A 107,179-nucleotide genomic window follows, 5' to 3' on the forward strand; every position below is an offset into this window, starting at 1 on the left:
CCCCCACCCACCCACGGTCAACCCACCCAGCCCCAACACCCCCCAGCCCCTCCGGCGTTTGAGGAGCGGGGGTTCGGGGGCGGAGCCCCTGAGGCAGGGACGGGAATGGGTAGGGGCGGCGGGGGCGAAGAAAAAGACCAATCCCCGCACACCCGTTGACCAACATACCGTCCGGTCAGTACGTTGCCGCGAACGTCCCCGCACCCACCGGAGTGTGCACCGCATGGACACCGCTCCTCCCACCCTCCCCACCACATCCACCCCCACCCAAGACACCCGAAACCGCCGCAAAGTGGCAACAGCCGCCGCCCTCGCCTCAGCAGTCGAGTGGTACGACTACTTCGTCTTCGGCATAGCGGCAGCCCTGGTCCTCGGAGACCTGTACTTCCCCGCAGGCAGCTCCTCCGCAGGAGTCCTCGCCTCGTTCGCAACGTTCGCGGTCGGCTTCCTCGCCCGCCCCTTCGGCGGAGTGATCGCGGGCCAGCTCGGCGACAAACGGGGCCGCAAGCCCATGCTGGTCCTGGCCCTGACCCTGATGGGCGTGGCCACGACGGGCATCGGCCTCCTCCCCACGTACGAGACGATCGGCATAGCAGCCCCGGTCCTCCTCGTCACGCTCCGCGTCATGCAGGGCATCGCGGTCGGCGCGCAGTGGGGCGGCGCGATGCTCCTCGCCACCGAGTACGCCCCCGAGGGCAAACGGGGCATCTACGGCAGCTTCGTCCAACTCGGCGTCCCCATCGGCGTGGTGACCGCCAACTCGGTCTTCCTCCTCGCCGGTGCGTTCACCAGCGATTCGGCGTTCGCCGCGTGGGGATGGCGGCTCCCGTTCCTGGTCGGCCTGCTGGTCCTCGTACTCGCCTGGTACATCCACAAGCACGTCGAGGAGACCCCGGAGTTCCGGGCGGCCGAACGGGCCCTGGTCGAGAAGGAGAAGGAAGAGAAGGGCGAGAAGGGTGGAGAAGGCGACGGCGCGCGGAACTCCCCGCTGCGCACCATCCTCCGCGGCCACCTCGGCACGGTCTTCCTCGCGGGCGGCTCGTTCGCCGTGAACACCGCGACCTTCTACATCCTGATCACCGGCGTCCTCGACTACACGACCCGCGAACTCGACATGAACCGCGGCGCGGTCCTCACGGTCTCCCTCTGCGTGAGCCTCACCCAGCTCGTCCTGATCCCCGCGTCCGCCGCGCTCTCCGACCGCATCGGCCGCATCCGGATCTACGGTCTCGGTGCGGCCGGCATCGCCCTGTGGGCCGTACCGATGTTCCTGCTGATCGACACGGGCTCGCTGCTGTGGCTGGCGGTCGGCACGTTCGTCGGCAGCTGTTTCCTCAGCATCATGTACGGGCCCCAGGCCGCCCTGTTCGCCGAGTTGTTCACGCCCGAGATGCGGTACACCGGCGCCTCGCTCGGCTATCAGATCGCGGCCGTCCTGGGCGGCGGCCTCGCGCCCTTCGTGATGGTGCTCCTGCTGGAGACGACGGGCACGTCGATGTCGGTGGCCGCGTACATCATCGGGCTCGCCGTGATCGCACTCGGATCGATCAAAGTCCTTGCGGACAGGGCCAGTTCACGCTGAGAAGCCGGGCCGCCTAGGCCTGCTCGCGCTGCGGCTCCGGACTCGTCTCCGGGGCCGCGGCGACCGGCCCGCCGACAGCGGCGGCATCCCCAACCTCCGCTGCGGCGACGGCCGTTCGCGGGCGCGACCGCGACACCGCCACCCCCGCCAGACACACCAGCCCGCCGACGAGCGTGATCCACCCCGGCACCTCGTCGAGCGCCACCCAGGACATGAGCACCACCAGCGCGGGCACCGCGTAGGTCGTGGCACCCATCTTCCCGGCCGTCGTACGGGCCAGCGCGAACGCCCAGGTGGTGAACGCGAGGGCGGTCGGGAAGACGCCCAGATACACCATGTTGAGAGTCGCGGACAGCGGGGCGTCGGCGGCGTCGGACACCAGTTGCCCGGCGAACGGCAGACAGGCAACCGCCCCGATCGCACAGCCGTACGTCGTCACCTGGAGCGCGGAACCGTGCCGCAGGGCCGGCTTCTGGGCGACCACACCGCCCGCGTATGCCACCGCGGCGAGCAGACAGAGCAGCACGCCGAGCACGGAGGCGCTGCCCTCGCCCGACATCGACAGGCCGACGACCGCCGCTCCCGCGAACGACACGGCCATCCCGGCGAGCAGCCGCGGCGGGAGCCCCTCCTTGAGCAGCCACCCCGCGAGCAGGGCCATGATCAGCGGGCCGACGTTCACCACGAGGGCGGCGGTGCCCGCGTCGACCTTCTGCTCACCCCAGTTGAGCACCACCATGTAGAGCCCGAACCAGAGCAGCCCGGACACCACGATGCCCGGCCACGCGGCGCGCGGTGGGAACCCCTCCCGGCGTATCAGACAGATCACGCCGAGAACCAGTGTCCCGGCGAGCAGTCGGCCCAGGGCCAGGGCGCCGGGTGCGTACGCCTCACCCGCACTCCGGATGGACACGAACGCCGAGGCCCACAACAGCACGGTTGTTGTCGCGGCTCCGGCCGCGAGTAGTTCCGTGCGGCGGGCCGACAGGAGAGGCTTCATCACTTTCCAGAGGCTAGGTGGGGTTGTGGGAAAGGGCTCGCGGTTTTCGGACCGGGCGGTGGGCTCCGCTGGGTGTCGTTGTCGTCTGCAGGCCGGTGGGGGCTCGTCGCGCAGTTCCCCGCGCCCCTTACGGGGCCCCAGGGAAGGCGGGTCAGCGCAGCGTCTCGGCCTGGATTCCCAGTAGTTCCGCCAGGGCCCGTTCGCCCTCGGCCGTGACCTTTACGGCTCGCTCCGAGCCGATACGTACGCACCAGCCCGTGTCCAGGGCGTGCCGGCACAGGGCGGCTCCCGCGACGCCGGCGAGATGGGGGCGCCGTTCCGTCCAGTCCAGGCAGGCCCGGGCGAGCGGGCGTCGCCCGGTGCGTACGAGGGGAACGCCGAGGCCGTCGAACCAGCGCACCCCTTCGTCGGTGAGCGCGAACCCCGTGTCCTGCCGGAGCAGTCCGAGCCCGGTCAGCGCATCGGTGACGGCGATGCCCAGGCGGCCGGCCAGGTGGTCGTAGCAGGTGCGGCCCCGGGCCATCGCGCTGCCCGCGCCGGCCTCACGCAGGGTGCGCGGTCGTACGGTGGCCGTCGGCGTGACCTGGGCGGCGAGGTCCTCGACGAGCTGGGCCACCCGGGCGTCGGTCAGGCGTACGTACCGGTGCCGCCCCTGCCGTTCCTCGGCGAGCAGCCCGCCCGCGACGAGCTTGCCCAGGTGCTCGCTGGCCGTCGACGCGGCGACCCCCGCATGCCGGGCCAGCTCCCCGGCGGTCCACGCCCGCCCGTCGAGCAGCGCCAGCAGAAACCCGGCCCGCGTCTCGTCGGCGACCAGAGAGGCGAGCGCCGCGAGCCCGGCGGCCCCGGTACGTGAGGAGGTCATGCACCCAGCATGCGCGACGCATGGTTCGGCGAGCACCGAAGGATGAGCGCCCGGTAAGGGGCGCGGGGAACTGCGCGACCAGCCCCCACCGGCCCGCAGAATCAACACGGCCCCTACCCGCGCAGCCCTTCAAACTGCAGCGCCAACCCGTCCAGCAACGCCCTGAGCCCCGTCTCGAAGGCCCGCTCGTCGATCTTCTCCTGCTGTTCGGCAAGGAGATGCGCCTGCCCGAGATGCGGATAGTCGGCGGGATCGTACGCGGTCTCGTCGTCCACGAAGCCCCCGGCGAACGACCCCAGCGCGGAGCCCATCACGAAGTACCGCATCAGCGCGCCGATGGACGTGGCCTGCGCCGGAGGCCACCCCGCCTCGACCATCGCACCGAAGACGGCGTCGGCGAGCCGCAGTCCGGCCGGGCGGCGGCCGGGGCCGCGGGCCAGGACCGGGACGATGTTCGGATGGTCGCGCAGGGCGGCCCGGTAGGAGACGGCCCAGTCGTGCAGCGCGGTGCGCCAGTCGCGCCCGTCCTCGAACATCGACAGGTCGACCTGCGCGCTCACGGAGTCCGCGACCGCCTCCAGGATCTGGTCCTTCGTGCGGAAGTGGTTGTAGAGGGACGGACCGCTGACACCGAGTTCGGCGGCGAGCCGGCGCGTCGAGACGGCGGCCAGGCCCTCGGCGTCCACCAGCGTCCGGGCCGCCGCGACGATCCGGTCGGTGCTGAGGAGGGGCTTGCGCGGTCTGGCCATGGCGCACATAGTAGGGCTGCGAACCAGAAACTAGCAGTGCTAATTTAACGCTGCAGAAGTCAGATCGCGGCCGTCACGTGGCCTTCGACCGGGAGGACTCGTCATGAACCTGGGGCTCAGCGAGGAGCAGACCGCCGTCCGACGGCTCGCCAGGGACTTCGTCGGCCGGGAGATCGCCCCGTACGTCGTCGCCTGGGACCGGGCGGAGGAGGTCGACCGCTCGATCGTGAAGAAGCTCGGCGACATCGGCTTCCTGGGCCTCACGGTCGACGAGGAGTACGGCGGATCCGGCGGCGACCACCTCGCGTACTGCCTGGTGACGGAGGAGCTGGGCCGGGGCGACTCCTCGGTCCGCGGCATCGTCTCGGTCTCCCTCGGCCTCGTGGCCAAGACCATCGCGTCCTGGGGGAGCGAGAAGCAGAAGCGGCAGTGGCTGCCGGGGCTCACCTCGGGCGCGTACGTCGGCTGCTTCGGCCTCACCGAACCGGGCACCGGCTCCGACGCGGGCAACCTCTCCACCAGGGCGGTGCGCGACGGCGACGACTACGTCATCAGCGGCAGCAAGATGTTCATCACCAACGGCACCTGGGCCGACGTCGTGCTGCTCTTCGCCCGCTCGACCGACGCCCCCGGCCACAAGGGCGTCACCGCCTTCCTCGTACCCACCGACACCCCCGGCCTGACCCGCCGCACCGTCCACGGCAAGCTCGGACTGCGCGGCCAGGCCACCGCCGAACTGACCCTCGACGGCGTCCGCGTGTCCGCCTCGACGATGCTCGGCCCCGAGGGCAAGGGCTTCTCCATCGCCATGTCTGCGCTGGCCAAGGGCCGGATGTCCGTCGCGGCCGGCTGCGTCGGCATCGCCCAGGCCGCGCTGGACGCCGCCGTGACCTACGCGACCGAGCGCGAGCAGTTCGGGAAGACCATCGCCCACCACCAGCTCGTCCAGGAACTGCTCAGCGACATCGCCGTGGACGTCGACGCGGCCCGGCTGCTCACCTGGCGGGTCGCCGACCTCGTCGACCGGGGCGAGCCGTTCGCCACCGAGTCCTCCAAGGCCAAGCTCTTCGCCTCGGAGGCCGCCGTGCGCGCAGCGAACAACGCCCTCCAGGTCTTCGGCGGCTACGGCTACATCGACGAGTACCCGGTCGGCAAACTGCTGCGCGACGCCCGCGTGATGACCCTCTACGAAGGCACCAGCCAGATCCAGAAACTGGTCATCGGCCGTGCGCTGACAGGGATTTCGGCCTTCTGAGTACGCGTCTGAGTACGCGAGCGGATGTGGCTGCGGCCACGTGGGCCGACTCTGGTGCGCATGAGTGAGACACCGGTCAAGCAGCAGAACACCGCCGCCTTCTACGGCCAGGCGGTCCTATCGTTCGGCGTCGCCGTCGTCGCCACCACCATCGGCATCTTCAAGCTGGAGGCCGACACCTGGGTGCGCGCCTTCCTGGGGATCGCCGTCCTCTACCTCGTCACCTCCGCCTTCACCCTCGCCAAGGTGATCCGCGACCGTCAGGAGGCCGGGCAGATCGTCAGCCGGGTCGATCAGGCCCGTCTGGAGAAGCTCCTCGCCGCACACGACCCCTTCGAGAAGCTGTGACGCACTGAGCGGGATTTCCACGCCTCTGATCGGGCACTCTAAGCGCCCGCTCAGTATCGGAGGTATGGTGTTCGTTCTGCCAGTGGAAGGGGCGAACCAGCGATGAGTACGGCGGAGGAGACGGCCGGTGCGGAGATGCCGCCGTGGGCCGAGGTCACCCCTGACGCGGCCCGGCGGCTGCTCATCGCCGCCGTGGAGGCCTTCGCCGAGCGCGGGTACCACGCGACGACGACCCGTGACATCGCGGGCCGGGCGGGGATGAGCCCGGCCGCGCTCTACATCCACTACAAGACCAAGGAAGAACTGCTCCACCGGATCAGCAGGATCGGCCACGAGAAGGCCCTGGAGATCCTGCGGACGGCGGCCCAGGGCGAGGGCAGCGCCGCGGAGCGGCTGGCGGACGCCGTGAGCTCCTTCGTCCGCTGGCACGCCGGGGGGCGTACCACCGCCCGGGTCGTGCAGTACGAACTGGACTCGCTCGGCCCGGACGCCCGGGCCGAGATCATCGCCCTGCGCCGCCAGGTCGACGCCGAGGTCCGCGGCATCATCCAGGACGGCGTGGCCGCGGGCGACTTCGACGTCCCGGACATCCCGGGCACCACCCTCGCGGTCCTCTCCCTCTGCATCGACGTGGCCCGCTGGTTCAACGTCAACGGCACGAGGACCCCGGATGAGGTGGGCACCCTGTACGCGGACCTGGTCCTGAGGATGGTCGGAGCCAGGAAATAGCCCGCTGGGGTTACTTACGCCGCGCAGGGTGCCCCGTTAGGGGCGCGGGGAACTGCGCGACCAGCCCCCACGGACCCGCAGCCCACACACGACCGGCGTCTAGAAGTAGTACCGAGACACGGACTCAGCCACACAAACCGGCTTGTCGCCACTCTCGCGCTCCACGGTGAACCCGACAGACACCTGCACGCCACCAGGCACCTCATCCACCCCCGTGATCTTCGCGGTCGCGCGCAGCCGCGACCCCACCGGCACCGGAGCCGGAAAACGAACCTTGTTCGTCCCGTAGTTGACCCCCATCTTCACCCCCTCGACCTTGATCAGCTGAGGCCCGAACAGCGGCAGCAGAGACAACGTCAGATACCCGTGGGCAATGGTCGTCCCAAAGGGACCCGCCGCGGCCTTCTCGGGGTCCACGTGAATCCACTGGTGATCCCCTGTCGCGTCGGCGAACAGATCGATCCGCTTCTGGTCGACCTCCACCCAGTCGCTGTACCCCAACTGCTCGCCCACCGCCGCCTTCAGTTCGTCGGCGGACGTGAAGATCCTCGGCTCTGCCATGTCCCTGGCCTCCCGCGTAGCAATGTCTAAGCAACTGCTTAGCATGGTAGGGCGAGGGTTCCCTGTCAACGGACCGGAAGCGTGACGCGTGACCGTGACGCATGACGAGGAGGGCGGGCGAGCCAGGTCGACGGGATGGGTAGGCTTCGAGGGGTGCCCCAGATTCCCGAGAAGATCCACGAACTCACGGTCGGCCAGCTGTCGGCCCGCAGCGGCGCCGCCGTCTCGGCCCTGCACTTCTACGAGTCCAAGGGCCTGATCAGCAGCCGCCGCACCACAGGCAATCAGCGCCGCTATCATCGCGACACACTGCGCCGGGTCGCCTTCGTGCGGGCCGCGCAGCGCGTCGGCATCCCGCTGGCCACGATCCGCGACGCGCTCGCCGAGCTGCCCGAGGAGCGGACTCCGACGCGCGAGGACTGGGCCCGGCTCTCGGAGGCCTGGCGGTCCGAACTCGACGAGCGCATCAAGCAGTTGGGCCGCCTGCGCGATCACCTCACGGACTGCATCGGCTGCGGCTGTCTCTCGCTGGAGACCTGCGTCCTGTCCAACCCCGACGACGTCTTCGGCGAACGCCAGAGCGGCTCCCGCCTGATGGTGGAACGCCCGGGCGCGAGGAAGCAGCGCGAGCAGCCGGAGAAGGAACCCGGGGACTGCGGCTGAAGCAGCCCCTGGGCTCCGGAATCCCGGGCTCCTGGGCCTCCGGGCTCCTGGAACCCTGGGCTCCGGAATCCCGGGTTCCCGGGCCTCCAGGCTCCTGGAACTCAGGGCTCCTAGGCCCCCGGGTTCCTGGACGCTCGGGTGCTGAGGCCCGGGGTTTCTGAGACCCCGGGCCCCTCCTCACTCGTACTCCGTGCCGCCCTTGCGTGTCAGGTAGGCCGGGCTGACCGCCTTCGCGACGGCCCGGCCGCCCGTCACCGGGCTGTACCGCTCGGTGGCGGGCCTGATCACGACCCCCTCACGCAGATGCAGCCCCCGCCCGGACACGGTCTCGCGCCCGGAGGCGAACTCCAGGACGCGGCCGATGTCGTACGGACCCTCGTAGAGCCGTGGCACGAGCGGCAGTTCACCCGTGAGCAGCTCCGTCGCGTCCAGCCAGCGGACTTCGCCGTCGATCTCCGCGGACACGTCGAACACCGCGTACCCGAGCGTCTCGCGGCGACCGTCGGCGCCGTAGGTGAGGTCCTGTACGCCGGCTCCGTACACCTCGCCGAAGACGCCGACCCGGCGCGCCCCGAGCCGTTCGGCGAGCCGGGCCGCGGCCGCCGCGACGCCGTGGCCGTGGACCGCGCGCCAGTACAGGTTGCGCGGATCCTCCGTCAGGGCCAGGTACTTGGCGCCGAAGCCCTTCGAGGACACCTGGGCGCGGCCGTCCTCGGCGAAGTACGTGAGCAGGCAGGCCGAGCCGTGCAGTTTCTCGGTCAGGACCACATCCTCGCCCGGGGTGAAGATGTCCGGGTAGCGCTGGATGTTCTCGATGTCGACCCAGGGCAGCAGATCGGGAGCCGACTCGACCTCGCCGTCCATCGTGGGCGGTATCGGCGGCACCCACTTGGTGATGCCGAGCCTCTCGGCGAAGTCCGTGCCGTCCGCCGCGGCCCGGGCGAGGTCGACGCCGGCCAGCGCGCTCGGCCGGCAGACGATCCCCTGCGACAGCTCGCCGCGCAGCCGTACCGCCTTCACCCGGTCCGACCTGCTTCCCGCGAGGCGTCCGGTCAGGCCCAGCTCCTCGATCAGCTCCTCGGGCAGCACGGACTGCTCGGGGATGTAGACGGCGGTCTCGCCGGTGCGGTACGCGCCCTTGGCGACGACTGCTCGGTACAGGCCCACCTGGGCCAGTTCGAGCGCGTCGGCGTTCGGATGCTCGTGGACGGTCAGCACTTCGGCGGTGACGCGCAGCGTCGACATGGCGGGGCTCCTCGGGTTCCTCAGACCGGTTTCATCGCCTCCAACTGTCCGTACGGGAAAGGGGTGGAGCGAGGGATTTTGGGGCTGGTATGTGGTCGACCGGAACCGGAACCGGGGCCGGGTCGTGACCTGCGGGCCAGGTGGGGGCTCGTCGCGCAGTTCCCCGCGCCCCTTACGGGGCGCGTCGCGCCCTCTCGTACTGGGCCAGACCCTCCGTCACCAACTCCGCGTTGGACAGCGCCCGTTGACCGTTCGGCAGGAACAGCGTGTCCTCCAGGCCTATTCGCGTCGCGAGCCCGAGGCGTCCGGCCAGTCGGAGGACCGGCCAGGTGCCGGCCTCCTCGCCGTGCAGCAGGACGGGACGGCCGTGAGTGACGGTGAGTGCGGCCAAGAGCTCCCCGGCCGAGGCCTCCGCCGTGTCGGGGTTGGGGTCCGTGACCTCTGCCAGGATGCGTAGGACCCGGGGGCCGAGTGGTGAGGCCGCGAAGAGTGCGGGGCCGTCCGTGTCGGACCAGATGCCCGCCTCCACGGCCACGCCCCGTTCCAGGAGGGCCGCGGCGACCTGCTCGGCGCCCGGCTCGTGCCAGTTGACCGAGGCGTGGTCGGGCAGGACGGTCCACTCGTGGACGCGGGCGACCCGGGCCGCGGGGTCCGGCTCGGCCCAGGCGCCGGTGGTCACGCCGACGGGGACGCCGACCCGGGAACGTATTTCCTCCAGCGTCGCCGCAACCGCTTTCGGCGACAGCGTGTCCTCTCCACAGGGGGACTTGGGATGTACATGGATGTCCGACGCCCCGACCGCGACGGCCTCCGCCGCGGAGTCGGCCATCGCCCCCGGAGACAACGGCACGAGAGCGCCGTCACCGGACCCGCGCCCCCCGTTCACACACACCTGCACCATGTCCCCGATGGTGCCAGGCGCCACTGACAACCGGAGACCGAAGGAGGAACGGGCGATGAGCCTGGCCATCTGCTCGCTCAAGTGGGAAGCCGCGCACACGGGGGCGCAGACCATCACGTACGACAGCGACGGGTACCACCTCGTGCGCTTCCCGTACGTCACGGGGAGGAGCAGTACGACCCCTGGAACATGCACGACCCGGCGAAGGGCGGCGACAGCGCGTCGACGTTCCCCGACCCCCGCTCGGGCCTGATCTGGCCCAGCCACGACGGCTGGGGCGTACTGTCCGCGATGGTCTTCTGGGAGGCGGACGCCAACGGGCTCGAATACCGGGCGCGCTACGTCCGGGACCCGCTGAACCTCTCGACGGGCTACAACTCCACGGCCACGACCGACATCGCACCGACCCGCGGCGGCCAGTACCGCACCTACATGTGGCAGATCTTCGTCCACCCTCGGACGCCGCTCGGCCTGAAGATCTCCGTGCGCGGCGCGGGGGACGTGAAGGTCCCGACACCGCTGATGCTCGCCGAGTTCAAACTCGCCATCCACACCGACGTCAAGACGCCGTAGCCAATCGCCCGGGGGTGCGATTCCGCCGGCGCACCCCCGGCACGCCTAGCTCGCCACCGACACCAATAGACGCCCTCTTCTGGCTTCTGCCAGGGCCTCGGGCGTGAGAACCGGCCGTGGGACCACGATCCCGCAGGCCGTGCAGACCGGGCCCGTGGACGGTTCGTGGGCCAGGTCGTACTTCCAGGTGAGGCGCTCGCCCGAGCAGACCGGGCAGACGGTGCCCGGCTCGCGCTCCAGGGCGGCGATCAGCCGGCGCAGCACCTCGGCCATCGGCTCATGGGGGTGGACCCGCGGGTCGTCGCACCAGGCGACCCCGAAGCCGCCCCAGGTGAGCCGGTGCCAGTCGTCCACGCTGCCGGGGCTGCGCAGACCGTCGTGCTTCTCCTTCTTGCGGCGCTGTGCGAACTCGACCTCGTAGGCGAGCCATACGGAGCGCGCCTCCTCCAGTTCGTCCAGTGCGGCCACGAGCCGCGCTGGATCGGGGGACCGGTCCTCGGGGCCGAACCCGGCCCGGGAGCACAGATGGTCCCAGGTCGCCCGGTGACCGTAAGGAGCGAACCTCTCAAGGCACTTGCGCAGTGAATAGCGCCGCAGTGCCAGATCGCTCCTCGGGTCGCGCACCTGTCTCGCCAGACTCCGAAAGCCGGCCATCGCCCTGCACCTCCGTCACACCTGCACCTGTACTTCGGTCACTTCGGCGTCGTCGAAAGGACGTCGCCGAATAGACGTATCGACACGCGATTCGGCTCCATCTGTTTTTCGGCGACCGTCGGAAAGCCGCCAATCGGACGATTTCGGACCGTCCGTCAGACGGTTCTCGGCCGTCCACCGTCTGCTTCTCGCCGTCGGCCCGTGCGGCCGGCGGTGCCTCGGGGGATCCGTCGACCCCTCCGACGCCAAAAGTGACGCATGTTCATCTTCAAACGCGGGGATACCGGCGGTAACGTCCGGCTCACCCCCGTCGCGAGGAGCCAGCCATGCACCGGCGTACCCCACGCACCATCCTCGACAGACAGAGAACTCCCCGCAGATTCACCAAGTTCCTCAAGGGCGCATCCATATGCGCACTCGTTGCCGGTCTTTTGTCACCGCTTTCCCAGACGGCCACCGCGCAGCCCGCCTCGGCGACGGCCGCGGCAGCCGCGAACGACTACTGCGGCGGCCGGTGCTCGGACATCCTCCCGGCGGGCCAGAACGGCAACGCGACCCTCGCCGAGATCCTCCTGAACCAGGCCTTCGGAATTCAGCCCGCGCACGCGGACGACCAGCTCGCGCCCTACGGCAACCTTGCGTCGGGCTACTCCGGGCTCACCGACGCCAAGATCAACGACTTCTTCAGGGACGCCTCGTTCGGGGTCCCCGCCGACCAGGTCGAGTCGACCCTGAAGCCCGCCGGACGCACCGACGTCACGATCGTCCGCGACAAGAAGACCGGTGTGCCGCACATCACAGGCACCACGCGTTACGGCACGGAGTTCGGCGCCGGGTACGCGGCCGCCCAGGACCGGCTCTGGCTGATGGACGTCTTCCGGCACGTCGGACGCGGCAAACTGACCCCCTTCGCCGGCGGCGCGCCCTCCAACCAGGGCCTTGAGCAGGAGTTCTGGCGCCACGCCCCCTACACCGAGGCCGATCTGCAGGCCCAGATCGACAACACCGTCGCCACGAACGGCGCCCGCGGCCAGCAGGCCCTCGCCGACGTCAGGGCCTACATCGCCGGGATCAACGCCTACATCGACGCCTCCGACAGCGGCCGCTACTTCCCCGGCGAGTACGTCCTGACCGGCCACAAGGACTCGATCACCAACGCCGGGACCATCGAGCACTTCAAGGAGACCGACCTGGTCGCCCTCGCCTCCGTCATCGGCGCGCTCTTCGGCTCCGGAGGCGGCGGCGAGGTCAACAACGCCATCTCACTCCTCGCCGCCCAGTCCAAGTACGGCGTGGAGGAGGGCACCAAGGTCTGGGAGTCCTTCCGCGAACGCAACGACCCCGAGGCCGTGCTCACCGTCCACAACGGCGAGAGCTTCCCGTACGCCACCAAGCCGGCCGACCCCCAGGGCGAGGCCCTGCCCGCCGCGGGCTCGGTGGCCCAGGAGCCGCTGGTCTACGACCGCACGGGCAGCGCGGCCACCGCCACGGCCACCGGGACGTCCGCCGCGGCGACGGCGAGCGCCCTGAGCTCGGCCAGGCGCGGCATGTCCAACGCCCTCGTGGTGAGCGGCAAGAGCACCGCGAGCGGCAACCCGATCGCCGTCTTCGGACCGCAGACCGGCTATTTCGCGCCACAGCTGCTGATGCTCCAGGAGATCCAGGGCCCCGGCCTCAGCGCCCGCGGCGCCTCCTTCGCGGGCCTGAGCATGTACGTCGAACTCGGCCGCGGCCAGGACTACGCGTGGAGCGCCACGACCTCCGGCCAGGACATCATCGACACCTACGCGGTCGAGCTCTGCCAGGACGACACGCACTACCTCTACCGCGGCACCTGCACGGCCATGGACAAGGTCGAGCAGACCAACGCCTGGAAGCCCACCACCGCCGACGGCACCGCGGCCGGCTCGTACCGCATGCAGGTCTGGCGCACCAAGTACGGCCCGGTGACGCACCGCGCCACGGTCGACGGCAAACGGGTCGCCTACACCACCCTGCGCTCCTCCTACATGCACGAGGCCGACTCGATCATCGGCTTCCAGATGCTCAACGACCCGGACTACGTGAAGAGCCCCCAGACCTTCCAGTCGGCGGTGCAGCACATCAACTACACGTTCAACTGGTTCTACGCCGACTCGCAGCACACCGCGTACTACAACAGCGGTGACAACCCGGTCCGCGCCAATGGTGTCGACGCCGAGTTCCCGGTCTGGGCGCAGCCAGCGTACGAGTGGAAGAACTGGACGCCGACGACGAACACCGCCGACTACACCCCGGCGTCCGCCCACCCCAACTCCATCGACCAGGACTACTACATCTCCTGGAACAACAAACAGGCCAAGGACTACACCACGGCTCCCTGGGGCAACGGCTCCGTCCACCGCGGCAACCTCCTGGAGGACCGGGTGAAGAAACTGGTCACCGCGGGCGGGGTCACCAGGGCCTCGCTCACCAAGGCGATGGCCGACGCGGCACTGGCCGACCTGCGTGCCGAGGACGTACTGCCCAAGTTGCTGAAGGTGGTGAACAGTTCGCCGGTCACCGACACAGCGGCAGCGGCGGCCGTGACCAAGCTGTCCGACTGGGTGACGGCAGGCGCCAAACGCAAGGAGACCTCGGCCGGTTCCAAGGCATACGCCAACGCCGAGGCGATCCGCATCCTGGACGCCTGGTGGCCGATGCTGGTGAAAGCCGAGTTCGAGCCCGGACTCGGCAGTGACCTCTACACCGCCATGACCAACAACCTCCCCGTGGACGAGCCCCCGTCGGCCGGACACGGGCCCACCGGCTCGCACGCCGGAAGCTCCTTCCAGTACGGCTGGTGGAGCTACGTCCACAAGGACATCCGGGCGGTGCTCGGCGAGACCGTGGAGGGCGGACTCGCCAAGCCGTACTGCGGCGGCGGCAGCCTCGGCGCCTGCCGGACCATCCTGATCAACACCCTCAAGGAAGCCGCGGCGAAGACCGCCGCCCAGGTCTACCCGGGCGACGACCTCTGCTCGGCCGGCGACCAGTGGTGCGCCGACTCGGTCAACCAGCGCACGCTGGGCGGCATCAAGCACAACAAGATCAGCTGGCAGAACCGGCCGACCTACCAGCAGGTCGTGGAGTTCGCCTCACACCGGTGACGACAGGCACCAACTGGCGGCGGGTCACTTGATACGGCCCGCCGCCAGCACCACCTGAGCCAACTCCCGGTGACAGATGTCGCTGTGGGCCCCCGCAGGGGCCCCGCCGCGCTTCACCACCGCGGACGCGTCGATGTTCACGCACCCCGACACGGGCAGCTTCGCCCGCAGCGCGTCGGCGAGCTTGAACGCCTTCGTGCCCGCCACCGCCTGCACCCCGTCGAACCCCAACGCCCCCCACTTGCTGCCGAGAAGACGCGGAAGACGGAGGTCCACGGCGGAGTTGCTGTCGCCCGCCATCCGGGAGGCCATCGGGTAGATCGTCCCGAGGGCCGAGTCGAAGCGCGAGAAGCAGCAGACCAACGGGCCGTCGACACGGTCCTGTTGGCCGTGCAGGACGCCCTTGCCCCGTGCGTCGTGCGGCAGCCGCGCCGCGAACGCGTAGTGGGAGAAGGCCGCTTGAAGAAGCGTCACCGACTTCACGTTCCGCACGCCCTTGGGCAGCCCGCGCAGCGCGAACGACACCAGACGCCCGCCGAAACTGTGCCCCACGAGATGCACCCGCAGCCCGGGCGTCACCTGAGCGAGCCGCCCGACCAGCGGACCGAGACCGCGCTCACCGACCGTGCCCGCGCGCCGCTTCATGGCGAAGTACGTTGCCTGCCGCAGCAGTTCATGCGCCCCGTCCCAGACCCGGGGAAGCCCGAACGAGGCCTGGACTGCCTCGGTCCCGGTCCCGGCCCCGACTCCGACCGCGAGTTCGCCGTCGGCGCCGGCCCGTTCCTCCGCCAGCGCCCGCGCGAACTCCCGGCACATCTCCGCCGTGTCCCCGAGGAACATCTCCGGGTCGCACTGCGGTCCGGCCTCCGCCACGGTGTCCGCGGCGAACGCCGTCCCCGGCGCCTCGGGGTGCAGCTCGACGAGCAGCCGTACGAGCCGTCCGTACTCCTCCAACGCCGCTTCCTCGTCCGGCTGTTGGTCGAGCATCCGGGCGATCTGGTCGACCAGGGTGGCCCGGCCGGGGAAGACCTCCAGCAGACCGCTTCGGGTGCCCTTGTCCAGAGCCGGCCCCACGGTCGCCGCCGTCACCGTCCGCTCGAAGTCGGGGATCGGCTCGTCCGAGAACCGCATCGACGGCCACACCACCCCTGCGAACCCGAGCCGGGCGTTCGGCACGAGCCCGGGGAACGGTTCGAAGAACCGGCTGTAGAGCCGTGTCGCCCCCGACCGATCACTGTTCCAGCCGTGCGCGAACACGATCAGATCCTTGACGCCCCGCTCCGGCGCCTCCCTCAGCAGCCGGTCGCGCTGCCCCGCGTTCACATCCCCGTCCGCGTCGAACGTCAGCTCCCAGTAGGGAGTCACACCCACTTCCGGCTCCGCCATGACGAGCCCCCTTCGGCCCCCGTAACCCGCTCATATGCGGGCATCGTCCCGCCGCGGAGGGAAGTTGGCCATACGTCAGGTGCGGTCCGCCCATCCCGAACTCATGTCTCAGCGATAGAGGAGGTGCTTCCCGCGCATCCGGCGGAAGGCCGCCAGCTCGCCCTGCCAGGCCGCCACGACCTCGTCGGCGCCCGCACCCGCGTCGATCATCGTGCGGACCTGCGTGGACCCCGTCAGCTTGTCGATCCAGTTGTCCGAGCGCCAGGCGAACCCGCTCCACACCTTCTTCGCGGTCACCAGCAGCGCGATCCCGGTGCGTACGGGGTCGTACGCGCCCCGGTCGTGCACATGGATCTGTACGCCCCCGACCGTCTTGCCCTGGAACTTGGAGAAGGTGGGCGCGAAGTACGCCTCCCTGAAGTGCACACCGGGCAACCCGAGTCGACCGACCTCCGCGGCCCACCGCCGGTCGATGCCCTCCGCGCCGAGCAGTTCGAACGGGCGGGTCGTGCCGCGCCCCTCCGACAGGTTTGTCCCCTCGAAGAGACACGTCCCCGAGTACACGAGCGCGGTGTCCGGCGTCGGCATGTTGGGGCTCGGCGGCACCCAGGGCAGGCCCGAGGCGTCGTAGAAGTCCGACCGCTTCCAGCCCGACATCAGCACGGTGTCCAGCGGAACCGGCGCCGCGAGGAACTCCTTGTTGAACAGCCGGGCCAGCTCCGCCACCGTCATCCCGTGCGCCTGCGCGATCGGCTCCCGGCCCACGAAGGTCGCGAACTCCTTGTGCAGCACGGGTCCTTGAGCGCTCCGGCCGGTCACCGGGTTCGGCCGGTCGAGCACCACGAAACGCTTCCCGGCGAGCCGGGCCGCCTCCATGCAGTCGTACAGCGTCCAGATGTACGTGTAGAAGCGGGCGCCCGCGTCCTGGATGTCGAAGACGACGGTGTCCACACCGGAGGCCGTGAAGATGTCGGCCAGCGGCTGCCCGCTCTTCAGATACGTGTCGTAGACCGGGAGGCCGGTCGCCGGGTCGTCGTAGCGACCCTCGGAGCCGCCTGCCTGGGCGGTGCCGCGGAAGCCGTGCTCGGGGCCGAAGACGGCCACCAGGTTCACCCGGTCGTCCGCGTGCATGACGTCGACGATGTGGCGGACGTCGCGTGTGATGCCGGTCGGGTTGGTGACGATTCCTACGCGTTCGCCTTCGAGGAGGGTGTAGCCGTCCGCCGCGAGGCGCTCGAAGCCGGTCCGTAGGTGGCGGGCGCCCCTGTGTTCCTGTGGTTCCTGTCGTTCCTGGGCAGCTGCGGCCGTGGTGGGCGGGTTTGCCGAGAACGCCGCCGCGGCGGTTGTGGCGGCGAGGAGACTTCGTCTGGACAGGCGGCGCATGTGGTGACCTCCGTTGCTGACGCGGAAGGCTGGCATCGAGCACGCTAAGGGCTCCCGCCTGTTGTTTGTAGGCTGCGGGTGATTCGTGGCTTGTCGCGCAGTTCCCCGCGCCCCTTGAGGGGCATGCTGCCGTCGCCCTTCCCCGTTACATACCGACTGGTTAGTCTGTCTATGCAGTGGAGCTGAATCTCGTCGTGTCGAAGGAGACCGAAGGTGGAAGCCGTGCAGGGTGCCGGAGTGGTTGTCACCGGAGCTGGAGGGGGCATCGGGGCCGCGTTGGCGCGGCGGTTCGCTGCCGAAGGGGCCCGGGTCGTCGTCAATGATCTGGACGCCGGGAAGGCGAAGGCCGTTGCCGAGGAGATCGGGGCCATAGCCGTTCCGGGGGACGCCTCCGCGATCGTGGCCGAGGCGCGGGACGCCCTCGGGGGCACGGTCGACGTCTACTGCGCCAACGCCGGGCTCGGCTCCGGAGGGTCGGAGGCGGCTCCCGAGCAGGTGTGGGAGCTCGCCTGGGACGTGAACGTGATGGCCCACGTCCGGGCGGCCAACCAGCTGCTCCCCGCCTGGCTGGAGCGCGGCAGCGGCCGTTTCGTCTCCACCGTCTCGGCGGCCGGACTGCTCACCATGGTCGGCGCGGCCCCGTACAGCGTCACCAAGCACGGCGCGTACGCCTTCGCCGAGTGGCTCTCCCTCACGTACCGCCACCGCGGTCTCAAGGTCCACGCGATCTGTCCGCAGGGGGTCCGCACCGACATGCTCGCGAGCACCGGCAGCGCGGGCGACCTCGTGCTCAAGCCCACCGCCATCGACCCCGAGGACGTCGCGGACGCCCTCTTCGCCGGGATAGAGGAGGACCGCTTCCTGATCCTGCCGCACCCCGAGGTCGCCGACTACTACCGGGCGCGGGCCGACGACCCCGACCGCTGGCTGACCAGCATGAACCACATCCAGCAGAAGTGGGAGGCGGACGGCCGGTGACCACCTCCCTGTACGCGGCCCAGCCGTGGCTCGCGCTTCTGAACGACGCCCAGCGCGGGCCCATAAGCCCCGTCGACTCGCCGGTGCACGCCCTGCGACGGGCCGTCGCCGAGGCCCCCGACACCACGTTCCTTGCCTACTTCGACGGACGGCTCACCTATCGCGAGGTCGACGAGCTGAGCGACTCCGTCGCCGGGCACCTCGCCGCCCGCGGCCTGGAGCGCGGCGACCGGGTCGCCGTCCTGTTGCAGAACTCCCCGCTCTTCGTCCTCGCCGTCCTCGGCGCCTGGAAGGCCGGCGCGACCGTCCTGCCCGTCAACCCCATGTACAAGTCGGGCGAGGTCACCCACGTCCTGCGGGACGGCGAGGTCGCCGCGCTGATCTGCTCCGATCGCGCCTGGGAGTCGTACCTGCGCGAGACGGCCGCCGACTCGCCCGTACGCGTCGTACTGACCGGCTGCGAACTGGACCTCCAGACACGGGGCGACGCACGCGTGCTGAACTTCGAGCGGCTGCCCCAGGCGCCGGACGCCGACGATCTCGTGACTGTCGCGAGGGCCGGTCACCGGGCCCCCGAGGGCCGCGACCCCCGCCCCTCGGACGTGGCGCTGATCAGCTACACCTCGGGCACCAGCGGCGCCCCCAAGGGAGCCACCAACACCCACGCCAACATCATGCACAACGCCGAGCGGCAGCGGACCGGCCTCGCGCTGCCCGAGACGCCCGTGTACTTCGCGATGGCGCCGCTGTTCCACATCACCGGGATGGTCTGCCAGTTCGCCGCGTGCCTCAACAGCGCGGGCACGCTCGTCCTCGCGTACCGCTTCGAGGCGGGCGTCGTCCTCGACGCGTTCGCCGAGCACCGGCCCCACTACACGGTCGGCCCCTCGACCGCCTTCATGGCACTGGCCGCGCACCCGTCCGTCACGCCGGACCACTTCTCCTCCTTCGTGAACATCTCCTCCGGCGGAGCGCCCGTGCCGCCCGCGCTCGTCGAGAAGTTCCGGGCCGGCTTCGGGCCGTACATCCGCAACGGATACGGACTCACCGAGTGCACCGCGCCCTGCGCCTCCGTGCCGCCCGGCCGCGAGGCCCCCGTCGACCCGGTCTCCGGGACGCTGGCCGTCGGTCTGCCGGGGCCCGACACGGTCGTCCGCATCGTCGACGACCAGGGCGCGGAGGTCCCCTTCGGAGAGCAGGGCGAGATCCTCGTACGAGGTCCGCAGGTCGTGCCCGGCTACTGGCGCCGGCCCGAGGCCACCGCGGAGACCTTCCCGGACGGCGAGCTGCGCACCGGCGACATCGGCTTCATGGACGCCGACGGCTGGCTCTACGTGGTCGACCGCAAGAAGGACATGATCAACGCGTCCGGCTTCAAGGTGTGGCCGCGCGAGGTCGAGGACGTCCTCTACACCCACCCCGCGGTCCGCGAGGCGGCTGTCGTCGGGGTGCCCGACGGATACCGCGGCGAGACCGTCAAGGCCTACATCAGCCTCCGGCCCGGCGCCGAAGAGGACCCCGCCGCACTCGCCGCATACTGCAAGGAGAGACTGGCCGCCTACAAATACCCGCGTCAGGTCGAGATCCTGCCCGACTTGCCGAAGACGGCAAGTGGGAAGATCCTCCGTCGGGAGTTGCGTTCCCGGTCGCAGGACGGTCAGTAGACCGCCGTCGGGCGGCCGGGAGACGACCGGCGGACCACGCACACAGAACTGCACATAGAACACTGGAAGGCAGGTGGCGGCAGTGCCCAGGACGACGGACGGGGACGGCACGCCCGTCCCGCGGCGGCTCTTGGCGGCCGCCACCCGGCTCTTCGCCGAGCGCGGCTACGACCGCACCTCGGTCCAGGAGATCGTCGAGGCGGCCGGTGTCACCAAGGGGGCGCTGTACCACTACTTCGGCTCCAAGGACGACCTGCTCCACGAGGTGTACGCACGTGTGCTGCGGGTTCAGCAGGAGCGGCTGGACGCCTTCGCCGACGCGGACGCGCCGGTCGAGGAGCGGTTGCGGGGAGCCGCCGCCGATGTCGTCGTCACGACGATCGACAACCTCGACGACGCGGCGATCTTCTTCCGCTCCATGCACCACCTGAGCCCGGAGAAGAACAAGCAGGTGCGGGCGGAGCGGCGGCGGTACCACGAGCGGTTTCGTGCGCTGATCGAGGAGGGGCAGGAGGCCGGGGTCTTCTCGAAGGCGACTCCGGCGGATCTCGTTGTCGACTATCACTTCGGGTCCGTGCACCATCTGTCCACGTGGTACCGGCCCGACGGTCCGCTCCCTCCGCAGGAGGTCGCCGACCACTTGGCGGACCTGCTGCTGCGGGCGCTCAGACCGTAGCCAGGGGTAGCGCCGAGTTCCCCGCGCCCCTTTTCAGGGGCGCGGGGAACTGCGCAGTCCTTTACGGGTCAGACGTACCGCTTCAGTTCCCGGCGTGCCAGTGACCGCTGGTGGACCTCGTCCGGGCCGTCGGCCAGCTTCAACGTGCGGGCCCCGGCCCAGAGTTCGGCGAGGGGGAAGTCCTGGCTGACCCCGCCCGCGCCGTGCAACTGGACCGCCTTGTCGATGATGTCGACGACCGTACGAGGCGTGGCGATCTTGATGGCCTGGATCTCGGCGTGGGCACCCTTGTTGCCGACGGTGTCCATCATCCAGGCCGTCTTCAGTACGAGCAGACGCAACTGCTCGACCGCCACCCGCGCGTCCGCGATCCAGTTGTGCACGACCCCCTGCTGGGCCAGCGACTTCCCGAACGCCGTACGGGACACCGCCCGCCGGCACATCAGCTCGATCGCCCGCTCGGCCATGCCGATCAGCCGCATGCAGTGGTGGATCCGGCCCGGGCCCAGCCGCGCCTGCGCGATGGCGAAGCCGCCACCCTCCTCACCGATCAGGTTCGCGGCCGGAACCCGCGCCCCGTGGAAGACCACCTCGGCGTGACCGCCGTGGGAGTGGTCCTCGTAGCCGTAGACCTGCATCGCACGACGCACCTCCACACCGGGGGTGTCCCGTGGCACCAGCACCATCGACTGCTGGCGGCGGATGTCCGACCCGTCAGGATCCGTCTTGCCCATCACGATGAAGATCTTGCAGTCCGGGTTCATCGCCCCGGAGATGTACCACTTGCGGCCGGACACGACGTACTCGTCGCCGTCCCGCTCGATGAGCGTCGTGATGTTCGTGGCGTCGGACGAGGCCACCTCCGGCTCGGTCATCGCGAACGCCGAACGGATCTCACCGGCGAGCAGCGGCTCCAGCCACTGCTTCTTCTGCTGCTCGTCGCCGAACTGCGCGAGCACCTCCATGTTGCCGGTGTCCGGCGCCGCGCAGTTCAGCGCCGTCGGCGCCAACTGCGGGGAACGACCCGTGATTTCGGCCAGCGGCGCGTACTGGAGGTTCGTCAGCCCTGCCCCGTACTCGGAGTCCGGGAGGAAGAGGTTCCACAGGCCCTGACGGCGGGCCTCCGCCTTCAACTCCTCCACCACGGCCGGGGTGTCCCACGGCGAGGCGAGCTGCTCGCGCTGCTCGTGCGCGACCGCCTCCGCCGGATAGACGTACTCGTCCATGAAGGCGAGAAGCTTGGTGCGCAGCTCCTCGGTGCGTGCGTCGAATGCGAAGTCCATGGCCGGTCAGCCTTCCTGAAGAGTGGTCAGGCCGTGCTCGATGAAGACGGGGACCAGGTCGCCGATGCGGTCGAAGCCCGCGCCGACGGTCTGGCCGAGTGTGTAGCGGTAGTGGATGCCCTCCAGGATCACGGCGAGCTTGAACCATGCGAACGCCGTGTACCAGGCGACGGCGGACACGTCGCGCCCCGAGCGCGCGGCGTACCGCTCGATCAGCTCCGCCGGCTCCGGGTGCCCGGCGGCCCTGGCCGTCGTGGAGACCGGCGAGTCGGGCATGCCGAGCGGGATGCTGTACATCACCAGCAGCCCCAGGTCGGTGAGCGGATCGCCCAGCGTGGACATTTCCCAGTCGAGGATCGCCTTGATCTCGTCGTCCTCGCCGATCAGCACGTTGTCGAGGCGGTAGTCGCCGTGCACGACCGTGGGCGTGGGGGAGTTGGGCAGCTCGCGGCCCAGGGCGGCGTGCAGTTCGTCGATCCCCGCCAGGTCGCGGTTGCGGGACGCGTCCAGCTGCTTGCCCCAGCGCCGCAGTTGCCGGTCCAGGAAGCCCTCCGGCCGGCCGAAGTCGGCCAGGCCCACCTCCGCGGGGTCCACCGCGTGCAGCTCGACCAGCGTGTCCACCAGGCCCAGCACCGCGCCGCGCGTGCGCTCCGGGCCGAGCGGGGCCAGCTGCTCGGCGGTCCTGTAGGGCGTGCCCTCCACGAAGTCCATGACGTAGAACGGCGCGCCCAGCACCTCCACGTCCTCGCACAGCAGGCGCGTGCGCGGCACCGGTACGGCCGTCTGGTGCAGGGCGCTGATCACCCTGTGCTCGCGCTTCATGTCGTGTGCTGTTGCCAGGACATGGCCCAGCGGGGGCCGGCGCACGACCCACTTCGAGGTGCCGTCCGTCACCGCGTACGTGAGGTTCGACCGTCCGCCCTCGATCAGCCGGCCGGTCAACGGGCCGTCGACCAGTCCGGGCCGCTCGCTGTCGAGCAGGCCGCGCAGCCGGTCGAGATCGAGACCTGGCGGGTGGTCTGAACTCATCGTGTTTCCTCCGTACGCCGGAAATCAGGACTTCCCCCACATGATGCCGACCGGTCGGTATGCAGTCCAGTGCGGGGACAAAACGTGATCGGCGTCTCGGGCACGAAGAACCCCCCGAGTCGTCGTCGACGACGACTCGGGGGGTCCCTGTTCTTCCGCGCCCGCGGTCGCCTAGTGGTCGTCCCAGTGCCCGTCGTGCTGGGCGTGGCGATGACCGTCATGAACGTAGTCCACGTGGTCGCCGTGCGTCACGGCCGGGTGCCCGCAGTCCGCGCCGTGCTCGTGGCCGTGCCCCTCGTGGGCGACGTGCCCGCCCGGCTCGCACTCGTCCCAGTGTCCCGAGTGCCGCCTGTGCAGATGCCCGTCGTGCGCGTAGTCGACGTGGTCGCCGTGCGGCACCTCGGCGTGCCCGCAGTCCGGGCCGTGGGCGTGCTCGTGGGCGGTGTGTTCCTGGTGGAGGGTGGTCATGGTGCTCACCTTCGGAGGAGGTGCGGAGTGTGACGCCGGTCAGGGTAGCCATATGAAAGCCGCATATCATCCCAAACTAGCGCGCGTGTTGTTCGGATGCCTCGGAGGGGCGAGTGGGTGGGCGCCTCAGAGGACCAGGGCCACCGCGCATGCCGCCAGCGCGACCGTGCAGAGTGCGGCGGCGCCGGCGTGCCTCGGTGTGAGCGTCGTGGGCTCGCCGCCCTCGGCCAGTACGCGGATCCTCCGGTGTGCCACGGTGAGGAATCCCAGCCACAGTGCGCAGGAGAGCGCGGCCACCGTGATGCCTGCCGCGTCCGCCCCGCCGCTCAGCGCCGCCTTCACGGCCAGCACGGTCGCTACGGTCCCCGCCAGGGTCGTACGCCGCCATGCCAGCCGCGTACGTTCCGGCTGCAGGCCGGGATCCCGGTCGTCCCCCGAGCCCTGGTGGGGCTGCATCACCCCTCCCACCCGAACAGCACGACCACGACCATGGCGATGGCGACGATGGCCACGCCGATGCTCAGCAGTGCCGGAAACCGCGAGACCGGCAGGTCCTCGCCGCGTCGCATCGCCTGCTCGCACCGCACCCAGTGGTTCACGGCCCGCAGCGCGCACAGCACCCCGGCGCCGAGCAGTCCGAGCGCAAGGCCGGCCCGCCAGGCCCACCGCAGATCCGGCAGGAACTGGTCCACGGCGAAGCCGCCGCCGATCAGTGCGAGCGAGGTCCGCAGCCATGCCAGGAACGTCCGCTCGTTCGCCAGCGAGAAGCGGTAGTCCGGGGTGCGGCCGTCTTCCTTGATCCGCTCAGGTGCGAACCACAACTGGATGTTCCGCCTGAATTCGATCACTTGCAGGACCTTACCCATGGCCGGGGTACGCCTGTTGTCGGTGGGTGGGGCGGGGCCGTGCCGGTATGTCACGTTCGCGACTGCCGTGCATACTGCCCTGGGTTTCATCGGTGGACGTTTCCAGCGGGAGCCGTACGTCGCGAACGTTGACATACCGGCACGGCCCCGCCCCGCGCGCGTCGGCGGCTTGCGGCCCGGTGGGGGACGGCCGTCGGCCGCCGTACGGCCCGAGGGGACGTGGCGGGGTGTCCGCCCGCAGCGGATGGCGCGTCCGCACCGGGCACCCTGTTCGAAACTTACGCAGTCGCGCCAGACCGAGGACGGATACCCCGCCACGTCCCCGCCCCCCCGGCTCCTGGGCAGGCGCACGACCGGGACCCGCAGACGACCGACGGCATCCGGCCCCACCCACCCAGGGGCGCGGGGAACTGCGCGACCAGCCACGACCCACCTGCAGACACACGCCAACCTCAGCCCCTCCCACCCAGGGGCGCGAGGAACGGCGCGACCAGCCACGACCCACCTGCAGACACACGCCGACCTCAGCCCCTCCTACCCAGGGGCGCGGGGAACTGCGCGACCAGCCCCCACTGGCCCGCAGAGAAACTCAACCCCGTTCCCGCAAAGCCCGCAGCCGCGAATACGCTGTCAGGCCGTCCGGGACCCACTCCCATTCCGTCAGGCGCCGACGTACCTCCGCCTCCGGCAGGAAGCCGTGCCAGGCGACCTCCTCCTGTTGAGGTTCGACCGGCAGTTCGCAGAGCACCTCGTACACCGCCGACCACCAGGACTTTCCGGCCCCGTCGTCGTACAGGAACTTGAAGAGGAAGGTCGGGTGGGGGAGGCCGGAGACGCCCAGCTCCTCCTCGGCCTCCCTGAGCGCCGCCTCGTCGTACGTTTCGCCCGCGCCGACCACTCCGCCCACGAACATGTCGTACAGGGAGGGGAACACCAGTTTGGTGGGGGTGCGCCGGTGGACGAACAGCCGGCCTTGTGCGTCTCTGACCTGGATGAAGGTGCAGCGGTGGAGCATTCCCCGTGTGTATACGTCGCCGCGTCTCGCCTGCCCGACGACCTCGTCGTGTTCGTCGACGACGTCGAGGATCTCGTCGGCGGAGCTCATACCTGGACCCGGACTCGTTCCTTGGGTGCCGCGCCGCTCGGCATCGCGGGGTGCATGCCCAGCAGCACCACGCCGACCACGATCCCGGCAAGGCCCAGCGCCTCCCAGGTCAGAGCGCCCGCGTCGGTGCGCAGGCGGTCCCCCAGGAAGCCCACCCCGCATGCGATACCGGCGAGCGGCTGTGCGGCGGTGAGTGCGGGCAGGGACATGCGCAGGGGTGCCGTCTCGAACGCGCTCTGGACCAGTACGAGGCCCGTGATTCCGAGTGCCACGACCCCGTAGACCTGCCAGCTCGTGGCCAGTGCGATCCAGCCGCCGTCGGAGAAGCGTTGGCCGCTGACGCGGGTGAGGGCGTCCTGGACGCCGTAGAGAAGTCCGGCGGCCGCACCGAGGAGTACCGGCCCGGCGCTCAGCAGCGATCGCTTGGCGTAGGTGGTGAGCAGGAGGGCGAGTCCGAGGACCACGCCGATGATCAGCCACTGGCGGAACGGGTCCGTGCGGGCGTCGCCGCCCTGGGGCTGGCCCGCCACGATGAACGCTGCTACGCCGCCTGCGAGGAGGAGCAGTCCGGCCCAGCCCTGTCGGCCGAGCGGCTGTCGGGTCTGGCGGCGGGAGAGTACGAGTGCAAATACCAGGTTCGTCGCGAGCAGCGGCTCGACGAGGGAGATCTCGCCGTTGGAGAGGGCGATCGCGCCGAGCACCATGCCGACGACCATCAGCCCGATGCCGCCCAGCCAGCGGGGCACGCGCACCAGGTCGAGGAGCAGGCGAGGGGAGAGGAAGTCGCCCAGCGGAGCGTGCGAGGCGGCGTTCTGCTGGAGGACGAAACCGAAGCCGAGACAGCAGGCCGCGCCGACGGAGAGGAGGAGAACCAGAACCGACACGCTGCGTACCTCGGGGATTTCGGACGGTGGCGGGGCGGGGTGCGGGTATCGACCGACTGTAGCCCGAGTCCACGTAACCCGGCAGTTGACTGGGTCACTCCGTTGCCCAAGGATCTGACCGACCAGTAACAAGGCCGAGGAGGACCTGCTCATGGCGTACGACGCAGATGTGATCGTGATCGGGGCGGGCCTCGCAGGGCTCGCGGCGACCGCGGAGCTCGTCGACGCGGGGCGCAAGGTGATCCTTCTCGACCAGGAGCCGGAGCAGTCGATCGGCGGCCAGGCGCACTGGTCGTTCGGCGGGCTCTTCTTCGTGGACTCTCCCGAGCAGCGCCGGATGCGGATCAAGGACAGTCACGCGCTGGCGCTCCAGGACTGGATGGGCACCGCGGGCTTCGACCGTCCGGAGGACCACTGGCCGCGGAAGTGGGCCGAGGCGTACGTCGACTTCGCGGCCGGTGAGAAGCGGTCCTGGCTGCACAAGCAGGGCGTTCGATGGTTTCCCGTGGTGGGGTGGGCCGAGCGTGGGGGCTATGACGCCAATGGGCATGGGAATTCCGTGCCTCGGTTTCACATCACTTGGGGTACCGGGCCCGGGCTTGTCGCGCCTTTCGAGCGGCGGGTGCGGGCGGGGGTCGCCCGTGGGCTCGTGCAGCTCAAGTTCCGGCATCGGGTCACCGGGCTGTCGCGGAGTGCGGGTGACGTCGACACCGTGAGCGGTGAGGTGCTCGAGCCGTCGGACATCCTGCGGGGCCAGGCCAGTGGGCGCGCTGTCGCCGGAGCCTTTGAGTTCAGGGCTCAGGCCGTGATCGTCACATCGGGTGGCATCGGCGGCAATCATGATCTCGTGCGTGCCAACTGGCCCGAGCGGCTGGGTGCTCCGCCGGAGCGGATGATCTCCGGGGTGCCTGCTCATGTGGATGGTGAGATGCTCGGCATCGCGGAGGGGGCGGGTGCGCGTCTCATCAATCGCGACCGTATGTGGCATTACACCGAGGGCATCCAGAACTGGAACCCCATCTGGGAGAAGCACGGCATCCGCATCCTGCCCGGGCCCTCGTCGTTGTGGCTGGACGCGCGGGGCAAGCGGCTGCCGGTCCCGCTCTTCCCCGGCTTCGACACCCTCGGCACACTTGAGCACATCATGAAGACCGGGTACGACTACACGTGGTTCGTGCTCGACCAGAAGATCATCGGCAAGGAGTTCGCGCTCTCGGGTTCCGAGCAGAACCCCGATCTGACGGGCAAGTCCGTCAAGGGTGTGTTCCAGCGGGCGCGGGCCGATGTGCCGGGGCCGGTGCAGGCGTTCATGGACAAGGGCGTCGATTTTGTTGTGGAGAGGGATCTTGGTGCGCTGGTGCGCGGCATGAACGCGCTCACCAAGGAGTCGCTCATCGATGAGGGCGAGTTGCGGCGTGAGATCACCGCGCGGGACCGGGAGATCGCCAATCCGTTCACCAAGGATCTCCAGGTCACGGCCATTCGCGGGGCCCGTGCCTATCTCGGCGACAAGCTGATCCGGACGGCCACTCCGCACCGCATCCTCGACCCCAAGGCCGGGCCGCTCATCGCCGTACGGCTCAACATTCTGACCCGCAAGACGCTCGGCGGTCTGGAGACCGACCTCTCGTCCCAGGTGCTCACCGAGGGCGGTGACCCGCTGTCCGGGGTGTACGCGGCGGGGGAGGCGGCTGGGTTCGGCGGCGGCGGAGTGCACGGATACCGGTCCCTGGAAGGGACGTTCCTCGGCGGATGCCTGTTCTCGGGGCGTGCGGCGGGGCGTGCGGCGGCGAAGGCAGTCGGCTGACAGTGGGGTTACGGCGGCCTCAACTCGGGGCCGCCGACAGGCCGTTGACGCGTGTAAAGCAATGTCCGGGCTTGACGCGAACCATTGGCTGGGGGTTGGCTGTCCGTAATTGGCCCCTGACAGAATCCAACCTCCGGTAAATGTCAACCGGTTGCACAAAATGCCCACTGAATTACCGCGTCGTGTGAGGAAGTTCCGCGGTGTCTCCACCCCCGCCACCCCTGGGACGCGGCCGCAAGCGTGCGGCCCAGGCCTTCGACGCCGCGCTCGACGACGCCGAACTCGTCGCCGCCCGCGCCGCGTTGGCCCAGGGCCGGTGGACAGCCGTACGCGGTCTGCTCGTCGCGACCGGCGACGACTGGGACCGCCGCGGTCATCGCGTCACCGCCCTCGCGCAGGAGTCCAGTACCCAGGCCTGGGCCCGTGACTGGCTGCTCGCCGAGCCCGAGTCGGGCGACGCCTCCGTGCTGCTCGCCCTCGCCACCGTGCAGCGTGCCCTGAACGGCAAGGACAAGCCCGCCCGGGCCCGCGAGGCCTGTCGTGCCGCGGCCGCCCTGCTGCCCGCCGACCCCACGCCCTGGCTCGGGCTGCTGATGCTGGAGCGTGTGCTCGGCGGTGAGCAGGAGGTGGTCCAGCTCTTCGACGAGGTGCGGCACCGGTATGCCGACCACCATCACGCCCACCATCTGATGGTGGCCCGGCTCGCCGAGCGAAGACCGGACGCCGGGCAGGACCCGCTGCACGAGGTCTACGACTTCGCGACCTGGTCCGCCGAACAGGCGCCCGCCGACTCGCCGTTGGCCGTCCTGCCCGTCGTCGCGCACGCCGAGCGCTATCGCGTCCTGGCCGCCGCCGGGGTCGAGCCCGCCGATCCGGTGGCCTCCGGGCACTGGGTCGGGCGCCGGGCCCGCCAGGTGATGAAGGCGGCCTTCGACTGGTGGCTGGAGTGGGAGCGCGACGACCATCCGCGCAGCCGGATCGACCTCAACTTCCTTGCCCACGCCAAGTTCTGCGAGGGCCGGGGCGCGGAGGCCGCCGCCCTCTTCCATCGCATCGGACCGTACGGGACCCCGGTGCCCTGGTCGTACCCCGACCGCGACCCGCACAAAGCCTTCCGCGCCGCACGCGACAGCGTGCTCGGCACGGTCTGAACAAACGCTCCTGTACACCGCAGCCACTGGAACATCCGAAAGGACAACCCCGCCATGACGACGGGCAGTTCGCACACCTCAAGTGCGTCGAGCACGAGCAGACAGACCACCGCCGACGCCGGAGGCATCAGCACCTTCAAGGGTCAGGACCGCGCCCTGCGTTCCGACCGGCTCGGTACGGGGGGCCTGCTGCTCTCCGTTCTCGCGGCGACCGCCCCGCTCATGGTGGTCGCAGGTGTCATGCCCACCACATTTGCGGTGATGGGCATCGTCGGCCAGCCGCTGCTCTTCGTCCTTCTCGGCATCGTGCTCGTCCTCTTCAGCGTCGGGTACGCCGAGATGAGCCGCCACGTCCACAACGCGGGCGCCTTCTACGCGTACATCTCCCGAGGGCTCGGCGGCACCGCCGGCTCGGGTGCCGCGGCGGTCGCGCTCGTCGCGTACAACGCGCTGCAGATCGGCATCTACGGCATCTTCGGCTTCGAGGTGTCCGGCCTCTTCGCCACCTATCTCGAAGTCGAAGTCGCCTGGTGGATACCGGCGTTGGTGGCGGCCCTCGTCGTCGGCGCGCTCGGCTGGCTGAAGATCGACGTGAACGCGCTGGTCCTCGGCGTACTGCTGGTCATCGAGGTCGCCCTCGTCGTCATCTTCGACATCGCGGCCGTCGCCGACCCCGCCAAGGAGGGCCTGTCGCTGCACGCCTTCAACCCCGACACCCTCACCGGGGCCGGCCTCGGCACCGCCCTGTGCTTCTGCATCGCCGCGTTCCTCGGCTTCGAACAGGCCCCCGTGTACGCGGAGGAGACCAGCCGCCCGCACGTCCTGGTCCCGCGCGTGATGTTCCTCGCCATCGGCTTCGTCGCCGTCTTCTTCGCCATCAGCTCCTGGGCGCTGACCGTCGCGGCGGGGCCCTCCGCGATCGTGGGCACCTCCCAGAAGCAGAGTGCCGGACTGCTGTTCTTCCTCACCGACGAACGGCTCGGCGGGACGTTCACCGATGTGCTCCATGTGCTGTTCGTGACCGGCATGTTCGCGGCGATGCTCAGCTTCCACAACGTCGTCGCGCGGTACGCCTTCGCCATGGGCCGGGAAGGTCTGCTGCCCTCGGTCTTCGGCCGGACCACGGGGGCGAGCGGCGCGCCCGGCACCGGATCGCTGCTGCAGACCGTCATCGCCGTGGTCGTCGTCGGGGCGTTCGCCGTCGCCGACGACAAGCCGACCGGCGACCCCACCGCGCCCGTGCTGCAGCTGTTCACCTGGATGGGCAACGTCGGCGCCCTCGGCGTGATCGTCCTGATGGCCGCGGCGTCGCTCTCCGTCGTCGTGTTCTTCGCCCGCCGGGGCGCCGCTGGAGCCCAGGCCTGGCGCCTCGTGGCCTCCGTGATCGCCGGTGTCTCGCTGCTCGTCATCGCCTTCTACACCGTCAAGGACTTCGACGTCCTCGTGGGCGCGGGCCCCGACTCCTCGCTGAGCTGGGTACTGCCCGGCATCATCGTGCTCGCCGCCGCGGCGGGCATCCTTCAGGGCCTCTTCCTGCGCGCCCGCAAGCCCGAGGCCCACGCCAGGATCGGGCTCGGCAACGAGGCGTTCCAGCTGGAGAAGGCGGCCGAGGAGGACGCGTGAGCGGTTCCCGTCGCCCGGGCGTCTCACTGACGCCTCCGGCAGGCTTGTGTGCCGCGCTGCTGAGAAAGCCGTAAGAAGTGATTACGGAACTCTGACGGACACCCTTGGCCCCTGGCTTCCGGGGGCCAAGGGTGTTCGAATCAATGAGTGAACACGGAACAACCGACCCCTTCGGATCCGGAGGAGAGCGGCACCCCCGTGGGGCGGCGGCTCATGCTCGGCATGCTCGGGCTCGGCGCACTCGGCGTGGCCACCGCGCCCACGCTCCAGCGCGGCCTGGAGTCCTTCCTCGGCGGCGCCGCGGACAAGGACCCCACCGGGCTGACCGGCCTGCTCCCCAACGGCGGCGGCTTCCGCTACTACTCGGTCGCCTCGTCCGTCCCGCACAAGAACGAGGACACCTACCGCCTCAAGATCGACGGCCTGGTCGACCGCCCGGCCACGTACACCCTGGCCGATCTGCGTGCCCTGCCGCAGACCCGGATGGTGCGTGACGTCCAGTGCGTCACGGGGTGGAGAGTGCCCGACACACCCTTCGAAGGCGTACGGCTGTCCCAGTTGCTGGATGCCGCGGGGGTGCGCTCCTCGGCCGGGGCCGTGCGGTTCACGTGCTTCGACGGTGCGTACTCGGAGAGCCTGACCCTGGCCCAGGCCCGCCGCGCCGATGTCCTCGTGGCGCTGCGTATGCAGGACAAGGATCTGAACCACTCCCACGGCGGTCCGGTCCGTCTCTATGTCGCTCCCATGTACTTCTACAAGTCCGCGAAGTGGCTCTCCGGCATCACCCTCACCTCGGACGTCCGCCCCGGCTACTGGGAGGACCGGGGGTACGACGTGGACGCGTGGGTCGGCCGATCGAACGGACGGGACGATGACGCGACCTGATACCGAGCTCCCGGGGGTGCCCGACCGGGCCGCGAACGCCGGGGAGCGGTTCGCGGGTTCCGTGCGGGTGCGGCGGTTCTCGCCCGCCGAGCGGTGGGTGCACCGGGTGACGGCGGTGCTGATGGGGGTGTGCGTGGTGACCGCGGCCTGTCTCTACCTGCCGCAGCTCGCCGAACTCGTCGGGCGGCGCGAACTGGTGGTGCGGCTGCACGAGTGGTCGGGGCTGTTGCTGCCGGTGCCCGTCCTGGCCGGGCTCGTCTCACGGGCCTTCCGGAAGGACCTGCGGCTGCTCAACCGGTTCGGGGCGCACGATCGGGTGTGGCTGCGGGCGGCGCTTCGGCGTGATGCCCGGCCTCGGTCGCGGCCCGCCGGGAAGTTCAACGCCGGGCAGAAGGTGTACGCGGCGTGGATCGCGGGGGCCGTGCTGGTCATGCTCGGGACGGGGTTGTTGATGTGGTTCACGCATCTTGCGCCGCTCGTGTGGCGCACGAGTGCGACCTTTGTGCATGACTGGCTTGCTCTGACCATTGGGCTTGTTCTTGCCGGGCACATCGGGATGGCCATGGCCCGTCCGGAGGCCCGGCGGGGGCTCCGGACGGGGTCCGTCAGTAAGGAATGGGCGGAGGAGGAGCATCCGCTCTGGCGTCCCTAGCGGGGGCCTCCGGCGGTTTGGCGGCTTGGTGACGGTCGTTTGACACGTGCGGGTTCGATGTGGCTTGTCGCGCAGTTCCCCGCGCCCCTAAAGGGGCGCCCCCGCTTCGAAGTCCAGGAGTACCTTGCAGGATTCTGCTCGGTTTGCTGCCAGGGTGAAGGCTGATTTCGCCTCGTTGAGCGGGATCACCGCGCTGATCAGGTGGTCGAAGCGGGGCTCTCGGGTCAGGAGCGTGAGGGCGTCGTCGAACTCTGTGTCGAAGCGGAAGGCTCCTCGGAGTTCGATCTCGCGGCTGACGACGAGGTTGCCCGCGAAGGGGGACTGGCCGGGAGGCAGCATGCCGAGTTGGACCACGACCCCGCCACGGCGTACGAGGCGGAGGCAGGTGTCGAGGCCGGCGGCGACGCCCGAGGCCTCGATGGCCGTGTCCACCTCGGAGGGCCAGGCGGGAGCGGACGGGTCGTCGGCGCGCAGGGCATCGTCCGCGCCTGCCGCCACCGCGTACTCCAGCGCGCGGGGGAGCAGGTCCGTGACCGTGACCCGTGCGGCACCCGCGGCCTTCGCCGCCGCGACGACCAGGCAGCCGATGGGTCCCGCACCGGTGACGAGTACGTGCTTGCCGGTCACGTCACCTGCTCGTCGTACCGCGTGGAGTGCGACGGAGAGCGGCTCCGCCAACGCCGCCCGGCGCAGGGGGAGTCCGGCGGGGATCGGCCGCAACTGCTCGGCGGGTACGACGACCTGGGCCGCGAAACCGCCCTGGACGTGGGGCGTACGGGCCGCGCTGCCGAGGTAGCGGGTGTCGCGGCACACGTTCCGGCGGCCGTCGGAGCACTCGGGGCACACCCCGCAGGGCGTCGCGGGGTGCACGGCAACAGGCGTACCGGGGACCGGGCCTGACGTGCCGTCACCGTAGAGAAGTACCGTCCCGACCACCTCGTGGCCGAGGACCATCGGCTCGCGGAGGCGGAAGTCGCCGACCCCGCCGTGCCGCCAGTAGTGGAGGTCGGATCCGCACACCCCGCCGTACCGCACGGCGACGAGGGCCTCGCCGGGGCCGGGGGAGGGGACCGGGAGTTCGTCCACGCGCAGGTCGTCCTGGCCGTGGATCACGCAACCGAGCATCAGCACACCCTTCGGAGAACTCAGACTTTCGGAGGAGCTGGAGGACTTTCGGAGGAGCTAGAGAACGCTGGTCATGCCGCCGTCGACGTACAGGATCTGTCCGCTGACGAAGTTCGCCGCGGGGGAGGCGAGGAACAGGACTCCGCCGACCAGGTCCTCCGTACGGCCCCAGCGGCCGGCCGGGGTCCGTCGGCGGACCCAGGCGCTGAACTCCGGGTCGTCGACGAGGGGTTGGGTCAGTTCGGTCTCGATGTAACCGGGGCCCAGGCCGTTCACCTGGACGCCCTGCGGCCCCCAGTCGGCGCACATGCCCTTGGTGAGCATCTTCAGCGCGCCCTTGGTGGCGGCGTACGGCGCGATCCCGGGCCGTACCACCTCGCTCTGCAGCGAGCAGATGTTGACGATCTTGCCGTGGCCGCGAGCGGTCATGCCGCGGGCGGCCTCGCGGCCCACGAGGAAGGCGCTGGTGAGGTTGGTGTCGAGGATGCGGTGCCAGTCGGCGTCGGCGAACTCCAGGAGTGGGGCCCGCAGTTGCATCCCGGCGTTGTTGACGAGGATGTCCAGCGGGCCCACCCGCTCCTCGACGTCCGCTATCCCGGCGGCCACCGACGGGCCGTCGGTGACGTCGAAGGCGGCGGTGTGGATCTCGCCGGGCAGTTCCGCGGCGGCCTTGGTGAGCCGGTCGGTGTCGCGGCCGTTCAGGACCACCTTGCAGCCTGCCTCGGCGAGTCCCCGGGCCAGCGCGAGGCCGATGCCCCGGCTGGACCCGGTGACCAGTGCCGTACGGCCGCTGATGTCGAAGAGAGGGTGAGTCATCGCCGTACTCCCGGGGTGCGAGCTAGATCACTAGGGACAGGAGGAGGACAAGGGCGCCTGCGACCACCGAGATGATGGTCTCCATGACCGACCAGGTCTTGATGGTCTGGCCGACACTGAGGCCGAAGTACTCCTTGACCAGCCAGAACCCGGCGTCGTTCACATGGGAGAAGAACAGTGAACCGGCGCCGATGGCCAGCACGAGCAGTGAGGCGTGCGTGGTCGACATGTCGGCCGCGAGCGGGGCCACGAGACCGGCCGCCGAGATGGTGGCGACGGTCGCGGAACCGGTCGCGAGCCGGATCGCCACCGCGATCAGCCAGGCGAGCAGCAGCGCGGGTATGGACCAGTCCTTGGAGATGTCCAGGATCATCTGGCCCACGCCGGAGTCGATCAGCGTCTGCTTGAAGCCGCCGCCCGCGCCGACGATCAGCAGGATGCCCGCGATCGGGCCGAGGGACTTCTCGACGGTCGAGGAGATCCGGTCCTTGGTGAACCCGGCCGCCCGGCCGAGGGTGAAGATGGCGACCAGCACGGCCGCGAGCAGGGCGATCAGCGGCGAGCCGATCACGTCGAAGACGCGCTGCACCATGTTCTCGGGGTCGTCGATGACGATGTCCACCAGCGCCTTGGCCAGCATCAGCACGACCGGCAGCATCACGGTGGCGATGGTGACGCCGAAGCCGGGGCGCTTCTCCAGGTCCTCGGAGGCGCGCTGCGGGATCATCTTCTCCGGCGCCGGGACGTCCACCCAGCGGGCCGCGTACTTGGAGAACACCGGGCCCGCGATGATCACGGTCGGGATGGCGACCAGGATGCCGAGGGCGAGGGTGACGCCGAGGTTCGCCTTGACCGCGTCGATCGCGACCAGCGGGCCGGGGTGCGGCGGGATCAGCCCGTGCATCACGGACAGGCCCGCGAGCGCCGGAATGCCGATGCGCATCAGCGAGTAGTTGCCGCGCTTGGCGACCATCAGGACGACCGGGATGAGGAGCACGATCCCGACCTCGAAGAACAGCGGCAGTCCGATCACCGAGGCGATCAGCACCATCGCCCACGGCATCGAGCGCCCGCCCGCCTTGGCGAGGATCGTGTCGACGATCTGGTCGGCGCCGCCGGAGTCCGCGAGCAGTTTGCCGAGTATCGCGCCGAGGGCGATCAGGACGCCCACACCGGCGACGGTCGAACCGAGACCGGCCGAGAAGCTGGTGATCGCCTTGTCGAGGGGCGCTCCGGCGAAGGCGCCGAGCGCCAGCGACCCGATGGTCAGCGCGAGGAAGGCGTGGAGCTTGAACTTGGTGATGAGCAGGACGATGACGGCTATGCCCGCCAGTACGGCGATGCCCAGCTGAGCGTGGCCCGCCGAGGTGATCGGCTCGACGGGGTCCGCTGCCAGCATCTCGACGCTGAGTCTGGTCACGGTGGTTTTCCTTGAGGGGAGGGGAGGACTGTGGGGTGGGGCTGATCGGGGGCTGCGGGGGTTACCCGTCGAGGCCGCGCAGCGCGGTCACGGCCCGGTCGGTGATCTCCTCGGGGCTGCCGGTGACATCCACGGCGACACCCGTCTCGTCCGCCTGGAGCGGCTGGAGGGTGGCGAACTGGGAGTCCAGGAGCGCCGTCGGCATGAAGTGGCCCTGGCGGTGCGCCATCCGGTCCTCGATGAGCTGCCGGTCGCCCGTGAGATGGACGAAGACGACCCCGGGGGCGGCCGACCTGAGCCGGTCCCGGTAACTGCGCTTCAGTGCGGAACTGCTGACCACCCCGCCGAGGCCGGCCCGCCCGTGCGCCCAGGCGCCGATGGCGTCGAGCCAGGGCAGGCGGTCCTCGTCGGTCAGCGGAGTCCCGGCCGTCATCTTGGCGATGTTGGCCTCGGGGTGGAAGTCGTCGCCCTCGGCGTAGGGAACGCCGAGCCGCTGGGCGAGCAGGGGACCGATGGTGGTCTTGCCCGTGCCTGCCACTCCCATGACCACGACGACGTGGGGGGTGTTCATCACTGCCTCGCTGTCTTCTTCGACACCCGGATTCGGCTTCCCGGTGTCGACATCTCGATGCCGGATGTACGTCAGGTGCCGCATCCGTCACGACACTGAAACCCATAGGTCAGATGAATTCAAGAGTCTGTGACGTATAAGTCTGACTTTTTGTTCCCGTCGTCGGGCTCGTAGGGTGAACCCCATGAGCACACCGGGCCGGGGGCTGCACGGCCGTGTACTGGAGAGCCTCGGTCCCGCCATCACCGCGGGTGAGTATCCGCCGGGCAGCGTGCTGCGCACCGACGAGCTGGCGCAGCGTTTCGAGGTGTCACGTTCCGTGATGCGCGAGGCGGTCCGGGTCCTGGAGTCGATGCACCTTGTCGAGTCCCGTCGCCGGGTCGGCGTCACCGTGCGTCCCGCGAACGAGTGGAATGTCTACGATCCCCAGGTCATCCGGTGGCGGCTGGCGGGCGCCGACCGGCCGCGGCAGCTGCGCTCGCTGACCGTGCTGCGCTGCGCGGTCGAGCCGGTCGCGGCGGGGCTTGCCGCCAAGCACGCCACCGCCGAGCAGTGTGCCGAGCTCACCGAGTGCGCCCTCGGCATGGTGGCCAACTCGCGCGGGCACCGGCTGGAGGGGTATCTCGTCCATGACGTGGCGTTCCACCGGATCGTGCTGAACGCGTCCGGCAACGAGATGTTCGCGCGGCTCGGGGACGTGGTTGCCGAGGTTCTCGCCGGTCGTACTCACCATCAGGTCATGTTCGAGGACCCTGACCCCGCGGCCGTCACGCTTCACGTTCAGGTCGCGGAGGCGATTCGTGGGGGTGACGCGGTTCGGGCGGAGGAGTTGACCCGGGAGATTGTGGTGGGTGCGCTTCAGGAACTGGATGTTCTTAGTCCGGAGGCCTGAACTTCCGGGTCTTGGTGGGTGGTTGGTCGGCTGCGGGTGCGTGGGGGCTGGTCGCGCCCACGCGGCGGAGCCGCAAATGTGCACAGCCCCGCGCCCCTATTGGGGCGCTACTCGGTGATGTCGCCGTCCACGTACACCCATGCTCCGTCCACCCGCTCGAAGCGGCTGTGTTCGTGGAGTGAGCCGCCCTTGTACGACGCTCGGAAGGTCACCGTTCCGGTGGTGTGGAAGGGGGTGCCCTCGCTGGTGGCGAGGATCTCCAGGGCGGTCCAGCGCATGGCGGGATCGAACTCGACGCGGGGCGGGCGGGTGCGCGGATGCCAGGTGCGCAGCAGGTATGCCTCGTCGCGCTTCACGAACGCGCAGTAGCGCGAGCGCATCAGGGCCTCGGCGGTGGGGGCCGTGCCCTGACCCCGATGAAATCGGCCACAGCACTCTTCGTACGTCTCCGCAAGTCCGCAAGGGCAGGAGGGGTTGCCTGCGGGGGCGGAACGGCGCTGGTTGCGGGATTGCGGGGTGCGTCGGGACATGCGCTCCATTCTGCTGCACCACGCGCTATGGGGAATCCGTGAATCAGCTGCCCCGACACGAGTACATCCTCCCGCGAGAACGGCTCCGTGGTCTTCCCGGTCGACGAACTCGACGGCACCTGGGTCCAGTTGGCGTCCGTCAGCCGCCGGTCACCTTCGGTGCCCACGCGCACGCCTCGACCGCCGCCGCCAGTACGGCCCGCTCGGTGGCGGTGAGGGCGTACGTGCTCGGCGTGCCGGACGGCGCGTCCAGGTGCGGGCGGACCCGGTCCGCGTCGGCGGCCGTGAGGGTCGAGAGCGGTTTCATCAGCAGGTTGAGCGGGTGCTCCAGGTCCTGGACGACCGTCGAGTAGAAGTCCGTCGACGAGTTCCTCGTGGGCACCGCGAGCATGCCCTCGTACACCGCCAGCCGTCCGTACGGCGACGACGCGAACTTCCCTACGGCGCGCGGGAGTCCCAGCTCGTCGTCCTTGCTGTCGGGCCCCGCCTGCACCAGGAAGGGCGGGGCCGGGCTGCGTTCGAGAGAGGCGATGTCGTAGTGGTAGTTGACGTTGCCGCCCTCCGCGACCAGGAGGTTCCACGGCGCCACCGGGTTGAGCCGGAAGAACGTACGCGGTGACGAGTGCCAGCCGTCGTGCAGTCCGCGGAGACGGCCGCCGATGACCTGCCAGCGGTACAGGCCCTTGTCGTAGCCGGCCGTGACGATGGAGTCCTCGGTGAAGGTGATCGCGTTGATCGAGCCGTGCCGCAGTGACTCCACGACGATGTCGTGCATCGGCTGCAGTCTGCTGTCGGTGACGAGGATCCTGGTGTCGTCCGCGAAGGCGATCCGGGTACCGGTGGCGTCGACGGCGAACAGGTCGGCACGCCGGAGGCCGAACTCCCGCAGGTTGAGCTGCTCCTGCTCGCCGTCCGCGAGGGCGAAGGCCACGCCGTTCAGCTTCGTGCCCATCACGAAGCCCGTCGCGGTCGCCTCCACCACCGCGTCCAACAGGCCGCTGCCCTGGGCCAGTACGGCCTCCCGGCCGGGTGTGTACTCGACGACCTCCGTGTCGCCGCGGTAGCCCCCGCTGTCGAACTCCCGCCGGGCCACGACCGTTTCGCTGTCGATGGCGCACAGCGACCAGTGCTGCGCGGGCCCTTCGTACAGCGTCGACCGCACGCCCGTCCGGTCGACGGTGACGACGCGCGAGGTGTGTGCGTCGCGGCCCCTGAGGGAGAGCGCCACGACCGGGTGGCGCACGGAGAAGCCCACCGGACTGGCGAAGTCCAGCGTGTCGGACAGCCTGTGGGTCGTGCGGTCGAACAACTCCGTCCCGAGCCTGGTCGTCTCCTTGGGCGAGAGCCCGGTGAGCACGTCGGCCAGGCGGGCGTCGGCGTCGGACGGCGGGTCCCACTTGCGGCGTTTCAGATGGGCCGCCGCGCCCGCGGCCTGGGGCAGCGGCAGGGAGAGGATCAGCCACCACAGGGTGCGCCAGTCGCCCTTGCGCGCCACCTTTCGCGCCATGCCGACCGGATCCGGACCACCGTCGATGCGCGGGATCACCGTGTGCCGCCTCCCCGTTGGTGAGCTTCCACCCCTGGTCACCGTCCGGACACATTCTGTCGCAGGTGTCACGGCGAGAGCCAGCGTGTTGTCACGTGGAGAACGTGGAGAACCGGCAACGGGCAATCAGCAACGAGCAACCGGCAACGACCAACCAACAACGAGCAACCGGCAACCAGCACGTTGTCAGGTCAGGTGGAGAACCAGCCGCCCGGCTTGATGTCCACCCCGAGCCTGCGCAGCGTCGCGTCCTTCAGCCGCGGATCGAAGTCGCCCATGGCGGTGGCCGCACGGACCTGTACGGAACGGCCGGCCTCCGGTGACTCGGCCAGCTCCCGCAGCAGCCGCAGCCCCTCCTCACGGTCCACGTCCGCCAGGGCACGCGCGGCGACCACGCGGACCTCGCCGGCCGACTCGACGGCGTACGACCGCAGAAGGGGCAGCCCCGCCTCCCGGTTGCGGTCGGCGAGCAGCGCGGCCGCCCGGATGCGCGGGCCTTCGTCCCAGCCGGGCTCCCGGGCGAGCGCGGCCAACCGGGCCTCACCGTCGGCCGGTTCGTAGTGGGCGAGCTCGACTGCCGCGCGCAGTCGGTGCTGGGGCTCCTGGCCGGCGGCGCGGGCGATGGCGTCCAGCGCGCGAGCCCCTTCCGCGTGGTCGTGCTGCGCGAGAAGAACCGCGGCGTCGCAGCTGTAACGGCCGTGCAGGGCGCCGTCGGCGAATTCGCGCAGGAGGAGCGTGCCCGGGTCGGCCCGGTAACGGGCGAGGCGGTGCGCCGCCTCGACGCGGTAGCCGGCGTCCACCCGTTCGTCGCGGGCGATGCGCTCCAGGAGCAGGGTCGCCTCGGCCCGGGTCCGGTCGTCGCCCTCGGCCGAGGCGGCGAGCGCGTCGGCCGCGTACACCCGGCTGTCCGCGAAGAACCGACCGTCGGCGGCGAACCGCCGCAGCCAGTCCGTCCCGGCCGTCAGGTCGTGGGCGCACAGCGCGATGGCCGCGTCGACCTTGGCCACGTCGGGGCAGCGCGGGTCCGCGACCAGGGCGCGCAGCCGGGACGTGCCCGCGGAGGTGTCGTGGTCGGCCAGCCGGGCGGCGGCCACGGCGCAGTGGCGGGACGGCGCGTCGTCCGCGAACCGGGCGAGCAGCTCCGTGCCCGCCTCCCGGTCGATGTGGGCCAGGTACCACGCCGCGGCGATCCGCAGGTCCAGGGGGTACGAGCCGTCGTGCGCGAAGGTCCGCAGCAGGTCCGTGCCGCGCGCGTCGTGACCGGCCAGGGCCCCGGCGGCGTTGATCCGGTCCACGGGCACGGAGCGGGGGTCCGTCGCCATGTCGTGCAGCCGGCGCCGCTGCTGCGGCAGATGCGCGAGCGAGGAGTGGGTCCCGCGCCAGTTCCGGACGACCGGGGCCGTGTCGCGCTCCTGCTCGTCGGGGCGGCGCCAGAGGAGTTCGAGGATCCGGCCGCGGGTGTCGTCGTCGCACATGCCCTCCGCCAGCAACGACGCCGCCTGCTCGACCCGTTCGGGATCGGCGGCCAGCTCGCTCGCGATCCCGCGCCGTACGTCGGGCGGATGACGGTCGAAGGCGAACAGCGCGGCGACCCGGGTGTCGGCGTCGGCGAGGGCGTCGCCCCAGGTGGCGGGATCCGTGCCGTAGCGGTCCCGGAGGTGCTCCGCGGCCAGGTACTCGGCGAACGTGCGGTGCAGGAACCGGGGATGAGCCGTATGGACGTCGACGACCACCCCGGTGGCTTCCAGCAGCGCGGTCACCGCCCGATGCCGGTACGGGTCGCCGTCCGCGGGTTCGGCCGGATCGGCCAGCAGTCCCGTGGCGGCGCCGACGATCGGTGTGCCGTGCCGCAGATACGTGTCGGCGAGATCGCCGAGGAAACCGCGCAGCGCGACGGTGACGGCGGTGTGCCGCGGGGCCTCGCGCGCGTGCCGCTCACGCAGCCCGCCCAGCAACTCCTCGATCCGGTCCCGCAGATGGGGTTCGTACGGGCTCTGCCGCTGCGGGAAGCGGCCGAGGAACTCCGCCACGGCGCGCGCGTACAGGTCGACCCGGCGGTTCTGCACGCGCGGTTCGCCGCCCAGGTCGAAGTACTGGCCGACCGCGAGATGCGCGAGCAGCGGAAGCCGCACCAGGTCGAGCATGCCGTTGCCCCGCACATACGCCACGAACTCCGCCGCCCGCGCCGCGGCCCGCTCGTGGACCTCGGGGTCCAACAGCCGTTCGGGGCCGCCCGTCTGATGGGCCATCACGAATCGGTGCAACTGCTCCACGGTGAACGGCTGCAGCCGGAACTCCGTGGCTCCGGCGCCGGCCAGGCCGCGCCAGGCGCTGTCGTGCAGGCTGCGCGCGGACAGCAGCAGACGCCGCTCCATGCCGGGCCCGCTCGCGCTCTCCCGGGCCGCCGCGAGCAGGACCTCCATCACCTGGCGCCAGTCCTCGGGCCCGGTCACCTCGTCGAGCGCGTCCACCAGCACCAGCACCCGCGCGCCCGGCACCGGCGGCCCCGCGTCCAGCAACGCCCGCGCCCCCGGCCCCGCGGCCGACGCGATCGAGTCGTGCCCCACGAGCTCGCGCGCGGCGATCCGCAGCGGGAGCAGCGGCCCGAACGGCGCCCCGTCCGGCCCGTCCGCCCGCGTCGCGCCCCGCCACCACTGCCAGGCCGTGGCCTCCACGTACTCCAGCAGGCTGGACTTGCCGACCCCCGCCTCCCCGGTGACCACGATGTGGCGCACGGTCGGATCGGTGAGGAGCCGCTCGACGGACACCGGCTGCCCGGTGACCCGCAGGGGCCCGGCCGGGGCCTCGGCGTCCCGGTCGGCGGTGGTGTCGAGGCGCTGCTGGGTGTAGACGCGGGCCAGTTCGCCGGGCTCGGCGGCCCGGTAGGTGAGACCGCCCCGGTCGCGTACCTCGTCGGGCGCGGGAGCGGCGGCGAGCAACTCGGGCGGCAGCAGCGGACGGTGGCGCCGGCGCCAGGGCCATCCCGTGGTGCCCGGCAGCCTCGGCGAGGTGCTCCGGCGACCGTCCGTGCCCTGGAGCCGCGTGCCGTCACCGGAGTCGGCCCGCCCCGGATCCCGCTCCGGCCGCTCGATCCGCCCGTACGCCCAGGCGCCCGCTCCGCCGGCCCACCGGATCCACTCCGCCAGCAGCGGATCGTCCGCGAACGTCCGCGCGGGCACGGCCCGCAGCTCGGCTACGGCTCCGGAACCGCCACCGGCGTCGGCGGTGACAAGTCCCACCAGCCGGTCCCCGGCGAACAGCGCGGCCCCCGACATCCCCGCCCAGCCGCTGCCGGGCGTGGGCCGCGCGAGCGCGCCGGTCGTGATGACCCAGTGCCCGGACCGCACCCCCGACAGCGGATGCACGACCCCGCCGAACTGCCGGGACTCGCGCACCCTGCCCACCACATCGTGGTCGGGGAAGCCGACGGCTGTGACCTCGACCGGGTCGGCGGAGACGAGATCGGCCCAGTACGTCGTCGGCCACCCGGCCGACGGCGTCGCCCGGTCGGCGTCCTCGGTGACCAGCAGCAGCGCCACATCGCACTCGGGCCGCCACCACACCGTCACCGCGTCCCGGAACGGCCGCCCCGCGGTGGCGTCCGACAACGCCCTTACCCGGCACGGCTCGCGGCCCTCGGCCAGCTCGTCCAGCGCCGCCGGGGACAGGGCGCGGCGGGGCGGCGGGGCACCGGGAGTGGCCTCGCCGACAGGTGCCGTGCCCTCGGCCGCGTGCCACACCGTGAGTACGAGCTGCGGCGTGACGAACCACCCCGAACCCACCACGCCGGCCCGGGGGTTGAACACCTCCGCGACACGCTGAGCGGTCAACGGCACGTCCAGGTCCTCCTCAGCGCGGCTCGCCGTCGACGTCGGCGGTCACGCGCACGGGGCCTTCCGCGCCCGCCGCCACCGGGTTGAGCGTGAGGGAAAGCCGGTGCGTCGTCTCCGACGCGGCCTTTCCCGCCGCCCCGAACGACACCACTCCGAAGCTCAGTCCGCCGCTGCCGGAACCCTCGCGCGTGATGGCGAGCGCCAACTCGACGTCCACCTGCCCGAGTTCGAACTGCAGCGGCTCACCGCTGCCGCGCGCCATCGCGGCCGTCAACTCGGCCCGCAACGCCTCGATCGTCTCGGCAAGACCACCGGCAACAGCCCCGCTCTCACTGCCCATCGCACGACCCCCGTGACTTCGCTGCGGCACCGTGAACACCGTCCATGATGACACCCGCGTCTCCCGGCACCCCCGGCCCGGGCGGCGAGCCGGACCCCGCCGGGCGCTACACGGAGTCGGCGTTCGAGGGCGGATACGGAGGCCGCGCCGGAATCGCCCTGCCGGGAGACGGCAACGGCGGCAGGGCAGTGTCATGCAGCCACGACCGGAACAGGTCGTCCAGCGGCTCGGTCGCGAACCGGGCCACATGCGTCGTGAAGGCCGCCGTGGTGACCGTGCCGCCCCGGTGCACCGACGCCCACCCGCGGAGCATCCGGAAGAACGCGTCGTCCCCCAGCGCACACCGCACCGCGTGCACCAGCAGCCCGCCGCGCTCGTAGAGCCGGTCGTCGAACATCAGCTTGCGGCCCGGGTCGGACAGCCTCAGGTCCTGCGGCAGCGCGGACAGCTTGCGGTGCGAGAGGTCCGCGAGCGCCTGGGCGTTGCGCCCGCCGGACCGCTCCGACCACAGCCACTCCGCGTACTTCGCGAAGCCCTCGTTCAGCCAGATGTGCCGCCAGTCGGCGATGCTCACACTGTTGCCGAACCACTGATGGGCCAGCTCGTGCGCCACGAGCCGCTCCGAACTCCGCGCCCCGTCCACGTGGTTGGCGCCGAACAGGGAGAGCCCCTGTGCCTCCACCGGGACGTCCAGCTCCTCCTCGGTGACGACCACCGCGTACTCGCCGAACGGGTACGGGCCGAAGAGCTCCTCGAACAGCTGCATCATCGAGGGCTGCCGCGCGAAGTCCCGGGAGAACTCGGTGAGCAGGTGCGCCGGAACGTGCCCGGCCTGCGGGACACCGCCGAGACCCGGATCGCCGAGCAGCACGGTCTGGTACTTCCCGACGGACAGCCCGACCAGATAGCTGGACGTGGGCGCCGACTGCTCGTACACCCACGTCGTCGTGGACGCCTTGGTCGTACAGGTCAGCAGCCGGCCGCCCGCGACCACTGAGTACGCCGAGGGCGTGGTGATCGAGATCTGGTAGGAGGCCTTGTCGGCCGGGCGGTCGTTGCACGGGTACCAGGACGGCGCCCCGACCGGCTGGCTGGCCACCAGCGCCCCGTCCTCCAGCTCCTCCCAGCCGAGCCCGCCCCACGGGCTGCGCACCGGCTTGGGGTTGCCCGACCAGTGCACCTCCACGGTGAACGCGGCGCCGGCCCGGACCGGCTTCGGCGGGCGGATCCGCAGCCTGCCGCCGCGGTGCGTGTAGTGCGTCGCCCGTCCGTCGACCCTGACCCGGCCGATCCTGAAGTCGGCCAGGTTCAGCTGGAATTCGGCGACCGGCGACCGCCCCGCTATCGCGTTCAGGCGCGCGGTGCCGGACAGCCGGTTGGGTCCCGGACGGTAGTCCAGGGCGAGTTCGTACCGATGCACCCGGTAACGGGGATCACCGTTCGCCGGGAAGTACGGATCCGCTCCCACTGTCTGCTGAACCACTGAAGTGTCTGCTCCCTGCGCTGTGCTCGTACGGCGTGCCGGTGTTCCCTCCCCGGGCGCCGTACGGGCCGCGCCTAGGGACGCCATGCCTCGATCGGGTTGCCCAGCCAACGGGTGTCGTCGGGAACGGATTCCGCCGCCATGACGAGGGACGCGGGTCCCAGTGTGCTGCGCGCCCCGACGGTGCTGCCGGGCAGAACGATTCCGCCCGGGCCCAGCGTGGCGCCCTCACGGAGGACCACAGTATCCGTCCGCAAGATCCGGTCGTGGAAGAGGTGGGTCTGCAGCACACAGCCACGGTTCACCGTCGCCGCGTCCTCAAGTGTCACCAGATCCGTCTCGGGCAGCCAGTAGCTCTCCACCCAGACGCCCTTGCCGATACGGGCACCGAGGCCGCGGAGCCACAGGTTCATGACGGGAGTACCCGGCACGGACCCGGCCAACCACGGCACGGCGACGACCTCGACGAAGGTGTCGGCCAGCTCGTTGCGCCACACGAACCCGCTCCACAGCGGGTGCTCACCGGTGCGGTGGCGCCCCACGAGCACCCACTTGGCGATCACGGAAAGCAGCCCGGCGGCGGCCCCGGCGCCCAGCAGCACGATCCCGGCGAGCGCCCAGGCCCAGGCCCCGAGTGCGCTCAGCGCCGCCACCGTCAGCACGGCCAGCGCGGCCGAGCAGAAGACGGGCACGATCCGGCACAGCTCGACCAGACCGCGCGCCCACAGCAGCCGCGCCGGCGGGTCGTACGTACGGCTCTGGTCGCCGCCCTGCGTGGAGCGGGGCAGCTTGACCGGCGGCAGGCCGAGATAAGAGCTGCCCTTCTTGGCCTTCTTCGGCGTCGCGGACAGCACCCCGACCAGACCGCCGTCCGGCACGGAACGGCCCGGCGCGGTCATCCCGGAGTTCCCGAGGAAGGCGCGGCGCCCGATCTCCGCCCGCCCGATCCGCATCCAGCCGCCCCCGAGCTCGTACGGCGCGGTCAGTGTGTCGTCGGCCAGGAACGCGCCCTCGCCGACCGTCGTCAGGCTCGGCAGCGCGAGCACCGTCGACACCTCCGCGCCCCGCCCGATCCGCATGCCGAGCAGCCGCAGCCACACCGGTGTGGCCAGCCCGGCGTACAGCGGGAACAGCGTGTCACGGGAGCGGTCCATCAACTGCGTGACCGTCCAGGCCTGCCAGCCGATCCTGCTGTGCGTCGGATGCGTACCGGGCCGCAGCCCGAGACTGAGCAGCCGTACGTTGACCAGCAGGATCAGCGCGTAGGCGAGACCGAAGGCCAGCGTCGCCGGCACCAGCGCGACCGCGGCACCCCGCAGCGCGTCGCCGAGCCCGGCGTCCGGCGAGACGAAGACGCTCGCCACGAGCAGCGCGGCCAGACCGGCGACCAGCGGCAACGCGGAGAGTGCGAAGCCGGTCGCGCCGTACATCACGCGCCAGTACGTACCCCGCTGCGGGCGCTCCTTGGGCCAGTCCCGCTTGGCCTTGCCGAGCTTGGCCGCGGGCGCTCCGGCCCAGCGCTGGCTGGTGGGGATGTGTCCGGACACGGCCGAACCGGGGGCCACCTCGGACCGCTTGCCCACCCGGGCGCCCGGGAAGAGGATGCTGCGGGTGCCGACCACGGCGTGCGCGCCGACCTTGACCGTGCCGATCTCCAGCCGGTCACCGTCCAGCCAGTGCCCCGACAGGTCCACCTCGGACTCCACGGCGGCACCCCGGCCGAGCTTGAGCATGCCGGTCACCGGCGGCAGCGAGTGCAGATCCACCTCGGAACCGACCTTGGCGCCGAGCGCACGGGCGTACCGCTCCAGCCAGGACCCCGTCAGCGAGGTCGCCCCGCTGAACTCGGCCAGCCGCTCGGCCGTCCACAGCCGCAGATGCACGCTCCCGCCCCGCGGGTACCGTCCGGGCTTCAGACCGCGCAGCAGCAGCCGCGCACCGCCGGCCGCGATCGCGAGCCGCCCCGGCGGACTGAAGAGCAGCCCGGCCCCCGCCGCGACGACCCACCACGAGGCGGTCGGCACCCACGGATACGGACCGAACCAGTGCAGTACGTTGCCCAGCGCGGCCAGCGCCACGGTCCAGCGCAGCCCGAGCAGGGTGAACAGCGGGACGAGCACCAGCAGCTGAACGATCTTGGCGCGCAGGGGCACCGGCGGGATCTCGCGGGTGGCCCCGTCACTCTGAGCGGACTTCTCCAGATGCCGGGCAAGCTTGCGCAGCACGGGCTGCTGGTAGATGTCGACGACGGCGGCGCTGGGGTAGCGGGTGCGCAGCCGGGTGGTCAGCTGGGCGGCGGCGAGACTGCTGCCGCCGATCGCGAAGAAGTCGTCCCGCGCCGATCCGACGGGGATGCCGAGCACCTCGCTCCACTGCTCGGCGAGCCATGCCTCGGTGCCGTACAGCTGCTCGGCGGGTCCGCCGGTCTCCAGGCCCTCCAGGGGCCAGGGGAGGGCGTTGCGGTCGACCTTGCCCGAGGTCCGGGTCGGCAGGTCGGCGACCGGCGCGAGCAGCGGGACCAGGGCGGCGGGCAGCTCGGCGCGCAGCTTCTCGACGGCCGTCGCGTGGTCCCAGCCCTCCTGGGTGACGACATAGCCGACGAGCAGCTGGTTGCCGCTGCGGGCGGTACGGACCGCGGCCGCGGCACCCGCGACGCCGGGCAGTCCCTGGAGCGCGGTGTCCACCTCGCCCAGCTCGATCCGACGGCCGCCGAGCTTGATCTGCTCGTCGGCCCGCCCGAGGAAGACCAGCCCCTCAGGTTCGGCCTTGACCAGGTCACCGCTGCGGTAGGCGCGCTCCCAGCCGAGCGACTCGAGCGGGGCGTACTTCTCGGCGTCCTTCTCGGGGTCGAGATAGCGGGCCAGGCCCACTCCGCCGATCACCAGCTGGCCGCTGCCGCCCATGGGCACCGGTTCGCCGGAGTCGTCGACGACGGCCAGCTCCCAGCCGTTGAGCGGCAGCCCGATACGGATCGGCTCCTCGCCGGTCATCAGGGAGGCGCAGGCGACGACGGTGGCCTCGGTCGGCCCGTAGGTGTTCCAGACCTCGCGGCCCTCGGTGACCAGCCGCTGCACCAGCTCGGGCGGGCAGGCCTCACCGCCGAAGATCAGCAGCCGGACCTCGTTGAGAGCCTCAGGCTCCCACAGGGAGGCCAGCGTCGGCACGGTGGAGACGACGGTGATCTCCTGCTCGACCAGCCAGGACCCCAGATCGGCGCCGCTGCGCACCTGGGAGCGCGGCACGGGCACCAGACAGGCCCCGTACCGCCAGGCCAGCCACATCTCCTCGCAGCTGGCGTCGAAGGCGACGGAGAGACCCGCCATGACCCTGTCACCAGGGCCGATCGGGTCGTCGGTCAGGAACAGCTCGGCCTCGGCGTCCACGAAGGCGGCGGCGCTGCGGTGGCTGACGGCCACGCCCTTGGGCTTGCCGGTCGAACCGGAGGTGAAGATGATCCAGGCGTCGTGTTCGACACCGGGCCGCGCGGCAGACGTCTCGCTGCGGCCGTTGACGGTCAGCTCGTGCCCGGCGCCGACGACGGCCCGTACCCCGGCCTCGCCGAAGACCAGCTCGGCCCGCTCGTCCGGGTCCTCGGCGTCGACCGGCACATAGGCGGCGCCCGCCGCGAGGACGGCCAGGATCGCCACGTACAGCTCGTTGGTGCCCGAGGGGACCCGGACGCCCACGCGGTCGCCGAGGCCCACCCCGGCGGCGCTCAGCCGCCGCCTCAGGGCCTCGACCTCGACGGCCAGGGCGCGGTAGCTGAGGCAGCGGTGACCGTCGTCCAGCGCGGGCTCGTCGGGGTAGGCCCGTACGGACGCGTCGAGGATGTCGACGAGGGTGCGGGGCGAGGCGGCGGAAGCGGCGGTGAAGCGTGCCGGGTCGCCGAACTCCGCGCGTACCTCTTCGTCGAACAGCGCTAGTGCGGGTCCTTGCTCGAGGGCTGCCATCGGGTCCTCACGTGTCGTTCCCGGAATGTCCGGGGGAGCCGTCGGGCCCGCAGGTATGCCTGGGGATGTTCCGGTCAGCTCCGAACAAGCGTGTAATTTTAGTACGACGCTAGCCCCGGACCTGCGGCTCAGCCATGCGAGGAGGCCCCGGGAGGGGCTGGAGGGCCTGTGCGCCAAGGCTCTGACGTGGGGGTATGTCATCCTGACGAGATCTGCCCCACACATGGCCGTAACACCGTTGAGCCAGGGGTCGTAGACAATGAGTGAGGGCCGCGACCAGCCGGTCGCGGCCCTCACTCGTGCGATGTGTCCGAGGGGGGACTTGAACCCCCACGCCCGATAAAGGGCACTAGCACCTCAAGCTAGCGCGTCTGCCATTCCGCCACCCGGACAAGGTGTCTGTCGCGCGGGTTTCCCTCGCGGCGACGGAGGAAACATTACCAGGCTTTCGAGGGCCCCCGATCACGGGCCGGCGGGCGTGAACGACGTGTGACGGGCCTGGTCCGCCCTTGGGGTGGGCAGGGTCGGAGAGGGAGGATGGACGGACCGCCGACGGGAACACCGCCGGCAGGCAGCGTGGGAGGAAGCAGCGTGAGTGAGCCGGACAGGACCAGGAGCGTCACGGGTGAGGACGAGGTCGTCGACCTCTGCCGCGAGCTGATCCAGATCGACACCAGCAACTACGGCGACCACTCGGGCCCGGGTGAGCGCAAGGCCGCCGAGTACGTCGCCGAGAAGCTCGCCGAGGTGGGACTCGAACCGCAGATCTTCGAGTCGCACCAGGGCCGCGCCTCCACGGTGGTCAGGATCGAGGGCGAGGACCGCTCGCGTCCCGGGCTGCTCATCCACGGCCACACCGACGTCGTACCGGCCAACGCCCAGGACTGGACGCACCACCCGTTCTCCGGCGAGATCGCCGACGGCTGTGTCTGGGGCCGCGGCGCGGTCGACATGAAGGACATGGACGCGATGACCCTCGCGGTCGTACGCGACCGGGTGCGCAGCGGCCGCAAGCCTCCCCGGGACCTCGTGCTGGCGTTCCTGGCGGACGAGGAGGCGGGCGGCAAGTTCGGCGCCAAGCACCTCGTCACCAAGCACCCGGACCTCTTCGAGGGTGTGACCGAGGCGATCGGCGAGGTCGGCGGGTTCTCCTTCACGGTCAACGAGAATCTGCGGCTGTATCTCGTGGAGACCGCCCAGAAGGGCATGCACTGGATGAAGCTGACCGTGGACGGCACCGCCGGACACGGTTCGATGATCCACCGGGACAACGCGATCACCGAACTGTCCGAGGCGGTCGGCCGGCTCGGCCGCCACAAGTTCCCGGTGCGCGTGACGAAGACGCTGCGGCACTTCCTCGACGAACTCGGGGACGCGCTGGGCACCGAGCTCGACCCGGAGAACATGGACGCGACGCTCGCCAAGCTCGGCGGTATCGCCAAGCTCATCGGCGCCTCGCTCCAGAACACCGCCAACCCGACCCAGCTGGGCGCCGGTTACAAGGTGAACGTGATCCCCGGCCAGGCGACCGCCCACGTCGACGCCCGCTATCTGCCGGGCTACGAGGACGAGTTCCTCGCCGACCTGGACCGGATCCTCGGCCCGAACGTGAAGCGCGAGGACGTGCACGCCGACAAGGCGCTGGAGACCACCTTCGACGGGGCGCTGGTGGACGCCATGCAGACCGCGCTGTCCGCCGAGGACCCGATCGCCCGGGCCGTCCCGTACATGCTCTCCGCGGGCACCGACGCCAAGTCCTTCGACGACCTCGGCATCCGCTGCTTCGGCTTCGCCCCGCTCAAGCTGCCGCCGGAGCTGGACTTCGCCGGCATGTTCCACGGTGTCGACGAGCGGGTCCCGGTCGACGCCCTCAAGTTCGGAGTGCGGGTCCTGGACCGCTTCATCGAGGCGTCCTGAACCCCCGCTTCCTCGAAGCGTCCTGAATTAACCCGCTGAAACGACACTCCAATAATCGCCAGCGCGTACGGAGTCGACTGAGAAGAGTGAATGGGCTCATAAGCTCGTAGCCCTATTACTCCCTCCTCGTTACAGGTGATGCGATCCGCGGCTGGGATCGCATTGCCAACAAGGAGGAATAATGATCAAGAAGATCGTCGCCGCTGCTGCTGCCACTGGTGGCATCGTTCTCGCCGGTGCGGGTATCGCGGCTGCCGACTCCGGTGCTCAGGGTGCTGCCGTGCACTCTCCCGGTGTGCTCTCGGGCAACGTCATCCAGGCGCCCATCCACGTGCCGGTGAACGTCTGCGGCAACACGGTCTCCGTGATCGGGCTGCTGAACCCTGCCTTCGGCAACACCTGCACCAACGTCTGACGTTGTGCCCACCTCATGAGGGCCTGCACCCCATGAAGGCCTGAAAACCCATGAGGGTCTTGAGTCCGCGGCCCCGGAGCGCACGCCATGCGCTCCGGGGCCGCCGACATTCCGTGTTCGGCATTCCGTATTCCGCGCCCGCGCATCCCGGCGCGTGCGCGTTCCTGAAGCCGCAGGGCTCACAAGGATCACAAGGCAGGGAAAGCTATGCGACAGGTCACCCGCAAAGGCCTGATGACGGTGGCGGCCGCGACCGGCGTCCTCGCCGCCACCGGCGGTTACGCACAGGCCGACTCGGGGGCGCACGGCAGCGCCTCGGACTCCCCGGGCGTGCTCTCGGGCAACTCGGTGCAGGCGCCGGTGCACGCGCCGGTCAACGTCTGCGGCAACACCGTGAACGTGGTCGGGGCGCTCAACCCGGCGGTGGGCAACAAGTGCGCCAACAAGGGCGGCGGCTCCGGTCACCACCACTCCGGCGGCGGATCGCACGCCGGGGGGCACACGAGCAAGTCACCCGGCGTGGGCTCGGGCAACCACGTTCAGGTTCCGGTGGACGTGCCGGTCAACGTCTGCGGCAACAGCGTCTCCGTCGGCGGTGTCGGCAACGCGGCCACGGGCAACGACTGCTCGAACACCGGCCGGGGGCACGGGTCGACGCCGCCCGGCTACGGAGAGCCCAACCCTCCGGGAAAGCCCGGTCAGCCGGGTGACCCCGGGGACCCGGGTCAGCCGGGCAAGCCGGGGGAGCCCGGTCAGCCGGGACAGCCCGGGGACCCGGGCAACCCTGGTGACCCGGGTCGGCCCGGTGGACCCGACGGCTCCGACGGCTCTGACGGCTCCGACGGTCCCGGTGGACCGGGCCGGAACGGTGACGTGGACCTGGGCTCCTCGAACCCGAACCACCCGGGCGCCCAGGCCGTCTCGCAGCCCAAGGGCTCCGAGCAGCTGGCGCAGACCGGCAGTGAGCTGCCGCTCGGTCTCGCGCTGCCGGTGGGCGCGGGCGCGCTGCTGACGGGCGCCGTGCTCTACCGCAAGGCACGCGCCTCCGCGTGAGACGAGGCCATGACACGACAAACGGTGTCATGGCACCACAAAGGCCCCCAGGAGCAGGCGAACCCGCCCCCGCGGGGGTCGACGGAGCGGGCCCCGCACGCGCGGGGCCCGCTCCGTTTCAGCCGTCCCTCGTCACCACGTGGCACGCACCTGGCGGATGATCCGCCGGCGCAACCGCACTCTGCGGCTGCCGTCCCGGTGGAGGCTGAGGCGGTCCAACTCCCAGTGTCCGTACTCGGCATGGTCCGTCAGCAGTCGTGTCGCTTCCTTGCGGGAGACCCCGCGCGGCACGTACACGTCGACAAATTCGTATTCCGGCATCGCATCTATTGTGCGTGCGGAGGCCGTGTACGGATAGCGTCTGCACTATGTCTGATGCTGCGCAGCCCACCGCTGCCGAGGTACGCGCCGCCGCCGAGGCGGTCAAGGCCGCGCTCGACCGTCACCTGGCGGCGGTCGAGCGCAGGACGGGTGAGGACGACCCGGCCGTCTACGAGGCGTTCAACGAGCTGGCCGCGGCCGCCGAGGAGTACGACGAGCTCCTCTACGACCGCTATGACGAGGTCACTCCCTTCGAGATCCCCGGCACCGAGGACGCGCTGCCGTACACCGGGCCGGAGGAGCCCAACGCGCTGAGCGTGCTGATCCGCCGGGACTACACAGTGGTGGAGCCGCAGCGGCTGCTGGCGCAGGCGCAGCGGGTGGAGGCCGTGGAGGAGTCCGGGGCCGCGGCCGCGGGCTTCGACGCCGCTTCGGGGACCGTGCACGGTGCCCTGGGCGTCCTCTTCGGCGAGTTCGAGCCCGACGAGATCGCCTCCCGGCACAAGGAGTTCGGTCTGGAGGAGGCCGACTCCACGCTGTGGGTCACCGCGGCGGACGAACCCGCTGAGCCGGGCGAGTGGCTGGAGGCGCCGTTCGACCACGCCGATCCGCATCAGGTGGTGTGCCGCTTCGACGTCAGCGCCGTCTTCGACGAGGAGGCCGGGGCCGACCTCGACGACGACATCGAGGACGCCGCCGAGCCGGAACTCGACGAGGACGAGGACCTGGAGCCGCTCGACGCGGACCGCTGAGACCCCAGCCGGTTCACACCGGTTCACACCGGTTCTTAGGGTGGCGGTCGTCGGGCGAGGAGCCCGGTGACCGCCACCGGTGTGTCCGGGGCCCGGAGTTCGGGTTCGAGGCTGGGGCCCCGGACCCGTGGGCCCGGCTCGGAGCGGGGGCGTCAGCCGGCGGCCGGGGACCTGGGCTCTGAGCAGGGCCGGCGGCTGGGTGGTACGCGGCTTGGCGGCCACCTCGGCCACCTCGGCCACCTCGCGGTGTCCGGGCCCGGAGGTCGGGTTCGAGGCTGGGGCCCCGGACCCGTGGGGCCCGGGGCGCGGGCGTCAGCCGGCCGCCGGGATCTGGGTTCTGAGCAGGGCCGGCAGCCGGGTCGTGCGTGGCTTCGCGGCGACCTCCGCCACTGCGCGCGGTAGTGCCTGGTCCACGCCGTGGACCACGGAGAGGTGCTGCTCGGCGCGGCCGAAGGCGGTGTAGATCCAGGGCCGGGTGAGCGCCTGGGCGGCGTCCCCGGGCAGGACCACGACCGCGGCGGGCCAGCGGACGCCGACCGCCTGGTGCGCGGTGAGCGCCCAGCCGTGCCGCACGGTCTGCTCCACCCGCTCCTTCGGTACGACGACGGGGGCGCCCGCGCACTCCAGGTGCAGCCCGTCGGCGTCGGCCTTCACCACATGGCCCGGGACCGTGTGGCCCGGCGCGGGGGAGTACGCGATCCGGTCACCCGGGTCGAAGCCGCCGAAGCGGCCCGGGCCGGGGTTGAGCCGCTCCTTCAGCGCGGTGTTGAGCGCGCGTGTGCCCACCGCGCCGCCGTGGCCCGGGGTGATCACCTGGGTCTGCTCGGCCGGGATGCCGATGGCCCGCGGCACCGAGTCCGCGATCAGCTGCACGGTCCGGTGGACCGCCTCTCCGGCGTCGCGCACCGGGACGATCACGACCTCCTTGCCGGGGGCGGCCACCTGGTTCAGCTCGCCGATGCCGATGCCCGAGACCAGCTCGCCCACAGGGCCGGGGTCGGGAGTCCGCGAGGCGACCTGCGGGCACGCGCGCGCGGCGAGGAGATCCGCGAAGACCCGTCCGGGGCCCGCCGACCACAGCACCCCGGGATCCCCGCTCAGCACGAGCCGGGCCCCGTCGGGCAGCGACTCCGCGAGCATCGCCGCGCTCTCCACGTCGAGCTGCGGCGCGTCGAGCACGATCAGGAGGTCGGTCCGCAGCATGCCGTCCGTGTCCCGCCCCGGGCCCTCGGCCCCGGAGAGCAGTCCGCCGACGGTGGTCACGGCCTCGTGGGTCGCGGCGCCGCCGACCGTGCTGTCGTGCGGCTCGTCCGTGCCCCGCGCTTTCTCCCCGCTCGCGAGCAGCGCGGCGAAGCGGCGGCGGCCGTCCGGGGTGTGGGCGGCGGCGCACACCCGCAGGCCGAGGGACCTGGCGGCCGCGGCCAGGGCCGCCGGTTCCGCGCGGGACGCCTCGCCGCCGGTGTGCAGGACGAGGCCGTGGCCCGCGACCGCGCGGATCAGCTCGGCGGCGGAGCCGGTCGCGGCCGACTCCCAGTCCGCGGCCGAACCGTCTTCCTTGGGCAGTGCGTTGACCACCCGGGCGAGACCGTCGGCGAGGCTCTCCTCGGCGAGCGCGTACCGCTCAAGGCCGATGAGGACGCGGACCGGACGCTCCGCCTCGCCCTCTTCGTCCTCGCTCTCGTCCTCGCCCGCGGAGGGCACGGGAACCGGCGGTGTGCCGGGCTCGTCCAGCGCGTCCTGGAAGACCAGGGCGTCGCCCTCGGCGAGGGCGCTCTGCACGGCGGCATCGGGATCCGGCACCGAGCGCTGGGCGAGCGCGGTGTGGAGCGCCTGCGCCTCCAGGGCCGTGTGTCCGGCGAGGGCCGCCTGCTCCAGGAGCCAGACCGTGACCGCCCGGCCCCGCCGCTCGTCGTCGGGACCGCACTCCGCGCCGAGCAGTGCCCGGGCGAACCCGTCGGCCTGCTCGGGCCTGACCCCGGCCACGCGCAGCAACTGCCAGGGGTCCTCGCGCAGTTGCGTGTCGGCCCCCTCGCCAAGGGCGGCGGCGACCTGCGCCGCCAACGCCTCCGGGGCGCCGCCCTCGACGAGCACGGCCCGTACGGAGTCGACGGCCTCGGAGGTCACCGGCGCGGGTGTGGCGGAGGGCATGGCCTGCGGCTGCCGCACCGGCTCCGGCGCGGACCTGCGCGGCGCGGGCTCCGGCTCGGTGAAGACGCTCGCCGGGGGCTTCTCCCCGCTCTCCACCGCGCGTACGGCGGCGAGCAGCTCGGCGGCCTTGCCGCTCAGGCGCGCCCCGGCCTGGACCGGCCCCTCCTTCTCCGCCTTGCGCCGCTCGATCCGCTCCCGCAACTCCCGCTGCGCGGCCAACTCGGCCTCGGCCTCGGACAACTGGGCCGCGGTGTCGGCGGCGGCGGTGCCGTCGCCTGAACCGCCGTCCGCGGCCGGACCTTCCGACTCCGCCGGCCCGTCTTCACCGCTGCCGGTGTCCGTCGCGTCTGTCGTGTCCGTCGAGCCTGCGGCGGTTTCGTCGCCGGGGTCGGCAGTCGCGCGGCTCCCGTCCGCGGAACCCCCGTCGTCGTCGGCCCCCGGCCCGGCCCCGGGCCCCCCGGGCTCCGGGCCGGTCACCGGCTCGGTTTCCTCCGCGGCAGCGGGATCCGTGGTCACAGCGTGCTCCAGTCGTGATCGGGATAGTGGTGCACGGGCGCTGACACATCGTCGAGCGCTCGGCAGATCTCGTCAGGAAGACTAAGGGTCTCCACTGACAACGCGGCCGTGAGCTGCAGCGCGTTGCGCGCGCCTATGATCGGGGCGGCCACGCCGGGCCGGTCGCGGACCCAGGCGAGGGCCACCTGGAGCGGGGTCACCGCGAGGCCGTCCGCGGCCGTCGCCACCGCCTCCACGATGCGGCTGGCCGCGTCGTCCAGGTACGGCGCGACGAACGGCGCCAGCTGCTCCGACGCGCCCCGTGAGTCCGCCGGCGTCGCGTGCCGGTACTTGGCCGTCAGCACACCCCGGCCCAGCGGAGAGGACGGCAGCAGACCGATGCCCAGGTCCAGCGCCGCGGGCAGCACCTCGCGCTCGACACCGCGCTGCAGCAGCGAGTACTCCATCTGCGTACTGGCCAGCCGCGTGCGTGTTCCCGGCGCCGCGAGCTGCCAGGTGGCCGCCTTGGCGAGCTGCCAGCCGCAGAAGTTGGAGACCCCGGCATACCGTGCGCGGCCGCTGCTGACAGCGATGTCGAGAGCCTGGAGGGTCTCCTCCAGCGGCGCCTCGGGGTCGAAGGCGTGGATCTGCCACAGGTCCACATAGTCGGTGCCGAGCCGGGCCAGTGAGGCGTCGAGCGCGGAGAGCAGATGTCCCCGCGAGCCGTCGAAGCGCCGGTCCGGGTCGGGCACGCTCCCCGCCTTCGTCGAGATCACCAGATCCCGGCGCGGCACCAGCCCCTCCATGAGCTGCCCGAGGAGGTACTCGGCCTCCCCGTCCCCGTACACATCGGCCGTGTCGACGAGGGTCCCGCCCGCCTCCCAGAACCCCTTCAACAGGTCCGCGGCGTCGTGCTCGTCGGTGTCCCTGCCCCAGGTGAGGGTGCCGAGTCCGATGCGGGACACGCGAAGGCCGGTACGGCCGAGATGCCTCTGCTCCATGTGGGCTGAGATTACTGGCCACAAGTCGGTGTGTGGGGCCCTGTGGACAACCAGGATCACATGATCCCCAACCCGGTCCCTGCCACTGGGCCCACCGGCGCGCTAGGGTGCCGCACAAGGGACGTTACTGATCAGTAAGGGGAATCGGCCATGCAGCTCGGGATCAACCTCGGCTACTGGGGTGCCGGAATGGACGCGGACAACCTCGCCGTGGCCAAGGAGGCCGACCGGCTGGGCTACGCGGTCTGCTGGGCCGCCGAGGCGTACGGATCGGACGCGGCCACCGTGCTCACCTGGGTCGCCGCCCAGACCGAGCGCATCGACGTCGGCTCGGCCATCTTCCAGATCCCGGCCCGCCAGCCCGCGATGACGGCGATGACCGCCGCCACCCTCGACTCGCTCTCCGGCGGCCGTTTCCGCCTGGGCCTCGGCGTCTCCGGACCGCAGGTCTCCGAGGGCTGGTACGGCGTCAAGTTCGACAAGCCGCTGGCCCGCACCCGCGAGTACGTCGAGATCATCCGCAAGGCCATGACTCGCGAGCGCCTGTCGTACGAGGGCACGCACTGGACCCTCCCGCTGCCGGGCGGCCCCGGCAAGCCGCTCAAGCTGACCGTGCACCCGGAGCGCGAGCACATCCCGCTCTACATCGCCGCGATCGGCCCGAAGAACCTGGAGCAGACCGGCGAGATCGCCGACGGCGCCCTGCTGATCTTCCCGTCCGCCGAGCACCTGGAGGACACCGCGATCAAGCACCTGCGCGCGGGCCGCGAGAAGGCCGGGCTGACCATGGACGGCTTCGACGTCTGCCCGACGCTGCCGCTGGCACTGGGCGAGGACAAGGACGTACCGGCCCTGGCCGACATGTTCCGGCCGTACACCGCGCTCTACGTGGGCGGCATGGGCAGCCGCAAGCAGAACTTCTACAACCAGCTCGCGCAGCGCATGGGCTACGAGAAGGAGGCAGCCGAGATCCAGGACAAGTACCTGGCCGGCGACAAGGAGGGCGCGGCCGCCGCCATTCCGCAGCAGCTCATCGACCAGACCACGCTGCTCGGCTCCGTGGACCGCATCGCGGACCGCATGAAGGCCTACGCGGCCGCCGGGGTCACCACGCTGACGCTGGCCCCCGCGGGCTTCACGCTGGACGACCGGATCGCCTCGCTCCGGGCCGGGACCGACGCCCTGGAGCGGGCCGGACTCGCGTAACACCGCCCGCGGCGGGACGGGAGAGGTTCTGCGGCCGTGGTGGGGGCTCGGGGGGTCTTCCCCGCCACGGCCGTCACGGAGAACAACGCGCCACGGCCCGCTCGGTTACGCGCCTCTCATACCCCCTGCGTCCACCGTTCGGCGGAATTGTCCGACACAGGTGTTGCCGCGCCCCTGGCTGCCCATTTGACTCGTTCTTTGCGGAGTCCCGCACAGAGGTGGGAGCCCGCATGGAGGTGGCACACATGCTTTCGGCCAAGAGTCTTTTCCAGGAGATCGTCGACAACGACGAGTCGTTCCGGCTCTTCTGTTCCATCGCCGCCAGCGGGGAGACCCAGGGAGGCTGGGAGAACGCGCGGATCGCGGCCCTCGTCCCGGAGAGCGAGCGCGCCCTCGCACCCAAGATCACCCGGCACGGCGCCGACGAGGACAAGCACGGGCGGATCTTCAACGCACTCATGAAGAAGCGGGGCGTCACACCGGTGGAGGTGCCGCCCGAGACCGACTACACGATGCTCCTGGAGAAGCACGGCATCGGCCTCGCGCACGACAAGCTCAACCGCGACGAGCCGCTGACCGTGCAGGACATCGTCACGTATCTCTCCCACAGCAGGGTCACCGAGCAGCGTGCCGCGGACCAGATGGTGATGCTGCGCAAGGACTTCGGTGACCATCCGGAGATCGGCAAGGCCGTGCGGATGATCTCCAACGACGAGGACAACCACCTCGCGTACTGCCACGAGGAACTGCTGCGCTTCGCGGCCGCGGGCCACGGCCGGACCATCCAGCGGACCCTGCGCGACTGCGCGCTCGCCGAGATCGGCATCTACCGGGACGTCAGCCTCGCCGTGATGGGCCACATGGGGCGCATCCTCGGCTGGTCCAAGCCCAAGGCGGCGCTGCTCGCCGCGGGCATCCACGCCATGTACCTGTACGAGCGGGTCCTCGGCTGGCGGCGCATGGTCTCGCTGGCCCTGCCGGAGCGCCGCGACGCCCTGGGTGGCCCGGCGTCGGCGGCACCCGAGTTCGCGTGAGCGTGGCCCACGCGCGCGTGCTGCCTCGTACGCGGCACGCGCGCGTGGAGCCCGACGAGCGCGGCTACAGCCAGCCGCGCCGCTTGAAGAGCCGGTAGAGGAGCACTTCGAGCACGGCCATCAGCAGGATGACCGCCGGATAGGCCCACACCCAGTGCAGCTCCGGCATGTGGTCGAAGTTCATGCCGTAGATCCCCGCGATCATCGTGGGGACCGCGGCCATGGCCGCCCACGCGGAGATCTTCCGCATGTCGTCGTTCTGCCGGACGCTCATCTGCGCCAGATGCGCCGACAGGACGTCCGAGACCAGCCGGTCCAGGCCCTCCACGGACTCGTTCACCCGGGTCAGATGGTCGCTGACGTCACGGAAGAAGGGCTGTGCCTTGTCGTGGACGAACGGCACCCCCGGGCCGGAGACGCCCGAGCCCGCGAGGCGGGACAGCGGCACGGCCAGCGGTCCGGTGGCCCTGCGGAACTCCAGGATCTGCCGCTTGAAGGTGTAGATCCGGGACGCGGTGTGCCGGGAACCGCCGTCGTTCGGCGAGAACACCTCCGCCTCGACCTCCTCCAGGTCGGTCTGCAGTTCGGTCGCCACCTCCAGATAGTGGTCGACGGTGTCGTCGGCGATCGAGTAGAGCACCGCCGTCGGGCCCAGGCGCATCATGTCCGGGTCCTGCTCCAGACGGCGCCGTACGGCCTTGAGCGGCGAGCCCTCGCCGTGCCGCACGGTCACCACGAAGGAGTCGCCCAGGAAGAGCATGAGCTCCCCGGAGGAGACGGCGTCGCTGTCCGGCTCGTACGTGACCGGCTTGAGCACCACGAACAGGGAGTCGTCGTACACCTCCAGCTTGGGCCGCTGGTGCGCCTTCAGGGCGTCCTCGACCGCCAGCGGATGCAGCCCGAACTCCTCGGTCACGAGATCGAACTCCCGCTCGGTCGGCTCGTACAGCCCGATCCACACGAACGCGTTTCCCGAGGCACGCGCCGCGTCCAGGGCGTCCGAGAGGTCCTCGGGGCCCTCCGTCCGGTGCCCGTCGCGATAGATGGCACAGTCGACGATCACGGAGCGTATTCTCCCGCCGCCGACGACCCGGCGCACTCGGGCCGCGGCCTAGGCCGTGTCCGCAAAGTCCCGCCTGCCCGGCGACGCCTGGCACGCACTCTCGCCGCACCGGGCGCAGACCCAAGTACGTCCAGTACGAGGGACTCCGCCCGGCACACCGAGAGCACGCACCAGACGCCGCCGGGCCCGCCCTCCGGGCGGACGACGGGACTTTGCGGACACGACCTAGGCTGGGCCGCATGCCCACCTTGATCCTCGTCCGGCACGGACGTTCCACCGCGAACACCGCGGGACTGCTCGCCGGGTGGACGCCCGGCGTGGCCCTCGACGAGCGAGGGGCCGCGCAGGCCGCCGCGCTGCCCGGGCGTCTGGCGGAACTGCCGATCGCCGAGGTCGTCAGCAGCCCCCTGCAGCGCTGCCAGGAAACGATTCGGCCGCTCCTCGACGCCAGGCCCGACCTGCGGGTCCACTCCGACGACCGGATCGGGGAGGCCCACTACGGCGACTGGTCCGGGCGCAAGCTCGCCGAGCTGTCGGGCGAACCGCTGATGGAGGTCGTGCAGACGCACCCCTCCGCCGCCGCGTTCCCGGGCGGCGAGTCGATGCGCGCCATGCAGACCCGGGCGGCCGAGGCGGTACGGGAGTGGAACGCGCGCGTGGAGCGCGACCACGGCGGTGACGCGGTATATCTCATGTGTTCGCACGGCGACATCATCAAGTCTCTTGTCGCGGACGCCCTCGGACTTCATCTGGACCTCTTCCAACGGATCTCCGTAGAACCGTGTTCCATCACCGCGATCCGTTACACACGACTGCGGCCATTTCTCGTTCGCCTCGGCGACACCGGCGATTTCACCTCGCTCGCGCCGCGCGAGGAACCCCCGGCCGGGGACGCCACGGTCGGGGGCGGTGCGGGCGCACCGTGATCGTCGGCCGCAGTAGGGTGAAGCGGTCGAAGAAGCGCAGCAGTTGTCAGCAGCAGACGCAGTCGACGGCATAAGCAGTCGATCGATCCAATGGAGACAGGACGTGTCCCGTCAGGTGTTCCTCTACGATCCGCCGGACCGTTTCGTGGCCGGCACGGTCGGGCTGCCAGGGCGCCGTACCTTCTTCCTGCAGGCCTCCTCAGGACCCCGGGTGACCAGTGTGGCCCTGGAGAAGACGCAGGTGGCGGCGCTCGCCGAACGGATGGACGAGCTTCTCGACGAGGTCGTACGGCGTACCGGGGGCAGCGCTCCCGTCCCGGCGATGGCCCCGACGGAGGTCTCCGACACCGCCCCGCTCGAAGCTCCCGTCGAGGAGGAGTTCCGGGTCGGCACCATGGCGCTGGCCTGGGACGGTGACGAGCAGCGCATGATCGTCGAGGCCCAGGCGCTCGTGGAGCTGGACGCCGATTCGGAGGAGGACCTGGCCGAGGCCGAGGAAAGGCTCCTGCAGGACGAGGAGAACGGTCCGCCGATGCTGCGGGTCCGCCTCACCGGCGCCCAGGCCCGTGCCTTCGCCAAGCGCGCCCTGGACGTCGTGAACGCCGGCCGGCCGCCCTGTCCGCTGTGCAGTCTCCCGCTAGACCCGGAAGGACACGTATGTCCGCGCCAGAACGGATACCGCCGCGAAGCGTGACCACGGCCGAGCTGCTCGCCGAGGGTGAGCTTTCCGTGCGCGGACGCATCCGTGAGGCCTCCAACGCGGTGCTGCTGTGCGATGTGACGTACGAGGGACAGAAGGCTTCCTGCGTCTACAAGCCGGTCGCCGGCGAGCGCCCGCTGTGGGACTTCCCCGACGGCAACCTCGCCCAGCGGGAGGTCGCCGCCTACGAAGTGTCCGAGGCGACCGGCTGGGGGCTCGTCCCGACCACGATCCTGCGGGACGGGCCGTACGGCGAGGGCATGTGCCAGCTGTGGATCGACCCGGTGTCCGAAGGCGCGGAGCTGCTCGCGCTGGTCGACAACGAGGAGCCCGGCGAGGGCTGGAAGGCCGTCGGGTTCGCCGAGGTCGGCGAGGGGCGCACCGCGCTGCTCGTGCACGCCGACGACGAGCGGCTGCGCCGGCTGGCCGTCCTCGACGTGGTGATCAACAACGGTGACCGCAAGGGCGGGCATCTGCTGCCCGCGCCAGAGGGCCGGCTGTTCGGGATCGACCACGGGGTCACCTTCAACGCCGAGAACAAGCTGCGGACGCTGCTGTGGGGCTGGGCGGGGGAGAAGCTCACCCGCGAGGCCGTGGAGGTCCTGGAGCGGCTCAGGGGTGCCCTGGACGCGGCGCTGGGCGTGCGCCTGGGGGAGCTGATCACCGCGGCCGAACTGGACGCCACGCGCGCGCGTGTGGCCGGTCTGCTCGCCTCCGGGCGGCACCCGGAGCCCTCGGGGGACTGGCCCGCGATCCCCTGGCCGCCCGTCTGACGGAGGGCGCACATCCCGGAACCGTACGCAAGAGGGCCTTCCCGGCCATCTGGCCTGGTCCGGTTCGTATACGGAACATCCGTCCGGTTAGGCTCATGACATGCATGCCTGGCCCGCTTCCGACGTCCCTGCCCTGCCCGGCAAGGGCCGCGACCTCCGGATCCACGACACCGCGACCGGTGGCCTTGTGACCCTCGACCCCGGTCCCGTCGCCCGTATCTACGTCTGCGGCATCACTCCGTACGACGCGACCCATCTGGGTCACGCGGCGACCTACAACGCGTTCGACCTCGTTCAGCGCGTGTGGCTCGACACCAAGCGGCAGGTTCACTACGTCCAGAACGTGACGGACGTCGACGATCCGCTGCTGGAGCGCGCCGCGCGGGACGACGTCGACTGGGTCTTCCTCGCCGAGAAGGAGACGACCCTCTTCCGCGAGGACATGACCGCCCTGCGGATGCTGCCCCCGAAGCACTACATCGGCGCCGTCGAGGCCATACCCGGGATCGTCCCGCTGGTCGAGCGGCTGCGGGACGCGGGTGCGGCGTACGAGCTCGAAGGGGACGTCTACTTCTCCGTCGAGTCCGACCCGCACTTCGGCCGGGTGTCCAACCTGGACGCGGCGGCGATGCGGCTGCTGTCCGCCGAGCGCGGCGGCGACCCGGACCGTCCGGGCAAGAAGAACCCCCTCGACCCGATGCTGTGGATGGCCGCCCGCGAGGGCGAGCCGAGCTGGGACGGCGCCTCGCTCGGGCAGGGCAGGCCCGGCTGGCACATCGAGTGCGTCGCGATCGCCCTCGACCACCTGGGCATGGGCTTCGACGTGCAGGGCGGCGGCTCCGACCTCGCCTTCCCGCACCACGAGATGGGCGCCTCCCACGCGCAGGCGCTGACCGGCGAGTTCCCGATGGCCAAGGCGTACGTGCACGCCGGCATGGTCGCGCTCGACGGCGAGAAGATGTCCAAGTCCAAGGGCAATCTCGTCTTCGTGTCGACGCTCCGGCGCGAGGGGGTCGACCCGGCGGCCATTCGGCTCGCCCTGCTCTCGCACCACTACCGGGCCGACTGGGAGTGGACCGACCAGGTCCTCCAGGACGCCCTCGCGCGCCTGGAGCGCTGGCGGGCCGCCGTGTCGCGGCCCGACGGCCCGTCCGCCGAGGCACTCGTCGAGGAGATCCGTGAGGCCCTCGCGAACGACCTGGACGCGCCGGCCGCGCTCGCGGCCGTCGACCGCTGGGCCGTGCTCCAGGCCGAGAAGGGCGGCACGGACGAGGGCGCCCCCGGCGTCGTCTCCCGTGCCGTGGACGCCCTGTTGGGCGTGGCCCTCTAGCAACGCCGGGCGCCGGACGGGTCGTTGCCCGTCCGGCGCCCTCTGTGCGGTGGGCCGGCCGTCCTGCTGCTCGGCGCTACTTGCCCACGACGACGGCCTACTTGTTCACGATGACGGCCTGGATCGTGTTGCTCGTGGAGTCGTAGATCCCGATGACCTGCTGGCCGAACGCGAAGGCCTCCTGGACCTCGTCGTGCGTCACCTGGTTCGGGTTGACCAGCGGACGCCAGCCCTGGTCGATGTACAGGTAGAGGATCGACGGCTGGCCCGGCAGCGGTGTGACGACGTCCCAGAAGTGCTCGGCCACACCGCTCGTCAGCGCCGCGGCCTCGACCGCGCTGCGCACGATCAACGGCTGGCCCTGGCCCTGCTGCTGCCCCGGCTGTTGCTGACCGCCGAGCTGGTGAAGCAGCTGCTGGAACGGCTGCTGCTGGCCGAGCTGCTGGAGCTGCTGCTGCAGGTGCTGCGGAATCTGGTGCTGCGGGTGCTGGGGAATCTGCTGCTGGCCGATGCCCTGCTGTCCGAAGCTCTGCTGGCTGGTGCCCTGTTGACCGAAGGGCTGCTGCTGGCCCATGCCCTGCTGGCCGAACGGCTGCTGCATCTGCTGTCCGAAGGGCTGCTGTTGCTGCTGCCCGAACGGCATCTGCTGGCCGTAGCCCTGCTGTTGGCCCTGCCCCTGCTGCGGGGGAGCCGTGCTCGGGCCCTGCTGCTGACCTTGCCGGCCCTGGAGTTGGCCCTGCTGGCCCTGTTGGCTCATCTGCGGGGTGGTGCTCATGCGGGTGCCACCTTCCCTCAATCGTTGAGCGATGGTCGGTCGTTGAGTGTTGGTCGTTGCGCGATGGTCGGTCCTGTGCGGGACGCCCGGTCCGCGGAACGGCCGGTCGCGTCAGCCCGTGACGACCAGGCCGACGATCTCGTCGTCCGAGAACCAGACACGTACGTCGGGCCGTCCGCCCGCGAAGGCGGAGTGCACCGCCTGGCGGATCTCGGCGGACGGGTTGTTCAGGCTCCGCCAGCCGCCGGCCACGAACAGCCGGAGCCTGGGCGGGAGTTCACGGGGATACGGCAGCAACTCGTCCCAGTACCGCTCGGCCTGGCCCGAGCCGACCGCCTCCGGCAGCAGATGGGCGACCGCCGCCTTGATGTCGGGCCGGTTGCCGATCCGCTGCGACGCGGGCCGGCCCGGCGCGTCCTGCTGCGGCGAGCCCGTGGCCCGCAGCAGCCGGCGCGCCCGCTCCGGGTCCATCGGTTCCTGGCCGACTGCCCTGAGCATGCCCTGCAGCGCGGCCAGGGCGCCCACCACCAGCGGGGAGGCGGAGGAGGTCCCGGAGAACGTGTCGGTGAACCAGGCGATCTCCTCGGCGCCGCCCTGCAGATCACCGGGCTTGTCCCAGAAGCCGCCGGTCGTGGTGACCTCACGGCCCCAGCCCTGCGCGTCCACCCGCGCCCCGTAGTTGGAGAACGCAAGACGCGAGCGGTCCGGGCCGTGGTCGCGGCCGTGGGTCCCGGGCGGCGGTGCGCCCGCGCCGACCACGATCGCGCCGGAGGACTGGTTGGACGGGTTGAACGGGTTGCGCCACCACTCCGGGAACTCGTCGGGCCGGCGCTCGTACACCGCGTCGTCCAGCGACTCCCCGCCGTTGCCCGCGGCCTCCACCACCAGGACGCCCTTGGCGGTGGCGTACCGGATGGCCGCGAAGTCGTCCGGCCACCATTCCAGGGCGACGTAGCCGCGCTGGTCGTCGCGCACCGCGAAGTCGAACCGCGGTCCAGGGCTGTGCAGTTCGATCAGGATGATGTCCCCGGCGCCGAGCCGGTCGGCCGCCGCGTGGATCGCGGCCGCGGAGCCGATGCCGTGGAACGACGCGGCGGCGGTCACCGCGTCCGGCACGATGCCGGTGATCCCGTACTCGTTGCGGTCGCCGCCGATCACACCGATGACGGCGGTGCCGTGGTTGCGCCAGGCCAGGTCCTGGATCGGGGTGCCGACCACGACACCCGCGAGTTTCGCGGCCAGGTCCTCGTGGCCGAGCTGCCAGGCGCCCTCCACGTCGATCACGGTGACGCCCTGGCCGGAACCGCCGGGCCGCTGCCAGGCCCAGTGCGCGTCGACGCCCTCGGGCGCGGGGCGCAGATAGCCCTGGCGGCTGGTGAAGTCGGGGGTGACGGGGGCGCCTTCCTTGCGCCGCCGGCTCTCGTCGGTGCTGTGTCCCACGGATCCCACCGAGGCCGGTACGGCACCCGGTTTCACATACGCCGTGGCGATCTCGGGCAGTGCCGCGATCCGCGCACGCAGCTCCTGGGCGCGGCTCTCGACGCCGCGTACCCGGTAGAAGAGTCCCAGGTCGGGAAGTGTCTCGACGCCCGGGGACGAGGGCTGGGCCGCCGACTGCAGGCGCTCCTCGCTGCCGAACAGCGGTTGGAGGGCGAGCTGTTCGTCGCTGAGGAACATGTTCAGTGCCGACACGTCGGCGCCGGCCGCCGAACGGACACCTTCGGCCTCGGCGCGGAGCCGGGCCTCGGGCCGTGCGACGACGATGAGTTCCTGCTCGGCTCCTCGGTAGGTGAATCCCGCTCCGTCGGGCCCTGGCCCGGACGCTCCCGGGCCCTGCGCGGGCTGTGCCTGGTCGGTCATCGCGTGCCGCTCCCTTCGGTCCGTGCGGGTGCAAGTGCAGGCTTCGGGGCACACCTTGCTCCTCCCGGACCCACTCGTCCACCCCCGAGTTCGCCAACTGCGTTTGAAAACAAGTTGAATTGGGTACCGTGCGCAATCCGTCCTGAAACAGATGTCACGCCACAATCCGGCCAAAGACTGCGGAGACGGTTGTCGTGTGATGGGGTGACAGCGTCTGTTGACCGTCGGGCCGGCCCCGCGTCGGCCTCTCGTGGAAGGACGCACAGTGGCACTCGCAGACCGTTCCTTCGCACGTCGAAGACTCCTCACCACGGCCGCCGCCCTGGGAGGAGCGGCACTCCTGGGCGGCACGGCACACGCGGCCGAAACGCCGGAGCAGGGACCGCAGCAGGGAGCGCAGAAGGGGCCGGAGCAGGGACCCGGGAAGGGGTCGCGGAAACCCTGGCCGGACCGGTTCCCGCTGCCCAACGGCTTCCAGCCGGAGGGCATAGCCATCGGCTCCGCCCCGTTCGCGTACTTCGGGTCGCTGGCCAACGGCGACATCTACCGCGCGAGCCTCGCCACCGGGCGCGGCTCCGTCATCAGCAAGGGCCCCGGCGCCGGACACCCCAGCGTGGGACTGAAGATCGACCGGCACGGCCGGCTGTTCGTCAGCGGCGGGTCCGGCGGCGATCTGCGTACCGTCGACGTCCGTACGGGAAGGATCGAGAAGACGTACGCCGTCGGGGGCACGTTCGTGAACGACGTGATCCTCACGCCGGGCGCCGCCTGGTTCACCGACTCCTTCGCGCCCCGGCTCTATCGGCTCGCGCTCGACCGGCACGGGCGGCCGGGGGCAGTCAGGACCGTGCCGCTCGGCGGCGACTGGCAGCAGGGCACGGACTTCACCGCCAACGGGATCGAGCGCACACCGGACGGCAGCGCGCTCCTGGTGGTGAACGCCTTCGCCGACGGCGGCACGCTGATGCGGGTCGACCCGCGCACCGGAGCCGCCACCGCGGTCGACCTCGGTGCGGCCAGGATCCCCAACGGCGACGGGCTGTTGCTCCTGGGCCGGACTCTCTACATCGTCCAGCAGCAGCAGAACGCGATCGACGTGTTCCGGCTGAACTCCGCCGGTACCAAGGGCACGGTGATCACCCGGATCACCGACCCGCGCTTCCGGATCCCGACGACGGCCGCGGCGTGGGGCGACCGTCTCTACCTGCCGAACGCACGCTTCGACGTCGAGCCGGCGCCCGACACGGAGTACGACGCGGTGGCCGTGCGCCAGGTCTGACGCGCGAGGGGCGGCGCGCCCGACGCGCGCCGCCCCTTCGCCCGGTCAGTCCTCCGAGGAATCCGAGGAACTCGAGTCCGATGGGCCTGATCCTGATCCTGGCCCTGATCCTGAGGAGCCGGAGGATTCGGCGTCCGAGGATTCGGAGTCCGCACCGTCCGAGGGACGGGACGTCCCCGTCGTACCGGACGAGTCCGTTGCCTCCGACGTCCCCGACGCGTCGCCGTCCGAAGAGTCCGAAAAGTCGGAGGACTCGGAGGTGTCGTCCTCGGCCGCCCCGTCCGTGGTCTCCGGCCGCTGCTGCGGCTTCGGTGGCCGGACGCGGCCGCCCGGGCCGTCCCTGAGGTACGTGGCGGGATCGCCGCTCTCCGTGGCATGGCCGCCGGGCGGCGAACCCGGACCGCCCCCGTCCCGTCTGCGCAGATACCGCTCGAACTCGCGGGCGATCGCCTCGCCCGACGCCTCCGGCAGCTCGGCGGTGTCCCGGGCCTCCTCCAGCGTCTGTACGTACTCCGCGACCTCGCTGTCCTCGGCGGCCAGCTGGTCCACGCCCAGCTGCCAGGCCCGCGCGTCCTCGGGCAGTTCGCCCAGCGGGATCCGCATGTCGATGAGGTCCTCAAGACGGTTGAGGAGGGCCAGCGTCGCCTTCGGGTTCGGCGGCTGCGAGACGTAGTGCGGCACGGCCGCCCACAGCGAGACCGCCGGTACGCCCGCGTGCGTGCACGCCTCCTGGAGGATGCCGACGATGCCCGTGGGGCCCTCGTACTTGGTCTCCTCCAGGTCCATCGTGCGGGCCAGGTCCGGGTCGGACGTGACGCCGCTGACCGGGACCGGACGGGTGTGCGGGGTGTCGCCCAGCAGGGCGCCCAGGATGACGACCAGCTCGACGCCCAGCTCATGGGCGAAGCCCAGCAGTTCGTTGCAGAACGAGCGCCAGCGCATCGACGGCTCGATGCCCCTCACCAGCACCAGGTCCCGCGGCTTCTCGCCGCCGACCCGGACCACCGACAACCTTGTCGTCGGCCAGGTGATCTTGCGGACTCCGCCGTCCAGCCACACGGTCGGGCGGTTCACCTGGAAGTCGTAGTAGTCCTCGGCGTCGAGCGCCGCGAACACCTCGCCCTTCCACTCCCTGTCCAGATGCGCGACCGCGGTCGAGGCGGCGTCGCCGGCGTCGTTCCAGCCCTCGAACGCGGCCACCATGACCGGGTCGACCAGCTCGGGAACCCCCTCGAGCTCGATCACCCAGCGCCTCCTTCCGACGTTCCCTCGCGTACGCCCCAACCTTACGGCTTGCGTGGGGACCGCCCGCAGCCCCCTCGCATGGGGGAGTGACCGCATCACTGCCCCGTTCGTCACTTCCGGACACCCCGCAGTCGTCCGAGCTGTCCGCGGCCAACTTCCACCATGGGCCCGGACGTTGTTTCGAGGCGGTGCCATACGTCGGACGACCGCCAGAGGTCCGATGTCCCGGGCCGCCCGAGGGAACGAGGCCGCGCATGCGGGTGACCGCCACCGGCGCTGCGGACCATGTGATGCCGGCGGTCGCGCGATTCGTGATCGGGGACAAGCGGGACCGACCGGGAAATTCACCCACTCGTGTGGGGCGGGCGCCGATTCCGTGCCGGGCCCGGCGCCCGTACGGAACGCTTCGTCGGGTGATTCGTACGGAACTCTTCGCCGGGTGAGCCGAGTTGCCCCCAGGGCGCGTGTCCGGCGAGCCGGGGCGGTGTATCTGGCCCTGCTGGCCTTCGGAGCCGTGGGAGCGCTGCTGGTCGCCCCGCATCTGGACGACCCGGCGTCGGTGCCGGCCGCGCTGCTGCCGACCGGCGCCGCTGCCTACCTCGCCTGGAGCACCTACCGGGCCGACCGGACCGAGGCGGCCGGAACACAGGAGCCGGGCACCGTCGCCGACCGGCTCGCCACCGCCGTACGACGCCAGTGGGAGGCCGAGGCGCAGGTGCGGCGCCTGGAGGATCCGTACCCGCTGCCCGTCGCCTGGCGGGCCGCCGATCCCGACCTCGCGGAGGCGACGGAGCCCGGCCGGCTCGACGGCCGTGACGGGGAACTCGGCGACGTCTTCACCGAACGGGTCCCGACCCGCCGGCTGCTGGTGCTCGGTGCCCCCGGGGCGGGCAAGACACTGCTGCTCGTACGGCTTCTGCTCTCGCTGATCGAGCGGCGGCAGCCGGGCGAACCGGTGCCCGTCCTCTTCCCGCTCGCCTCCTGGGAGCCCGCCGCCCAGGACCTGCGGAGCTGGATGGAGCGGAAACTCGTGCAGGACCATCCGGAACTGGGAGCGGCCGCGCCCGAGGAGTACGGGCCCCTCACCCGCGCCGGAATGCTGCTGGACCAGCGGCTGGTGCTGCCGGTCCTCGACGGGTTCGACGAGCTGCCCGCCACCGTGGGCGCCACCGCCCTGCACGCCGTCAACGAAGCCCTCCCGTACGGGTGCGGAATGGTGCTGTCGAGCCGCCCCGACGAGTACCGTGCGGCGCTCCGGCCGAGGACCGGGGTGCCCGCGAGACTCGCCGGGATGGCCGGCATCCGGCTCGAACCCCTCGGCGGAGCGGATGTCGAGGCCTATCTGCTCCGTGACGCGGGCGGCTCGGACACCCCGGCCGCCGCGCGCTGGAGGCCGGTCGTCGAGGTGCTGGGTACGGACGCGCCGGTGGCGGTGGCGCTGACCCGCCCGCTGATGGTGTCGCTGGCCCGGTCCGTCTACAACCCGCGTCCGGCGGAGGGGCACGAGGAACTGCCGGACCCCGCCGAGCTGGCGGAGTGTCCCACACCGGCCGCGGTGGAGCACCATCTCTTCGAGGCGTTTGTCGGGGCGGCGTACCGGCCCCACCCGCGCCGTCCCTGCCGGTGGACGGCCGGACAGGCGCGCACCGCGCTGCGGTATCTGGCCCGCCACATGGAGCGCGGGCTCGACGGGGCGGCGGAGGTCGCCTGGTGGAAGCTCCATCACGCCGTGCCCAGCGCGTTTCCGCCGGTCCTGGTCGGGGTGCTGCTGGGCGGCCTCGCCTGGCTGGTCGAGGGCGCGGCCATGGAACTGACCCATCAATCCGCACCGAACCCCGTGTTCCCGTCCCACTGGGAGGAGCGCGGCGGGCTCGGCGCGGTGGCCGCGGGCCTCTGCGGAGGCCTGATGTGCGGCCTCGCGGCGACCGTCGTGATCACCCTGCTGTGCGCGGCGGCCGCGGCACCCGACATCTCCGCCGGGCTGGTGCTCAACCGCCTGGCCGACGGTGCCGCGCTCACACTCGTCGGAGTGATCATTTCCGGGTTCGCCTTCGGCAGCCGGCCGTACCTGCGCCGACCGTCCCACTGGGACCGGCGGGCACTCCTGACCGGAGTCGCGGCGGCGGTCCTCTACGTACTCGCGTTCGGCAACGCCTGCGGAACGGTCAGCGCACTCCTCTACGGAGTGGTCGCGGGCGCCGTCGGCGCGTACGGCGCCCGAGCGGATCCCGCCTCGCCCGTCACCCGGATCCGCTGGCACTGGAGCCCGCGGGGCATCCTCACCGGGCTGCTGGGCGGCATGCTGATCGCGAGCGGCGTCCTGCTGGAGGGCCTGCTCGCGGACGTGCTCTCGGGAGGATCGAGCCGTGAGTACCTCGAACCGGCCGAGCCCGTGGAGGCGTTCTGGGCCGCCGAACAGGTCGCCGTGGTGTACGCGGTGTCCTGCATCCTCGTGCAGGGCCTGCGGACGGTGCCCGTCGACCTCGGCACCTCCGTCGACGGCCGGACCCTCCTCGGCAACGACCGGCGCACGCTCGGCACCTGCGTGTTCACCGCGGCGGTGCTCGGCGCCGTGGTGATCGGCACGCAGGGCTGGTGCGCGAAGCTCTGGGGCTCACCCCGGGTGTGGGGAGCGGGCGCGACCGGCCCCGGCCTGTGGATCTACGTCGCCGGGCTGGTCCCCGCCCTGCTCACGGGCCTGGCCCTCGGCATCCGCCAGGCGGCCTGGAGCCACTACGCCGTGGCCCGCTGCCATCTGGCCCTGCGCGCGAAGCTGCCCTTCGACCTCATGGGCTTCCTCGCCGACGCGCACGAACACCATGGCGTACTGCGCAGGGTCGGCGCGGTCTACCAGTTCCGCCACATCGAGCTGCAGCACCATCTGGCGGGCCCGGAGGGGGAGTTCACGACGCCGGTCCAGACGCGGACGACACCGCCGGTCACAGCGTCGAGCGCAGCCACTGTTCCACGCTCGCGATGTGCACGGTCGCCCAGGAGCGGGCGGCCTCCGCGTCGCGGTCGCGGAGCGCGCTGAGGATGGCGCGGTGCTCGTGGAGGGTGCGGCTGACCGCGTCCTCCTGGGTCAGGCCGCGCCAGATACGGGCGCGGGTCGTGGGACCGGACAGGCCGTCGAGGAGGGAGCAGAGCACCGAGTTGCCGGAGGACTGGACGATGCCCCGGTGGAACTCCAGGTCGCAGGCGACGAGCTCCTCCACCGAGGGCGCGGCGCCCAGCGCGTTCAACTGGGCGCCGAGCGCGTCCAGTTGCTGCTCGCTGATCCGCAGCGCCGCCATCGCCGTCGCGGCCGGCTCCAGGATGCGGCGTACCGCGAGGAACTCCAGGACCGTGTCGTCGCGGTGGAAGTCCACGACGAAACTCAGCGCTTCGAGGAGCAGCTGCGGGTCCAGGCTCGTGACGTACGTGCCGTCGCCCTGCCGTACGTCCAGGATGCGGATCAGGGAGAGCGCCCGCACCGCCTCCCGCAGGGAGTTGCGGGACAGACCGAGATCGGCGGCGAGCTCGCTCTCCTTGGGAAGGCGGTCGCCGGGGCGCAGTGCGCCGGAGACGATCATTCCCTTGATTTTCTCGATCGCCTCATCGGTGACTGCCATGGCGGGCCTCCCTGTCGATCAGATATGTCGCTCAGACATCCGATGTCTCATTATGCGGCTTCCGTCGCCCCGGGGAGCCCGGCTGTGACGATCACGATCACACAAGGTCGGACGGTGACACGAGGGCCGCCAGGTCCGCAAGCGCGGCGGCCTCGTCGAGCGTCGTGAGCCCCCGGTCACGCATCAGGATCCGTCCGTCGACGACCGTGTCCCGTACGTCCGAGGCCCGCGCCGAGTACGCGAGGGTCGACCACGGATCGTGGCGGGGCGCCAGATGCGGACCGCCCAGGTCCAGGACGATCAGGTCGGCCCGCTTGCCCGTCTCCAGCGAACCCAGGTGGGCGTCGAGGCCCAGCGCGCGGGCACCCTCGATGGTGGCCATCCGCACGGCCTGCTCGGCGCCGACCGCCGTCGGGTCGCCGACCGCCTTGTGCACCAGGGCGGCCGTGCCCAGCGCCCGCAGGACGTCCAGCGTGTTGGAGCTGACCGCGCCGTCCGTGCCGAGACCGACGGTCACGCCCGCGTCCAGCAGCCGCGGCACCGGGGCGATGCCGCAGCCCAGCTTGAGGTTGGACACCGGGCAGTGGGCGACCGAGGTGCCGGTCCGGGCGAGCGCCGCGATCTCGGGGCCGGTCAGGTCCACGGCGTGGGCCAGCAGCAGATCCGGGCCGAGCAGCCCGAGCGAGTCGAGCAACTCCACCGGGCGCTTGCCGTAACGCTCCTCGACGGTCGCCACCTCGGCGGCGTTCTCCGCCGCGTGGATGTGCAGCAGCGCGCCGAACTCCCTTGCCAGCGCGGCGATTTCGGTCAGCTGGGCGGGGGAGAGGGTGTAGGCGGAGTGCGCGAAGAGCACGGGACGTGTGCCGGGGCGCCGGGCGCGGCCGGCCAGGTCCCGGCGCGCCCACTCCATCCGGTCCCCGTACGCCATGCCGTCGGGCGGGGTCGGTACGTCCATGAAGGTCGGCCCCGTGTGCAGTCGCCAGCCCGCCTCGTGCGCGACCCGCTCGGCCGCCTCGTGGAACCAGTACATGTCGAGCGCCGATGTCACCCCGCCTCGCACGCTCTCGGCGATCGCGACCCGGATCGCCGCCGCGACGTTCTCCGCCGACAGCAGCTCGCTCTCCCAGCGGATCACCCGCTCCAGGAAGCCCTGCAGTGTCACGTCGTCGGCGCGGCCGCGCAGCAGCGTCATCGCCAGATGGGTGTGCGCGTTGACCAGACCGGGGAGCACCAGACAGCCGGTCGCGTCGAGCTCGGCGGCGGCCGTGTAGCGGGCCCGCAGGTCCGCGGCCGGTCCGACCGCGAGGATCTCGCCGTCGCGGACGGCCACGGCTCCGGCGGGGACGACCGTGCCGGCCGCGTCGACGGTGAGGATGTCGCCGCCGTGCACCAACAGGTCGGCGGGGGCGGTCCGTTGGGTGGGAATGCTCACAGCGCTTCCCCTTCCGCAAGCAGTCGCAGGGCTTCGAGGGAGACCACGCTGCCGCGCTCGACGCCCGCGGCGACCACCTCGCGGTGCGGGTTGTAGCCACCCGTGGCCTTCTCGTCGACGAGCTCGTCGGCGTTCGCGCCGTCGATCACGAGGACACCGCCCGCGGTCAGCCCGCGCAGCGAGGCCGTGACGAGCAGTGCCGACAGTTCCATCTCGATGGCGGCGAGTCCCGCCCCGTCGTACGAGGGCAGCGGTATCAGCCCCGGCTGGAAGGCGGCCCGCGTCCACACGAAGCCCCGGTGGTGCGGGGCGCCCTGCTCGCGCGCCGCCCGCTGGAGCGCGAGCACCGCCTCGGGCGCGGCCACCGCCGGATACTCGGGCGGCAGCAGCTGCTGGGTCACCCCGTCGTCGCGCACGGCCGCCTCCGCTATCACCAGGTCGCCGTCCCGGATCCCGGGCCGCATCGCACCCGCCGTGCCGAACCGCAGGATCGTGCGCACCCCCGCGTCGGCCAGCTCCTGGAAGAGCAGGATCGCCCCGGGTCCGCCGACGCCGTGCGAGGCGACGACGACCGGCAGGCCCTTCCAACTCCCGCTGAACACACGGTATTCGCGGTGGTACGACACCTCCTCCGCACCTTCGAGCAGCGCGGCGACGGCCGCGGCACGCGCCGGGTCGCCCACCACGACGGCGTGCGGGGGCAGCCCGGTTCGGGGTATCCGGGTGATGGGCAGCAGGTCCTGCGTCATGAGACGACTCCAGTCGTACGGCCGGTGCGGCGGCGGCGCTGCGCCGTGCTGAGGAAGAGGGCGCCGAGCGTGACCACGTACGGCGCGGCGTCGGTCGCCTGCTGGGGCAGGCCGAGGCCCTGCAGCCGGAAGCCCGCGGCCTCGGCGACACCGAAGAGCAGGGCGGCGAGCAGGACACCGAAGGGCAGGGCACGCCCGAGCATGACCGCGACGACGGCGATCCAGCCCCGGCCCGCCGTCATGTTCTCGGAGAACAACGTGACGTTCCCCAGGGCCAGTTGGGCCCCGGCGAGCCCGCACAGCACACCGGACACGAGCACGGCCGCGTACTTGTACCGGGCCGGGCTCACCCCCAGCGTGGCCGCGGCCTCCGGCGCCTCGCCGACCCCGCGCAGCCGCAGCCCCCACACATGCCGGGACAGCATCAGCGCGGCCACGGCGACCGCCGCCCACGCCAGATATGCGAGCGGCGAGAAGCCACCGACCAACGGGAGCCCGGCGAGTGACGGATCGTCAAAAGTGCCCTGCACACCGAAGATCGTACGCAGCAGGAAGCTGGTCAGTCCCACCGCCAGGAGGTTCATCGCGACGCCGAGCACCACCGCGTCGCCGCGCAGCGTGACCGCGCCGACGGCCAGGATCAGCGAGTACGCGGCGGCGGCGAGCGCCGCCGCCAGGACGCCGAGCCACGGGCTGCCGGTGAACCAGCTGGTGGCCACGGCCGTGAAGCAGCCCATCAGCATCATGCCTTCCAGGCCGATGTTGAAGACGCCCGCACGCTCGCACACGGCACCGCCGAGCGCGGCGAGCAGGATCGGGGTCAGCGCGCGCAGCGCCGACATGAGGAGATCGGAGTCGAAGAACATCAGGCGAACTCCCCCTGGGCGATGGGCTCCTGGACCGTCTTCCGTCGCCTGCGCGGGAAGCTCAGCCGCGCCGCCAGGAACACGATGACGATGGCCTGCAACACCTGCGTCAGCTCGCGCGGCACCTCCGTGGTGCGCTCCATGGAGAGCCCGCCGACCTGCAGCACGGCGAAGAAGAACGACGCCAGCACGGTGCCCAGCGGTGCCGCCGCCGCGAGCAGCGCCGCGGTCAGCCCCGTCCAGGTGTAGCCGGGCGCGGTCAGCGAACCGTCGAGGAAGCGGTACGGGAAGCTCAGTACGCCGATCGCGCCGACCAGTCCGGCGAGCGCGCCGGAGGCGGCCATCAACCGGAGCGTGAGCCCCTTGCGTTCCACGCCCGCGTACGCGGCGAAGCGGGGATTGAGGCCGGTCATGCGGATCTCGTAGCCGATGGCCGTGCGCCGGTCGGCGAACCAGTACGCGGCCGCCGCGAGCACGACGAGAACCAGCCCGAACGTCACGGTCGACGTGCCGAAGGCGGGCAGCGCCACACCGTCCGGGAGCCGCCGCGTCTGGGGCAGGCTCGATCCGGGCTCCTTGAGCGGATACCGCACCAGATAGGAGGCGAACGAGGTCGCCGGATAGCTGAGCAGCAGGCTGCTCACCAGCAGTGGCACCCCGAACCGGTTCTCGCAGAGCGCGGCCAGCGCGGCGTACGCGGCACCCGCCGTGATCCCGGCGAGGAGCGCGAGCACGACAGTGAGCGGTGCGGGCAGCGGCGAGTACAGCCCCGTGACGGCGGCCGCGATGCCGCCGAGCACCATCTGCCCGTCCCCGCCGAGGTTGATGAGCCCGGCGCGCAGCGGAATCGCCAGCGCGAGCGCCATCCCCAGCACGCTGGTCCCGGTACCGAGCGTCGCGCCGATCCCGTCGGCCCCGAGCGAGCCGGTGACGACGGCCCCGTACGCGGCGAGCGGATCGGCCCCCGTGCCGACCAGGAACAGCGCGCCGATGACGAGCCCGGCGAGCACGGAGAAGGTGACGGGGGAGCGGAGGGCCCCCGTGATGCGGTCCGTCGATGGGCGGGCCATGTCAGTCTCCGTCCGGCGCGGGGGTGTTGGGCGCGGCGGCCGTCGGGGCCGGTGTCGCGACGGCGTCTGCTGCTGCGGCGGCTGCGGTTGGGGTCGCGAGTACGGGCTCGGCCTCGGGCTCGGGCTCGGCGGTGCCGCCCGCCATCGCCAGGCCCAGCGTCGCCTCGTCCGCGTCCGACTTGGCGTACGAAGCCGTCACCCGGCCCTCGTACATCACCAGGACCCGGTCGGCGAGGCCGCGGATCTCGCTGAGTTCGGCGGAGACGAGGAGGACGGCGTGGCCCGCGTCGCGATAGGCGACGAGCTCGTCGTGGATGGCCTGGATCGCGCCGATGTCCACGCCACGGGTGGGCTGTTCCACCAGCAACAGCGGTGCCCCGTGGGCGAGTTCGCGGCCGATCAGCAGCTTCTGGAGGTTGCCGCCGGACAGTGCGGAGGCCGGCACGTCGGGCGTGGACGCCTTGATGCCGAAGCGTTCGACGAGTGCGCGCGCGTGGGCACGTACCGCCGAGGGCGGCAGCAGTCCGCGCGGTGAGGAGAGCGTGGTGCGGTGGTGGCCCATCGCGAGGTTGTCCGCGACGGTCGCCGCGGGCGCGGTGCCCACCGCGTGGCGGTCCTCCGGCACGTACGCGAGGCCTTTCGCGCGCCGCTCGGTCGCCGAGGCGTGCGTGATGTCCTCGCCCCGAAGACCGACCCGCCCGGTGGTGACCGGCCGCAGCCCGGCGAGCGCCTCGACGAGTTCGCTCTGGCCGTTGCCCGCGACCCCCGCGATGCCGACGATCTCCCCGGCACGGACGGCCAGTTGGACATCTCGCACACCCGCCGTGCTCAGCTCCTCGACGTCCAGCACGATCTGGCCGGGGCTGCCCTGCGGGTGGACCCGGTCCAGGTCGACCGCGCGGCCGGTCATCGCGGTCGCGATCTCGGCGGCGGTCGTGTCGGCGGTGCGCAGCCGTGCGACCACCCTTCCGTCCCGCAGGACCGTGACGTTGTCGCTGCCTTCGAGCACCTCACGCAGTTTGTGCGTGACAAGGATCACCGTGCGGCCTTGCGCGGTCAGCGACCGGAGGACCGCGAACAGGGCGTCGGCCTCGGCGGGCGTGAGCACGGCCGTCGGCTCGTCGAGGATGAGCGTACGGGCGCCGCGGTGCAGCAGCTTCAGGATCTCCACCCGCTGCCGCAGTCCGACCGGCAGGTCGCCGACCCGGGCGTCCGGATCGACGGCGAGGCCGTGCTCCTCGGCGAGTTCACGCACCCGGCGCCGCGCGGCTGCCCGGTCCAGCAGGCCGAAGCGGCGCGGCTCGGCCCGGTAGACGACGTTCTCGGCGACCGTCAGCGAGTCGAACAGCTTGAAGCTCTGGTGGACCATGCCGAGCCCGGCGGCCATCGCGGCGCCCGGGCTCCCGAAGGACACCTCGCGCCCCTCGATCCGTATCGACCCCGCGTCCGGCCGCTCCATCCCGTACAGGACGGACATCAGCGTGGACTTGCCCGCGCCGTTCTCGCCCATCAGCGCGTGGATCTCACCGCGCCGGACCGTCAGATCGACCGAGTCGTTGGCGAGGGTGCCGGGGAAGCGCTTGGTGATGCCGCGCAACTCGACGACCGCCGGTGCGCCAACTGCGGGAGCGTCGGCCGCGGGCGAGTCACCGGAGGTGTCGATGCCCGCGGCCGGTCCGTCACTTGGTCGCCGGGTCATCGACCGTCAGCTCTCCGGACACGATCCGGTCGCGCAGTGCCTCGACCTTCTTCAGTACGTCCTCGTGCTCGGCGATCACGCACTTGGAGGACTCCACGCCGTCCTCCAGGCCCGTGAGGCTGATGCCGCCCTCCTTGAGGCCGTACGAGATCGTCTTGCCGCCCTTGCCGGCGAGGACCTGCTCGACGCCCTCCCGCACGGCGACGTCCGTCTTCTTGATCACGTTGTCGACGACCGTGCCGGGCGCGGCCGTGCACTGGTTGACGTCCACGCCGTACGTGTACGCGCCCTTCGCCTTGGCCGCCTCGAAGACGCCGTAGTTGCCGGCCGCGGCCGCCGCCATGATCTGGTCGGCGCCCTTGGCTAGCAGCGAGTTGGCCTGCTCCTTGGCGCGCGCCGAGTCGTCGAAGGGCGACTGGCCGCCGACGAACCGGGTGCTCGCGGACGTCTTCGCGGCGACCTCCTTGGCGCCGGCCGCGAACGGGTCGCTGTAGCGCCGGAACTGCGGGGTGTCGAGGACGTCGACCGCGCCGACCTTGCCGCTCTTGCTGAGCAGCCCGGCCTCGGCGCCCGCCAGATAGACGCCCTCGTGCTCACGGAAGACGGCGCAACTGACGTTCTTGAACGTCTTCGTCGTGCACGCGTCGATGACCAGGAACTGCTGCTCGGGGTGCGCCTCGGCCTGCTGCGCGACCACGTCGGCGAACTCGAAGCCGACCAGCACGATGACGTCCGGCGCGGCGTCGACCGCCGCCTGCACGTTCTGCTGCTGCGAGGCGGTGTCGGAGGACTGGTAGACCTTCTGCGTCCCGTCGTGCGCCTTGGCCGCGGCCTTCACTCCGTCGACAGCCAGCTTCAGGAACTCGTTCTGCCCGACCGGGTCGGGCGTCACCAGGGTGAAGGTCTTGCCGCCGCTCGCGGCGGCCGCGGAATCGTCGTTCTTCGCGGCGGCGTTGCAGCCGGTGGCCGCGGTGGCGAGGAGCACCGTGCCGGTCGCGACGGCGGCGAGATGGAGCGAACGGGGTCTACGAGGCATGGGAGTGCCCTTCCGGGAAGGTGCGTGCGGCGGCGCGCGCTCAAGCGGGAAACGCTTCAGAGGTGAAGGCTGCGAGCAGAGGGTGGAGCGAGGGGGAGAACACGGTGGACGCCCGGTGGGGGTCCGGCGTCGCGGGCTGTCAGCGCCGACAGCAGTCGCTGGCGCACCGGCCGTAGTCGAGGAAGCGGCGCATCGTCAGCAGCACACGTCCTCCTTCGCGTAGGCCTTCCGGCTGCGGGTGCTGGACTGTAACACCGGTTTCCGGACACCCGCTCGACTGTCTCGAACTGTGGTTCTCCGAGGTCATGTACGGTGTCGCGCATCTTCGGAACATCAGGAGTGTCCCGCTATGCCCCAGGAACTGCGCGCTGTCGACTGGACCGGAAACAGCCTCGCGCTCATCGACCAGACCGTGCTCCCGCACCGGACCGAGACCCGCTGGATCCGCGATGTGGACGACCTGGTGGACGCGATCCAGCGGCTCGTGGTGCGCGGGGCGCCCGCGATCGGTGCCGCGGGGGCGTACGGGGTTGCGCTCGCGATGCTCCAGGGGCAGCGCGAGGGGTGGTCGCGCGAGGAGATACTCGCGGCCGTCGCTCGGATCCGTGCGGCGCGGCCCACCGCGGTCAACCTCATGGTGAGCGTCGACCGGGTGCTGACGCGGTTCGACGACGGGCTCGACGCGGTGCTCGCCGAGGCGGCGGAGGTGCAGCGGGAGGATGTCGCGGCCAACCGGGCCATGGGCGCGTTCGGGGCGGACTGGCTGCTCAAGAGGGTCGGCGTGGACCGGCCGTTGCGGGTGCTGACCCACTGCAACACCGGGGCGTTGGCCACGGCGGGGTGGGGCACCGCGCTCGGGGTCATCCGCGAACTGCACGCTCGGGGGCGGCTCGAGGTCGTGTACGCCGATGAGACGCGGCCCCTGTTGCAGGGATCGCGCCTGACCGCCTGGGAGTTGGTGCAGGAGGGGATCCCGCACTTCGTCCAGGCGGACGGGGCTGCCGCGGGCACGATTCTGCGGGGTTCGGTGGACGCGGCGATCGTTGGCGCCGATCGGATCGCTGCCAACGGGGATACGGCCAACAAGGTGGGCACGGTGGGGGTCGCACTGGCGTGCGCCGACGTGGGGGTGCCGTTTCTGGTGGCTGCGCCTACTACGACGGTTGACCTTTCCACGGCCACGGGGGCTGACATTCACATCGAACTGCGGGGTGAGAGTGAGGTGTTGGAGTGGGCCGGGGTTCGGACTGCTCCCGCCGGGTCCCGCGGGCACAACCCTGCTTTTGATGTCACCCCGGGACGGTTGGTGACGGGGCTGGTGACCGAGCGGGGTGTGCTGGAGGTGTCTGCGGGGGAGTTGCCGGGGGATCGGTTGAAGTAGGCGCGGTAGGGACGGTTTGTCGACCGCGGGTGTGTGGGGGCCGGTCGCGCAGTTCCCCGCGCCCCTGAAAGACGAAAGCGCTGGGGCGCAGCCCCGCAGCTTTCAGGGGCGCGGGGAACTGCGCGCTCAGCCCTCACACACCCGCAGGCGACGAACGGGCGAACTCCCTCAGTGACCCGAAAGCTCCAGTTCAAGCAGCCACTCCACAACCTCCGTGTGGTGGCGCGCCTGCCGAGGCGTGTCGCCCCACACATAAAGACCGTGGCCCGCCACGACCACCGCGGGCATGCGTGGGTCGCGGGCCGTCTCCAGGCGGTCGCCGAGGACCTTCATGTCCTGGCTGTTGGCGATGACGGGGAGGGTGACCTCGACGTCGTGGGCCGACTGGCCGATGCCCTTGAGCATCTCCAGGTCCTTGAAGGGGATGCCGCCCGGCAGACGGCGGCCCATCGCCACGGACGCCACCGTGTGGACGTGCACCACGGCACCGGCGCCGGTCAACGCGGCCACCCGCGCGTGCAGTTCGGCCTCGGCGGACGGCTTGCCGCCGTTCACCGCGGCGCCCTGGCCGTCGACCAGCACGACGTCCGAGGGCGTCAGTTCGCCCTTGTCGTGGCCGCTGGCGGTGACCGCGAGCCGCAGGGGATCGCGGGAGACCACCACGGACAGGTTTCCGGAGGTGCCCCGCATCCAGCCGAAGGAGGCGAAGCGGGCGGACTCGGCGGCGAGGACGGCCCCCGCCTCCTCCAGGTCGAGTGTGCTGATGTCGGTGCTCACGTGGTGCTCCCGGAAGTGCTGATGGTGATCTCGTCGAACGTCCCCGCCTGCGCGTGGTCGCCTACGCCCTGCTCGTGGTACGGCTCCCCGGGCCGCCGGATTCCGACCGAGTGCCAGCCGGCCGCACGGGCCGCGTCCAGCTCGCCCGGCCGGTCGGAGAGGAAGAGGAGACGGCCGGCCTCCACACCGGTCGACCCGGCGATACGTCGGTAGGAGTCCGGTTCCTGCTTGGGCCCCGCGTTCTCGGTGTCGTACAGGGCCGAGACGAGCGGCAGCAGATCGCCGTCCGGGCTGCTCGTGAACCACGCGCGCTGCGCGGCCACGGACCCGGACGAGTACACGTACAGCCGTACGCCGTCGCCGTGCCAGCGGCGCAGCACCGGGACCACGTCGTCGTAGAAGTGGGAGACCAGATCGCCGCGGGCGAACCCCTCGGACCAGATGAGGCCCTGAAGGGTCTTCAGCGGGGTGGCCTTCACGTCCTCGTCGAGCCACTCGTGCAGTGCCTTCTCGACGCGTACGGCGTCGGCGTCGGGCTCGCCGAGCAGGTCCCGTACCTGGGAGACCGCCCGCACGACGTCGGGATCGGTGCTCCGCTCCGAGAGCACCGCTCCGAAACGAGAGCGCGAGTACGGGTACAGCACGTCCACGACGAACCCCGTGGCGCTCGTGGTGCCCTCAATGTCGAGCACCACGGCGTCCACTTCGAACCGCAGGCTCACGCCGCGGCCCGGTCCCGCTCGTACCCTGCCGCGATCGTGTCGTAGTCGGGGAAGCGCCCGGCGATGGTCGAACCGGTGAAGGAGCCGATCCAGCCGTCCTCCTCGTGGAAGAACCGGATCGCGGTGAAGCCCGGCGTCGTCCCCATGTCGAACCAGTGCGTCGTCCCGCGCGGCACGCCCAGCAGGTCGCCCTTCTCGCAGAACACGGCGTGCACCTCGCCGTTCACGTGCAGATAGAAGATCCCGGAGCCCGAGACGAAGAACCGCACCTCGTCATCGTCATCGTGCGTGTGCTCCTGGAGGAACTTCTCCCGCGCGGCCTTCGCCTTCACCGGGTACTCCGGGTCGTCGCTCGGGTGCAGCCCGAGGACGTCGACGGTGGTGAAGCCCTCCTCGGCGTTCAGCCGGTCGATCTCCGGCCCGTACGCGGCGAAGACGGTGTCGCTGTCCGCGTCCGCGGGGACGTCCTCGCGGACGGGCCACTGCTCGTAGCGCACCCCGAGCGGGGCGAGCGCGGCGGCGATCTCGGCGGGGTCGGAGGTACGACGCACGGTGGTCTCGGGACCGGACTCCGGCCACGTCGTCAACAGGGTCATGGGAGCAACTCCAGTGAGTGAAAGGGGAGTCCGGATACCGAGACGGGCATCGGGACCGGGTGTCGAGCCGGGGGAGAGAGGCGGCGCCCACGGGGCGCGGAAGGCGGGAGAAGCTGCGGTCAGCCGCGACACGCCGCGCCGGTACAGCGTCGTGTCGCTGTCGCGCATGGTGTCGTCATCGGAAGCCTCGCTGTCCCGGGTCGTTCGCCGATGGTAACTCCACGCCGGTGATCGGCCGAGTGTGACGAAGTCGTTGTCTCAACCCCTGAGAAACCGCTTCCCCTGCTTTGACGGTTGGCTGGAATCGTTCCCATGATCTGCGTATGAAGACGCTGCTGCTCGTGCGGCGGCTGTACGTGGACTTGCTCCGGTCGACCACAGCCCGCTGTCGCTGACCTGACCTGGAGTGCCCACCGCGCCCGTGCCCACCGCGAGTTCCCCGGGAACCGGTGAGGCGCATCCCCGCGCGACCATGGCCTGATTCATGCCCCGGCGCTCCGGGCTCCGCACGCCCTCCTCGCTACTCCCCTTCCTGCCCCTTCCTGCGCCTTTCTGCGCCACTCCTGGAGCCCCTCATGTCCCGTGCCCGTCTGCCCCTGGCCGCGCTCTCGCTGGCCTCCGCCTCCGCGCTCCTCCTCGCGGGCTGCTCGCAGTCCTCGGACGCCTCCGAGACCGCGGGTGACAAGGCCGCCCCCGCCGCTGCGGCCACCGGCACGAAGCCCGCACCCTTCAGCAAGGGCAAGGTGAAGGTCGCCCTGGTCCGGCAGAGCGGCGCCGGCGACTACTTCGAGCAGTGGGGCAACGGCGCGAAGGCACAGGCGAAGGCCCTCGGCATCGACCTGACCGTGTACGACGCCCAGGCGGACAACGCCAAGCAGGCCACCGACCTGTCCTCGGCCATCAACTCCGGCGCGCAGGCGATCATCGTCGACCACGGCTTCCCGGCCACGATCCAGCCGGAGATCGACAAGGCCGTGAAGAAGGGCGTCAAGGTCGTCGTCTACGACGTCGAGACGACGAACAAGTCGGTGATCAGCACCAAGCAGGACGACGCCAGAATGGCCCAGGCCGTCCTCGACGTGATGGGCGACGAACTCGGCAAGGACGCGAAGGTCGGTTACGTCAACGTCGCCGGGTACGCCGCCCTCGACAAGCGCGACAGCGTCTGGAAGAAGACGGCCGACGCCAACGGCTGGAAGCAGGAGTTCAAGGTCGGCAAGGTGACCGACTCCACGGCCACCGACAACGTGCCCCTGGTCAGCGCCGCGCTCACCCAGCACTCGGACGTGGCCGGCGTCTTCGCCCCGTACGACGAACTCGCCAAGGGCACCGTCCTCGCCGTCCAGAACAAGAAGCTCCAGGACAAGGTGAAGGTCTTCGGCGCGGACGTTTCCAACGCCGACATCCAGAACATGACCGCGAAGGACAGCCCGTGGGTGGCCACGGCGGGCACGGACCCGTCCGCGGTCGGTGCCGCAGTCGTCCGTACGACCGCTCTGGAGATCGCCGGTCAGCTGAACAAGTCCTCGGTGGAGTTCCCGGCCGTCGCCATCACCCAGGACTTCCTGAAGAGCAAGGGCATCGAGAACATGGACCAGCTGCGGAAGGCCCTGCCCGCGCTCAACCTCTCCAAGGTCAGCACCGCGGACTGGATCCCGAATGTCGCCCACTGAGCCGGCTCCCGCGGCGGGTCTGCCCGAACCTGCTCCCGCGGTGAGTCTGCGGGACGTCAGCATGGCCTTCGGCGGGAAGACGGTGCTCGCCTCCGTCGACCTGGACATCGCCGCGGGCAGTGTCGTCGCGCTGCTCGGTGCGAACGGCGCCGGCAAGTCCACGCTGATCAAGATCCTTTCCGGGGTGCACACCGGCCATGGCGGGGAGGTCCGGGTGAACGGCTCGCCCGCCGCGCTCCAGTCGCCCCTCGCCGCCCGCCAGTTGGGCATCCAGACGGTCCACCAGCGCATCGGCGAGGGCATCGTGCCCGGCCTCACGGTCGCCGAGAACCTCGTGTTCGAGGAACTGGCCCAGGCACGCGGCAACCCCTTCCTGAACGGGCGCCGCCTCCTCGCCGGGGCCCGCGAGATCCAGTCGGCGCTCGACCTCGGCTGGAGCGACACCGTGCTCAGACGCGATGTCACCGAACTCGGCATCTCCGACCGGCAGTTGCTGACCCTGGCGCGCGCCTTGGCGACCCGCCCCCGGCTGCTGGTGCTCGACGAACCGACCTCGGCACTCTCCGCCGCCGAGGCCAAGCGCCTGTTCGCGCTCGTCCAACGGATGCGGGACGACGGCATCGCCGTCCTGTACGTCTCCCACCGGCTCGGCGAGATCGACGCGCTCGCCGACCGGCTGGTCGTCCTGCGGGACGGTCTTCTCACCGAGGACCAGGCCAGGCCCTTCGACTGGGACAGCGCCCTGCGCGCGATGCTCGCCCAGGCCCAGGAGGCGACGGCCGCACGGCCCCAACGGGCCGGGGAGCAGGGCGAGATCGCGCTCTCCCTGCGGGGAGTGCCGCTGTTCGACGGCCATCCCCCGCAGGACCTCGACATCCGGGCGGGCGAAGTCACCGGCGTCGTCGGCCTGTTGGGCGCGGGCAAGACCGAACTCGCCCGCGGCCTCTTCGGCGCCGAGCCGTTCCCGGCCGGCGCCCTCGAACTGGACGGCAGGCCCTACGCGCCGCGCCGCCCCGCCGACGCCATCCGCAGCGGCGTACACCTGGTGCCCGAGGACCGGCACGCGGACGCCCTGGTCCCCGGCTGGTCGCTGGCCCAGAACATCTCGCTGCCGTTCCTCAAGTCCCTCGCACCCCTGTCCGCGGCCGGGCTGGTGAACCGCTCCAAAGAGGACGCGCTCGGCCGCGCCACCATCGAGCGGCTCGGTGTCGTCGCCCGCGACGAGCACAGCACCGTCGAGGAGCTGTCCGGCGGCAACCAGCAGAAGGTCGTCGTCGGCCGCTGGCTGGCGGAGAGCCCCCGCGTCCTCATCCTGGACGAGCCGTTCCGGGGCGTGGACATCGGCGCCCGCCGCGACATCGGCCGCCGGGCCCGCGCCCTGGCCGCCGAAGGAGCCGCGGTCCTCGTCCTGTCCGCCGACGTGGACGAGGTCCTGGAGGTCGCCGACCGGGTCCTCGTCCTCACCGCGGGCGAGATCCGCCTCGACGCGTACGGCGACGACGCGGAGCGCGACCGCGTGATCCAGTCCATCTCGGCGTCCGTCTGATGCGGGGCGCTCCGCGGCTCGGGCGGTTCTTCGGCCGCGGCGTCGTTGTGGCTGGCCGCGCCCCGCGGCGAAACCGCAGTTCGGCACCGCCCCGCGTCCCTTCCGGGGCGCCTGCCCGTCCCACGCCGGCCACACCGCACACCACACCAGGAAGCACGCCATGACCACCACCCAGAGCACCGAGGTGCCGACCAAGGCGGCGGTCCCACCCGCGACCTCCACCGGCCTGCGCGTCCAGAGCGCCGTCATCAAGTACGGCTTCATCTTCGTCACCGTCACGCTCTTCACGTACTTCGCGCTGAGCGAGCCGTCCTTCCGCGACTCGGCGACCCTCCTCGACACCCTCCGGTACGTCTCGGTCGCCGCGATCCTCGGCCTCGGCGTCACCCTCACCATGGCCGTCGGCGGAATGGACATGTCCGTCGGCGCGGTGGCCGGGCTCGGTGTGACGGTCGCCGCCAAGACGATGGTCACGTACAACCAGGTCGGTGTGGTCGCGATCCTCGCCGTCATCGCGGCGGGCGCGCTGGCCGGACTGCTCAACGCCCTGCTGATCGTCGTCCTGAAGATCCCCGACATGCTGGCCACGCTCGGCACCATGTTCGTCATCCAGGGCACCAAACTCATCCTGGTCGACGGCCAGTCCATCACCCCGGGCATGACGCAGTCCGACGGCACCACGGCGCCCGGCAGGTTCACCGAGGGCTTCCTGCGCATCGACCGCGGCACGGTCCTGGGCGTCCCCGTCTCGGTGCTGATCTTCGGCGCGCTCACGGTCGTCGCCTGGGTGTTCCTCGCCCGCACCCGCTGGGGCCGCGTCCTCTACGCGATCGGCGCCAACCCCGAGGCCTCCCGGCTGGCCGGCATCCGCGTCGGCGCGTACCGGGCCCTGGCGTACGTGCTGTCCGGCGTCCTCGCGTCGATCGGCGGGCTGATCCTGGCGTCCCGCATCGGCCAGGGCGACGTCTCGGCCGGTACGTCCCAGTTGCTGGAAGCGGTGGCGGTGGCCCTGGTCGGCACCTCCGTGCTCGGCCGCGGCCGCCCGAACGTGTGGGGCACCGCCCTGGGCGCCGTCCTGATCGGCATCATCACCACCGGTCTGACCATCAAGGGCCTGCCCTACTACACCCAGGACGTCGTCGAGGGCGCGGTCCTCATCCTCGCCCTGGTCTTCAGCTTCACCCTGTCCAAGCGCCGCACCGCATAAGGGAGTTCACCCATGGGCTACCGCATTCTGGAGACCGAGGACGTGCCCGCCTACCTGCGCGAGCGCGGCCACTGGGACGACACGGACGACATCCGCGTCCGCGAGGTCTCCGACGGCAACATGAACCGCGTGTTCCTCGCCTCGAACGGTGACGGCACCCGCGGCCTCGCCGTCAAGCAGGCCCTGCCCTGGGTCCGCGTCGCGGGCCCCTCCTGGCCGATGAGCCCCGAGCGCGCCGACGCCGAGGCCCGCGCCTACGAGCAGGTCGCCAGGGTCGCCCCGGACAAGATCCCGGCGGTCCACGGCTACGACGCCGACAACTACGCCCTCGTCATGGAGGACATGTCCGACCTCCAGGTGCTGCGCACGGTCCTCAACGAGGGCGGTTCCTACGGCCCGGACACCTCTCGCCGCATCGGTGAGTTCGTCGCCCAACTCACCTTCGCCACCAGCGACTTCGGCATGCCGTCGGCCGAACGCAAGGCCCTGATCGCGGCGTCCGTCAGCCCCGAGCTGTGCAGGATCACCGAGGACGTCGTCCTCTCCGAGCCGTACGTCGAGCACGAGCACAACCACTGGCACCCCGGACTCGACGACCTGGCCGCCGAGTTCCGCGCCGACACCCGGCTGCGCACCGAGGTCGCCGACCTCCGCCACACCTTCATGACCTCCGCCCAGGCACTGCTCCACGGCGACCTGCACACCGGCAGCGTCATGGTCGGCGAACGCGAGAACGCCCCCGTCGTACGGGTCTTCGACCCCGAGTTCTCCTTCGTCGGCCCGATCGGCTATGACCTCGGCCTCTACTGGGCGAACGTCCTCGTGGCCCAGGCACGGGCGCGGGCCCTCGGCACGGTCACCGACCACGCGGCCCAACTCCGGCTCACCTGGGAGGGGTTCGAGACGGAGTTCCGCCGCCTGTGGCCGACCCGCGTCGACACCTTCTTCGACGACGCGTATCTCGACCGCTTCCTGGGCCGCGTCCGGAGCGACTCGGCGGGCTTCGCCGGCACCGAGATCGTCCGCCGCGTCATCGGCTTCGCCCACCTCACCGACCTGACGACCCTGCCGGACCCGGTGCCTGCCTCACGCCGTGCGCTGCTGCTCGGGCGCGAACTCATCGTGCGCAGGGCCGAGTTGACCAGCACGGAGGACGTCGAGGCGCTGGCCTGCTGACCGGCGGGACCGGGACGGACACGCCGAAGGGCGGCTCCCCCCGTGGGAGCCGCCCTTCGGACGTGCGGTGGGCGTACGGCTACTTCTCGTCGAGCAGGCCCTGCACCTTGCCCCGTACCTCGTCCGTCGCGAGGCCGCGGATCGTCAGCGTTGTACGGCGGCGCAGTACGTCGTCCGCCGTCTCGGCCCACTCGTTGTCACGCGCGTACACGACCTGCGCCCAGATCTCGGGAGCGTCCGGGTGGACGCGCTCGGCCAGCTCCGGGTTGTCGTTGGCCAGCCGCGCGATGTCGAAGGCCAGCGAACCGTAGTGCGTGGAGAGGTGCCTGGCCGTGTCGGCCGCCATGCGCGGACCGGGCGCAGGACCGTCGACCAGGAGCCGGTGGGCGACCGCGCGCGGGTTGGCGACACCCGGCAGCGGCAGCTTCTTCGGCAGCTCGGAGATCGGCTCGAAGTCCTCGCCGAGCGGACGGCCCGGCAGCGATTCCAGCTTCTTCATCACCGTACGGCCGATGTGCCGGAACGTCGTCCACTTGCCGCCCGCGACGGACAGCATCCCGCCCCGGCCCTCGGTGACGACCGTCTCCCGCTTGGCCTTCGACGTGTCGCCCGGACCGCCCGGCAGCACGCGCAGACCCGCGAAGGAGTACGTGATCAGGTCACGGGACAACTGCTGGTCGCGGATGGAGAACGCGGCCTCGTCCAGGATCTGGGATATGTCCTTCTCATTGACCGCCACGTCCGCCGGGTCGCCCTCGTACGACTCGTCGGTCGTGCCGAGCAGCAGCATGTCCTCCCACGGGAGGGCGAAGGTGATGCGGTACTTGTCGATCGGGGTCGCCAGCGCGGCCTTCCAGGGGGAGGTGCGCTTGAGGACCAGGTGCGCGCCCTTCGACAGGCGGATGGACGGCGCCGCGTGCTCGTCCTCCATCTTCCGCAGGTGGTCGACCCACGGCCCGGTCGCGTTCAGCACGAGACGGGCCGACACGCCGAACTCCTCGCCGGAGAGCCGGTCCCTGAGCTCCGCGCCGGTCACCCGTCCCCGCGTGAAGCGCAGGCCCGTGACCTCGGCGTGGTTGAGCACGGTGGCACCGGACTCGACGGCCCCGCGGACCGTCATCAGCGCCATCCGGGAGTCGTTCATCTGGTCGTCGCCGTACACGGCCACGGCCTTGAGGTTGTCCGTACGCAGCTCGGGCACGTCCTGCGCGGCCTTCGACGGCGAGAGCAGATGCCCCACGCCGTCACCGAAGGCCGAAAGCGCCGAGTACGCGAAGACACCCGCGCCCAGCTTCGCCGCGCCGTGCGGCCCGCCCTTGTACACGGGGAGGTAGAACGTGAGCGGATTCGCCAGATGGGGGGCCACCTGACGGGAGACCGCACGGCGCTCGAAGTGGTTCTCCGCCACCAGCTTCACCGCGCCGGTCTGCAGATAGCGCAGACCGCCGTGGAGCAGCTTGGAGGAGGCGGAGGAGGTCGCGCCGGCGAAGTCGCCGGCGTCGACCAGGGCCACCCGCAGGCCCGACTGTGCGGCATGCCAGGCGGTGGAGATGCCCAGAATCCCGCCACCGATCACCAGGAGGTCGTATGTCGCCTTGGACAGCTGCTCCCGGGTCTCGGCACGGCTCACTGCCTTGAAACCGTAGGCGGCTGAGCCGTTGGCCGGGCGCGTCCCAAGAGCCGGGACACTCTGCAGGGTGGTCATTGCGAATTACTCCTCGTCCTCGATCCAGCCCATGGTCCGCTCAACGGCCTTGAGCCAGCTCTTGTACTCACGGTCGCGGGTCTCCGCGGCCATGTTCGGGGTCCACTCGGCGGCCCTGCGCCAGTTGGCGCGCAGGTCCTCGGTGTTGGTCCAGAAGCCGACGGCGAGACCGGCGGCGTAGGCGGCGCCGAGGCAGGTGGTCTCGGCGACCATCGGACGCACCACGGGGGCGTCCAGGACGTCGGCCAGGGTCTGCATCAGCAGGTTGTTGGAGGTCATGCCGCCGTCGACCTTGAGTGCCGTGAGCTCGACGCCGGAGTCCTTCGTCATGGCGTCGCTGATCTCACGGGTCTGCCAGGCCGTGGCCTCCAGGACGGCGCGCGCGATGTGCGCCTTGGTGACGTACCGGGTCAGACCGGCGATCACACCGCGGGCGTCGGGACGCCAGTACGGGGCGAACAGACCGGAGAAGGCCGGCACGAAGTACGCGCCGCCGTTGTCCTCGACCGACAGCGCGAGCGTCTCGATCTCGGCGGCGGACTTGATCAGGCCCATCTGGTCGCGCATCCACTGGACGAGCGAGCCGGTGACGGCGATCGAACCCTCGAGGGCGTAGACCGGCTTCTGGTCGCCGATCTGGTAGCCGACGGTGGTCAGCAGCCCGCTGTAGGAGTTGATGAGCTTGTCACCGGTGTTCATCAGCATGAACGTGCCGGTGCCGTACGTGGACTTGGCCTCGCCCTCGGAGAAACAGGTCTGGCCGAAGAGGGCCGCCTGCTGGTCGCCGAGCGCGGAGGCGACCGGGATGCCGCCGAGCAGGTCGCCCAGCTTGCCGCCGGTGACCTCGCCGTAGACCTCGGCGGAGGAGCGGATCTCGGGCAACATGTTCAGCGGGACGCCGATGGACTCGGCGATCTTCTCGTCCCACTGCATGGTGTGCAGGTTCATCAGCATCGTGCGGGAGGCGTTGGTGACGTCGGTGACGTGCCGGCCGCCGTTCACACCGCCCGTCAGGTTCCAGATGACCCAGCTGTCCATGGTGCCGAAGAGGATGTCGCCGGCCTCGGCGCGCTCACGCAGGCCCTCGACGTTGTCGAGCAGCCAGCGGGCCTTCGGACCGGCGAAGTACGAGGCGAGCGGCAGGCCCGTCTCGCGGCGGAAGCGGTCCTGGCCGACGTTGCGGCCGAGCTCCTTGCAGAGCGCGTCGGTGCGGGTGTCCTGCCAGACGAGCGCGTTGTGGACGGGCTCACCGGTGTTCTTGTCCCACAGCAGCGTCGTCTCGCGCTGGTTGGTGATGCCGATGGCCTTGATGTCGTCGCGGGTGATGCCGGCCTTCTCGATGGCCGAGGCGACGACCTCCTCGACGTTGGTCCAGATCTCGGTGGCGTTGTGCTCGACCCAGCCCGGCTTCGGGAAGATCTGCTCGTGCTCCTTCTGGTCGACGGAGACGATACGTCCGTCGCGGTCGAAGACGATGCAGCGGCTGGAGGTGGTGCCCTGGTCGATGGCGGCGATGAACGGCCCGGTGCCGTGGGAATGCGTGGCGGCGGTGTGCGCGTCGGTCACGGTGTGCTCCTGAAAGTCCGTGGGTAAGGGGCTGGCTTACGGCGTATTGCTCTCGGCTCCGAGCCGGCGTACGTCCCGTACCGGACGTACGCCGACTCCGAGCGGTCGTACGGCTCTAAGCAAAAGCGACGTTGTAGAGGCCTGCGGCGATCGCTCCGCCGATCAGCGGACCGACGACCGGGATCCAGGCATAGCTCCAGTCGGACCCGCCCTTGTTGGGCAGGGGCAGGAGGGCGTGCACGATACGCGGGCCGAGGTCACGGGCCGGGTTGATGGCGTACCCCGTCGGGCCACCGAGGGAGAGGCCGATGCTGACGACCACGAGGGCGGTGATCAGCGCGCCCAGGGTGCCGAGACCCTTGCCGCTGTCGTTGAGCCCCTGCGTGAGCACCGCGAGCACCAGCACGACCGTGCCGATGATCTCCGTGGCGAGGTTCTGCCACGCGACCCGGACCTCCGGGCCGGTGGAGAAGATGCCGAGCACCGGGCCGGCCTTGGCCTCCCGCGCCTCCACGGACTTGGTGTCCTGTGCACCGGGACCGCCCACGATCTCGCGGTCGGTGAGGTGCGCGTGGAACTGCCCGTAGTAGGCGACCCACACCAGCGCCGCGCCGATCATGGCGCCGAGGAGCTGGCCCGACCAGTAGGTCAGGACATTGCTCCAGGCGTCGTCCTTGATGGCGATCGCGAGGGTCACGGCCGGGTTCAGATGGGCGCCGGAGAGAGGCGCCGAGGTGTACACGGCGGTCAGTACCGCGAAGCCCCACCCGAAGGTGATGGCGAGCCACCCGGCGTTGCGTGCCTTGGAGGCCTTCAGCGTGACGGCGGCACAGACACCGCCGCCGAGCAGGATGAGTATGGCGGTACCGATGGTCTCGCCGATGAAGATGTCGGAGCTGGACACCCGCGACTCCTTTGTCCTTCGTCCAGGGGAAGCCGAACCCCGGGTCCCTCCGGTGGTTCGCGACCTCAGGTGAGGTCGTTGCCGGCCCTTGGCGTTGTCACACTCTAACGCTTATTGCCGGTAGGTGTTCGACAATGCCGACCGATGGACGCGAGTCTCGCTCTCCCGTTACCACCCCGTCAAGGCTTCCGTTGTCGAAAACGCGATCGTTATTCATTGCCGCGAAACATCGATCTTGAAACGGCCGCGCACCGCGTGCGAGCTGGCACGTTGTGTGGCCGCGGGGGCATGACAAAGGGCCGGTACGTCGTCGACGTACCGGCCTTGTTTCCGTGCGAAGTCCCCGCGAACCTCAGAACCGCCCGGCGCCCAGATCGCGGGACACCGCGCGGGCGCAGTCGCGGACCGCGGCGATCAGGTCGGGGCGCAGCTCGCCGTCCTTGCAGACGCGCTCCACCGCTCCCGTGACGCCCACCGCGCCGACCGGCATCCGCCGCTGGTTGTGGATGGGCGCGGCCACCGAGGCCACGCCCGTCCAGGTCTCCTCCACATCGGCCGCGTACCCGCGCGCGCGGGTGAGGTCCAGGACGGTCTCGAACGCGTCCGCCGCGCTTATCGTGCGGACCGTGAACTCCTTGCGCTCGGCCTCCAGGACCTCGCTGTGCGCCACCGGGTCGTAGGCCGACAGCACCTTGCCCAGCGCCGTGGAGTGCAGCGGCTGCATGGCCCCGACCTCCAGCACCTGCCGGCTGTCGTCGGGCCGGAAGACGTGGTGCACGATCAGGACGCCCTGCTGGTGCAGGACGCCCAGGTAGACACTCTCGCCGCTCGACCGAGCCAGGTCGTCGGTCCACACCAGGGCGCGCGCCCGCAGCTCGTGCACGTCGAGATACGTGGTGCCCAGGCGCAGCAGCTCGGCGCCCAGCTGGTAGCGCCCGGACGCCGCGTCCTGCTCGACGAAGCCCTCCTGCTGCAGTGTGCGCAGAATGCCGTGGGCCGTACCCTTGGCCAGGCCGAGCGACGAGGCGATGTCCGACAGGCCGAGCCGTCGCTCGCCGCCCGCGAGCAGCCGCAGCATCGCGGCCGCCCGTTCGAGCGACTGGATGTTCCGTGCCATCGCCGTCCTGCCCTCCGTCCCCTTGGACCGTCGGTCGGCGCTTCTCTGCCACCGTTCGGCAATGTCGAACACTACCGGTCGTCGCCGATGTCCCGCTAATGGGTGGCAGGGATGTGTTGCAGTGAAGTGTTGCGACCGCAACACCCCCGGTGCCGTCGGCGGCATCCCCACCCCGGGTCACACGATCCCCACCGCGAATCCCGTACGTGTCGCCCGTCCGCCCCGTGGACTCCACTGACCCGGCGCGCCGCCGCGGGCTACCCTTGCGGCGTGCGCCTTCCATGAGAAGCGCAAAGCCGACAGCCGTCGCACTTCAGGGAGCATCTTCCATGGCCTCGTCGCCGAACCCGTCCCTTTCGTCCTCCTCCGCCTACAGCAGGACCCGAACCGATGCCCTCCGCGAGGCACTCGCCACCCGCGTGGTGGTGGCCGACGGTGCGATGGGCACGATGCTGCAGGCACAGGACCCGACGATGGAGGACTTCGAGAATCTCGAAGGCTGCAACGAGATCCTGAACCTCACGCGCCCGGACATCGTCCGTTCCGTCCACGAGGCGTACTTCGCCGTGGGCGTCGACTGCGTCGAGACCAACACCTTCGGCGCCAACCACGCGGCCCTCGCCGAGTACGACATCGCCGAGCGCGTCTTCGAGCTCTCCGAGTCGGGCGCCCGCATCGCCCGCGAGGTCGCCGACGAGTTCACCGCCTCGACCGGGCAGCAGCGCTGGGTGCTCGGCTCCATGGGCCCCGGCACCAAGCTGCCGACCCTCGGCCACGCCCCGTACACCCTGCTGCGCGACGCCTACCAGCGGAACGCGGAGGGCATGATCGCCGGCGGCGCTGACGCACTGCTCGTGGAGACCACCCAGGACCTGCTGCAGACCAAGGCGTCGGTCATCGGCGCCCGCAAGGCCCTGGACACCCTCGGCGTCGACCTGCCGCTGATCGTCTCGGTGACCGTCGAGACCACCGGCACCATGCTGCTCGGCTCCGAGATCGGCGCCGCGCTCACCGCGCTGGAGCCGCTCGGCATCGACATGATCGGCCTGAACTGCGCCACCGGGCCCGCCGAGATGAGCGAACACCTTCGCTATCTGGCCCGCCATTCCCGCATCCCGCTGTCCTGCATGCCGAACGCGGGCCTCCCCGTTCTCGGCAAGAACGGCGCCCACTACCCGCTCACGGCACCCGAGCTGGCCGACGCCCAGGAGACCTTCGTACGCGAGTACGGTCTCTCCCTGATCGGCGGCTGCTGCGGCACGACCCCCGAGCACCTGCGCCAGGTCGTCGAGCGTGTACGGGACCTGACCCCGGCTGCGCGGGACCCGCGCCCCGAGCCCGGTGCCGCCTCGCTCTACCAGACCGTGCCGTTCCGCCAGGACACCGCGTACATGGCGATCGGTGAGCGGACGAACGCCAACGGCTCGAAGAAGTTCCGCGAGGCCATGCTCGACGGCCGCTGGGACGACTGTGTGGAGATGGCTCGCGACCAGATCCGCGAGGGCGCGCACATGCTCGACCTGTGCGTCGACTACGTGGGCCGCGACGGCGTCGCCGACATGGAGGAGCTGGCCGGCCGCTTCGCCACCGCCTCCACCCTGCCCATCGTGCTCGACTCCACCGAGGTCCCTGTCATCCGGGCAGGCCTGGAGAAGCTCGGCGGCCGGGCGGTCATCAACTCCGTCAACTACGAGGACGGCGACGGCCCCGAGTCGCGCTTCGCGAAGGTCACCGGGCTGGCGCAGGAGCACGGCGCCGCGCTGATCGCGCTGACCATCGACGAGGAGGGCCAGGCCCGCACCGTCGAGCACAAGGTCGCCATCGCCGAGCGGCTGATCGAGGACCTGACGGAGAACTGGGGCATCCACGAGTCGGACATCCTCATCGACGCCCTGACCTTCACGATCTGCACCGGTCAGGAGGAGTCCCGCAAGGACGGCATCGCGACGATCGGGGCGATCCGCGAACTGAAGCGGCGTCACCCGGACGTACAGACCACCCTCGGTCTGTCCAACATCTCCTTCGGCCTCAACCCGGCCGCCCGAGTCCTGCTCAACTCGGTCTTCCTCGACGAGTGCGTCAAGGCGGGCCTCGACTCGGCGATCGTGCACGCGTCGAAGATCCTCCCGATCGCCCGCTTCAGCGAGGAGGAGGTTCAGACCGCCCTCGACCTCATCCACGACCGTCGCGCCGAGGGCTACGACCCCCTCCAGAAGCTGATGGCGCTGTTCGAGGGCGCCACCACCAAGTCCCTGAAGGCCGGCCGGGCCGAGGAACTGGCCGCGCTGCCCCTGGACGAGCGGCTCAAGCGGCGCATCATCGACGGCGAGAAGAACGGCCTGGAGGCCGACCTCGACGAGGCACTCCAGAGCCGCCCCGCCCTCGACATCGTCAACGAGACACTCCTCGACGGCATGAAGGTCGTCGGTGAACTGTTTGGTTCCGGCCAGATGCAGCTGCCGTTCGTGCTCCAGTCGGCCGAGGTCATGAAGACCGCGGTGGCCCACCTGGAGCCGCACATGGAGAAGACCGACGACGAGGGCAAGGGCACCATCGTGCTGGCCACCGTCCGCGGCGACGTCCACGACATCGGCAAGAACCTCGTCGACATCATCCTGTCCAACAACGGCTACACCGTCGTCAACCTCGGCATCAAGCAGCCCGTCTCCGCGATCCTGGAAGCCGCCGAGGAGCACCGCGCCGACGTCATCGGCATGTCGGGCCTGCTGGTCAAGTCCACGGTGATCATGAAGGAGAACCTGGAGGAGCTCAACCAGCGCAAGATGGCCGCCGACTACCCCGTGATCCTCGGCGGCGCGGCCCTCACCAGGGCGTACGTCGAGCAGGACCTGCACGAGATCTACGAGGGCGAAGTCCGGTACGCCCGCGACGCGTTCGAGGGCCTGCGCCTGATGGACGCGCTGATCGCGGTCAAGCGCGGCGTGCCCGGCGCGAGTCTGCCCGAGCTGAAGCAGCGCCGGGTCAGGGCCACCGCCCAGACGGTCGTCGAGGAGCGCCCCGAGGAGGGCTCGGTCCGCTCGGACGTGTCCATCGACAACCCGGTCCCCGAGCCGCCGTTCTGGGGCACCCGCGTCATCAAGGGCATCCAGCTCAAGGAGTACGCCTCCTGGCTCGACGAGGGCGCGCTGTTCAAGGGCCAGTGGGGCCTCAAGCAGGCGCGTACGGGCGACGGGCCGACGTACGAGGAGCTGGTGGAGACCGAGGGCCGGCCGCGGCTGCGCGGTCTCCTCGACCAGCTGCAGACCGGGAACCTGCTGGAGGCGGCCGTCGTCTACGGCTACTTCCCGTGCGTGTCCAAGGACGACGACCTGATCCTCCTGGACGAGCAGGGCAACGAGCGCACCCGCTTCACCTTCCCGCGCCAGCGCCGCGGCCGTCGGCTGTGCCTGGCCGACTTCTTCCGGCCCGAGGAGTCCGGCGAGACGGACGTCGTCGGCCTCCAGGTCGTCACCGTCGGCTCCCGCATCGGTGAGGAGACGGCCAAGCTCTTCGAGGCGAACGCCTACCGCGACTACCTCGAACTGCACGGTCTGTCCGTGCAGTTGGCCGAGGCCCTCGCCGAGTACTGGCACGCGCGCGTGCGTTCCGAACTCGGCTTCGCGGGGGAGGACCCGTCCGACGTCGAGGACATGTTCGCCCTCAAGTACCGCGGCGCCCGCTTCTCCCTCGGCTACGGCGCCTGCCCGGACCTGGAGGACCGCGCCAAGATCGCCCGCCTCCTGGAGCCCGAGCGGATCGGCGTCCACCTCTCCGAGGAGTTCCAGCTCCACCCGGAACAGTCCACGGACGCAATCGTGATCCACCACCCGGAGGCGAAGTACTTCAACGCCAGGTAAGCGCCCCTTCAGGGGCGCGGGGAACTGCGCGAGCAACCACAACGGGCCCGCGGCCGTACGACGTGCCGCGGCCCCGTTACAGGAGGCACTTCTCTCGACGGCGACGTACACTGGTCGGTCCAGTGCAGGCCGGTTCCCCGGGAGGGAACCGGCCTTCTCGTCCCTACACGGAGGTGCGCCTATGACCAGTACGGTCCCCGCACTAGGTACCCAGACGGCCGAGGGCTCCGCCCTCCAGGCCGTACTCCTGGACATGGACGGCACCCTGGTGGACACCGAGGGCTTCTGGTGGGACGCCGAGGTGGAGGTGTTCGCCCGCCTGGGCCACACCCTCGACGACTCCTGGCGCCATGTGGTCGTCGGCGGCCCCATGACCCGCAGCGCGGGCTTCCTCATCGAGGCCACCGGCGCGGACGTCACCCTCGCCGAGCTCACGGTGCTGCTGAACGACGGGTTCGAGGACCGCATCGGCCGCACCCTGCCGCTGATGCCGGGCGCCGCGAGGCTCCTCGCCGAGCTGTCGGCGCACGGGATCCCCACGGCCCTGGTCTCCGCCTCGCACCGGCGCATCATCGACCGTGTCGTGACCTCGCTGGGCCCCCAGAACTTCGCCCTGACGATCGCGGGCGACGAGGTCGAGCGCACCAAGCCGTTCCCCGACCCGTACCTGCTGGCGGCCGTCGGCCTGGGCGCGGATCCGGCCAGATGCGCGGTCATCGAGGACACGGCGACAGGCGTCGCCGCGGCCGAGGCGGCGGGCTGCCACGTGGTCGCCGTACCGTCCGTGGCACCCATCTCTCCGGCGGTCCGGCGCACCGTTGTTCCGTCCCTCGAACAGGTCGACCTGTCTTTTCTACGAGGTCTGATGACGGAAAAGCGCTAATCCTTCACCCAGGGTGCATGATTGAATGCCGGAAAAACTAGGTGGTCATGGCACCGGAGTAATTCGATCCTCTTCCGTGTGTCCCGGGTGGCCGAATTCGAGTGCTTCCTCACATAGTTGAGGATGTGACGTTCGACACGCTGTGGGCCGTCGACAAGTTGCCCCGGCTGTGTCTCGGAAGCCCTTTCGGTGCGGTTCGACGCGTCCTTGTGTCCCGATTCATGGAACGCTGCACCAATCCTTCCGCTGTCGGGTTTTCGGTGCGTCCACACCCGGTTTCGCAGCGTGATGGGAGCTCAACTCCGGTACCTGCGAACGGCCGTGCTGGTGCGGACTAATCTCATCGAGACATCGCCGTAACCCCCGTGACCCCACCGCCGCAACCCGGCCTGCCGGGTTAGCGGGACGACAGCTCTGGAGAACTTCGAGCATGAACCGTAAGACTTTGGTGCTGCCGGCCGTGATCGGTCTGCTCGCCCCGGTCCTCGCCGCGTGCGGCGGTTCCGACAGCGGGGACAACGGCGGCGACGCCATCGTCGTCGGCACTACCGACCGGTTCACCGCCTCGAAGGAGGACCCGGCGCCGCTCGACCCGGCCTCCGCGTACGACGTGGGCACCTGGAACATCCTTCGCCAGACCGTCCAGACGCTGATGGTCATGCCCAACGGCGGCGGCGACCCGGCTCCGGAGGCGGCCGAGGAGTGCGGTTTCACCGACTCGGGCAACGAGCGGTACGCCTGCACCCTGCGCAAGGACCTCAAGTTCTCCAACGGTGACCCGATCACCGCCGAGGACGTGAAGTTCTCCATCGACCGCGCGATGCAGATCAAGGCGGACAGCGGTGTCTTCGCCCTGCTGTCCACCGTCGACACGGTCGAGACCAAGGGCGACCGCGAGGTGATCTTCCACCTCAACAGCGCGGACGCCACCTTCCCGTTCAAGCTGTCCACGCCCGTCGCGGGCATCGTCAACCCCGACGACTACGACAAGAACAAGCTGCGGGACGGCTTCGACGTCAGCGGCTCCGGTGCGTACACGCTCAAGGCCGAGGTCAAGGACGACGTGATCGTCAAGGCCGTCTTCACCAAGAACCCCAACTACCAGGGGACTTCGGAGCTGAAGAACGACAAGGTCGAGCTGCGCTCCTTCGAGAGCGCCGACTCCATGGGCACCGCGCTCGACAAGGGCGACATCGACATGATGACGCGCACCATGTCGCCCGCGCAGATCAAGAAGCTCCAGAACGACAAGGGCACCGACGTCGACCTGATCGAGCAGCCCGGCCTGGAGATCCGCTACCTCGGCTTCAACACCAACGACCCGTCGGTGAAGACGAAGGCGGTCCGCCAGGCGATGGCCCAGGTCATCAACCGCGGCGAACTCACCTCGCAGGTGTACGGCTCCGGCGCCGACCCGCTGTACTCGATGGTTCCGGCCACCGTCACCGGTCACGCCAACTCGTTCTTCAACAAGTACGGCGACCCGAGCATCCCCAAGGCCAAGGACCTGCTGGCCGCGGAGAACATCACCACGCCGGTGAAGCTGACGCTGCACTACACGGACGACCACTACGGACCGGCCACCAAGGACGAGTTCGAGCTGCTGCAGAAGCAGCTGAACGACAGCGGCCTGTTCAAGGTGAGCATCAAGGGCGAGAACTGGTCGACGTTCCGCCCGAACGAGCAGAAGGGCGACTACGAGGTCTACGGCATGGGCTGGTTCCCGGACTTCCCCGACGCCGACAACTACCTCGCGCCGTTCCTCGACAAGGACAACACCATCGGCTCGCCGTACGCGAACCCGGAGATCCGCGGCAAGCTGATCCCCGAGTCCCGCCGCGAGGCCGACCGGCTCACCGCCTCCAAGAGCATCGAGGAGATCCAGACCATCGTCGCCGACGACGTCCCGGTGCTGCCGCTGTGGCAGGGCAAGCAGTACATCGCCACCCGGGACGACATCACCGGCGCCGAGTACGCGCTCAACTCCTCGGCGACGCTTCAGCTCTGGGAGCTCGGCCGCGGGGTCGGCGGCTGAGCCCGCGGCGACCGCGCCCCACCGGACCGGGCGGCTGAGCCGGAAGCGACGGCCACCGACCGGACCAGAGACAGACCAACGACAAGGCACACGCTCGTGAACATGCGCACCAAGTGGCCGGTCCTGCCCGTCGTGGCAGGACTGTCCGCCGGCCTGCTGACGGGCTGCGGCTCGGAGTCCGGGGGCTCCGGGGGCAGCGGCTCCGACGTCGTCATGGGAATGACGGACGACGTCCTGGCCACGGATCCCGCCTCCGGCTACGACCCGGGCTCCTGGCTCCTCTTCAACAACGTCTTCCAGTCCCTGCTCAGCTTCCCCAAGGGCGGCACCGAGCCGGAGCCGGAGGCCGCCAGGGAGTGCGGGTTCACGGACACGCAGGCCAAGGTCTACCGGTGCACCCTGCGCGACGGGCTGAAGTTCAGCAACGGTGACGACCTCACCTCGCAGGACGTCAAGTTCTCCTTCGACCGCATGATGAAGATCGACGACGCCGCCGGGCCCGCGATCATGTTCCCCATGCTGGACAAGGTGGAGGCGCCGAACGCCAAGACGGTCGTCTTCCGGCTCAAGGTCTCCGACGCCACCTTCCCGAGCAAGATCGCCTCCGGTGCCGGTTCGATCGTCAACCGCCGGGAGTACTCGGCGGACGGGCTGCGCGAGGACGGCCGGGCCGTCGGCTCGGGCCCGTACAAGCTGGAGTCGTTCAGCAAGGACGAGGCCGTCTTCACGGTCAACGAGAACTACGAGGGCAGCGCCGAGACGCAGAACGACGGCGTGACCCTCAAGCTGTTCCACGGCGACCAGGCCGGCCTGAAGAAGGCCCTCCTCGACGGGCGGGTCGACGTCGCCTACCGGGGACTCGCCGCCAAGGACGTCGCGGAGATCGAGGCGGACATCACCGGCAGCCAGGAGATCGACGTCGTCGAGGGCTCCAGCGCCGAGGTGCAGCACCTGGTCTTCAACATGAAGGACCCGGTGGCGGGCCAGGCGGGCGTCCGCAAGGCCATCGCCCATCTGCTCGACCGCGACGCCCTCATCAAAGAGGTCTACGAGAACACGGCGACCCCGCTGTACTCGATCATCCCGGCCGGTATCACGGGCCACAACACGGCCTTCTTCGACACCTACGGCGCCCGCCCCTCGCGCGCCAAGGCCGAGGCCGCGCTCATTGAGGACGGCATCACCGACAAGGTGAAGCTGACCCTCTGGTCGACGCCGACCCGCTACGGGCCGTCCACCGACCAGGAGTTCAGGGCGATCGCCAAGCAGCTCAACGCGAGCGGCCTGTTCGACGCGACCGTGAAGTCCGTCGCGTACGACAAGTACGAGAAGGACGTCGAGGCGGGCAAGTACGGCGTGTACGTGAAGGGCTGGGTGCCGGACTACCCGGACCCGGACAACTTCACCGCCCCGTTCTTCGGCGAGGGCAACGTGCTGGGCAACAACTACACGAACAGCACCGTCACCGGTCGGCTCATCCCCGAGACCGCCGCCCAGAGCGACCGCGCCTCGACCGAGCCGCAGTACGGCGAGCTCCAGGACATCGTCGCCGACCAGGTCCCGATCATCCCGGTCTGGCAGGCCAAGCAGTACGCGGTCGTCCGCGACAGCGTGTACGGCCTGGAGAACTGCCTCGACGCGTCGACGGTGTTCCGCTTCTGGGAGATCAGCAAGGACTGAGCCCGTCCGCGCACCACCGCCGCGCACACGCATAACGGCCGCCCCCCTCATTCGAGTTGTCCGAGGGGGGCGGCCGTTCTCCTGTCAGAGGTCCGTGGCGGGGGCGCTCACTGCGCGCCGGGGCGCACCAGACCGCTCTCGTACGCGTACACCGCGGCCTGCACGCGGTCGCGCAGCCCCAGCTTGGTGAGGACGTGGCCCACGTGGGTCTTGACCGTCGTCTCGCTGACGAACAGGTCGGCGGCGATCTCCGCGTTCGACAGGCCGCGGGCCACCAGCTTCAGCACCTCGACCTCGCGCTCGGTGAGCGTGTGCAGGGTGTCCGGCACCGGCTCGTCGCCCGAGGGCAGATGGCTCGCGTACTTGTCGAGCAGCCGACGGGTGATGCTGGGCGCGAGCATCGCCTCACCGGAGGCCACCACCCGGATCGCCTGCACCAGTTCGTTGGCGGGGGCGTCCTTCAGCAGGAAGCCGCTGGCGCCGGCGCGCAGTGCCTCCACCACGTACTCGTCGAGGTCGAAGGTCGTCAGGACCAGCACCTTCGCCGGACCGTCCCGACCGGGGCCGGTGATCTGACGGGTCGCCTCGACCCCGTCCATCCGCGGCATACGGATGTCCATCAGAACCACATCGGGCTGCAGCGCCCGTACCTGATCCAGTGCCTGGAGACCGTCACCGGCCTCGCCGACGACCGCGATGTCCTGCTCGGCCTCCAGGATCATCCGGAAGCCGGTACGCAGGAGCGGCTGGTCGTCGACCAATAGGACGCGGATGGCCACGTAAGTCTCCTTCGTTAGTCCGGCCCCATTCTGCCCTGCTCGGCACCGCCGGACTCCGGCGCCCTCACGGGGAGCGAGGTGTCTGCTCAGGGGCCGCTCCCCGGCCTTCTTCCGGGGCCGGCTCCGCCCGGCGCACCGGCAGCGGATACGGCGGGGGAGTGCCGCCGAACTCCGGACATACCGACTGGTGGTCGCACCAGCCGCAGAGCTTGGTGGGGCGCGGCCGCCAGTCACCGGTCTCCGTGGCCAGCCGGATCGCCTCCCACAGCGCGTGCAGCTTCCGCTCGACGCGCTCCAGGTCGGCGGGGACCGGGTCGTACGTCAGGACGTCGCCGCTGCCCAGATAGACCAGCTGGAGGCGGCGCGGGACGACCTGCTTCAGCCGCCAGACCACGAGGGCGTAGAACTTCATCTGGAACAGGGCGCCCTCCGCGTACTCCGGGCGCGGGGCCTTGCCCGTCTTGTAGTCGACGATCCGCACATCGCCGGACGGGGCCACGTCGACGCGGTCGATGATGCCGCGCAGCTTCAGGCCCGAGTCGAGCTGGGCCTCCACGAACAGCTCGCGCTCGGCCGGTTCGAGACGCGTCGGGTCCTCCAGGGTGAACCAGCGCTCCACCAGCTGCTCCGCCTCGGTCAGCCAGCGGGCCAGCCGCTCGCCCGCCGCCTTCTCGTCGGCGTCGGCGAACAGCTCGGCGAGCTCCGGCTTGGCCTCGCGCAGCCGGTCCCACTGGCCGGGGATCAGCGACTTCGCGCGCGGCGCGGTCCGCTCGGTGGCCGGCGCGTCGAACAGCCGCTCCAGCACCGCGTGCACCAGCGTGCCCCGCGTGGCCGCCTCGCTCGGTTTCTCGGGCAGCTTGTCGATCACCCGGAAGCGGTACAGCAACGGGCACTGCATGAAGTCCCCGGCCCGCGAGGGCGACAGGGACGCCGGCGGCACGGCGACGGTGACGCGAGCGGGCCCGGCGACCACGACCGGGTCGCCGCCCGGCACGGCGGCGGTGTCCGGCGGTTCGTGCGGGGTGTCCGTGGGCTGCGGCACCGAGGCCTCGGGCGGATCGGCCACGGGGGCGGACGGTGCCTGGGCCGGCACGTCCGCGGGCTCGGCCGGGGTGCCCGTCGGCTCGGGTCGCGGGCCCGGCCGAGTCACGCCGTCGGTGCTGGTTTCCATGACGACAGACCTTACGGGCCGCCACTGACAGTGCGACACACGGTGACCTGTCCGCGGCCGCCACGGAGTGGGAAACAGAGGGGGTGCCGGGGCCGAACACGACACGACGGCCGCATACCATCGACCACAGGACCTCTCGCTGCGTGATCGCGAGCGGGAGACGCGTCGAACGAGGGGACATCGTGGACGAGAGCGGCGGGAGCGGGCAGCCGCGATCCGGCACGGACGAGGCGGACGAGCGCCGTACGGGTCGGCCGCGCCCCGGCGATCCGGCCACCTCGACGGCCCGGCCGCACTCCGACGAGGAGCCGCCCGACACCGACGCCCAGGCGAAACCCCGGCCGGAGGCAGACACGGCAACGGCAGCGGGGCAGCCGGACCAGAACCACGGAACCCCGGAGGACCCGGCGGACGACCAGACCGCTGGAGCCGCTGGAGCCGCTGGAGCCGCTGGAGCCGCTGGAGGCGCTGGAGGCGCCGGAGCCGCCGGAGCGGGTGGGGCCGGAGGGGCTGCTGGGGCCGGAGAAGAGCGGGCGGACGGGCTGCCGGCCGACCTGCGGAAGGCGCCCACCGCGCCCACCTCACCGCCCGCCCCGGACCACCGCTCCGACACCCCCGCGCCCGGGCAGCCCCACGACGCCCACCGCTCCGAGGCACACACCCCGCCCACCAAGTCCAAGACCAAGTCCGGGCGGAAGCGGGGCTCCTCCTCCCGGCGCGGCAAGGAACCGGGTGGCGGCCTGCTCATGGGACGCCCCTTCGGCGTCCCCGTGTACGTGGCGCCCAGCTGGTTCCTCGTCGCCGCGCTCATCACCTGGGTCTTCGGCGGCCAGCTCGACCGCGTCCTGCCCGAACTCGGCATGGCCCGCTACCTCGTCTCACTCTTCTTCGCGGTCGCCTTCTACGCCTCCGTACTCGTCCACGAGCTGGCCCACACGGTCGCCGCCCTGCGCTTCGGACTGCCGGTGCGCCGCATCCAGCTGCAGTTCTTCGGCGGCGTCTCGGAGATCGAGAAGGAGTCCGAGACCCCCGGCCGGGAGTTCGTCCTCGCCTTCGTCGGCCCCCTGCTCTCACTGATCCTCGGCGGCCTCTTCTACCTCGCCCTGCAGGCCGTCGAGCCGGGCACCGTCCCGGGCGTCCTGCTGGCCGGCCTGATGATCTCGAACCTGATCGTCGCCGCGTTCAACCTGCTCCCCGGCCTGCCCCTGGACGGCGGCCGGATGCTCAGGGCCGTCGTCTGGAAGATGACCGGCAAGCCGATGAGCGGCACGATCGCAGCCGCCTGGGTCGGCCGCGCCCTCGCGATCTCCGTACTCATCGGACTGCCCCTGCTCACGCAGTCCGGCGCACTCGGCACCGACGCCGAGGACATCGGCGGCATGGACACCGTCATGGACGCCCTGCTCGCCGCGATCCTGGCCGCGATCATCTGGACCGGCGCCGGGAACAGCCTGCGCATGGCCCGCCTGCGCGAACACCTGCCCGAGCTGAGGGCCCGGGCCCTGACCCGCCGCGCGGTGCCCGTGGAGACCAACACCCCGCTCTCGGAGGCGCTGCGCAGGGCCAACGACGCGGGCGCCCGTGCCCTGGTCGTGGTCGACCCCGACGGCGAACCCCTCTCCCTGGTCCGCGAGGCCGCCATCGTCGGCGTACCGGAACACCGCCGTCCCTGGGTCGCCGTCAGCGGCCTCGCCCAGGACCTGACGGACGGCATGCGCGTCTCCGCCGAACTGGCCGGCGAGGACCTCCTCGACGCCCTGCGCGCGGCCCCCGCGACCGAGTACCTGGTGGTGGAGGACTCCGGCGAGATCTACGGAGTCCTCTCGGCGGCGGACGTGGAGAAGGCGTTCGTGAAGGCAATGGCCCGGCCCAGCTGAAACGCGCCCCGAAAGGGGCGCGGGGAACTGCGCGACCAGCCACGACGGACCGCAGTCGACCACGCTCCCAAGCTCACCGGGACCGTGGTCGGAGGCCCCCACAATCGCCGGTAGGCTGGGTCACATGTCCGAACCGACCGGTGCCGCCCGCCGACGTGGGCCCTTCAAGGTCGGGGACCAGGTTCAGCTGACCGACCCCAAGGGCCGCCACTACACGTTCACGCTCGAAGCGGGGAAGAACTTCCACACCCACAAGGGTTCCTTCCCGCACGACGAGCTGATCGGCGCTCCCGAGGGCAGCGTTGTCCGCACCACGGGGAACGTCGCCTATCTGGCACTGCGCCCCCTGCTCCCCGACTACGTCCTGTCCATGCCCCGCGGCGCCGCCGTGGTCTACCCCAAGGACGCGGGGCAGATCCTGGCCTTCGCCGACATCTTCCCCGGCGCACGCGTCGTGGAAGCGGGCGTGGGCTCCGGCTCGCTCAGCAGTTTCCTGCTGCGCGCCATCGGCGACCAGGGCATGCTGCACTCCTACGAGCGCCGCGAGGACTTCGCCGAGATCGCCCAGCAGAACGTGGAGCGCTACTTCGGCGGCCCGCACCCCGCCTGGCAGCTCACCGTCGGCGACCTCCAGGACAACCTCAGCGACACCGAGGTCGACCGGGTCATCCTCGACATGCTGGCCCCCTGGGAGTGCCTGGAGGCCGTCTCCAAGGCGCTCGTCCCCGGCGGCATCGTCTGCTGCTACGTGGCGACCACCACCCAGCTCGCCCGGACCGTCGAGTCCATCCGCGAGATCGGCTGCTTCAACGAGCCGAGCGCCTGGGAGTCGATGATCCGCAACTGGCACATCGAGGGCCTGGCCGTCCGCCCGGACCACCGGATGATCGGCCACACCGGCTTCCTGCTCACCGCCCGCCGCCTCGCGGACGGCGTCGAGCCGCCCATGCGCCGCCGCCGTCCCGCCAAGGGCGCGTACGGCGAGGACTACTCCGGTCCGAACGCCGACGGAGGCACCGGCCGCTGACCGACGCGGGCCCGGCCGCCGAGGCGGCCCTGTGCCGCGTACAACGCTCAAGCGTCGTGGGGGGGGGGGGCGGGGGGCCCCCCCCCCCACGCCCCCGCCGGCTATAAAAAAAAAAACACACCCCCCACCCCACCCCAACCCGTGGAGA

The 107,179-nt window shown here is 70.9% G+C and carries 87 protein-coding genes, 1 tRNA gene and 1 pseudogene; 39 read left to right on the forward strand and 50 right to left on the reverse strand.

Annotation, left to right across the window (positions count from 1 at the left end; all coding sequences use genetic code 11):
* The first annotated feature begins 223 nt into the window (after positions 1-223).
* Entirely contained in the window at positions 224-1,582 is a 1,359-nt protein-coding gene (locus ACFWXQ_RS13655; RefSeq protein ID WP_383950790.1) for an MFS transporter, read from the forward strand.
* 13 nt (positions 1,583-1,595) lie between these two features.
* Here the strand turns inward: ACFWXQ_RS13655 and ACFWXQ_RS13660 are convergent, their stop codons facing one another.
* The 3 genes from ACFWXQ_RS13660 to ACFWXQ_RS13670 all read right to left on the reverse strand — a co-directional run bounded on the left by ACFWXQ_RS13660 (position 1,596) and on the right by ACFWXQ_RS13670 (position 4,193).
* Positions 1,596-2,582, reverse strand: a complete 987-nt coding sequence (locus ACFWXQ_RS13660) for a DMT family transporter (RefSeq protein ID WP_383950793.1) — start codon at positions 2,580-2,582, stop codon at positions 1,596-1,598.
* A 151-nt stretch (positions 2,583-2,733) separates the two neighbouring features.
* A complete protein-coding gene (locus ACFWXQ_RS13665) occupies positions 2,734-3,444 on the reverse strand; it encodes an ArsR/SmtB family transcription factor (RefSeq protein WP_383950788.1) in 711 nt (236 codons plus the stop codon).
* Between the two features lie 113 nt (positions 3,445-3,557).
* The gene (locus tag ACFWXQ_RS13670; RefSeq protein ID WP_383950786.1) at positions 3,558-4,193 is read right to left on the reverse strand and encodes a TetR/AcrR family transcriptional regulator; all 636 of its coding nucleotides are present in this window, start codon (positions 4,191-4,193) and stop codon (positions 3,558-3,560) included.
* A gap of 103 nt (positions 4,194-4,296) precedes the next feature.
* On the opposite strand from ACFWXQ_RS13670, the gene ACFWXQ_RS13675 reads away from it, so the two are divergent.
* From ACFWXQ_RS13675 to ACFWXQ_RS13685, 3 genes are all read left to right on the forward strand, one after another.
* Positions 4,297-5,448, forward strand: a complete 1,152-nt coding sequence (locus tag ACFWXQ_RS13675; RefSeq protein WP_383950783.1) for an acyl-CoA dehydrogenase family protein — start codon at positions 4,297-4,299, stop codon at positions 5,446-5,448.
* A 60-nt stretch (positions 5,449-5,508) separates the two neighbouring features.
* Positions 5,509-5,796, forward strand: coding sequence for a YiaA/YiaB family inner membrane protein (locus ACFWXQ_RS13680; protein ID WP_055612233.1), 288 nt, complete (start codon positions 5,509-5,511; stop codon positions 5,794-5,796).
* Between the two features lie 102 nt (positions 5,797-5,898).
* Positions 5,899-6,525: a TetR/AcrR family transcriptional regulator gene (locus tag ACFWXQ_RS13685; protein WP_383950781.1), complete on the forward strand. Its 627-nt coding sequence runs from the start codon at positions 5,899-5,901 to the stop codon at positions 6,523-6,525.
* A gap of 99 nt (positions 6,526-6,624) precedes the next feature.
* Here the strand turns inward: ACFWXQ_RS13685 and ACFWXQ_RS13690 are convergent, their stop codons facing one another.
* Positions 6,625-7,086 (reverse strand): MaoC family dehydratase, encoded by a 462-nt coding sequence (locus ACFWXQ_RS13690; protein ID WP_383950777.1) that lies wholly within the window; start codon positions 7,084-7,086, stop codon positions 6,625-6,627.
* A gap of 153 nt (positions 7,087-7,239) precedes the next feature.
* On the opposite strand from ACFWXQ_RS13690, the gene soxR reads away from it, so the two are divergent.
* Positions 7,240-7,749: a redox-sensitive transcriptional activator SoxR gene (gene soxR, locus ACFWXQ_RS13695; RefSeq protein WP_383950774.1), complete on the forward strand. Its 510-nt coding sequence runs from the start codon at positions 7,240-7,242 to the stop codon at positions 7,747-7,749.
* Positions 7,750-7,926: 177 nt separating this feature from the next.
* On the opposite strand, the gene ACFWXQ_RS13700 is transcribed toward soxR, so the two are convergent.
* Together ACFWXQ_RS13700 and ACFWXQ_RS13705 are read right to left on the reverse strand one after the other, a co-directional pair.
* Positions 7,927-8,994 (reverse strand): RNA ligase (ATP), encoded by a 1,068-nt coding sequence (locus tag ACFWXQ_RS13700; protein WP_383950771.1) that lies wholly within the window; start codon positions 8,992-8,994, stop codon positions 7,927-7,929.
* Between the two features lie 172 nt (positions 8,995-9,166).
* Positions 9,167-9,895 (reverse strand): 3-keto-5-aminohexanoate cleavage protein, encoded by a 729-nt coding sequence (locus ACFWXQ_RS13705; RefSeq protein WP_383950768.1) that lies wholly within the window; start codon positions 9,893-9,895, stop codon positions 9,167-9,169.
* 55 nt (positions 9,896-9,950) lie between these two features.
* Here ACFWXQ_RS13705 and ACFWXQ_RS13710 point away from each other — a divergent pair.
* Positions 9,951-10,468: pseudogene (locus ACFWXQ_RS13710) on the forward strand (hypothetical protein).
* Between the two features lie 45 nt (positions 10,469-10,513).
* Here the strand turns inward: ACFWXQ_RS13710 and ACFWXQ_RS13715 are convergent.
* Positions 10,514-11,122: a hypothetical protein gene (locus ACFWXQ_RS13715; protein ID WP_189840104.1), complete on the reverse strand. Its 609-nt coding sequence runs from the start codon at positions 11,120-11,122 to the stop codon at positions 10,514-10,516.
* 326 nt (positions 11,123-11,448) lie between these two features.
* On the opposite strand from ACFWXQ_RS13715, the gene ACFWXQ_RS13720 reads away from it, so the two are divergent.
* Positions 11,449-14,250 (forward strand): penicillin acylase family protein, encoded by a 2,802-nt coding sequence (locus tag ACFWXQ_RS13720; RefSeq protein WP_383950763.1) that lies wholly within the window; start codon positions 11,449-11,451, stop codon positions 14,248-14,250.
* Positions 14,251-14,274: 24 nt separating this feature from the next.
* On the opposite strand, the gene ACFWXQ_RS13725 is transcribed toward ACFWXQ_RS13720, so the two are convergent.
* Both ACFWXQ_RS13725 and ACFWXQ_RS13730 read right to left on the reverse strand, forming a co-directional pair.
* Positions 14,275-15,636 carry a serine-threonine protein kinase gene (locus ACFWXQ_RS13725; protein WP_383950761.1) on the reverse strand — a complete coding sequence of 454 codons (1,362 nt, stop codon included), beginning with the start codon at positions 15,634-15,636 and terminating at the stop codon, positions 14,275-14,277.
* A 108-nt stretch (positions 15,637-15,744) separates the two neighbouring features.
* Complete coding sequence (locus ACFWXQ_RS13730; protein WP_383950758.1) at positions 15,745-17,019, reverse strand: exo-beta-N-acetylmuramidase NamZ domain-containing protein; 1,275 nt, start codon at positions 17,017-17,019, stop codon at positions 15,745-15,747.
* 213 nt (positions 17,020-17,232) lie between these two features.
* Here ACFWXQ_RS13730 and ACFWXQ_RS13735 point away from each other — a divergent pair, with 213 nt between their 5' ends.
* The 3 genes from ACFWXQ_RS13735 (at position 17,233) to ACFWXQ_RS13745 (ending at position 20,337) form a co-directional block, all read left to right on the forward strand.
* Positions 17,233-17,997, forward strand: coding sequence for an SDR family oxidoreductase (locus ACFWXQ_RS13735; protein ID WP_383950756.1), 765 nt, complete (start codon positions 17,233-17,235; stop codon positions 17,995-17,997).
* Positions 17,994-19,661 carry a class I adenylate-forming enzyme family protein gene (locus tag ACFWXQ_RS13740; RefSeq protein WP_383950753.1) on the forward strand — a complete coding sequence of 556 codons (1,668 nt, stop codon included), beginning with the start codon at positions 17,994-17,996 and terminating at the stop codon, positions 19,659-19,661. Before ACFWXQ_RS13735 ends, ACFWXQ_RS13740 begins: the two co-directional genes overlap by 4 nt.
* Before the next feature lie 82 nt (positions 19,662-19,743).
* Positions 19,744-20,337, forward strand: a complete 594-nt coding sequence (locus ACFWXQ_RS13745) for a TetR/AcrR family transcriptional regulator (protein WP_200399276.1) — start codon at positions 19,744-19,746, stop codon at positions 20,335-20,337.
* Positions 20,338-20,405: 68 nt separating this feature from the next.
* Here ACFWXQ_RS13745 and ACFWXQ_RS13750 read toward each other — a convergent pair whose 3' ends face one another.
* The 7 genes from ACFWXQ_RS13750 to ACFWXQ_RS13780 form a co-directional block, all read right to left on the reverse strand.
* Positions 20,406-21,620 (reverse strand): acyl-CoA dehydrogenase family protein, encoded by a 1,215-nt coding sequence (locus tag ACFWXQ_RS13750; protein ID WP_383956987.1) that lies wholly within the window; start codon positions 21,618-21,620, stop codon positions 20,406-20,408.
* Between the two features lie 6 nt (positions 21,621-21,626).
* A complete protein-coding gene (locus ACFWXQ_RS13755) occupies positions 21,627-22,649 on the reverse strand; it encodes a phosphotransferase family protein (protein ID WP_383956984.1) in 1,023 nt (340 codons plus the stop codon).
* 171 nt (positions 22,650-22,820) lie between these two features.
* Positions 22,821-23,117, reverse strand: coding sequence for a hypothetical protein (locus ACFWXQ_RS13760; RefSeq protein WP_383956981.1), 297 nt, complete (start codon positions 23,115-23,117; stop codon positions 22,821-22,823).
* Positions 23,118-23,243: 126 nt separating this feature from the next.
* On the reverse strand, positions 23,244-23,573 hold the full coding sequence (locus ACFWXQ_RS13765; RefSeq protein ID WP_383956978.1) for a DUF202 domain-containing protein: 330 nt from the start codon (positions 23,571-23,573) through the stop codon (positions 23,244-23,246).
* Positions 23,573-23,965 carry a YidH family protein gene (locus tag ACFWXQ_RS13770; protein ID WP_383956975.1) on the reverse strand — a complete coding sequence of 131 codons (393 nt, stop codon included), beginning with the start codon at positions 23,963-23,965 and terminating at the stop codon, positions 23,573-23,575. The genes ACFWXQ_RS13765 and ACFWXQ_RS13770 overlap by 1 nt, the downstream gene beginning before the upstream one ends.
* Positions 23,966-24,572: 607 nt before the next feature.
* A complete protein-coding gene (locus ACFWXQ_RS13775) occupies positions 24,573-25,088 on the reverse strand; it encodes an NUDIX hydrolase (RefSeq protein ID WP_383948463.1) in 516 nt (171 codons plus the stop codon).
* Positions 25,085-25,972, reverse strand: coding sequence for a DMT family transporter (locus ACFWXQ_RS13780; protein ID WP_383948465.1), 888 nt, complete (start codon positions 25,970-25,972; stop codon positions 25,085-25,087). The genes ACFWXQ_RS13775 and ACFWXQ_RS13780 overlap by 4 nt, the downstream gene beginning before the upstream one ends.
* Positions 25,973-26,123: 151 nt before the next feature.
* Here ACFWXQ_RS13780 and ACFWXQ_RS13785 point away from each other — a divergent pair, with 151 nt between their 5' ends.
* The 5 genes from ACFWXQ_RS13785 (at position 26,124) to ACFWXQ_RS13805 (ending at position 32,090) form a co-directional block, all read left to right on the forward strand.
* Positions 26,124-27,779, forward strand: a complete 1,656-nt coding sequence (locus ACFWXQ_RS13785) for an FAD-binding dehydrogenase (protein WP_383948467.1) — start codon at positions 26,124-26,126, stop codon at positions 27,777-27,779.
* Positions 27,780-27,979: 200 nt separating this feature from the next.
* A complete protein-coding gene (locus ACFWXQ_RS13790; RefSeq protein ID WP_383948470.1) occupies positions 27,980-28,930 on the forward strand; it encodes a hypothetical protein in 951 nt (316 codons plus the stop codon).
* A gap of 54 nt (positions 28,931-28,984) precedes the next feature.
* A complete protein-coding gene (locus tag ACFWXQ_RS13795) occupies positions 28,985-30,553 on the forward strand; it encodes an APC family permease (protein ID WP_383948473.1) in 1,569 nt (522 codons plus the stop codon).
* Positions 30,554-30,700: 147 nt separating this feature from the next.
* On the forward strand, positions 30,701-31,438 hold the full coding sequence (locus tag ACFWXQ_RS13800) for a molybdopterin-dependent oxidoreductase (protein WP_383948476.1): 738 nt from the start codon (positions 30,701-30,703) through the stop codon (positions 31,436-31,438).
* The gene (locus ACFWXQ_RS13805; RefSeq protein ID WP_383948478.1) at positions 31,425-32,090 is read left to right on the forward strand and encodes a cytochrome b/b6 domain-containing protein; all 666 of its coding nucleotides are present in this window, start codon (positions 31,425-31,427) and stop codon (positions 32,088-32,090) included. Before ACFWXQ_RS13800 ends, ACFWXQ_RS13805 begins: the two co-directional genes overlap by 14 nt.
* A gap of 87 nt (positions 32,091-32,177) precedes the next feature.
* Here ACFWXQ_RS13805 and ACFWXQ_RS13810 read toward each other — a convergent pair whose 3' ends face one another.
* The 4 genes from ACFWXQ_RS13810 to ACFWXQ_RS13825 all read right to left on the reverse strand — a co-directional run bounded on the left by ACFWXQ_RS13810 (position 32,178) and on the right by ACFWXQ_RS13825 (position 36,022).
* A complete protein-coding gene (locus ACFWXQ_RS13810; protein WP_383948481.1) occupies positions 32,178-33,215 on the reverse strand; it encodes an L-idonate 5-dehydrogenase in 1,038 nt (345 codons plus the stop codon).
* A gap of 57 nt (positions 33,216-33,272) precedes the next feature.
* Complete coding sequence (locus ACFWXQ_RS13815) at positions 33,273-34,031, reverse strand: SDR family oxidoreductase (protein WP_383948483.1); 759 nt, start codon at positions 34,029-34,031, stop codon at positions 33,273-33,275.
* Between the two features lie 22 nt (positions 34,032-34,053).
* The gene (locus tag ACFWXQ_RS13820) at positions 34,054-35,451 is read right to left on the reverse strand and encodes a gluconate:H+ symporter (protein WP_383948486.1); all 1,398 of its coding nucleotides are present in this window, start codon (positions 35,449-35,451) and stop codon (positions 34,054-34,056) included.
* A gap of 61 nt (positions 35,452-35,512) precedes the next feature.
* On the reverse strand, positions 35,513-36,022 hold the full coding sequence (locus tag ACFWXQ_RS13825; RefSeq protein WP_383948489.1) for a gluconokinase: 510 nt from the start codon (positions 36,020-36,022) through the stop codon (positions 35,513-35,515).
* Positions 36,023-36,206: 184 nt separating this feature from the next.
* On the opposite strand from ACFWXQ_RS13825, the gene ACFWXQ_RS13830 reads away from it, so the two are divergent.
* On the forward strand, positions 36,207-36,914 hold the full coding sequence (locus ACFWXQ_RS13830; RefSeq protein ID WP_383948492.1) for a FadR/GntR family transcriptional regulator: 708 nt from the start codon (positions 36,207-36,209) through the stop codon (positions 36,912-36,914).
* 107 nt (positions 36,915-37,021) lie between these two features.
* Here the strand turns inward: ACFWXQ_RS13830 and ACFWXQ_RS13835 are convergent, their stop codons facing one another.
* From ACFWXQ_RS13835 to ACFWXQ_RS13865, 7 genes are all read right to left on the reverse strand, one after another.
* Positions 37,022-37,444, reverse strand: coding sequence for a YchJ family protein (locus tag ACFWXQ_RS13835; RefSeq protein WP_383948494.1), 423 nt, complete (start codon positions 37,442-37,444; stop codon positions 37,022-37,024).
* Positions 37,445-37,583: 139 nt separating this feature from the next.
* Positions 37,584-38,990 carry a hypothetical protein gene (locus tag ACFWXQ_RS13840; protein WP_383948497.1) on the reverse strand — a complete coding sequence of 469 codons (1,407 nt, stop codon included), beginning with the start codon at positions 38,988-38,990 and terminating at the stop codon, positions 37,584-37,586.
* A 191-nt stretch (positions 38,991-39,181) separates the two neighbouring features.
* A complete protein-coding gene (locus ACFWXQ_RS13845; protein WP_383948500.1) occupies positions 39,182-42,826 on the reverse strand; it encodes a hypothetical protein in 3,645 nt (1,214 codons plus the stop codon).
* Between the two features lie 13 nt (positions 42,827-42,839).
* On the reverse strand, positions 42,840-43,163 hold the full coding sequence (locus tag ACFWXQ_RS13850; RefSeq protein WP_383948503.1) for a trypco2 family protein: 324 nt from the start codon (positions 43,161-43,163) through the stop codon (positions 42,840-42,842).
* Between the two features lie 106 nt (positions 43,164-43,269).
* On the reverse strand, positions 43,270-44,733 hold the full coding sequence (locus tag ACFWXQ_RS13855; RefSeq protein ID WP_383948506.1) for a M1 family metallopeptidase: 1,464 nt from the start codon (positions 44,731-44,733) through the stop codon (positions 43,270-43,272).
* Positions 44,721-48,596, reverse strand: a complete 3,876-nt coding sequence (locus ACFWXQ_RS13860) for a Pls/PosA family non-ribosomal peptide synthetase (protein WP_383948509.1) — start codon at positions 48,594-48,596, stop codon at positions 44,721-44,723. The genes ACFWXQ_RS13855 and ACFWXQ_RS13860 overlap by 13 nt, the downstream gene beginning before the upstream one ends.
* Positions 48,597-48,903: 307 nt before the next feature.
* Positions 48,904-48,988 (reverse strand) — tRNA-Leu (locus tag ACFWXQ_RS13865).
* A 145-nt stretch (positions 48,989-49,133) separates the two neighbouring features.
* Between ACFWXQ_RS13865 and ACFWXQ_RS13870 the strand changes: the two genes are divergently transcribed.
* The 3 genes from ACFWXQ_RS13870 to ACFWXQ_RS13880 all read left to right on the forward strand — a co-directional run bounded on the left by ACFWXQ_RS13870 (position 49,134) and on the right by ACFWXQ_RS13880 (position 51,981).
* Positions 49,134-50,513 carry a M20/M25/M40 family metallo-hydrolase gene (locus ACFWXQ_RS13870; RefSeq protein ID WP_383957395.1) on the forward strand — a complete coding sequence of 460 codons (1,380 nt, stop codon included), beginning with the start codon at positions 49,134-49,136 and terminating at the stop codon, positions 50,511-50,513.
* A 181-nt stretch (positions 50,514-50,694) separates the two neighbouring features.
* Complete coding sequence (gene chpH / locus ACFWXQ_RS13875; RefSeq protein WP_055613317.1) at positions 50,695-50,928, forward strand: chaplin ChpH; 234 nt, start codon at positions 50,695-50,697, stop codon at positions 50,926-50,928.
* A gap of 207 nt (positions 50,929-51,135) precedes the next feature.
* A complete protein-coding gene (locus tag ACFWXQ_RS13880) occupies positions 51,136-51,981 on the forward strand; it encodes a chaplin family protein (protein ID WP_383955211.1) in 846 nt (281 codons plus the stop codon).
* Between the two features lie 132 nt (positions 51,982-52,113).
* Here ACFWXQ_RS13880 and ACFWXQ_RS13885 read toward each other — a convergent pair whose 3' ends face one another.
* Positions 52,114-52,302 carry a DUF5703 family protein gene (locus ACFWXQ_RS13885; protein WP_005319466.1) on the reverse strand — a complete coding sequence of 63 codons (189 nt, stop codon included), beginning with the start codon at positions 52,300-52,302 and terminating at the stop codon, positions 52,114-52,116.
* 47 nt (positions 52,303-52,349) lie between these two features.
* Here ACFWXQ_RS13885 and ACFWXQ_RS13890 point away from each other — a divergent pair, with 47 nt between their 5' ends.
* Positions 52,350-53,054: a hypothetical protein gene (locus ACFWXQ_RS13890; RefSeq protein ID WP_383955214.1), complete on the forward strand. Its 705-nt coding sequence runs from the start codon at positions 52,350-52,352 to the stop codon at positions 53,052-53,054.
* A 312-nt stretch (positions 53,055-53,366) separates the two neighbouring features.
* Here ACFWXQ_RS13890 and ACFWXQ_RS13895 read toward each other — a convergent pair whose 3' ends face one another.
* Entirely contained in the window at positions 53,367-55,718 is a 2,352-nt protein-coding gene (locus ACFWXQ_RS13895; protein WP_383955217.1) for a helix-hairpin-helix domain-containing protein, read from the reverse strand.
* Complete coding sequence (locus ACFWXQ_RS13900) at positions 55,715-56,698, reverse strand: aldo/keto reductase (protein ID WP_383955220.1); 984 nt, start codon at positions 56,696-56,698, stop codon at positions 55,715-55,717. Before ACFWXQ_RS13900 ends, ACFWXQ_RS13895 begins: the two co-directional genes overlap by 4 nt.
* A gap of 150 nt (positions 56,699-56,848) precedes the next feature.
* Between ACFWXQ_RS13900 and ACFWXQ_RS13905 the strand changes: the two genes are divergently transcribed.
* Together ACFWXQ_RS13905 and ACFWXQ_RS13910 are read left to right on the forward strand one after the other, a co-directional pair.
* Positions 56,849-57,904 carry an LLM class F420-dependent oxidoreductase gene (locus ACFWXQ_RS13905; RefSeq protein WP_383955224.1) on the forward strand — a complete coding sequence of 352 codons (1,056 nt, stop codon included), beginning with the start codon at positions 56,849-56,851 and terminating at the stop codon, positions 57,902-57,904.
* 245 nt (positions 57,905-58,149) lie between these two features.
* Positions 58,150-58,938, forward strand: a complete 789-nt coding sequence (locus ACFWXQ_RS13910; protein ID WP_383955227.1) for a ferritin-like domain-containing protein — start codon at positions 58,150-58,152, stop codon at positions 58,936-58,938.
* Positions 58,939-59,002: 64 nt separating this feature from the next.
* Here ACFWXQ_RS13910 and corA read toward each other — a convergent pair whose 3' ends face one another.
* Positions 59,003-60,001, reverse strand: coding sequence for a magnesium/cobalt transporter CorA (corA, locus tag ACFWXQ_RS13915; protein WP_384094239.1), 999 nt, complete (start codon positions 59,999-60,001; stop codon positions 59,003-59,005).
* Positions 60,002-60,240: 239 nt separating this feature from the next.
* On the opposite strand from corA, the gene ACFWXQ_RS13920 reads away from it, so the two are divergent.
* The 4 genes from ACFWXQ_RS13920 (at position 60,241) to mshC (ending at position 63,730) form a co-directional block, all read left to right on the forward strand.
* Positions 60,241-60,927 (forward strand): histidine phosphatase family protein, encoded by a 687-nt coding sequence (locus ACFWXQ_RS13920; protein ID WP_383956715.1) that lies wholly within the window; start codon positions 60,241-60,243, stop codon positions 60,925-60,927.
* Between the two features lie 103 nt (positions 60,928-61,030).
* A complete protein-coding gene (locus ACFWXQ_RS13925) occupies positions 61,031-61,621 on the forward strand; it encodes a DUF3090 domain-containing protein (protein ID WP_055613325.1) in 591 nt (196 codons plus the stop codon).
* Positions 61,585-62,400: an SCO1664 family protein gene (locus ACFWXQ_RS13930; RefSeq protein WP_383956712.1), complete on the forward strand. Its 816-nt coding sequence runs from the start codon at positions 61,585-61,587 to the stop codon at positions 62,398-62,400. Before ACFWXQ_RS13925 ends, ACFWXQ_RS13930 begins: the two co-directional genes overlap by 37 nt.
* Positions 62,401-62,500: 100 nt before the next feature.
* Positions 62,501-63,730: a cysteine--1-D-myo-inosityl 2-amino-2-deoxy-alpha-D-glucopyranoside ligase gene (gene mshC / locus ACFWXQ_RS13935; protein WP_384094244.1), complete on the forward strand. Its 1,230-nt coding sequence runs from the start codon at positions 62,501-62,503 to the stop codon at positions 63,728-63,730.
* Positions 63,731-63,827: 97 nt separating this feature from the next.
* Here the strand turns inward: mshC and ACFWXQ_RS13940 are convergent, their stop codons facing one another.
* Positions 63,828-64,505: a hypothetical protein gene (locus tag ACFWXQ_RS13940; RefSeq protein ID WP_383951391.1), complete on the reverse strand. Its 678-nt coding sequence runs from the start codon at positions 64,503-64,505 to the stop codon at positions 63,828-63,830.
* Between the two features lie 111 nt (positions 64,506-64,616).
* Positions 64,617-66,365: a S8 family peptidase gene (locus ACFWXQ_RS13945; RefSeq protein WP_383951394.1), complete on the reverse strand. Its 1,749-nt coding sequence runs from the start codon at positions 66,363-66,365 to the stop codon at positions 64,617-64,619.
* A gap of 265 nt (positions 66,366-66,630) precedes the next feature.
* On the opposite strand from ACFWXQ_RS13945, the gene ACFWXQ_RS13950 reads away from it, so the two are divergent.
* Positions 66,631-67,644, forward strand: a complete 1,014-nt coding sequence (locus ACFWXQ_RS13950; RefSeq protein WP_383951397.1) for an SMP-30/gluconolactonase/LRE family protein — start codon at positions 66,631-66,633, stop codon at positions 67,642-67,644.
* A gap of 45 nt (positions 67,645-67,689) precedes the next feature.
* On the opposite strand, the gene ACFWXQ_RS13955 is transcribed toward ACFWXQ_RS13950, so the two are convergent.
* Positions 67,690-68,889, reverse strand: a complete 1,200-nt coding sequence (locus ACFWXQ_RS13955; RefSeq protein ID WP_383951400.1) for a PAC2 family protein — start codon at positions 68,887-68,889, stop codon at positions 67,690-67,692.
* Between the two features lie 439 nt (positions 68,890-69,328).
* On the opposite strand from ACFWXQ_RS13955, the gene ACFWXQ_RS13960 reads away from it, so the two are divergent.
* Positions 69,329-71,923: an NACHT domain-containing protein gene (locus ACFWXQ_RS13960; protein ID WP_383951403.1), complete on the forward strand. Its 2,595-nt coding sequence runs from the start codon at positions 69,329-69,331 to the stop codon at positions 71,921-71,923.
* On the opposite strand, the gene ACFWXQ_RS13965 is transcribed toward ACFWXQ_RS13960, so the two are convergent.
* The 7 genes from ACFWXQ_RS13965 to ACFWXQ_RS13995 form a co-directional block, all read right to left on the reverse strand.
* Complete coding sequence (locus tag ACFWXQ_RS13965; RefSeq protein ID WP_055613331.1) at positions 71,829-72,500, reverse strand: FadR/GntR family transcriptional regulator; 672 nt, start codon at positions 72,498-72,500, stop codon at positions 71,829-71,831. The genes ACFWXQ_RS13960 and ACFWXQ_RS13965 overlap by 95 nt on opposite strands.
* A 97-nt stretch (positions 72,501-72,597) precedes the next feature.
* Entirely contained in the window at positions 72,598-73,932 is a 1,335-nt protein-coding gene (locus tag ACFWXQ_RS13970) for an amidohydrolase (RefSeq protein WP_383951406.1), read from the reverse strand.
* Positions 73,929-74,681 carry a nucleoside phosphorylase gene (locus ACFWXQ_RS13975; protein ID WP_383951409.1) on the reverse strand — a complete coding sequence of 251 codons (753 nt, stop codon included), beginning with the start codon at positions 74,679-74,681 and terminating at the stop codon, positions 73,929-73,931. The genes ACFWXQ_RS13970 and ACFWXQ_RS13975 overlap by 4 nt, the downstream gene beginning before the upstream one ends.
* A complete protein-coding gene (locus ACFWXQ_RS13980) occupies positions 74,678-75,547 on the reverse strand; it encodes an ABC transporter permease (protein WP_383951412.1) in 870 nt (289 codons plus the stop codon). Before ACFWXQ_RS13980 ends, ACFWXQ_RS13975 begins: the two co-directional genes overlap by 4 nt.
* Positions 75,547-76,617, reverse strand: coding sequence for an ABC transporter permease (locus ACFWXQ_RS13985; RefSeq protein ID WP_383951415.1), 1,071 nt, complete (start codon positions 76,615-76,617; stop codon positions 75,547-75,549). Before ACFWXQ_RS13985 ends, ACFWXQ_RS13980 begins: the two co-directional genes overlap by 1 nt.
* Before the next feature lies 1 nt (position 76,618).
* Positions 76,619-78,316, reverse strand: coding sequence for an ABC transporter ATP-binding protein (locus ACFWXQ_RS13990; RefSeq protein ID WP_383951418.1), 1,698 nt, complete (start codon positions 78,314-78,316; stop codon positions 76,619-76,621).
* Positions 78,297-79,352 carry a BMP family ABC transporter substrate-binding protein gene (locus tag ACFWXQ_RS13995; RefSeq protein WP_383951420.1) on the reverse strand — a complete coding sequence of 352 codons (1,056 nt, stop codon included), beginning with the start codon at positions 79,350-79,352 and terminating at the stop codon, positions 78,297-78,299. Before ACFWXQ_RS13995 ends, ACFWXQ_RS13990 begins: the two co-directional genes overlap by 20 nt.
* A 349-nt stretch (positions 79,353-79,701) precedes the next feature.
* Between ACFWXQ_RS13995 and mtnA the strand changes: the two genes are divergently transcribed.
* A complete protein-coding gene (gene mtnA, locus ACFWXQ_RS14000) occupies positions 79,702-80,733 on the forward strand; it encodes an S-methyl-5-thioribose-1-phosphate isomerase (RefSeq protein WP_383951423.1) in 1,032 nt (343 codons plus the stop codon).
* Between the two features lie 168 nt (positions 80,734-80,901).
* Here the strand turns inward: mtnA and mtnB are convergent, their stop codons facing one another.
* Genes mtnB through ACFWXQ_RS14015 form a run of 3 tightly spaced genes read right to left on the reverse strand, consistent with a single transcriptional unit; the run spans position 80,902 to position 82,828 of the window.
* A complete protein-coding gene (gene mtnB / locus ACFWXQ_RS14005) occupies positions 80,902-81,510 on the reverse strand; it encodes a methylthioribulose 1-phosphate dehydratase (protein ID WP_383951427.1) in 609 nt (202 codons plus the stop codon).
* Positions 81,507-82,232 carry an acireductone synthase gene (gene mtnC / locus ACFWXQ_RS14010; RefSeq protein ID WP_383951430.1) on the reverse strand — a complete coding sequence of 242 codons (726 nt, stop codon included), beginning with the start codon at positions 82,230-82,232 and terminating at the stop codon, positions 81,507-81,509. Before mtnC ends, mtnB begins: the two co-directional genes overlap by 4 nt.
* Entirely contained in the window at positions 82,229-82,828 is a 600-nt protein-coding gene (locus ACFWXQ_RS14015) for an acireductone dioxygenase (protein ID WP_055613339.1), read from the reverse strand. The genes mtnC and ACFWXQ_RS14015 overlap by 4 nt, the downstream gene beginning before the upstream one ends.
* A gap of 575 nt (positions 82,829-83,403) precedes the next feature.
* Here ACFWXQ_RS14015 and ACFWXQ_RS14020 point away from each other — a divergent pair.
* From ACFWXQ_RS14020 to mtnK, 4 genes are all read left to right on the forward strand, one after another.
* Positions 83,404-84,501, forward strand: a complete 1,098-nt coding sequence (locus ACFWXQ_RS14020; RefSeq protein WP_383957303.1) for a substrate-binding domain-containing protein — start codon at positions 83,404-83,406, stop codon at positions 84,499-84,501.
* Entirely contained in the window at positions 84,488-86,047 is a 1,560-nt protein-coding gene (locus tag ACFWXQ_RS14025; RefSeq protein WP_386268227.1) for a sugar ABC transporter ATP-binding protein, read from the forward strand. The genes ACFWXQ_RS14020 and ACFWXQ_RS14025 overlap by 14 nt, the downstream gene beginning before the upstream one ends.
* A 160-nt stretch (positions 86,048-86,207) precedes the next feature.
* Positions 86,208-87,254, forward strand: coding sequence for an ABC transporter permease (locus tag ACFWXQ_RS14030; RefSeq protein WP_383950186.1), 1,047 nt, complete (start codon positions 86,208-86,210; stop codon positions 87,252-87,254).
* Positions 87,255-87,266: 12 nt separating this feature from the next.
* Entirely contained in the window at positions 87,267-88,430 is a 1,164-nt protein-coding gene (gene mtnK / locus ACFWXQ_RS14035; RefSeq protein WP_383950183.1) for an S-methyl-5-thioribose kinase, read from the forward strand.
* A gap of 79 nt (positions 88,431-88,509) precedes the next feature.
* Here mtnK and ACFWXQ_RS14040 read toward each other — a convergent pair whose 3' ends face one another.
* From ACFWXQ_RS14040 to ACFWXQ_RS14055, 4 genes are all read right to left on the reverse strand, one after another.
* Positions 88,510-90,135 carry an FAD-dependent oxidoreductase gene (locus tag ACFWXQ_RS14040; RefSeq protein ID WP_383950180.1) on the reverse strand — a complete coding sequence of 542 codons (1,626 nt, stop codon included), beginning with the start codon at positions 90,133-90,135 and terminating at the stop codon, positions 88,510-88,512.
* A 6-nt stretch (positions 90,136-90,141) separates the two neighbouring features.
* On the reverse strand, positions 90,142-91,701 hold the full coding sequence (gene glpK / locus ACFWXQ_RS14045; RefSeq protein WP_383950177.1) for a glycerol kinase GlpK: 1,560 nt from the start codon (positions 91,699-91,701) through the stop codon (positions 90,142-90,144).
* 115 nt (positions 91,702-91,816) lie between these two features.
* The gene (locus tag ACFWXQ_RS14050; protein WP_189840026.1) at positions 91,817-92,605 is read right to left on the reverse strand and encodes an MIP/aquaporin family protein; all 789 of its coding nucleotides are present in this window, start codon (positions 92,603-92,605) and stop codon (positions 91,817-91,819) included.
* A 352-nt stretch (positions 92,606-92,957) separates the two neighbouring features.
* On the reverse strand, positions 92,958-93,722 hold the full coding sequence (locus ACFWXQ_RS14055; protein ID WP_383950173.1) for an IclR family transcriptional regulator: 765 nt from the start codon (positions 93,720-93,722) through the stop codon (positions 92,958-92,960).
* A gap of 329 nt (positions 93,723-94,051) precedes the next feature.
* Between ACFWXQ_RS14055 and metH the strand changes: the two genes are divergently transcribed.
* From metH to ACFWXQ_RS14075, 4 genes are all read left to right on the forward strand, one after another.
* The gene (gene metH / locus ACFWXQ_RS14060) at positions 94,052-97,579 is read left to right on the forward strand and encodes a methionine synthase (RefSeq protein ID WP_383950170.1); all 3,528 of its coding nucleotides are present in this window, start codon (positions 94,052-94,054) and stop codon (positions 97,577-97,579) included.
* Positions 97,580-97,760: 181 nt separating this feature from the next.
* The gene (locus ACFWXQ_RS14065; RefSeq protein ID WP_383950167.1) at positions 97,761-98,462 is read left to right on the forward strand and encodes an HAD family hydrolase; all 702 of its coding nucleotides are present in this window, start codon (positions 97,761-97,763) and stop codon (positions 98,460-98,462) included.
* Between the two features lie 430 nt (positions 98,463-98,892).
* Positions 98,893-100,497, forward strand: coding sequence for an ABC transporter substrate-binding protein (locus ACFWXQ_RS14070; protein ID WP_383950164.1), 1,605 nt, complete (start codon positions 98,893-98,895; stop codon positions 100,495-100,497).
* Positions 100,498-100,593: 96 nt separating this feature from the next.
* The gene (locus ACFWXQ_RS14075) at positions 100,594-102,177 is read left to right on the forward strand and encodes an ABC transporter substrate-binding protein (protein ID WP_383950161.1); all 1,584 of its coding nucleotides are present in this window, start codon (positions 100,594-100,596) and stop codon (positions 102,175-102,177) included.
* Positions 102,178-102,284: 107 nt separating this feature from the next.
* Here ACFWXQ_RS14075 and ACFWXQ_RS14080 read toward each other — a convergent pair whose 3' ends face one another.
* Positions 102,285-102,956, reverse strand: a complete 672-nt coding sequence (locus tag ACFWXQ_RS14080) for a response regulator transcription factor (protein WP_055613352.1) — start codon at positions 102,954-102,956, stop codon at positions 102,285-102,287.
* A gap of 64 nt (positions 102,957-103,020) precedes the next feature.
* Positions 103,021-104,127, reverse strand: a complete 1,107-nt coding sequence (locus ACFWXQ_RS14085) for a PD-(D/E)XK nuclease family protein (RefSeq protein WP_383950158.1) — start codon at positions 104,125-104,127, stop codon at positions 103,021-103,023.
* Positions 104,128-104,309: 182 nt separating this feature from the next.
* Here ACFWXQ_RS14085 and ACFWXQ_RS14090 point away from each other — a divergent pair, with 182 nt between their 5' ends.
* Together ACFWXQ_RS14090 and ACFWXQ_RS14095 are read left to right on the forward strand one after the other, a co-directional pair.
* On the forward strand, positions 104,310-106,004 hold the full coding sequence (locus ACFWXQ_RS14090) for a site-2 protease family protein (protein ID WP_386268231.1): 1,695 nt from the start codon (positions 104,310-104,312) through the stop codon (positions 106,002-106,004).
* 124 nt (positions 106,005-106,128) lie between these two features.
* Positions 106,129-107,031, forward strand: coding sequence for a tRNA (adenine-N1)-methyltransferase (locus ACFWXQ_RS14095; protein ID WP_200399346.1), 903 nt, complete (start codon positions 106,129-106,131; stop codon positions 107,029-107,031).
* Positions 107,032-107,179: the final 148 nt, after the last annotated feature.

This window comes from Streptomyces sp. NPDC058697 (genome assembly GCF_042715345.1).
GTDB lineage: Bacteria > Actinomycetota > Actinomycetes > Streptomycetales > Streptomycetaceae > Streptomyces > Streptomyces liliifuscus.

Coding starts and splice junctions, on each gene's coding strand:
- ACFWXQ_RS13685 (WP_383950781.1), top strand. CDS start 5,899: ATGAGTACGGCGGAGGAGACGGCCGGTGCGGAGATGCCGCCGTGGGCC.
- ACFWXQ_RS13860 (WP_383948509.1), bottom strand. CDS start 48,596: ATGGCAGCCCTCGAGCAAGGACCCGCACTAGCGCTGTTCGACGAAGAG.
- ACFWXQ_RS14030 (WP_383950186.1), top strand. CDS start 86,208: ATGACCACCACCCAGAGCACCGAGGTGCCGACCAAGGCGGCGGTCCCA.
- ACFWXQ_RS13905 (WP_383955224.1), top strand. CDS start 56,849: ATGCAGCTCGGGATCAACCTCGGCTACTGGGGTGCCGGAATGGACGCG.
- ACFWXQ_RS13855 (WP_383948506.1), bottom strand. CDS start 44,733: ATGGCGTCCCTAGGCGCGGCCCGTACGGCGCCCGGGGAGGGAACACCG.
- ACFWXQ_RS13890 (WP_383955214.1), top strand. CDS start 52,350: ATGTCTGATGCTGCGCAGCCCACCGCTGCCGAGGTACGCGCCGCCGCC.
- mtnA (WP_383951423.1), top strand. CDS start 79,702: ATGCCCCAGGAACTGCGCGCTGTCGACTGGACCGGAAACAGCCTCGCG.
- ACFWXQ_RS13715 (WP_189840104.1), bottom strand. CDS start 11,122: ATGGCCGGCTTTCGGAGTCTGGCGAGACAGGTGCGCGACCCGAGGAGC.
- metH (WP_383950170.1), top strand. CDS start 94,052: ATGGCCTCGTCGCCGAACCCGTCCCTTTCGTCCTCCTCCGCCTACAGC.
- ACFWXQ_RS13815 (WP_383948483.1), bottom strand. CDS start 34,031: ATGACTCACCCTCTCTTCGACATCAGCGGCCGTACGGCACTGGTCACC.
- ACFWXQ_RS14015 (WP_055613339.1), bottom strand. CDS start 82,828: ATGACCCTGTTGACGACGTGGCCGGAGTCCGGTCCCGAGACCACCGTG.
- ACFWXQ_RS13995 (WP_383951420.1), bottom strand. CDS start 79,352: ATGCCTCGTAGACCCCGTTCGCTCCATCTCGCCGCCGTCGCGACCGGC.
- ACFWXQ_RS13805 (WP_383948478.1), top strand. CDS start 31,425: ATGACGCGACCTGATACCGAGCTCCCGGGGGTGCCCGACCGGGCCGCG.
- ACFWXQ_RS13665 (WP_383950788.1), bottom strand. CDS start 3,444: ATGACCTCCTCACGTACCGGGGCCGCCGGGCTCGCGGCGCTCGCCTCT.
- ACFWXQ_RS13760 (WP_383956981.1), bottom strand. CDS start 23,117: ATGACCACCCTCCACCAGGAACACACCGCCCACGAGCACGCCCACGGC.
- ACFWXQ_RS14065 (WP_383950167.1), top strand. CDS start 97,761: ATGACCAGTACGGTCCCCGCACTAGGTACCCAGACGGCCGAGGGCTCC.
- ACFWXQ_RS13755 (WP_383956984.1), bottom strand. CDS start 22,649: ATGAGTTCAGACCACCCGCCAGGTCTCGATCTCGACCGGCTGCGCGGC.
- ACFWXQ_RS14020 (WP_383957303.1), top strand. CDS start 83,404: ATGTCCCGTGCCCGTCTGCCCCTGGCCGCGCTCTCGCTGGCCTCCGCC.
- ACFWXQ_RS13705 (WP_383950768.1), bottom strand. CDS start 9,895: ATGGTGCAGGTGTGTGTGAACGGGGGGCGCGGGTCCGGTGACGGCGCT.
- ACFWXQ_RS13850 (WP_383948503.1), bottom strand. CDS start 43,163: ATGGGCAGTGAGAGCGGGGCTGTTGCCGGTGGTCTTGCCGAGACGATC.
- chpH (WP_055613317.1), top strand. CDS start 50,695: ATGATCAAGAAGATCGTCGCCGCTGCTGCTGCCACTGGTGGCATCGTT.
- ACFWXQ_RS13920 (WP_383956715.1), top strand. CDS start 60,241: ATGCCCACCTTGATCCTCGTCCGGCACGGACGTTCCACCGCGAACACC.
- ACFWXQ_RS13835 (WP_383948494.1), bottom strand. CDS start 37,444: ATGTCCCGACGCACCCCGCAATCCCGCAACCAGCGCCGTTCCGCCCCC.
- ACFWXQ_RS13930 (WP_383956712.1), top strand. CDS start 61,585: ATGTCCGCGCCAGAACGGATACCGCCGCGAAGCGTGACCACGGCCGAG.
- ACFWXQ_RS13690 (WP_383950777.1), bottom strand. CDS start 7,086: ATGGCAGAGCCGAGGATCTTCACGTCCGCCGACGAACTGAAGGCGGCG.
- ACFWXQ_RS13830 (WP_383948492.1), top strand. CDS start 36,207: ATGAGCACACCGGGCCGGGGGCTGCACGGCCGTGTACTGGAGAGCCTC.
- ACFWXQ_RS13910 (WP_383955227.1), top strand. CDS start 58,150: ATGCTTTCGGCCAAGAGTCTTTTCCAGGAGATCGTCGACAACGACGAG.
- ACFWXQ_RS13775 (WP_383948463.1), bottom strand. CDS start 25,088: ATGAGCTCCGCCGACGAGATCCTCGACGTCGTCGACGAACACGACGAG.
- ACFWXQ_RS13880 (WP_383955211.1), top strand. CDS start 51,136: ATGCGACAGGTCACCCGCAAAGGCCTGATGACGGTGGCGGCCGCGACC.
- ACFWXQ_RS13990 (WP_383951418.1), bottom strand. CDS start 78,316: ATGACCCGGCGACCAAGTGACGGACCGGCCGCGGGCATCGACACCTCC.
- ACFWXQ_RS13975 (WP_383951409.1), bottom strand. CDS start 74,681: ATGACGCAGGACCTGCTGCCCATCACCCGGATACCCCGAACCGGGCTG.
- ACFWXQ_RS13825 (WP_383948489.1), bottom strand. CDS start 36,022: ATGAACACCCCCCACGTCGTCGTGGTCATGGGAGTGGCAGGCACGGGC.
- ACFWXQ_RS13655 (WP_383950790.1), top strand. CDS start 224: ATGGACACCGCTCCTCCCACCCTCCCCACCACATCCACCCCCACCCAA.
- ACFWXQ_RS13870 (WP_383957395.1), top strand. CDS start 49,134: ATGGACGGACCGCCGACGGGAACACCGCCGGCAGGCAGCGTGGGAGGA.
- ACFWXQ_RS13785 (WP_383948467.1), top strand. CDS start 26,124: ATGGCGTACGACGCAGATGTGATCGTGATCGGGGCGGGCCTCGCAGGG.
- ACFWXQ_RS13765 (WP_383956978.1), bottom strand. CDS start 23,573: ATGCAGCCCCACCAGGGCTCGGGGGACGACCGGGATCCCGGCCTGCAG.
- ACFWXQ_RS13940 (WP_383951391.1), bottom strand. CDS start 64,505: ATGAGCACCACCCCGCAGATGAGCCAACAGGGCCAGCAGGGCCAACTC.
- ACFWXQ_RS13750 (WP_383956987.1), bottom strand. CDS start 21,620: ATGGACTTCGCATTCGACGCACGCACCGAGGAGCTGCGCACCAAGCTT.
- mtnK (WP_383950183.1), top strand. CDS start 87,267: ATGGGCTACCGCATTCTGGAGACCGAGGACGTGCCCGCCTACCTGCGC.
- ACFWXQ_RS13795 (WP_383948473.1), top strand. CDS start 28,985: ATGACGACGGGCAGTTCGCACACCTCAAGTGCGTCGAGCACGAGCAGA.
- ACFWXQ_RS13700 (WP_383950771.1), bottom strand. CDS start 8,994: ATGTCGACGCTGCGCGTCACCGCCGAAGTGCTGACCGTCCACGAGCAT.
- ACFWXQ_RS13730 (WP_383950758.1), bottom strand. CDS start 17,019: ATGCGCCGCCTGTCCAGACGAAGTCTCCTCGCCGCCACAACCGCCGCG.
- ACFWXQ_RS13680 (WP_055612233.1), top strand. CDS start 5,509: ATGAGTGAGACACCGGTCAAGCAGCAGAACACCGCCGCCTTCTACGGC.
- ACFWXQ_RS14085 (WP_383950158.1), bottom strand. CDS start 104,127: ATGGAAACCAGCACCGACGGCGTGACTCGGCCGGGCCCGCGACCCGAG.
- ACFWXQ_RS14025 (WP_386268227.1), top strand. CDS start 84,488: ATGTCGCCCACTGAGCCGGCTCCCGCGGCGGGTCTGCCCGAACCTGCT.
- ACFWXQ_RS13900 (WP_383955220.1), bottom strand. CDS start 56,698: ATGGAGCAGAGGCATCTCGGCCGTACCGGCCTTCGCGTGTCCCGCATC.
- ACFWXQ_RS13670 (WP_383950786.1), bottom strand. CDS start 4,193: ATGGCCAGACCGCGCAAGCCCCTCCTCAGCACCGACCGGATCGTCGCG.
- ACFWXQ_RS13810 (WP_383948481.1), bottom strand. CDS start 33,215: ATGCTCGGTTGCGTGATCCACGGCCAGGACGACCTGCGCGTGGACGAA.
- ACFWXQ_RS13985 (WP_383951415.1), bottom strand. CDS start 76,617: ATGGCCCGCCCATCGACGGACCGCATCACGGGGGCCCTCCGCTCCCCC.
- ACFWXQ_RS14095 (WP_200399346.1), top strand. CDS start 106,129: ATGTCCGAACCGACCGGTGCCGCCCGCCGACGTGGGCCCTTCAAGGTC.
- mshC (WP_384094244.1), top strand. CDS start 62,501: ATGCATGCCTGGCCCGCTTCCGACGTCCCTGCCCTGCCCGGCAAGGGC.
- ACFWXQ_RS14055 (WP_383950173.1), bottom strand. CDS start 93,722: ATGGCACGGAACATCCAGTCGCTCGAACGGGCGGCCGCGATGCTGCGG.
- ACFWXQ_RS13980 (WP_383951412.1), bottom strand. CDS start 75,547: ATGTTCTTCGACTCCGATCTCCTCATGTCGGCGCTGCGCGCGCTGACC.
- ACFWXQ_RS13885 (WP_005319466.1), bottom strand. CDS start 52,302: ATGCCGGAATACGAATTTGTCGACGTGTACGTGCCGCGCGGGGTCTCC.
- ACFWXQ_RS13725 (WP_383950761.1), bottom strand. CDS start 15,636: ATGGCGGAGCCGGAAGTGGGTGTGACTCCCTACTGGGAGCTGACGTTC.
- ACFWXQ_RS13720 (WP_383950763.1), top strand. CDS start 11,449: ATGCACCGGCGTACCCCACGCACCATCCTCGACAGACAGAGAACTCCC.
- ACFWXQ_RS14040 (WP_383950180.1), bottom strand. CDS start 90,135: ATGACCACCCTGCAGAGTGTCCCGGCTCTTGGGACGCGCCCGGCCAAC.
- ACFWXQ_RS13660 (WP_383950793.1), bottom strand. CDS start 2,582: ATGAAGCCTCTCCTGTCGGCCCGCCGCACGGAACTACTCGCGGCCGGA.
- ACFWXQ_RS13945 (WP_383951394.1), bottom strand. CDS start 66,365: ATGACCGACCAGGCACAGCCCGCGCAGGGCCCGGGAGCGTCCGGGCCA.
- ACFWXQ_RS13675 (WP_383950783.1), top strand. CDS start 4,297: ATGAACCTGGGGCTCAGCGAGGAGCAGACCGCCGTCCGACGGCTCGCC.
- ACFWXQ_RS13965 (WP_055613331.1), bottom strand. CDS start 72,500: ATGGCAGTCACCGATGAGGCGATCGAGAAAATCAAGGGAATGATCGTC.
- ACFWXQ_RS14070 (WP_383950164.1), top strand. CDS start 98,893: ATGAACCGTAAGACTTTGGTGCTGCCGGCCGTGATCGGTCTGCTCGCC.